Source organism: Aquimarina rhabdastrellae (assembly GCA_947387485.1).
Lineage (GTDB): Bacteria > Bacteroidota > Bacteroidia > Flavobacteriales > Flavobacteriaceae > Aquimarina.
Genome location: CANDNT010000002.1, coordinates 1 through 115343, shown reverse-complemented (window position 1 = coordinate 115343; position 115343 = coordinate 1). Strand labels below are relative to the sequence as shown.

Annotated in this window: 108 protein-coding genes, 1 pseudogene and 1 riboswitch (1 of these 110 running past the window's edge); of the genes and pseudogenes, 68 read left to right on the top strand and 41 right to left on the bottom strand. The window is 31.8% G+C overall.

All coding sequences use genetic code 11. The features are described from left to right. The 5 genes from ACYEKI_RS05110 to ACYEKI_RS05090 form a co-directional block, all read left to right on the top strand. Positions 1-188, top strand: partial view of a tryptophan 2,3-dioxygenase family protein gene (locus tag ACYEKI_RS05110; RefSeq protein ID WP_459210095.1) — the end only. It extends 781 nt beyond the left edge of the window; 188 of the gene's 969 nt are visible here — the last part of the coding sequence; its start codon lies off the left edge, out of view; the stop codon is at positions 186-188. Between the two features lie 9 nt (positions 189-197). Next, the gene (locus ACYEKI_RS05105; RefSeq protein ID WP_459210094.1) at positions 198-1454 is read left to right on the top strand and encodes a peptidoglycan DD-metalloendopeptidase family protein; all 1257 of its coding nucleotides are present in this window, start codon (positions 198-200) and stop codon (positions 1452-1454) included. Between the two features lie 6 nt (positions 1455-1460). After that, on the top strand, positions 1461-3098 hold the full coding sequence (pgi, locus tag ACYEKI_RS05100) for a glucose-6-phosphate isomerase (RefSeq protein WP_459210093.1): 1638 nt from the start codon (positions 1461-1463) through the stop codon (positions 3096-3098). A gap of 179 nt (positions 3099-3277) precedes the next feature. Further along, positions 3278-6502: a TonB-dependent receptor gene (locus ACYEKI_RS05095; protein WP_459210092.1), complete on the top strand. Its 3225-nt coding sequence runs from the start codon at positions 3278-3280 to the stop codon at positions 6500-6502. A 100-nt stretch (positions 6503-6602) separates the two neighbouring features. Continuing rightward, a complete protein-coding gene (locus ACYEKI_RS05090) occupies positions 6603-7043 on the top strand; it encodes a hypothetical protein (protein WP_459210091.1) in 441 nt (146 codons plus the stop codon). A gap of 43 nt (positions 7044-7086) precedes the next feature. Here the strand turns inward: ACYEKI_RS05090 and ACYEKI_RS05085 are convergent, their stop codons facing one another. Further along, complete coding sequence (locus tag ACYEKI_RS05085; RefSeq protein ID WP_459210090.1) at positions 7087-7509, bottom strand: secondary thiamine-phosphate synthase enzyme YjbQ; 423 nt, start codon at positions 7507-7509, stop codon at positions 7087-7089. Between the two features lie 82 nt (positions 7510-7591). Here ACYEKI_RS05085 and ACYEKI_RS05080 point away from each other — a divergent pair, with 82 nt between their 5' ends. Next, positions 7592-8410, top strand: a complete 819-nt coding sequence (locus ACYEKI_RS05080) for a Cof-type HAD-IIB family hydrolase (protein ID WP_459210089.1) — start codon at positions 7592-7594, stop codon at positions 8408-8410. A 12-nt stretch (positions 8411-8422) separates the two neighbouring features. On the opposite strand, the gene ACYEKI_RS05075 is transcribed toward ACYEKI_RS05080, so the two are convergent. The 8 genes from ACYEKI_RS05075 to ileS all read right to left on the bottom strand — a co-directional run bounded on the left by ACYEKI_RS05075 (position 8423) and on the right by ileS (position 16453). Further along, on the bottom strand, positions 8423-9028 hold the full coding sequence (locus tag ACYEKI_RS05075) for a lipoprotein signal peptidase (protein ID WP_459210088.1): 606 nt from the start codon (positions 9026-9028) through the stop codon (positions 8423-8425). Positions 9029-9083: 55 nt separating this feature from the next. Then, positions 9084-9704 (bottom strand): hypothetical protein, encoded by a 621-nt coding sequence (locus tag ACYEKI_RS05070; protein ID WP_459210087.1) that lies wholly within the window; start codon positions 9702-9704, stop codon positions 9084-9086. A 36-nt stretch (positions 9705-9740) separates the two neighbouring features. Continuing rightward, positions 9741-10421, bottom strand: a complete 681-nt coding sequence (locus tag ACYEKI_RS05065) for a DUF4097 family beta strand repeat-containing protein (protein WP_459210086.1) — start codon at positions 10419-10421, stop codon at positions 9741-9743. Between the two features lie 4 nt (positions 10422-10425). Next, a complete protein-coding gene (locus tag ACYEKI_RS05060; protein ID WP_459210085.1) occupies positions 10426-11199 on the bottom strand; it encodes a DUF4097 family beta strand repeat-containing protein in 774 nt (257 codons plus the stop codon). A 19-nt stretch (positions 11200-11218) separates the two neighbouring features. Next, positions 11219-11992 (bottom strand): HEAT repeat domain-containing protein, encoded by a 774-nt coding sequence (locus ACYEKI_RS05055; protein ID WP_459210084.1) that lies wholly within the window; start codon positions 11990-11992, stop codon positions 11219-11221. Between the two features lie 4 nt (positions 11993-11996). Further along, positions 11997-12530, bottom strand: coding sequence for an RNA polymerase sigma factor (locus ACYEKI_RS05050; RefSeq protein WP_459210083.1), 534 nt, complete (start codon positions 12528-12530; stop codon positions 11997-11999). Positions 12531-12656: 126 nt separating this feature from the next. Next, the gene (locus ACYEKI_RS05045; RefSeq protein ID WP_459210082.1) at positions 12657-13046 is read right to left on the bottom strand and encodes a TraR/DksA family transcriptional regulator; all 390 of its coding nucleotides are present in this window, start codon (positions 13044-13046) and stop codon (positions 12657-12659) included. 5 nt (positions 13047-13051) lie between these two features. Then, a complete protein-coding gene (ileS, locus tag ACYEKI_RS05040; RefSeq protein WP_459210081.1) occupies positions 13052-16453 on the bottom strand; it encodes an isoleucine--tRNA ligase in 3402 nt (1133 codons plus the stop codon). Positions 16454-16609: 156 nt separating this feature from the next. Here ileS and ACYEKI_RS05035 point away from each other — a divergent pair, with 156 nt between their 5' ends. Further along, positions 16610-17401, top strand: a complete 792-nt coding sequence (locus ACYEKI_RS05035) for an amidohydrolase (protein WP_459210080.1) — start codon at positions 16610-16612, stop codon at positions 17399-17401. A 42-nt stretch (positions 17402-17443) separates the two neighbouring features. Here ACYEKI_RS05035 and ACYEKI_RS05030 read toward each other — a convergent pair whose 3' ends face one another. Continuing rightward, positions 17444-19060: an Ig-like domain-containing domain gene (locus ACYEKI_RS05030; protein WP_459210079.1), complete on the bottom strand. Its 1617-nt coding sequence runs from the start codon at positions 19058-19060 to the stop codon at positions 17444-17446. A 54-nt stretch (positions 19061-19114) separates the two neighbouring features. After that, on the bottom strand, positions 19115-19810 hold the full coding sequence (locus ACYEKI_RS05025; RefSeq protein ID WP_459210078.1) for a ComF family protein: 696 nt from the start codon (positions 19808-19810) through the stop codon (positions 19115-19117). A gap of 63 nt (positions 19811-19873) precedes the next feature. Here ACYEKI_RS05025 and ACYEKI_RS05020 point away from each other — a divergent pair, with 63 nt between their 5' ends. The 3 genes from ACYEKI_RS05020 to ACYEKI_RS05010 all read left to right on the top strand — a co-directional run bounded on the left by ACYEKI_RS05020 (position 19874) and on the right by ACYEKI_RS05010 (position 25584). Then, on the top strand, positions 19874-20755 hold the full coding sequence (locus ACYEKI_RS05020) for a hypothetical protein (protein ID WP_459210077.1): 882 nt from the start codon (positions 19874-19876) through the stop codon (positions 20753-20755). A 150-nt stretch (positions 20756-20905) separates the two neighbouring features. Beyond that, positions 20906-22441: a glycine--tRNA ligase gene (locus ACYEKI_RS05015; RefSeq protein WP_459210076.1), complete on the top strand. Its 1536-nt coding sequence runs from the start codon at positions 20906-20908 to the stop codon at positions 22439-22441. 182 nt (positions 22442-22623) lie between these two features. Continuing rightward, on the top strand, positions 22624-25584 hold the full coding sequence (locus ACYEKI_RS05010) for a GEVED domain-containing protein (protein WP_459210075.1): 2961 nt from the start codon (positions 22624-22626) through the stop codon (positions 25582-25584). A gap of 49 nt (positions 25585-25633) precedes the next feature. Here ACYEKI_RS05010 and ACYEKI_RS05005 read toward each other — a convergent pair whose 3' ends face one another. Both ACYEKI_RS05005 and ACYEKI_RS05000 read right to left on the bottom strand, forming a co-directional pair. Beyond that, positions 25634-25969, bottom strand: coding sequence for a hypothetical protein (locus ACYEKI_RS05005; RefSeq protein ID WP_459210074.1), 336 nt, complete (start codon positions 25967-25969; stop codon positions 25634-25636). Between the two features lie 80 nt (positions 25970-26049). After that, positions 26050-29463, bottom strand: a complete 3414-nt coding sequence (locus tag ACYEKI_RS05000; RefSeq protein WP_459210073.1) for a hypothetical protein — start codon at positions 29461-29463, stop codon at positions 26050-26052. A 233-nt stretch (positions 29464-29696) separates the two neighbouring features. On the opposite strand from ACYEKI_RS05000, the gene ACYEKI_RS04995 reads away from it, so the two are divergent. Continuing rightward, positions 29697-30461 carry an exodeoxyribonuclease III gene (locus ACYEKI_RS04995; protein ID WP_459210072.1) on the top strand — a complete coding sequence of 255 codons (765 nt, stop codon included), beginning with the start codon at positions 29697-29699 and terminating at the stop codon, positions 30459-30461. A 31-nt stretch (positions 30462-30492) separates the two neighbouring features. Continuing rightward, the gene (locus ACYEKI_RS04990; RefSeq protein WP_459210071.1) at positions 30493-31452 is read left to right on the top strand and encodes an OmpA/MotB family protein; all 960 of its coding nucleotides are present in this window, start codon (positions 30493-30495) and stop codon (positions 31450-31452) included. A gap of 146 nt (positions 31453-31598) precedes the next feature. On the opposite strand, the gene ACYEKI_RS04985 is transcribed toward ACYEKI_RS04990, so the two are convergent. Continuing rightward, positions 31599-31919 (bottom strand): hypothetical protein, encoded by a 321-nt coding sequence (locus tag ACYEKI_RS04985; protein ID WP_459210070.1) that lies wholly within the window; start codon positions 31917-31919, stop codon positions 31599-31601. A gap of 309 nt (positions 31920-32228) precedes the next feature. On the opposite strand from ACYEKI_RS04985, the gene ACYEKI_RS04980 reads away from it, so the two are divergent. Further along, complete coding sequence (locus ACYEKI_RS04980; RefSeq protein ID WP_459210069.1) at positions 32229-33263, top strand: aldo/keto reductase; 1035 nt, start codon at positions 32229-32231, stop codon at positions 33261-33263. 3 nt (positions 33264-33266) lie between these two features. Here ACYEKI_RS04980 and radA read toward each other — a convergent pair whose 3' ends face one another. The 5 genes from radA to panC all read right to left on the bottom strand — a co-directional run bounded on the left by radA (position 33267) and on the right by panC (position 38134). Then, a complete protein-coding gene (gene radA, locus ACYEKI_RS04975) occupies positions 33267-34631 on the bottom strand; it encodes a DNA repair protein RadA (RefSeq protein WP_459210068.1) in 1365 nt (454 codons plus the stop codon). 119 nt (positions 34632-34750) lie between these two features. Then, positions 34751-35869 carry an alpha/beta hydrolase gene (locus ACYEKI_RS04970; protein WP_459210067.1) on the bottom strand — a complete coding sequence of 373 codons (1119 nt, stop codon included), beginning with the start codon at positions 35867-35869 and terminating at the stop codon, positions 34751-34753. A gap of 75 nt (positions 35870-35944) precedes the next feature. Beyond that, entirely contained in the window at positions 35945-36922 is a 978-nt protein-coding gene (locus ACYEKI_RS04965) for a lysylphosphatidylglycerol synthase transmembrane domain-containing protein (protein WP_459210066.1), read from the bottom strand. Beyond that, positions 36922-37272, bottom strand: coding sequence for an aspartate 1-decarboxylase (gene panD / locus ACYEKI_RS04960; RefSeq protein WP_459210065.1), 351 nt, complete (start codon positions 37270-37272; stop codon positions 36922-36924). Before panD ends, ACYEKI_RS04965 begins: the two co-directional genes overlap by 1 nt. Before the next feature lie 13 nt (positions 37273-37285). Next, positions 37286-38134 carry a pantoate--beta-alanine ligase gene (gene panC, locus ACYEKI_RS04955; RefSeq protein WP_459210064.1) on the bottom strand — a complete coding sequence of 283 codons (849 nt, stop codon included), beginning with the start codon at positions 38132-38134 and terminating at the stop codon, positions 37286-37288. A 114-nt stretch (positions 38135-38248) separates the two neighbouring features. Between panC and ACYEKI_RS04950 the strand changes: the two genes are divergently transcribed. From ACYEKI_RS04950 to ACYEKI_RS04925, 6 genes are all read left to right on the top strand, one after another. Beyond that, positions 38249-39058 (top strand): glycogen/starch synthase, encoded by an 810-nt coding sequence (locus ACYEKI_RS04950; RefSeq protein WP_459210063.1) that lies wholly within the window; start codon positions 38249-38251, stop codon positions 39056-39058. Positions 39059-39071: 13 nt separating this feature from the next. Then, positions 39072-40643, top strand: a complete 1572-nt coding sequence (locus ACYEKI_RS04945) for a DUF4270 domain-containing protein (RefSeq protein WP_459210062.1) — start codon at positions 39072-39074, stop codon at positions 40641-40643. Between the two features lie 16 nt (positions 40644-40659). Continuing rightward, positions 40660-42507, top strand: coding sequence for a glutamine--fructose-6-phosphate transaminase (isomerizing) (gene glmS / locus ACYEKI_RS04940; protein WP_459210061.1), 1848 nt, complete (start codon positions 40660-40662; stop codon positions 42505-42507). A 237-nt stretch (positions 42508-42744) separates the two neighbouring features. Next, on the top strand, positions 42745-44253 hold the full coding sequence (gene atpD / locus ACYEKI_RS04935; protein WP_459210060.1) for a F0F1 ATP synthase subunit beta: 1509 nt from the start codon (positions 42745-42747) through the stop codon (positions 44251-44253). Positions 44254-44292: 39 nt separating this feature from the next. After that, on the top strand, positions 44293-44586 hold the full coding sequence (locus tag ACYEKI_RS04930; RefSeq protein WP_459210059.1) for a FoF1 ATP synthase subunit delta/epsilon: 294 nt from the start codon (positions 44293-44295) through the stop codon (positions 44584-44586). A gap of 155 nt (positions 44587-44741) precedes the next feature. Next, the gene (locus ACYEKI_RS04925; RefSeq protein WP_459210058.1) at positions 44742-47507 is read left to right on the top strand and encodes a S9 family peptidase; all 2766 of its coding nucleotides are present in this window, start codon (positions 44742-44744) and stop codon (positions 47505-47507) included. Between the two features lie 44 nt (positions 47508-47551). Here ACYEKI_RS04925 and ACYEKI_RS04920 read toward each other — a convergent pair whose 3' ends face one another. The 5 genes from ACYEKI_RS04920 to ACYEKI_RS04900 form a co-directional block, all read right to left on the bottom strand. After that, positions 47552-49333 carry a M61 family metallopeptidase gene (locus ACYEKI_RS04920; RefSeq protein WP_459210057.1) on the bottom strand — a complete coding sequence of 594 codons (1782 nt, stop codon included), beginning with the start codon at positions 49331-49333 and terminating at the stop codon, positions 47552-47554. A gap of 127 nt (positions 49334-49460) precedes the next feature. Then, positions 49461-51017: an ankyrin repeat domain-containing protein gene (locus ACYEKI_RS04915; protein ID WP_459210056.1), complete on the bottom strand. Its 1557-nt coding sequence runs from the start codon at positions 51015-51017 to the stop codon at positions 49461-49463. A gap of 107 nt (positions 51018-51124) precedes the next feature. Then, positions 51125-51556 carry an ankyrin repeat domain-containing protein gene (locus ACYEKI_RS04910; RefSeq protein ID WP_459210055.1) on the bottom strand — a complete coding sequence of 144 codons (432 nt, stop codon included), beginning with the start codon at positions 51554-51556 and terminating at the stop codon, positions 51125-51127. Positions 51557-51586: 30 nt separating this feature from the next. Beyond that, positions 51587-51790: a helix-turn-helix domain-containing protein gene (locus ACYEKI_RS04905; RefSeq protein WP_459210054.1), complete on the bottom strand. Its 204-nt coding sequence runs from the start codon at positions 51788-51790 to the stop codon at positions 51587-51589. A 2-nt stretch (positions 51791-51792) separates the two neighbouring features. Next, positions 51793-52299 carry a DUF2975 domain-containing protein gene (locus ACYEKI_RS04900; protein ID WP_459210053.1) on the bottom strand — a complete coding sequence of 169 codons (507 nt, stop codon included), beginning with the start codon at positions 52297-52299 and terminating at the stop codon, positions 51793-51795. Positions 52300-52478: 179 nt separating this feature from the next. Between ACYEKI_RS04900 and ACYEKI_RS04895 the strand changes: the two genes are divergently transcribed. The 3 genes from ACYEKI_RS04895 to bioA are packed head-to-tail and all read left to right on the top strand — an operon-like array spanning position 52479 to position 55546. Next, entirely contained in the window at positions 52479-53627 is a 1149-nt protein-coding gene (locus tag ACYEKI_RS04895) for an aminotransferase class I/II-fold pyridoxal phosphate-dependent enzyme (protein WP_459210052.1), read from the top strand. A 22-nt stretch (positions 53628-53649) separates the two neighbouring features. Further along, positions 53650-54270 carry a dethiobiotin synthase gene (gene bioD / locus ACYEKI_RS04890; RefSeq protein WP_459210051.1) on the top strand — a complete coding sequence of 207 codons (621 nt, stop codon included), beginning with the start codon at positions 53650-53652 and terminating at the stop codon, positions 54268-54270. A gap of 10 nt (positions 54271-54280) precedes the next feature. Further along, complete coding sequence (gene bioA / locus ACYEKI_RS04885) at positions 54281-55546, top strand: adenosylmethionine--8-amino-7-oxononanoate transaminase (RefSeq protein ID WP_459210050.1); 1266 nt, start codon at positions 54281-54283, stop codon at positions 55544-55546. Here bioA and ACYEKI_RS04880 read toward each other — a convergent pair. Further along, the gene (locus ACYEKI_RS04880; protein ID WP_459210049.1) at positions 55529-55975 is read right to left on the bottom strand and encodes a cytochrome c oxidase assembly factor Coa1 family protein; all 447 of its coding nucleotides are present in this window, start codon (positions 55973-55975) and stop codon (positions 55529-55531) included. The genes bioA and ACYEKI_RS04880 overlap by 18 nt on opposite strands. 167 nt (positions 55976-56142) lie before the next feature. On the opposite strand from ACYEKI_RS04880, the gene ACYEKI_RS04875 reads away from it, so the two are divergent. From ACYEKI_RS04875 to ACYEKI_RS04835, 9 genes and pseudogenes are all read left to right on the top strand, one after another. After that, positions 56143-57306: a beta-ketoacyl synthase N-terminal-like domain-containing protein gene (locus ACYEKI_RS04875; RefSeq protein WP_459210048.1), complete on the top strand. Its 1164-nt coding sequence runs from the start codon at positions 56143-56145 to the stop codon at positions 57304-57306. Positions 57307-57353: 47 nt separating this feature from the next. Continuing rightward, a complete protein-coding gene (gene bioB, locus ACYEKI_RS04870; protein WP_459210047.1) occupies positions 57354-58493 on the top strand; it encodes a biotin synthase BioB in 1140 nt (379 codons plus the stop codon). A gap of 23 nt (positions 58494-58516) precedes the next feature. Then, a complete protein-coding gene (locus tag ACYEKI_RS04865) occupies positions 58517-59392 on the top strand; it encodes a cupin-like domain-containing protein (RefSeq protein ID WP_459210046.1) in 876 nt (291 codons plus the stop codon). Between the two features lie 159 nt (positions 59393-59551). Then, a complete protein-coding gene (locus tag ACYEKI_RS04860) occupies positions 59552-60034 on the top strand; it encodes a hypothetical protein (RefSeq protein ID WP_459210045.1) in 483 nt (160 codons plus the stop codon). A gap of 593 nt (positions 60035-60627) precedes the next feature. Beyond that, on the top strand, positions 60628-61017 hold the full coding sequence (locus ACYEKI_RS04855; protein WP_459210044.1) for a BRCT domain-containing protein: 390 nt from the start codon (positions 60628-60630) through the stop codon (positions 61015-61017). An 84-nt stretch (positions 61018-61101) separates the two neighbouring features. Further along, complete coding sequence (locus tag ACYEKI_RS04850) at positions 61102-61662, top strand: hypothetical protein (RefSeq protein ID WP_459210043.1); 561 nt, start codon at positions 61102-61104, stop codon at positions 61660-61662. Positions 61663-62193: 531 nt separating this feature from the next. Beyond that, on the top strand, positions 62194-62397 hold the full coding sequence (locus ACYEKI_RS04845; protein ID WP_459210042.1) for a hypothetical protein: 204 nt from the start codon (positions 62194-62196) through the stop codon (positions 62395-62397). Between the two features lie 510 nt (positions 62398-62907). Beyond that, on the top strand, positions 62908-63354 hold the full coding sequence (locus ACYEKI_RS04840) for a hypothetical protein (RefSeq protein WP_459210041.1): 447 nt from the start codon (positions 62908-62910) through the stop codon (positions 63352-63354). 41 nt (positions 63355-63395) lie between these two features. Beyond that, positions 63396-63943, top strand: a pseudogene (locus tag ACYEKI_RS04835) (NIF family HAD-type phosphatase). A 49-nt stretch (positions 63944-63992) separates the two neighbouring features. On the opposite strand, the gene ACYEKI_RS04830 reads toward ACYEKI_RS04835, so the two are convergent. From ACYEKI_RS04830 to ACYEKI_RS04820, 3 genes are all read right to left on the bottom strand, one after another. After that, positions 63993-64481, bottom strand: coding sequence for a regulatory protein RecX (locus tag ACYEKI_RS04830; protein WP_459210040.1), 489 nt, complete (start codon positions 64479-64481; stop codon positions 63993-63995). Between the two features lie 289 nt (positions 64482-64770). After that, positions 64771-66309: an Rne/Rng family ribonuclease gene (locus ACYEKI_RS04825; protein WP_459210039.1), complete on the bottom strand. Its 1539-nt coding sequence runs from the start codon at positions 66307-66309 to the stop codon at positions 64771-64773. A 326-nt stretch (positions 66310-66635) separates the two neighbouring features. Then, positions 66636-66926, bottom strand: a complete 291-nt coding sequence (locus ACYEKI_RS04820) for an HU family DNA-binding protein (RefSeq protein WP_459210038.1) — start codon at positions 66924-66926, stop codon at positions 66636-66638. 131 nt (positions 66927-67057) lie between these two features. Here ACYEKI_RS04820 and mutY point away from each other — a divergent pair, with 131 nt between their 5' ends. The 5 genes from mutY (at position 67058) to ACYEKI_RS04795 (ending at position 71493) form a co-directional block, all read left to right on the top strand. After that, entirely contained in the window at positions 67058-68131 is a 1074-nt protein-coding gene (mutY, locus tag ACYEKI_RS04815) for an A/G-specific adenine glycosylase (RefSeq protein ID WP_459210037.1), read from the top strand. Positions 68132-68146: 15 nt separating this feature from the next. Then, a complete protein-coding gene (locus ACYEKI_RS04810) occupies positions 68147-68596 on the top strand; it encodes a single-stranded DNA-binding protein (protein ID WP_459210036.1) in 450 nt (149 codons plus the stop codon). A 29-nt stretch (positions 68597-68625) separates the two neighbouring features. Next, positions 68626-69954, top strand: a complete 1329-nt coding sequence (gldE, locus tag ACYEKI_RS04805; RefSeq protein WP_459210035.1) for a gliding motility-associated protein GldE — start codon at positions 68626-68628, stop codon at positions 69952-69954. After that, positions 69944-70528: a gliding motility lipoprotein GldD gene (gene gldD, locus ACYEKI_RS04800; protein ID WP_459210034.1), complete on the top strand. Its 585-nt coding sequence runs from the start codon at positions 69944-69946 to the stop codon at positions 70526-70528. Before gldE ends, gldD begins: the two co-directional genes overlap by 11 nt. Before the next feature lie 86 nt (positions 70529-70614). Then, positions 70615-71493 (top strand): DMT family transporter, encoded by an 879-nt coding sequence (locus ACYEKI_RS04795; protein ID WP_459210033.1) that lies wholly within the window; start codon positions 70615-70617, stop codon positions 71491-71493. 52 nt (positions 71494-71545) lie between these two features. Here the strand turns inward: ACYEKI_RS04795 and ACYEKI_RS04790 are convergent, their stop codons facing one another. Beyond that, positions 71546-73612: an insulinase family protein gene (locus tag ACYEKI_RS04790; protein WP_459210032.1), complete on the bottom strand. Its 2067-nt coding sequence runs from the start codon at positions 73610-73612 to the stop codon at positions 71546-71548. A gap of 27 nt (positions 73613-73639) precedes the next feature. Continuing rightward, entirely contained in the window at positions 73640-74965 is a 1326-nt protein-coding gene (locus ACYEKI_RS04785) for a M16 family metallopeptidase (protein WP_459210031.1), read from the bottom strand. Between the two features lie 160 nt (positions 74966-75125). Between ACYEKI_RS04785 and ACYEKI_RS04780 the strand changes: the two genes are divergently transcribed. The 4 genes from ACYEKI_RS04780 to ACYEKI_RS04765 all read left to right on the top strand — a co-directional run bounded on the left by ACYEKI_RS04780 (position 75126) and on the right by ACYEKI_RS04765 (position 76868). Next, complete coding sequence (locus tag ACYEKI_RS04780; protein WP_459210030.1) at positions 75126-75599, top strand: DUF4199 domain-containing protein; 474 nt, start codon at positions 75126-75128, stop codon at positions 75597-75599. A gap of 82 nt (positions 75600-75681) precedes the next feature. After that, positions 75682-76155 carry a 50S ribosomal protein L21 gene (rplU, locus tag ACYEKI_RS04775; protein ID WP_459210029.1) on the top strand — a complete coding sequence of 158 codons (474 nt, stop codon included), beginning with the start codon at positions 75682-75684 and terminating at the stop codon, positions 76153-76155. A gap of 28 nt (positions 76156-76183) precedes the next feature. Further along, positions 76184-76444, top strand: coding sequence for a 50S ribosomal protein L27 (gene rpmA / locus ACYEKI_RS04770; RefSeq protein WP_073318462.1), 261 nt, complete (start codon positions 76184-76186; stop codon positions 76442-76444). Between the two features lie 94 nt (positions 76445-76538). Continuing rightward, the gene (locus ACYEKI_RS04765) at positions 76539-76868 is read left to right on the top strand and encodes a hypothetical protein (protein WP_459210028.1); all 330 of its coding nucleotides are present in this window, start codon (positions 76539-76541) and stop codon (positions 76866-76868) included. A 51-nt stretch (positions 76869-76919) separates the two neighbouring features. On the opposite strand, the gene ahcY is transcribed toward ACYEKI_RS04765, so the two are convergent. Continuing rightward, on the bottom strand, positions 76920-78236 hold the full coding sequence (gene ahcY, locus ACYEKI_RS04760; RefSeq protein WP_459210027.1) for an adenosylhomocysteinase: 1317 nt from the start codon (positions 78234-78236) through the stop codon (positions 76920-76922). A gap of 202 nt (positions 78237-78438) precedes the next feature. Between ahcY and ACYEKI_RS04755 the strand changes: the two genes are divergently transcribed. The 7 genes from ACYEKI_RS04755 (at position 78439) to ACYEKI_RS04725 (ending at position 84075) form a co-directional block, all read left to right on the top strand. After that, on the top strand, positions 78439-79077 hold the full coding sequence (locus tag ACYEKI_RS04755) for a 4'-phosphopantetheinyl transferase family protein (protein WP_459210026.1): 639 nt from the start codon (positions 78439-78441) through the stop codon (positions 79075-79077). A gap of 9 nt (positions 79078-79086) precedes the next feature. Further along, the gene (locus ACYEKI_RS04750; protein WP_459210025.1) at positions 79087-79347 is read left to right on the top strand and encodes a YkoF family thiamine/hydroxymethylpyrimidine-binding protein; all 261 of its coding nucleotides are present in this window, start codon (positions 79087-79089) and stop codon (positions 79345-79347) included. Next, positions 79331-79963, top strand: a complete 633-nt coding sequence (gene pnuC, locus ACYEKI_RS04745; protein WP_459210024.1) for a nicotinamide riboside transporter PnuC — start codon at positions 79331-79333, stop codon at positions 79961-79963. The genes ACYEKI_RS04750 and pnuC overlap by 17 nt, the downstream gene beginning before the upstream one ends. After that, positions 79924-80487, top strand: coding sequence for an AAA family ATPase (locus ACYEKI_RS04740; protein WP_459210023.1), 564 nt, complete (start codon positions 79924-79926; stop codon positions 80485-80487). The genes pnuC and ACYEKI_RS04740 overlap by 40 nt, the downstream gene beginning before the upstream one ends. Before the next feature lie 3 nt (positions 80488-80490). Then, on the top strand, positions 80491-82053 hold the full coding sequence (locus ACYEKI_RS04735) for a DUF4301 family protein (RefSeq protein WP_459210022.1): 1563 nt from the start codon (positions 80491-80493) through the stop codon (positions 82051-82053). Positions 82054-82252: 199 nt separating this feature from the next. Next, a complete protein-coding gene (locus ACYEKI_RS04730; protein WP_459210021.1) occupies positions 82253-82567 on the top strand; it encodes a hypothetical protein in 315 nt (104 codons plus the stop codon). A 167-nt stretch (positions 82568-82734) separates the two neighbouring features. Further along, positions 82735-84075, top strand: a complete 1341-nt coding sequence (locus ACYEKI_RS04725) for a sigma-54-dependent transcriptional regulator (protein WP_459210020.1) — start codon at positions 82735-82737, stop codon at positions 84073-84075. On the opposite strand, the gene ACYEKI_RS04720 is transcribed toward ACYEKI_RS04725, so the two are convergent. After that, complete coding sequence (locus ACYEKI_RS04720) at positions 84072-86525, bottom strand: ATP-binding protein (protein WP_459210019.1); 2454 nt, start codon at positions 86523-86525, stop codon at positions 84072-84074. The two genes, ACYEKI_RS04725 and ACYEKI_RS04720, sit on opposite strands and share 4 nt — an antisense overlap. Positions 86526-86868: 343 nt before the next feature. Here ACYEKI_RS04720 and ACYEKI_RS04715 point away from each other — a divergent pair, with 343 nt between their 5' ends. From ACYEKI_RS04715 to moeB, 9 genes are all read left to right on the top strand, one after another. Continuing rightward, on the top strand, positions 86869-89040 hold the full coding sequence (locus ACYEKI_RS04715) for a TonB-dependent receptor (protein WP_459210018.1): 2172 nt from the start codon (positions 86869-86871) through the stop codon (positions 89038-89040). A gap of 37 nt (positions 89041-89077) precedes the next feature. After that, positions 89078-89171: riboswitch (TPP riboswitch) on the top strand. A gap of 119 nt (positions 89172-89290) precedes the next feature. Continuing rightward, positions 89291-89494 carry a sulfur carrier protein ThiS gene (gene thiS / locus ACYEKI_RS04710; RefSeq protein ID WP_459210017.1) on the top strand — a complete coding sequence of 68 codons (204 nt, stop codon included), beginning with the start codon at positions 89291-89293 and terminating at the stop codon, positions 89492-89494. Positions 89495-89564: 70 nt separating this feature from the next. Then, a complete protein-coding gene (gene thiC, locus ACYEKI_RS04705) occupies positions 89565-91421 on the top strand; it encodes a phosphomethylpyrimidine synthase ThiC (RefSeq protein ID WP_459210016.1) in 1857 nt (618 codons plus the stop codon). 183 nt (positions 91422-91604) lie between these two features. Beyond that, complete coding sequence (locus ACYEKI_RS04700; protein WP_459210015.1) at positions 91605-92201, top strand: thiamine phosphate synthase; 597 nt, start codon at positions 91605-91607, stop codon at positions 92199-92201. Next, complete coding sequence (locus tag ACYEKI_RS04695; RefSeq protein WP_459210014.1) at positions 92201-92953, top strand: hydroxymethylpyrimidine/phosphomethylpyrimidine kinase; 753 nt, start codon at positions 92201-92203, stop codon at positions 92951-92953. Before ACYEKI_RS04700 ends, ACYEKI_RS04695 begins: the two co-directional genes overlap by 1 nt. A 7-nt stretch (positions 92954-92960) precedes the next feature. Beyond that, positions 92961-93569 carry a thiamine phosphate synthase gene (thiE, locus tag ACYEKI_RS04690; protein ID WP_459210013.1) on the top strand — a complete coding sequence of 203 codons (609 nt, stop codon included), beginning with the start codon at positions 92961-92963 and terminating at the stop codon, positions 93567-93569. 9 nt (positions 93570-93578) lie between these two features. Continuing rightward, a complete protein-coding gene (locus tag ACYEKI_RS04685) occupies positions 93579-94349 on the top strand; it encodes a thiazole synthase (protein WP_459210012.1) in 771 nt (256 codons plus the stop codon). 33 nt (positions 94350-94382) lie between these two features. Then, positions 94383-95492 carry a 2-iminoacetate synthase ThiH gene (gene thiH / locus ACYEKI_RS04680; protein WP_459210011.1) on the top strand — a complete coding sequence of 370 codons (1110 nt, stop codon included), beginning with the start codon at positions 94383-94385 and terminating at the stop codon, positions 95490-95492. Positions 95493-95525: 33 nt separating this feature from the next. Further along, complete coding sequence (moeB, locus tag ACYEKI_RS04675) at positions 95526-96590, top strand: molybdopterin-synthase adenylyltransferase MoeB (protein ID WP_459210010.1); 1065 nt, start codon at positions 95526-95528, stop codon at positions 96588-96590. Between the two features lie 11 nt (positions 96591-96601). Here moeB and ACYEKI_RS04670 read toward each other — a convergent pair whose 3' ends face one another. Continuing rightward, positions 96602-97036 carry a Rieske (2Fe-2S) protein gene (locus tag ACYEKI_RS04670; protein WP_459210009.1) on the bottom strand — a complete coding sequence of 145 codons (435 nt, stop codon included), beginning with the start codon at positions 97034-97036 and terminating at the stop codon, positions 96602-96604. Positions 97037-97221: 185 nt separating this feature from the next. On the opposite strand from ACYEKI_RS04670, the gene greA reads away from it, so the two are divergent. The 3 genes from greA to ACYEKI_RS04655 all read left to right on the top strand — a co-directional run bounded on the left by greA (position 97222) and on the right by ACYEKI_RS04655 (position 98692). Then, positions 97222-97698 (top strand): transcription elongation factor GreA, encoded by a 477-nt coding sequence (gene greA, locus ACYEKI_RS04665; protein ID WP_459210008.1) that lies wholly within the window; start codon positions 97222-97224, stop codon positions 97696-97698. Positions 97699-97884: 186 nt separating this feature from the next. Continuing rightward, on the top strand, positions 97885-98274 hold the full coding sequence (locus ACYEKI_RS04660; RefSeq protein WP_459210007.1) for an HIT family protein: 390 nt from the start codon (positions 97885-97887) through the stop codon (positions 98272-98274). A 7-nt stretch (positions 98275-98281) separates the two neighbouring features. After that, a complete protein-coding gene (locus ACYEKI_RS04655) occupies positions 98282-98692 on the top strand; it encodes an acyl-CoA thioesterase (RefSeq protein ID WP_459210006.1) in 411 nt (136 codons plus the stop codon). A 26-nt stretch (positions 98693-98718) separates the two neighbouring features. On the opposite strand, the gene ACYEKI_RS04650 is transcribed toward ACYEKI_RS04655, so the two are convergent. Continuing rightward, positions 98719-99888, bottom strand: a complete 1170-nt coding sequence (locus ACYEKI_RS04650; RefSeq protein ID WP_459210005.1) for a sensor histidine kinase — start codon at positions 99886-99888, stop codon at positions 98719-98721. A 146-nt stretch (positions 99889-100034) separates the two neighbouring features. On the opposite strand from ACYEKI_RS04650, the gene ACYEKI_RS04645 reads away from it, so the two are divergent. The 3 genes from ACYEKI_RS04645 (at position 100035) to aat (ending at position 102145) form a co-directional block, all read left to right on the top strand. Next, positions 100035-100910: a flavin reductase family protein gene (locus ACYEKI_RS04645; RefSeq protein WP_459210004.1), complete on the top strand. Its 876-nt coding sequence runs from the start codon at positions 100035-100037 to the stop codon at positions 100908-100910. A 7-nt stretch (positions 100911-100917) separates the two neighbouring features. Continuing rightward, entirely contained in the window at positions 100918-101298 is a 381-nt protein-coding gene (locus tag ACYEKI_RS04640) for a DUF3127 domain-containing protein (RefSeq protein WP_459210003.1), read from the top strand. Positions 101299-101506: 208 nt separating this feature from the next. Continuing rightward, positions 101507-102145, top strand: coding sequence for a leucyl/phenylalanyl-tRNA--protein transferase (aat, locus tag ACYEKI_RS04635; RefSeq protein ID WP_459210002.1), 639 nt, complete (start codon positions 101507-101509; stop codon positions 102143-102145). 11 nt (positions 102146-102156) lie between these two features. Here the strand turns inward: aat and ACYEKI_RS04630 are convergent, their stop codons facing one another. Next, the gene (locus tag ACYEKI_RS04630; protein WP_459210001.1) at positions 102157-102732 is read right to left on the bottom strand and encodes a DNA-3-methyladenine glycosylase I; all 576 of its coding nucleotides are present in this window, start codon (positions 102730-102732) and stop codon (positions 102157-102159) included. A 452-nt stretch (positions 102733-103184) separates the two neighbouring features. Here ACYEKI_RS04630 and ACYEKI_RS04625 point away from each other — a divergent pair, with 452 nt between their 5' ends. After that, entirely contained in the window at positions 103185-103799 is a 615-nt protein-coding gene (locus tag ACYEKI_RS04625; RefSeq protein ID WP_459210000.1) for a thioredoxin family protein, read from the top strand. Here ACYEKI_RS04625 and ACYEKI_RS04620 read toward each other — a convergent pair. From ACYEKI_RS04620 to ACYEKI_RS04595, 6 genes are read right to left on the bottom strand one after another with little or no spacing between them, the layout of a single operon-like run. Then, positions 103794-104525: a hypothetical protein gene (locus ACYEKI_RS04620; protein ID WP_459209999.1), complete on the bottom strand. Its 732-nt coding sequence runs from the start codon at positions 104523-104525 to the stop codon at positions 103794-103796. The two genes, ACYEKI_RS04625 and ACYEKI_RS04620, sit on opposite strands and share 6 nt — an antisense overlap. Before the next feature lie 30 nt (positions 104526-104555). After that, on the bottom strand, positions 104556-105257 hold the full coding sequence (gene truB / locus ACYEKI_RS04615) for a tRNA pseudouridine(55) synthase TruB (RefSeq protein ID WP_459209998.1): 702 nt from the start codon (positions 105255-105257) through the stop codon (positions 104556-104558). 6 nt (positions 105258-105263) lie between these two features. Next, on the bottom strand, positions 105264-106058 hold the full coding sequence (locus tag ACYEKI_RS04610; protein WP_459209997.1) for an undecaprenyl-diphosphate phosphatase: 795 nt from the start codon (positions 106056-106058) through the stop codon (positions 105264-105266). A 53-nt stretch (positions 106059-106111) separates the two neighbouring features. Beyond that, positions 106112-106375: a DUF3098 domain-containing protein gene (locus ACYEKI_RS04605; protein ID WP_459209996.1), complete on the bottom strand. Its 264-nt coding sequence runs from the start codon at positions 106373-106375 to the stop codon at positions 106112-106114. Then, positions 106356-106763 carry a hypothetical protein gene (locus ACYEKI_RS04600; protein ID WP_459209995.1) on the bottom strand — a complete coding sequence of 136 codons (408 nt, stop codon included), beginning with the start codon at positions 106761-106763 and terminating at the stop codon, positions 106356-106358. Before ACYEKI_RS04600 ends, ACYEKI_RS04605 begins: the two co-directional genes overlap by 20 nt. Positions 106764-106782: 19 nt before the next feature. Then, positions 106783-107661 carry a cell division protein FtsX gene (locus ACYEKI_RS04595; RefSeq protein ID WP_459209994.1) on the bottom strand — a complete coding sequence of 293 codons (879 nt, stop codon included), beginning with the start codon at positions 107659-107661 and terminating at the stop codon, positions 106783-106785. A gap of 249 nt (positions 107662-107910) precedes the next feature. Here ACYEKI_RS04595 and ACYEKI_RS04590 point away from each other — a divergent pair, with 249 nt between their 5' ends. The 5 genes from ACYEKI_RS04590 (at position 107911) to ACYEKI_RS04570 (ending at position 114807) form a co-directional block, all read left to right on the top strand. After that, a complete protein-coding gene (locus tag ACYEKI_RS04590; RefSeq protein ID WP_459209993.1) occupies positions 107911-110979 on the top strand; it encodes a leucine--tRNA ligase in 3069 nt (1022 codons plus the stop codon). 135 nt (positions 110980-111114) lie between these two features. After that, the gene (ald, locus tag ACYEKI_RS04585; RefSeq protein ID WP_459210548.1) at positions 111115-112227 is read left to right on the top strand and encodes an alanine dehydrogenase; all 1113 of its coding nucleotides are present in this window, start codon (positions 111115-111117) and stop codon (positions 112225-112227) included. Positions 112228-112398: 171 nt separating this feature from the next. Then, positions 112399-113094 (top strand): zinc metallopeptidase, encoded by a 696-nt coding sequence (locus ACYEKI_RS04580; RefSeq protein ID WP_459209992.1) that lies wholly within the window; start codon positions 112399-112401, stop codon positions 113092-113094. A 113-nt stretch (positions 113095-113207) separates the two neighbouring features. Then, complete coding sequence (locus tag ACYEKI_RS04575) at positions 113208-113639, top strand: YybH family protein (protein ID WP_459209991.1); 432 nt, start codon at positions 113208-113210, stop codon at positions 113637-113639. A 115-nt stretch (positions 113640-113754) separates the two neighbouring features. Next, positions 113755-114807, top strand: a complete 1053-nt coding sequence (locus ACYEKI_RS04570) for a UDP-glucose--hexose-1-phosphate uridylyltransferase (protein WP_459209990.1) — start codon at positions 113755-113757, stop codon at positions 114805-114807. Positions 114808-115343: the final 536 nt, after the last annotated feature.

Genomic DNA, 115343 nt, shown 5'->3' with positions numbered 1-115343 from the left:
GTGCAGCGTTTAGATACCTTAATAAAGATAAGGGAGAGGTATCTGCGACAGGAGGAACAAATTGGAAAAAGTTCCTTCCTCCAAGTTTTCAAAAAATAATGTTCTTCCCTAATTTATGGAGTGAGGCAGAAAAAGAAGAATGGGGAAAACAATGGGTGACGCATCAATTTAATACCGCAAAAAAATAATACCCTAAATTGAAAAAAGTAGTTTATGCACTACTTAGTGTAGTGTTATTAATTTCGTGTAAGGAAGAACAAAAAGAGAAAAATGATCTTAATGCAGCACCAATACAAGCTGTAGTAGAAGCACCAGTTCTAGAAGAGTTTGGATATAATTTATATGATTATAAAGTTGTAAGAGATACTGTAAGGTCTGGAGATAGTTTTGGAGCTATCTTGGATAGTCATGGTATAGAACGCTCAAAAGTATTTGAAATATCAAATACGATAAGAGATACATTTAATGTAGCCAAAATTGTAGCAGGAAAACCATATACTATTTTAAAAAGTAAAGATACTACCGAGCGAGCTCAGATTTTTGTTTATCAAAATAATGCAATTGACTACACCGTAATAGATTTTACAGATAGTATAATTGCAAGAAAAGATCAAAAACCAGTTAAGCTGGTAGAAAAAGTAGCCTCTGGAACTATAGAGAGTAGTCTATTGCAAACATTTAGTGATATCAATGTAAATGCAGCAGTAGCTTATAAAATGGCAGATATTTATGCTTGGACAATTGATTTTACAAGATTGCAAGTAGGAGATAGATTTAAAGTAATCTACAACCAGAAATTTATAGAAGATACAATTCCTTCAGGTATTGAAGATATTAAAGGAGTATATTTTGAACATAGAGGGAAACCTATTTACGCTTTTAGTTTTGTAGGTGATACTATTAATAATGTAACCGATTATTATGATGAAAATGCAAAGAACCTACGTAGAGCATTTTTAAAAGGACCTTTAAAATTTAATAGAGTTTCTTCTCGATATAATTTAAAAAGAAGAATAAAATACTACGGATACAAAGTACGACCACATAGAGGGACAGATTTTGCTGGACCAGTGGGAACTCCTATTATGGCAACATCAGATGGAATTGTAACAAAATCTGAACGTAGAGGTGGTAATGGGAAATATGTAAGGATACGACATAATTCTACATATGAAACACAGTATTTACATATGAGTAGACAAGCTGTAAAAGTAGGTGATTATGTTAGGCAAGGAGATGTTATAGGTTATATAGGGATGACAGGAAATACAGGAGGACCACATGTATGTTATCGTTTCTGGAAGAACGGAAGACAGGTAGATCCTTTTAGAGAAGATCTCCCAGCTTCAAAACCATTAGAAAAAGAATTACAACCTAAATTTTTTGAGCATATTAAACCGATGAAAGCTCAATTAGATAGTATCAACTTTAAACGACAAGAAATTTTATTATAAAAACGAATGTTACCAACTATTAACCCCACCACCACAAAAGCTTGGAAAGCCCTAGAAAACCATTTTGAAAATATAAAAGACAAACATTTAAAAGATCTATTTATTACAGAAGGAAATCAACGAGTAACATCGTTGTCTGTAACTTGGAATGATTTTTATGTAGACTATTCAAAAAACAGATTAGATCAAACAACAAAAAACTTGTTACTTGAACTAGCCAAAGAAGTGAAACTTGATGAAGCGATAAAGAGTTATTTTGGAGGAGATGCTATTAATCAAACCGAAAATAGAGCAGTTTTACACACAGCATTAAGAACATCACAAGATGCAATAGTAAAAGTAAATGGTCAAAATGTAATACCTGAAATAAATAATGTAAAAGAAAAAATAAAAACATTTTCTGATCAGGTAATCAATGGAACGTTAAAAGGACATACAGGAAAAGTCTTTACAGATATTGTTAATATCGGAATTGGAGGGTCTGATTTAGGACCTGTAATGATTACAGAAGCACTAGAATATTATAAAAATGACTTGAATGTTCATTTTATTTCTAATGTAGATGGTGATCATGTACATCAAAGATTAAGAAAACTAAATCCAGAAACTACTTTATTTGTTGTGGTTTCAAAAACATTTTCTACTCAAGAGACCTTATCAAATGCAAATACAGCAAGAGCGTGGTTTACTAAATCAGCACCTGCAACAGCAGTTTCAAAGCATTTTGTGGCTGTTTCTAGTAATATTGCTAATGTAACAGAATTTGGAATAGCAGAAGAAAATATATTCCCTCTTTGGGATTGGGTAGGAGGGCGATTCTCTTTATGGAGTGCGGTTGGACTATCAATTAGTTTAGCTATAGGATATAAGCATTTTGAAGAGTTATTGAATGGAGCTCATGAAATGGATGAACATTTTAGAACAACACCTTTTGAAAACAATATACCTGTTATATTAGGGATGTTATCTATATGGTATAATAATTTCTTTAAAGCAGAAAGTGAAGCTATAATACCTTACTCTCAATATTTACATAGATTACCTGCATATTTACAACAAGGGATAATGGAGAGTAATGGTAAAAGCATAGATCGTAATGGAGAGCCAGTGTCATATGAAACAGGTACTATTATTTGGGGAGAACCAGGAACAAATTCTCAACATGCATTTTTTCAATTAATCCACCAAGGAACAAAATTAATTCCAGCAGAATTTATTGGATTCAAGAATTCCTTATTTGGAGATACAGATCATCATGATAAATTGATGGCAAATTTCTTTGCTCAAACAGAAGCGTTGATGAATGGAAAAACAGAAGAACAAGTTTTAGCAGAATTAAAGAACGCAAATAATACAGAAGAGAAAATAAAACAACTATTACCTTTTAAAATATTTAGAGGGAATAATCCTACAACTACAATTCTAGTAGATAAATTAACACCAAAAAGTTTAGGTGCCTTAGTAGCATTATATGAACACAGAATTTTTGTTCAAGGAATCGTTTGGAATATATTTAGTTTTGATCAATGGGGAGTAGAATTAGGAAAACAATTAGCTACAAAAATTTTATCAGAAGTAAAAAATAATGAAATTTCTGAACATGATTTTTCTACAAAAAAGCTTCTAAAACACTATATTTGCTAATAATTATGATAAAATCAACTCTCTTTAGGGTTTAGTTTACTGATAGTCAAAGGATTGTTGTGTAACGGTTGAAAATACAAAATGTTGCATATTAATTCGATTCTTAACATTAAGGTAAAATTAGATTGCTGAAAGATTGTTTTTTTTGCACCAAACAATTAACTTAATTCATTCTAAAAATGAAAAAGATTACATTTTTATTTTTTGTAATGCTTCTTGCAACTATCTCTATGGGATATGCACAAGGGGTTACAAAATCTTCGATTAACGGTAAAATTACCGATAATGCAGGAGAGCCGCTTCCAGGAGCAAATGTGGTAGCTATCCACTCGCCTTCAGGAACAAAATATGGAGCTGTAACTGACTTTGACGGATTTTACAGACTTTCTAACCTTAGAAGTGGTGGTCCTTATACGATCACAATTACTTATGTAGGATTTAAAGATTTCTCTGAAGGAGATATTTTCTTACAATTAGGACAATCAACAAGAATTAGTACTCAATTATCTGAATCTGCTAATGCTCTTGATGAAGTAGTTATTACAACTCAAAATGATGGAATCTTTGATTCAAATAAAACTGGAGCGCAATTATCAATTAGCCAGAAAAAGGTAAATACTTTACCTACTGTTTCTAGAAATATTGCTGATTTTGCTAGGTTAACGCCTCAAGCTCAGGTTTCTGGTGATGATATTGTTTCTATTGGTGGACAAAATAACCGTTATAATGCGATATATATTGATGGTGCTGTAAATAATGACGTATTTGGTTTAGCTGCTAATGGTACTAATGGAGGACAAACTGGAGTTAGTCCAATCTCACTTGATGCGATTGAAACTTTCCAAATTAATGTTGCTCCTTTTGATGTTAAGCAATCTGGATTCTCTGGAGGATCTATTAACGCTATTACTAAGTCTGGTACAAATGAAGTAAGCGGTTCTGCTTATTACTTATTAAGAAACCAAGATTTAGCAGGAAAAACTCCTGAATCATTATTAGCTGAAGGACAAAGTGCTGAGAAATTAGATGAGTTTACTGCAGAAACTATTGGTGTTCGTATCGGTGGACCAATTATCAAAGATAAATTATTCTATTTCGTAAACTACGAAAGACAAGATAACGAAACTCCTCAACCATTTGATATCGCTAGATATGGGGGAGATTCTGATGCTAATAAAATCAATGAATTACGTAACTTCTTAGCAACTACTCACGGATATACTTTAGGTGGTTTTGAAAACAATACTAGTACTTTAGTTAGTGATAAGTTAATTGCTAAATTAGACTGGAACATTAATGATAATCACAAGTTATCGTTAAAGCATAGTTATGTTAAAGCTGATCAGTTAAATGCAAGAGGTTCAAACGAAAGAACTTTAAACTTCTTAGATAGAGCAATTAAATTTGAGTCTATTACTAACTCTACTGCTTTAGAATTAAGTTCTACATTTGGAGATAAGGTTTCTAATAACTTAGTAATTGGATATACTACAGTTAATGACGATAGAAATCCAAATGGAAACCCATTCCCTTCTGTACAGATTTTTGATGGATCTTCTCAAAGTATCTTCTTTGGTTCAGAGCCATTCTCTACAGCTAATAAATTAGATCAATCTACATTGACTATTACTGATAATGTGGAAATATATTCAGGAAGACACACAATAACTTTAGGTACTCATAACGAATTTTCTTCTGCAGATAACGTATTCTTCAGACAAAACTTTGGAGACTATAGATATAATAGTGTAGATGACTTTATCAATGGAGCTTCAGCTAACCGTTATAGAAGAGGATATTCTTTATTAGGAGGATTAGGTGATGATTCTAGAGGAGCAGCAGAATTTGATGTATTCCAATTAGGATTCTATGCACAAGATGAAGTAGATATTACAGATAACTTTAAGTTTACTGCAGGTTTACGTTTTGATATTCCTTACTGGCAAGATGGTTTAGCAAACGAAGACTTCAATACAAGAACTGTGGCTTTATTAGAAGCAGCAGGAAAAGATTTACAAGGAGCTAGAGTTGGACAAGGAATTGATTCTAACATTCACGTATCTCCAAGAGTTGGATTCAACTGGGATGTAAATGGTAACAGAACGACTCAAATCCGAGGAGGTTTTGGTATCTTTACTTCAAGAGTACCATTAGTATGGCCAGGTGCTACATATAATAACAATGGTGTTACTACAGGATTTGTAGAAGTAAGAGGTGGAGATGTTCCTGGATTCTTCGTAGATCCTGATGCTCAATTCGCAGCATTACAAGCTAATGGTGTTGATTTTGCTCAACCAGGTTCTGGAGCTACAGGTGGTCAAATTGATTTATTTGCACCAGATTTCAGATTACCACAAGTAATGAAGTATAACATTGCTATTGATCAAAAGTTACCAGCAGGATTTACTTTCTCTGCAGATTTTATCTATAATGATAATATTACAGCTGTAACTTACGAAAACTTAAATATAGCTGAGCCAACTAACTTAGTTATTACTGGAGGAGGATCTAGACCATCGTATGGTTTCCAAGAAGTTGATGATAGATATTCAGGGATTTTCTTAGCATCTAACACAGGTCAAGGATATTCATACAATGTTTCTGGAACATTAGGAAAGAACATTTATAGCTCTTTTGTTGATGTAACACTTCAAGCTACATATTCTTATGGAGATTCTAAGAGTGTATTTGATGGTACATCTTCTCAAAATAGTTCTCAGTGGAATAACTTACTTTCTACAAATGGATCAAACAGACCAGAATTAGGAAGATCTAACTTCTCTGCTGGACATAGAATAGTTGCTAACTCTACAGTAGAATTGAAGTGGAGTGACTTTACTAAAACAAGAATTGGATTATTCTATCAAGGAGCTCAAGGAAACCCATTTAGTTATGTATATAATGATAGAGGAAATATTTTATCAGATACAGGTAACAGTAACGCACTTATCTTTGTACCAGGAAGTTTTGCTGAAGCAAACTTAGTTGATACTTCAGATTTAACTGCTGAGCAACAATGGGAAGCACTTAATGCTTTTATCGAAGGAAATGACTACTTAAGATCAAGAAGAGGTCAGTTTGCAGAAAGAAATGGAGATAGAGCTGATTGGAGTCACATAGTTGACTTAAAGTTTGCTCAAGAATTCAAATTCTTAAATCACAAATTAGAGTTTACAGCTGATATTTTCAACTTCACTAACTTAATCAACAAAGATTGGGGAGTTCGTAAATTCGTTCCTAACTTCGGAGCTGTTAGATTACTTGATTTCGAAGGATTTGAAGGAAATAGAGCTACATTCTCTTATGACCCTACTGTAACAGAAGATATCAATGTTGTTGATGACTCTGGATTAAATTCTTCTAGATGGCAAATGCAAGTTGGATTAAGATATACTTTTAACTAATCCAAGTTTCAATAATAAATTCAAAACCTCGCTGATTTTCAGCGAGGTTTTTTTATGTATAATTCCGTACCTTTGGTAGAAATTTAAACTCCATACTTATATGTATACAACAATACAAGCAGCACACTCTTATTGGGCTTATTTGGTATTAATAGTAACTTTTTTTGCAGTAATTAATGCAATTATGGGATTGGTATCAAAAAGAGAATATAAACCCCAAGATTTTAGGATTTCGTTATTTACACTTATTGTTACTCATCTTCAATTAGTATTAGGAATGCTAATATTTTTTACATCACCATTAGTCGCTTGGTTTAATGAAGGTGTAGGGATGAAAGAAATTATGAAAGATCCAACAATGCGTTTGTATAGCGTAGAGCATCCATTAATGATGATCATTACAATAGCTTTAATTACAATAGGATACTCTAAGCATAAAAAGAAATTAACGTCAACACCAAAGTTTAAAACGTTAGCGATATTCTACACTTTAGGGTTTATAGCATTATTGTCTAGAATTCCTTGGAGTAGTTGGTTTTAATATAAAAAATAAAGCCTATTTTAATCCAAAATAGGCTTTATTTTTATTTCCCAGAAGCAGTAATAACAATTGAACGCTGCCCTCCACGATCTCTATGCTCACATAGATAAATACCTTGCCATGTACCTAAGTTTAAACGACCATTTGTTATAGGTAATTGCACAGATGAACCTAGAAGTGATGCTTTTATGTGTGCAGGCATATCATCTGGACCTTCATAAGTATGTATATAGTAAGGCATATTCTCAGGAACCATTTTATTGATATGACTTTCAAAATCCTGTCTAACAGATGGATCTGCATTTTCATTAATAGTTAAACTAGCAGAGGTGTGTTTTATAAAGACATGAAGTAAGCCAGTTTTTATACTATTAATTTCAGGAATAGCTTTTTCTATATCAGTAGTTATTAAATGAAAGCCTCTTGGATATGAAGAAAGACGAATTTCTTTTTGAAAATAATGCATGAGTATTTAATAATAAGATTACAATAAGGTGTATTTTCTTTCTACAAAGAAAATTACTTTTAATGATAATAATTAATAATAAATGGATTTATCTCAAATCAAAATGATAGCAACCGATATGGATGGTACGCTATTAAATTCTAAAGGTGAAGTATCAAACGCTTTTTTTGAGCTTTTTGAAGAATTAAAAGAGTTAGGAATCACCTTTGTTGCAGCTAGTGGAAGACAATACTATAGTATCATAGATAAGTTGGCGCCAATAAAAGATGATATTATTGTTGTAGCAGAGAATGGAGCTCTTGTAATGGAAAAAGAAGAAGAGCTACAGGTGACTTCAATAGATAGAAAGACGTATTTAGAGCTATTAGAGATTACGAATGACCTTGAGGATTCGCAAGTTATTTTATGTGGAAGAAAAAGTGGTTATATAATTGATTATGGAAAAGAGTTTATAAATATGTTTTCTGAGTATTATGGTCGCTATGAAATTGTTGATGATTTGGCTGGAGTAAAAGATGATCAATACCTTAAAATTGCTATTTGTAATAAAAAAGGAGCAGAAAGATATGTTTATCCAGTAGTTAAACACCTTGAGGACAAATTAAAAGTAAAAGTTTCTGGTGAGATATGGTTAGATTTATCACACCTAGATGCAAATAAGGGAAATGCAATAGAACAATTACAAAATAGATTGGATATTTCTCCTGAAGAAACTTTGGTTTTTGGAGATTACAATAATGATATAGAGATGTTGCAACAAGCAAAGTATAGCTTTGCTATGGAAAATGCGCATCCTAATGTATTAAAAACAGCAAATTACGTTACTAAGAGTAACGATAATTATGGAGTCGAAACTATATTAAAAGAAGTTATTAAACAGAAGAAAGCAATAACAGTTTAGGTTATTGATTTATTATTCAGCGTTCTTAGGGAACGCTTTTTTATTGAATAAAATCAATAAGAATACACCTATGCTTATTGCAGAATCTGCTATATTAAATACAGGATCAAAAAAGGTAAAGTTTTCACCACCCCAAAAAGGAAACCATTTAGGAAAGGTGCCATCTATTAAAGGAAATTGTAACATATCAACTACTTTTCCGTGAAATAGAGTGCCATAACCCCCATTTTCTGGCATAAACGTGGCAATTTGATGAGCACTACTATCAAAAATAATTCCGTAAAAGACAGAGTCAATAATATTACCCATAGCTCCAGAAAAGATTAAAGCAATACAAAAGATAAGAATACTGGAACTATTTTTTCTAACAGAATCCCATAACCAATATCCAATACCAGAAATAGCTACTAGGCGAAATAAAGTCAAAAATAATTTACCATGAGTACCAGGTATTTTGGCACCCCAAGCCATTCCTTCATTTTCTACAAAAAGGATTTTAAACCAACTGAAAACTTCAATTTCTTCTCCTAAGTAAAAATGAGTTTTTATATAGATTTTTGAAATCTGATCTATTAATAAAACCAGAATTATAATAAGTGTAGCTTTTTTTAAAGACATAGTTTTGTTTCTAAATTCTTTTGCAATTTGACCGATGGGAAACAAAAATAAGGTTTTATTTTATTTTTGAGACATTAATATTTCCTGTGACTGTTTTTAAAATGATATTATGAGCTCCGCTTATAGGTATATTCTGAATGAAACCTGTGGTAGTCTTTGATTCAATAGTAGCATTTGAAGTATGCAAATCAATAAAACCATCCATAGTATAGATAATAGCATTACCTATAAACGGATTTAAAATGCAATTACCTGAAGAAAGTTGTACAAATAAAGTATCGAAAGTACCTGAAAATTTAGCAGAAGCATAAGTAGCATTTAAAGTAATATGAAGATTTTCTGGAATAGTGATTTTTAATTTTAGTGCTGTTACTTTGTGCGCATTTAATTTGTCATCATAAAAATTAGTGAAGGGTAAAATAAAATCTTCAATTGATAAGATGTGATTTGTTATTTTAGTCTTTACACTTATTTGATTACCAAACTCTCCATCTGAATTACTCGAAATAGTGATCTTTTTTGTTTGAGTAGTACTAATTTCAATAAAGTATGCATGTTGTAAAGCGATTTCTAGATGAGTAATAGAAGAAGCAGAAAAATCTTTTTGTAGAGTATTTTGTGTATACCCTAAAAAAGACTGTAAGAGAATAATAAAAAATAAAAATAGCCCCTTCATATATCGAAGGTAGCTATTTTTAAAATATAAGTACTTCTATTTTTTTCTAATAAAAATGTTACCGCTTACTGTTTGCAAGGATAGTTCGTTTGAAGCATTATCAAAAACACCAGATACTTTTTGACCTATGATAGCATTAGCCTTTGATTTTTTGAACTCAAAAGAATGATCAGCATAGATTTGCCCAGTTACAGTTTCGGCTTTAATTTTTGAATCTTTAAGATGTACATCAATATCACCACTTACAGTCTTTAGATCAAACACACCATTGTAATTTTTGATATCAATATTTCCGCTTATAATATCTACAATCAAAGCCCCTTCATATAATGTTGAATTAACATTTCCGGTAATACTTTTTATTTTTATAGATAATGTTTTAGGAACGAATAGCGTATAATTGATATCGGTTTTTATATTACAATTATGATGTCCTTTTTTAAATAAATCGGCATAATCGGATTTAATTTTTAAAACAGTAACAGTATTATCAATTTTTAAATTGAAATAGTCGTTATCTTTTCCTTCGTTGATATTAACTTCAGCTTTAAGCGAAAGTTGATTTTTGTTCCAAGTTTTGATAGTAATATTATCTGCAAATTGAAAATCAACTATAGCATCTGAAGCTTTTGGAACGATTTCTTCTTGAATAATTTTTTGTGCAGTGCTAATAGAAAAAGTAAGAACTGCTATAAATAAAGTGAGACAGGTTTTCATGATATTACTTTTTTCTGATATAAATATTCCCAGTAGACGAGCGTAAAGAAATGTCAACGCCTCCGTTGTTAATTTTTGTTTTAATAGAGCGATTAGGATTTAGTGTTTTCAAGCTGCTTTTTGATTTTTCTTGTTGTATATCAAAATCAGTAAAAACGCTTCCTACAGCAGCTTTTAAATTAAGATTAGCAGGTGTATTTTTAGGTAAAGTAACATCTACATCACCTGCCGAAGAAAGTAAAGAGATAGGCGAAGATTGATTAACGGTGTTAAAAATAACATTCACATCACCAGTAGATGTTTTGGCTACTATAGGCCCTGTTACATCGGTTATTTTAATCAATCCAGTATTGGTTTTTACCTCAATTTCTGAAGAAAACCCATGAATAGTAACGTCTCCAAGTCCGTGATTTTGAATTAATAGATTAATGTTTTTGGGTAAATGAATTTCTAAATCAGGACTATAGATGTCTTTTAGATTTCTGATAATTAATGCATCACCTTCTTTCTCTATAGATATACCATAACCAGTATTATCATCTCCAGTAGCATAAATAGCTTTTAGTCCATTGGCTTTTTCTGGGTTTTTTCTAGCTTTTACGTCTTTAATTAGTAATTCGTTTTGTGAATGTGTTTTAAATATCATACCGGTAGTGGATCCAACTTTAATAGTTTTTATACCGTTGAGTGAATGAGTGTAATCTTGAGCATTACCATTTATAGTATAGATAAAAATACTAAGTATAAATAATAATTGTTTAAAATTAAATGTATTCATGAGTGTAAGTCGTTTAAAGTTAAATTAATTTAGGAAGACCAATTTTCGCCTGATCCTTTACATAGTCAAGCGTTTTTTGATCATGTAACAATCGTTCTAAAGAGGGTACCGCTCTTTTTTCTTGAATGTTTACGAGTATTTGAATGAGCTCGATTTGCATATCAGGTTCGCTTTCTCTTTCTAAAGCATGAATAAGGGCTTTGCGAACTTTTTCGTTTTTAGAAAACCTAGATAATGCCTCTGCTGCAGCTAGACGAACATTAATATGGTTATCATAATGCATTTTTGTAATCAAAGCTTCTAATATGGCTGTGTTTGGGTGCTCTATATCCTCAACATAATTAACAGCTAATAAGCGTTTGCTAGCAGAATTATGATCCATTAGAGAAATAGTCATTTGTTGCTTATATTCTTGCTTTTCGGCATTAATACTAGCAAGTTCATAGTCATGTTCTTTTTGAGATTGTAGTTTTCCATAAAAAAAGCTGGATAACATTAAGATTATAGTTGCGGCAATTTGAAATACAGTTTTCCAGTTAAAAGACGTAATGCTCTTTTTCTTTTCTAAGCTGATTTCTTGTTGAAGCATTGACTCAAAATTCTCTCTCAAAGAATTATCAGGTATAACTATAGGTACTTGCTCAATATCATGATATATCTTTTTTAGTTCTTCTAGGTCTTTTTGACAAGAAAAACAAGTATCGAGATGATGAGTTATAGCATCACTTGTTTTGGTGTCTAATTCTTGATTTATGTAATCGATCAATCTATTTTCAATTTCGGTACAAGTCATAAGATTACATGGTTTTTAAATAAACAGTTTTTAGTTTGGTAATAGCACGATGCATTTTCGTTTTAATAGCTCCAGGAGTGGAACCTAATATTTCGGCTATTTCTTGATATTTGATATCTTGAAAACGGTTCATAACAATGAGCATTTTATCAGATGGATGAAGTTGATCTAATGCAATATTGAGATGATCTGTTATTTCTAGATCTATTTTAGAGTTTTGATTCGTGTCTTTAATAAAATGTTCAACATCGTCTAATCTATGAGGGTGATGTTTCACAGATTTATAATGATCCATATAAGTGTTTTTTGCAATGGTATAAATCCAAGAAGAGAACTTACCCTTATTATAGGTATGTCTATACTTGAGTACTTTGTAGAATACTTCTTGAGTAAGATCTTGACTTAACGATTTATCTCTTGCCATTTGCAATATGAAATTATAGATTTTAACATGATACCGTTCAAAGAGGATACGAGTAAGTTCGAGTTCCCCATTAGAAACTTTTAACATGATATGTTCATCTGACTGGTGTTTCAATTTGATGTTTTATCAGTTGGTTTATAAGTAATACTTCACGTTTTTAAAAAGGTTACATATGTATATAAAAAAAGTGCTTTCTTTTTAGAAAGCACTTTTAAATATCGTATTAATGGCAAACAAGAATTATTTCTTTTGCATATTTTTTGCTTCAATACTCAAAGTAGCATGAGGAACTAATTTTAATCGCTCTGGATTAATTAATTTACCAGTTACGCGACAAATACCATAGGTTTTGTTTTCAATGCGTAATAATGCATTTTTGAGATCTCTTAAGAACTTTTCTTGTCTAATAGCAAGTTGTCTATTTTTTTCTTTAGACATGGTCTCACTACCTTCTTCAAAAGCTTTAAAAGTAGGCGATGTATCGTCGGTTCCATTGTTACCGTCGTTTTTATAAGCACTTTGTAATAACTCAAGATCTTTTTTACATTTTTCGATCTTTTCTAAAATGAGTTCTTTAAAAGCTGCTAAATCGTTATCACTATATCTTACTTTTATGTCTTCTGGTGCCATAGTCTTTAATGTTTTTTAATCTGCAATTGAGTTTCTATTTCATCAAATGCAATTTCTGTACCGTGATTTAAATCACTAGAAAACTCAATCGAAGCTGTTAATGTTTCGTTTTTGATGTAACTTTCATTACTAGCAACGGCTTCTTGTATAGTTTTATTTTCTTTGAAAATAATATCTATCTTATCAGTCACCTCAAAACCACTATCCTTACGGATATTCTGGATACGATTCACAAGTTCTCTGGCGATACCCTCTTTTTTCAATTGGGGGGTAATGGTAACATCAAGGGCAACGGTTAAACCTTCAGAATTTGCTACTAACCAGCCTTCTATATCTTGAGAACTGATTTCTACGTCTGCTTTCTCTAAAGTAATAATTTTATTGTTAATTTCTATGTTAAATTGCCCAGTTTTATCTAAAGTTGCAATGCTTTCTTGATCTAGTTTTTGTATTTCGCTGGCAATCAATTTCATATCTTTTCCGAAACGAGGTCCTAAAACCTTGAAATTAGGCTTGATTTGTTTTACAAGTATACCTGAAGCATCATCTAATAACTCAATTTCTTTAACATTAACCTCGCTTTTAATTAAGTTACCTACAGCATTAATTTCGTTTTTCTCATTTTCGTTTAAAACAGGGATCATAATACGTTGTAATGGTTGACGTACTTTGATTTTCTCTTTTTGACGTAATGATAATACTAAAGAAGAAATTGTTTGTGCTTTTTGCATCTTTTGCTCTAAAGCTTTATCGATAAAAGAAGCATCATATACTGGGAAACTTGATAAGTGTACACTTTCAAAAGATTCTACATTGGTATTAGCAGTTAAATCTTTGTATAAGCGATCAGCAAAGAATGGAGCTACTGGAGCAGCAAGTTTTGCTACAGTAAGCATACATGTATATAATGTTTGGTAGGCAGAAATTTTATCTAATTGATAATCTCCTTTCCAGTATCTTCTTCTACTTAAACGAACAAACCAGTTACTTAGGTTTTCTTGAACAAAATCAGAAATAGCACGTGTAGCCTTAGTAGGCTCATACTCGTTGTAATATTGATCTACATTTTTAATTAATGTATGTAATTCACTAAGAATCCATCTATCAATTTCAGGTCTATCTGCTAAAGGTATATCAGCTTCACTATAAGTGAAATTATCAATATTAGCGTATAAAGTAAAGAAAGAATACGTGTTGTATAAAGTACCAAAGAATTTACGGCGTGTTTCGGCAATACCTTCTTTATCAAATTTTAAGTTATCCCATGGATTAGCATTACTGATCATATACCAGCGAGTAGCATCTGGACCAAATTCTGATAACGTTTCAAACGGATCTACAGCGTTACCTAGACGCTTAGACATTTTTTGACCATTTTTATCGAGTACTAATCCATTTGATACTACATTTTTATAAGCTACATCATCAAATATCATAGTGGCAATAGCATGAAGTGTATAGAACCAACCTCTTGTTTGATCAACACCTTCAGCAATAAAATCAGCTTTACGATCTCCAGATTCAACTTTTTCTTTATTTTCAAAAGGATAATGCCATTGTGCATAAGGCATAGATCCAGAATCAAACCATACATCGATAAGATCACTCTCACGTTTCATTGGTTTTCCAGAAGGAGAAACCAAAGTTATCGTATCAACTACATTTTTATGAAGATCTACTTTGTCATAGTTTTCTTCACTCATATCACCTATTACAAAATCAGCAAATACATCGGCAGCTAATACACCAGCTTCAACTGCTTTTGCCATTTCTGTTTTTAATTCTGCAACAGATTCTATAATAATTTCTTCTTTTCCATCTTCTGTACGCCAGATTGGTAATGGAATTCCCCAATAACGAGATCTAGATAAATTCCAGTCATTAGCATTGGCAAGCCAATTACCAAAACGACCTTCACCAGTAGCTTTAGGTTTCCAGTTGATACCAAGGTTTAATTCATGCATACGATCTTTGATATCTGTTACTTTGATAAACCAAGAATCTAATGGATAATATAAAATAGGTTTATCTGTACGCCAGCAATTAGGATAACTGTGCACATATTTTTCAACCTTAAATGCTTTATTTTCTGTTTTTAGTTTAATTGCAATTTCGACATCAACAGAACGTTCTGGAGCTTCTCCATCTGCATAATATTCATTCTTTACATATTTTCCAGCAAATTCACCCATATGCTTAGTGAATTTTCCTTGAAGGTCAACTAGAGGAACAAGATTGTCATTGTCATCTTTTACTAACATAGGAGGTACTTCTGGAGAAGCTTGTTTTGCAACTAAGGCATCATCTGCACCAAAAGTAGGTGCTGTATGAACAATACCAGTACCATCTTCTGTAGTTACAAAATCCCCTGCAATTACTCTAAAAGCATTTTCTGGAGTATCATTAGGTTGCGCATAATCTAATAATTGTTCGTAACGAATCTCTACTAGATCAGCTCCTTTAAATTCTTTAAGTATAGTATAAGGAATTTTCTTATCACCTTGTTGATAAGCATCAACTTCGGCCACTGTTTCTACAGCAGTAAACTTACCAATAAATTGCTTACCTACTAAATTTTTAGCAAGAATAACTTGTATAGGCTCAAATGTATATTGATTAAATGTTTTTACTAAAACATAATCAATTTTTGGACCTACAGTCAGAGCCGTATTACTAGGTAATGTCCATGGAGTCGTTGTCCATGCTAAGAAATGAATATCACCTAACCCTTGTAAGAAATCAGGCAAGGAATCGGCTATAGCTTTAAATTGTGCTACAACTGTAGTGTCTGTTACATCTTGATAAGTTCCAGGTTGATTAAGCTCATGAGAACTTAATCCAGTTCCTGCTTTAGGAGAATATGGTTGAATTGTATATCCTTTATAGATCAATCCTTTTTTATAGATTTGAGCAAGTAACCACCATACACTTTCCATATATTTAGGTTTATATGTGATATAGGGATCTTCCATATCTACCCAATAACCTATTTTTTCTGTAAGATCATTCCAGATATTTGTATATCTCATAACTGCTTTTTTACAAGCAGCATTATATTCTTCAATAGATATTTTCTTACCAATATCTTCTTTGGTAATACCTAATTCTTTTTCTACACCAAGCTCTACAGGTAAACCATGAGTATCCCATCCTGCTTTACGTTTAACTTGAAAACCTTTTTGTGTTTTATAACGGCAAAAAATATCTTTAATAGCACGTGCCATTACGTGGTGAATACCAGGTAGACCATTTGCCGAAGGAGGTCCTTCAAAAAATACATATGGTGCTGCACCTTCTCGGCTAGTTATACTTTTATCAAAGATGGAGTTCTGCTTCCAGAAATCCAACATATCTTCTGCTACCTTAGGTAGATCAAGTCCTTTATATTCAGGAAACTTCGTGCTCATGTTTTCACTCTTTCTATTAAACTTGCGAAAATAATGATTTTATTGGTAAAAGTCGAGTATTAAAAGGCTAAATAGCTGAGCGTGTTTTCTATGCTGGTCGACGGTTGTAAATAAATTAGTATTTTTAGAAAAAATGTACGTTTAAAAAGAAATATAGTGATAAAAGAAATTCTAAATATAGCGTGTATACAATCACATTTGGCTTGGGAAAATCCTATAGAGAATAGAAAGATTTTTACTGCAAAAATAAAAGAAATTCCAGATACAACTGATATCATTTTTTTACCAGAAATGTTTACTACTGGGTTTACAATGAATGCTGTAGAAGTAGCAGAATCTATGCAAGGAGAAACACTGGTATGGATGCAACAAATGGCCCAAGAAAAATCTTGTGCAATAGCAGGGAGTATAGTAATAAAAGAGGGGGATCAGTACTACAATCGCTTTGTTTTTATGAAAGAAAATGGAGCATATGAGTTATACGATAAACATCACTTATTTACACTTGCAAAAGAGCATGAAACATATAAAGAAGGAGAAAAACAATTAATCATAACATATAAAGGGTGGAAAATAAAACCATTGATATGTTATGATTTAAGATTTCCTGTTTGGGCTCGTAATGTTGAAGATTATGATGCTTTGGTTTATGTTGCAAGCTGGCCAAAACCAAGGATAGGAGCATGGGATGCTTTACTTAAAGCAAGAGCTATAGAGAACATGAGTTATTGTATAGGAGTAAATAGGGTAGGATTAGATGGTAATGGATATGAATATAATGGACATTCTGCAATTTATAATGCTTTAGGAGATGTGTGTCATGAAAAAGAAGAGATGCCTGTAGAAAAAGAGGTTATATTATATGCAAGTTTACAGAAGTCTCATCTAGAGACATTGCGAAGTAAACTTTCTTTTTTAAATGATGCAGATCATTTTGAATTAGTATAAAAATAAAAAATGCGATATTTTTAAATATCGCATTTTTAAGCTTTAATCTTGAAGTTTAAAGGTTTGTTTTAATTCCCAATTAGCTCTTACTTCAAGTAATTTTGGGTAATAACTTACACGTTCTGGTTGTCTTTGTAATAAAAAGCTACCAGTATCCCAAATGCCATTATTATTAGTGTCAAATATGACACGTAAGTCATATTTCCCTGGTTCTAAATATTCAAAAAGTAATTCTTCATCTTTAGTCGAAATTAAAGAAGATATTATTTCGCTTTTTTCATTTGTTAATTCTACAATTACTGGATAAGCAGATACATTTTCTAAAGTCACAAAAATCTTTCCGTAGTCATTCAGTTTTTTTGTTCTTAAATTAAATTGTAGCGTATCGTTTACATTGCCATAAAAATCCTTAATGGCTTCAGGTAGAATTTGCAGTTTGTATAACTGTTGTTCTCCTCTTTCAAAATCAAAGGTAATTTCGTTTTCTACTATATCTAATTTTGAAGTAAAAGGAACTTCAATAGTATCTTTATCTACTAGAGATATCTTTTCATTATTAATACTATCTAAAGGGATATTTGCTGTTATTTTAAAAGGTTTATGTAATGGCAATGTTCCTTTTGTCTTTGCAGTAACAACAAGAGAGTCTGTTTTTTGATCTCTAAAACGAGTTATAAATTCTTCTTTGAAATTATTAGTATTAGTGATTTCAAATGTGAGAGAATCTTTTTCAAAAAACGGCTTAAACCAATAGTATAGTGAATCCTTTTTAGGATCTTTAAGAATGCGAGTTTCAAAATCAGAAGGAGTTTCTGTAAGTAATTTTACCTTCATATCATCTGCATTCCCCTCATAACCAAAAATGAATTTATGTTTAGAAGCTTGTTTAGGTTTAGCAGGACTGAAATCTAATACCTCCTTAAAAAGTTTTAGATTAAAAACCTTGCTAGTATCGGCAGGAAGATTAATAGTCTCTTCAAGAAAACCAATTTTATCTCTTTTAGGTTCAAAAGTATAATTAGTAGAAGCATCTTTGAGAGCAACTAATTTATATTGACCTGCTTTTAAATTATCGAGAGTAAAATGTGTGCTGTCTAAAGTGTTTCCTATATAACGAGGAACTTCTTTATAGACTATAGAATCAGTATAATTCTCATTTACCTCATAAAGTGATATGGCAACAAAAGTATCAGGTTCTTTTAATAAAGCATCTGCGATAGTACCTTTTATGGATAGTGAGTCAATAAAATTTCCGGTAGAGAAAATATATTTAAAATAAGATAATGGATTTCCTTCATTATTATCTTCAATACTTTCACCAAAACTTATGCTATAAGTCGTGTTCTCTAATAAAGTATCCTTAAAAACTAATTTTACATATTTACTAGCACCCCCTAGTGGTGTAATAATAGGTTTGGGATCCATAGGCGGAGAGATGATAATCTGCTTTTGGGGATCCTTAAGCTTTATATATTCATCAAAATAAATTCTAATTTCATTCTTATTAAAGTTTGTAGAATAATTAGGTGGAGTAGCTCTAAGAAATTTAGGAGGAATAATGTCTTTTTCACCACCAGTAATAGATCCTTTTTTTGCACAACTTAAAAAAGATAACAGTACTATGGATGAAATAAAAAAATAAATCGAACGCTTGTTCATATCACTTCTAATAATTTTAGACAAAGAAACAACATATTTATGCAAACGAAAAACTCATTCTGTAATTGCCATAGTGGCAATGCTGATTTTAATATTAGGAATTTGTAATAACAGAAGCGCACAACTCTCTAATGTGGCTCCAGTAGTAATAATATCATCGACCAAGAGAATGTGTTTATCCTGAAGAAGGTTTTGATTTTCTATGATAAAACTACCTTGTGTGTTTTCCCAACGAGTTTGGCGATTTTTTTTAGATTGTTTAAAGGTGTTTGATTTTTTTTTCAAAATAAAATCAATGTAATCAGCATGTAAATGTTTGGCTATTTCTTGCCCAAATTTGGCTACTTGATTATAGCCGCGTTCTTTCATTCGTTTGCGATGAATTGGTACGGGGATGATAATGTCAATTTCTTGATAAGCAGATATTTGTTTAAGTTCACTTCCTAACCAATTACCTAACACTTTGCCTATGTTTTCTTGACCTCTGTATTTGAGATTATGGATTAGATTTTGAACTAACCCATCTTTATGAAACGACAATAAAGCCGTAGCATTAGTTATGGGAATTCTACCATAAAATACTTTTTCTATTTTTTCTACGTTTAAGAAATGATAATTCGTAACAGGAAGTTCATGTCTACAACGTAAACATATTATATGTTCATTTTTTAAGAGAGTGCGATCACAAGAAGCACAATGTGAAGGGAAGAATAGATAGAATAAATCTCTTAACATACTAATAAAACTCAAATTGAATTTAAATTAATTATATTGCCCGCTAATTAACGTAACCATCAAAATCGAAAATTAAAAATGACAAAGCAGAACAACAATTTAACACTAAAAATTTTAATAGGTGTTCTTGGAGCCCTTTTATTAATTTTAGGAATCTTTACTTACAATTTCTATCAAGAAGAAAAACAAAATAAAGCTATACTAACTCAAGAAAAAGATTTGATAGAGAGTGAACTAGGAGAATTGATTACAAAATATGATAATGCTATTGCTTTAAATGAAGTTATGGATGACCATTTATTAAAAGCAAAACAACGTATCGTAGTATTATTAGATAGTGTTAAAGATAATGAAGCAAACTTGAGATTAATTGCTCGTTATAGAAGAGAAGTAGGAAAGCTAAAGAAAGAACGTGAAAGACTATTTAAATTAGCAGATAGTTTAACTGAAGCTAATAAGCAATTAGCGGTAGATCTTGATAGTACTTCTACAGCTTTACAAGATAGAATAGTATTATCAGATTCTTTACAAAATCAAAATGCTAAGTTAGCAGAGATTGTAGAAAGAGGAGCAGCACTTACTGCAGCAAATATTAAAGCAGAAGGAGTAAAAGTACGTAACAGTGGTAAGATTGTAACGACTTCAAGAGCTAGTAGAGCTGATAAAATAAGAGTATGCTTTACATTATCTCCAAACAAGATTACAAACAAAGGAGATAAGCAATTATTTGTACAGGTGATTAACCCATCAAACAACTTGATAGGAGAAAAAGTTTCTGCACATTTTAAAGATGCAGTATTAACATACAGTGCAAGTAATAAAGTGTTTTATGAAAATGATGCATTAGATGTATGTATCTTAGTTGATGCAAAAGAAGAAGAGATTGTTAAAGGTAACTATATCGTAAATCTTTTCTCAGGACCAAAAATGATATCAACTACTCAATTTGAATTGAGATAAGAGAAATAAGAATACAATATAATTAATAGAAAACCATCATATTGATAAAAAATATGATGGTTTTTTATATTATTTATAAAGAGAAAAAAGATATCCTATTAAATACTATAATTCGTTTTCAATTCGTATAAATTCAATTATTTTTGCCTTATGGCAAATAAAGACGATAAATTTAAGAAGGTAATAGCACATGCAAAAGAGTACGGGTATATCTTCAGTTCTAGTGAGATATATGATGGACTAAGTGCTGTTTATGATTATGGACAAAACGGAGTCGAGTTAAAAAAGAATATCCGTGAGTATTGGTGGAAAAGCATGGTATTCATGCACCAAAATATAGTAGGATTAGATGCTGCAATTTTTATGCACCCTACTACATGGAAAGCATCGGGCCATGTTGATGCGTTTAACGATCCATTAATAGACAACAAAGATTCAAAGAAGCGATATAGAGCAGATGTCTTAATAGAAGATTATGCAGAAAAATTACTTCAAAAAGCTAACAAAGAAATTGCTAAAGCAGCAAAGAGATTTGGAGAAGCTTTTAACGAAGAAGAATTTAAATCAACAAACCCTAGAGTCTTAAAATATTTAGGACAACGAGAAGAAATTCTTTCTCGTATGGGAAGATCTTTGGAGAATGAAGATCTTGCAGATGTAAAAGCTTTGATTGAAGAATTAGGAATAGCTGATCCAGAAACAGGTTCAAAGAATTGGACAGATGTACGACAGTTTAATCTTATGTTTGGAACCAAACTAGGAGCTTCTGCAGATACTGCTACAGATTTATATTTAAGACCAGAAACAGCTCAAGGAATTTTTGTAAACTTTTTGAATGTACAAAAAACAGGTCGTATGAAAATTCCTTTCGGGATTGCACAAACAGGAAAAGCTTTTAGAAATGAAATTGTAGCGAGACAATTTATTTTTAGAATGCGTGAGTTTGAGCAAATGGAAATGCAATTTTTTGTAAAGCCTGGAGATGAGATGAAGTGGTATGAGTACTGGAAAGATACGCGTTTAAAATGGCATTTGTCTTTAGGGTTAGGAGAAGAAAATTATCGTTTTCATGACCATGATAAATTAGCACATTATGCAAATGCTGCTGCAGATATCGAATTTAATTTCCCATTCGGATTTAAAGAATTAGAAGGAATACATTCTAGAACAGATTTTGATTTAAAAGCTCATGAAGAGCATTCTGGTAAGAAACTGCAATTCTTTGATCCAGAAATGAAAGAAAACTACGTGCCATATGTAGTAGAAACTTCGGTAGGATTGGATAGAATGTTCTTAGCAGTATTCTCTACAGCATTACAAGAAGAAAAACTTGAAGATGGAACTAGCAGAGTAGTCTTGAGATTGCCAGCTGTGGTTGCTCCTGTTAAAGCAGCAATTTTACCATTGGTTAAAAAAGATGGATTGCCAGAAGTTGCAAACAAGATTGTAGAAGACTTAAAATGGAACTACAATGTAGCATATGACGAAAAAGATGCTATAGGACGTAGATATAGAAGACAAGATGCAGCAGGAACACCTTTATGTATTACTGTAGATCATGATACTTTAAATGATAATACAGTAACAGTGAGAGATCGTGATACTATGGAGCAAACGAGAGTGCCAATTTCTGAGTTGAAAAAAATACTTTCTGATAAGATAGATATGGAAAACTGGTTAAAATAACCTTGTTTTTAAATATAAGATAAAAGACCGTTATAATAGACGGTCTTTTTTTATGGAGTAAAACTATTTGAATTTTGTCTCTATAAGTTTATTAATTGTATTTTAGACAAACTCAACGCAAATACATAATTAAAATCATGAATCTCTTAATGCTTAGGAAACTTATGTTTTTAGCTTTTATTTTGAGCGTACAAATAGGAATTGCTCAAAAGAAGAAAGCTATTAAAAAAGCAACTTTAATTAATCAAGCCATATACGTAAAAGAGGTACCGCCTCTAGCAAATAGAACGTTAATTCAAGAAACTTTTAGAAAAGTAGAAGACATTAACCCTAGAAGGACTGATGCAAATAAAATCGTACCTGGTAAAGGATATCCAAAAGGACAAGATCCTTTATTAGAAAAGCAACAAAAAAGAAACCAAATATTACATAGTGGGAGAACTCCTGACCTTGTTTTTGAAGCAAATTCTAGCTTAGTAGCTCCTACAGATCCTACTGGAGCAATTGGACCTAATCATTATGTGAGTGCAAAAAACTCTGCATTTGCAATACACGATCGTTTAGGTAATGTGATGGTACCATCTACTTCATTAGAAAATTTATTTCCTGGAGAATCCTTAGGAGATCCGATAGTATTCTATGATAATTTTGCAGATCGTTTTGTGATAACGCAATTTAGCGATTCACCTAATGGGTTTTTGGTAGCTGTTTGTAAAGGATCAGATCCTGTTAATGATGGATGGTATACCTATCGTTTTGAGACAGGAAGCTTTCCGGATTACACAAAATTTTCGGTATGGTCAGATGGATATTATGTTACAGCAAATAAGGATCAAAGAAGTTTAACCGAAGAAGAAGTTGTTTTTGTTATCGAAAGAGAAAAATTACTATCAGGTATAGCAGATGCTCAAATTGTAGGGTTTCCTCTACCAGGAGCAACAGTAGGAGGGTTTTATAGCCCAGCAGGATTTAATGCTATAGGAGCTAGTTTACCTCCAGAAGGAGATGCAAGAATACTTTATTTTCAAGATGATGCATGGGAAACAGTAGATGAAGATGCTTTAAAACTATGGAGTATTAATGTAAACTGGATAAATCCTAGTGAATCTACAATTGAAGAAGCCGAAGAGTTAACCGTTAGTAGTGGAGCTATACAAGCTTTTGATTCTACTTTTGATGGAGGGTCTTTTGGGAACTTGCCACAACCAGGTGGAGATGGTCAAGATATAGACGTATTGCAAGGAGCAGTTATGTATGCATCAAATTATAGAAGGTTTTGTGATTATAATGCAGTGGTACTCAATTTTGCAGTAGATATAGACGATAGAGATAGTAGTGATAATATTTCAGGAATACGCTGGTACGAATTGAGACAAACAAGTGATGGGGCTCCGTGGACAGTATACCAAGAAGGAACATATACATCTCCTAACGGAAAAAGCGCATGGTGTGCTAGTATGGCATTAGATAGTTATGGTAATATAGGTATGGCGTATACTACTATGGGAACTATAACAAATAATGCATTAGAAGATAGTTTTGCGTCAATAAGGTATACAGGACGATTGACTGGAGACCCTCTAGGAGTAATGACGATAGCAGAACAAGATATAGCGATTGGAACAGGGATCAACCAAACCAGTAGAAATCGTTATGGAGACTATGCTCAACTTACAGTTGATCCTAGAGATGATCAAACTTTTTGGCATATAGCAGAATATTTTGAGAATACAGGAAATAATGCCCGTAATGTTGTTGGAGCTTTTAAAATAGCTAATGAAATTCCTAATGATGTAGGTGTAGTAAGTATAGATAACTTATCAAACCAAACCTATACAACAACAGAAGTTATAACAGTAACAGTGCAGAATTTTGGTACACAAGCACAAAGTAATATACCTGTAGCATACGCGGTTAATGGAAATAGCCCAGTAAACGAAGTGATTCCAGGACCTATAGCTGCAGGAGAAACTATATCATATAGTTTTACTACTACAGCAGATTTAACTATAGGAAGAACACTTCAAATAACAGCAGAGACAAATTTGAGTACTGATACGGCTAACATAAATGATTGTAGCGAAATTAATATTAAAAATTTATTAGCTAAAGATGTAGGGGTAGGACGATTGATTTCACCTAGTGAAGGAAATAGTTTTACAGGAACAGAAAATGTTACGGTCTCTATTCGTAATTATGGAGGAGAACCACAAAGTAATATACCAGTAAGTTATACCTTAAATAACGGTGCTACAGTTCAAGAAATATTTAATGAAACTATTCCTGTAGGTGGAGCAGCAAATCATACGTTTGCAACTACAGTAGATTTATCTACTTTAGGAACATATACTTTTGAAGTAAGAACAACTTTAGAAGGAGATGAGGATCCTTTAAATGATAGTAAAACTGTGGTATTAGAGCATAATATATGTACGCCTATATCAGATTGTAGTACTTTTGGCGATGGTATAATTTCATTACAGCTTTCTAATATTACAAATACAGCTATAGTTTGTGATAATGGATATGAAGACTTTTTAAATTTAGTGATAGATTTAGATAGAGGAGTAGGTAGTTATCCTTTAGTATTGCAGGCTGGTTTTGCAAGTGGTGAGGCAGAAAAATTTTCACTATGGATAGATTTTGATGATGATGGTATTTTTGAAAGTACAGAATTGTTAATTAGTGAAGAAGTGCTTTCTGTGGCAGAAGAAGATATTACTTTTCAATTAATAATACCAGAAGGAGCACCATTAGGAAGTCATCGTATGCGTATTAGAGCAGGAGATACAAATGCCAATAATGGAGCACCGCTTAATGATCCGTGTGGAAGTATGCAATATGGATCAACACATGATTATACTGTGGATATTCAAGAAAACTTTAGTGTAGAAGACGGATTTGTTGTTCTTTCTAATGTTAATGATCAATATACAGTATTGCTTAATGATGTTAATGCGCCACAACGATTGAGGTTATATGTATTTAATATTTTAGGACAAATAGTGACTTCAAACTATGTAGAAAAAAATGCTACAGGTACTTTTGTGTATCAATTAGACATGTCATATGCAAGTACAGGAATGTATTTTGTACGTTTAGGAGAAGATAAAAATAGATCCAAAAAAATAATAGTAAACTAATATTTTAATTAACTTACTACTATTTTCTAAAATAAATAAAGAGATGCTTTTAGCGTCTCTTTATGCTATTAATCATAACTGGTCTACCAGCATCACAACGATTTTTCATACGTAGATCACTATATTTGATCCATACTTCATAAGGGACATTACTTTTAAAAAAATCAGTTAAATTTATAGGATCTAAAACATCTTTATAAGATTCAACAGTAAGAACATAGGGACAGCCACCAGTCTTATTAATAACAATATTCCCTTTTTTATAACCTTCTTTTTCATAGTTAATAGCTTCTTCTTTAACAACATCAGACGATGCAGTGTTAGCTTTTTTAGAAGCTGTACAACCTAGAATTAAAACAAAAGATAAATACGATAAATACTTCACGAATAATAATTTTATAGAGTTTATGGATTGTGTGTCTAATTAGATTGATCAAGATGACATATAAAGATCATAAAAATAAATCAAAAATAAGCCCTTAACTGGATGTTTCCTGTATGGATAGTAGAAGAGGTTTCTGTTTTTCTACCATTATAAATGATGTTGAGATCAAGATATTTGGTCAGTTTTTTTTGAGCTAATAAAGACCAAGTATAATTATCGCCGGGCTGAAGCCCATTTAATAATTGATAACCTACAGGAGAAAATGGATTTCCTGTAAAATCATTAATAAAATAATTAAACTCACCATTTAAAGATATTTTTTGTTGATTAGCATAAGAGAAGTTTACACTTAATCGCTGTTGAGATAAGGCCTCAATATCTGTGATGGTATTACTTTGATCATTGTATAGATAAGATAAACCAAATTGTGTTTTTTGAGATAATAAATAAGTAAGTTTAGATTCTAATCGGTATCCCTCAATTGTGTAATTTCGATTTGCAAAATTTTCAGAAGTACTCTCGGTTGTACCTAAAATACTTTTAAGGTCCAAAAGCCATGTGTTTTTGAATTTATGAACAAAATTGAGCTGATGTGTTTTTAAAACGTTTTCTTGTAATCCTGTTGCTAATAGGTTTTTACTTTGAGAAGTGATATACGTATAAGAGGTGGTATAACGTTGCTTTCCTCGATTAAAGAAAAGTACATTTTTAAAATTTAGATTTAAAGCAAGTTCATTGTCGTTTTCGTCAAAAGGATTAAGGTGTAATGCTTCGTTTTCTCTACGTATTTTACGATCGATAATATACGAAGTTTGATTGTAGAAGTGAGCTAAAAAACGTTTGGTTTTTTGATCAGAGTTTCTCCACTGATTAGGGTTTAATGTCAAAGTTTGACTTAATCGATTTTGATGTGTTTTAATAAACACTTGATTAGGTAATAAAACCCTGATATAATTAGCTTGATCTTGAAATTGAGCAATTTCAAACTCTTCTAGTTCTTGAACATTATTGTTGTTATAATCATTCCAGGTGTACACCCCTTGTCCATCATCTACAGCAACATAAGTAAACTCTTGTTGAGGTAAGGTACCACTATTAGTTTCAAAAACTGTATTCCAAAGCACTTGATTTTTAAAAAGCTTTTGATTAAATAATACCCTAGAATTTAGAGATTGTTCCTTTTCTCGATCAAGGGCAACATGTTTTAGTTCTCTATAATTGGCAAATAAAGATAGTTGAGTGTTTTTATTTTGAATCAATTTTGAGTCTAGATAAAAAGTATTAGAAGAATTTATTTTATCTAATAAGTTATTTTGCACACTATCATTAACACGGTGACGATATCCAATTTTAACAAAAACTTTAGTACTGTCACCGATACCAGTAAAAGCTTCATATGCTTTGAAACGTTGAGACCTTAGAGTGAAATTTTGAGTTTCATTTTCAATTTCCTCATTACTCTCTATAGAAGCTTTTATACCAATCCAGTTTTTAGGAAAACTATACGATAATGTACTATGTGCTCTATAGAACTTTGAGTTTAATAATGTTCCTTGACTATTTAAAGCACTAGCAACAATAGTCGTTTTTAAATTATTAAAAGTAAAGTCAGATAATAATGTATGGCGATTACCATTATAATTTTCGGTATAGTTAAGATGCTCAAAAGTATAATCTGCATTTCCTTTTGTAGGATGGACTAAAGATATTCCAGTAGAAATAAACTGTTGATCTCCTAGAGGATTATTTAAATTCCAGTCACGATTGAATTCAACATTATAAATACGCTCGATGCTTCTGAAACGTTCTTGTAATAAAGTAAAAGAACCATAAGCGTTTAAACTCCAACTACTATCTATAGAAAAAATACGCTGATTAACTTTGGCTTTTGCAGCAATACCATCATTATCATTATCATTAAGATTAGAAAAAAGATTTAAATCATTTTTACTACCAGCAATTTCAAAATCGATAGCTGTTTTTTCTGAAGGAATATAAGCCCCTTGTACTACAGCGGTTTGTAGTAAGACAGGCGCAAAAAGCCGAATGATAGGAGCATAATTACCTTGAGGTATGCCGTCAATAGGAGCAACATATCGATAGATACGATTGATGGTATTGACATTATCGATAATGTAATCTCCTTGATTATCTCCTACCAAAGAAAAACGAACATTAAATAATTCGTCATCTGGATTTGTAGAAAAGACAAAGACTTCATTTCCATCTATAATTTCTTTTCGGTATAGTGTTTTGTTTTCACCAAAAGTATCACTTATAGCAGAAGGAGAAACCATTTGATTAGGATCATCACCAGCATTTGCTAAGATTTCTTTTTGAGTATCGTTGAGTGATTGTTGTAGTGGTTGATTTTTTGAATCAGATTCAGAATACACAAAAGCACCAATTTTGAGATGATCACTTTTATAATTACCCCCTCCATAAGCTACAATTCTAGTATAATTACGATCTGTAGTTTGGTACTCGATAGAAATACGCATTGCAGAAGTAATGGGATAGGTTGCATTAAAAGTAACTTCACCAGCATTATAATCAATAGTATAATCTTTGTTCTCTCCTCGTTCTAATAATAAACCATTAACATATACACGTTCACTACCAGATATGATAAGAATAAATAATTCGCCATTAGGCCCCGTAAGCTTATAAGGACCTTGATTTCCTTCCTGACCGTTAAACTGACTTCTAGCAAAAACACCTCTTACTAAGGCACCCGCTGCAAAAAGATCAGTACTAGAATCGGGATGTTGTAGTTGAGCTCCGATAGAGATCCCTTGTACTTTTTTTGTAAAGCGATTAAAAAAGCTAGTAGTATTTTGAAGTTGAACATCACCAGCTCTAATATTCCAATTGTCACTGTACAGCTCTATAAAAACCTGATCAAATTCGTCGAGGTTTTGAGAATAACCACTTTGTTGAACAGGTACATTAGCATCTTGAATAGACGCTCTTAAAGAAACCTTATCACTGATTTTTCCAGAGATCTGTAAGTCTAATTCTGAATTAAGTACTGAATTTTGATTGGTTCCTACAGTGATTCCCCTAGAAATACTTCCGCTAGTTGTTAAACCATCAAAAGGTTTGAAGGTGTTAGTTTTTTTAGCTTCAGAAAGACTTTGTAGTTTTTGTAATCCCCCTTTTTGATTCACGATAAGTGAAGGTGAAAATTGATAATAGGATTTGGTTAAAAAATCTGGATATTTATGATATTGAACCCAAATAGAGTCATATTGTTTTTTTAAAGTAGTAGAAGGAATAAGGTGTGCGGTCTTAAAATCTATATGATATAAACTACTATCAATAGGTTGCTTTGAAGAAGTAAAAACTTTGAATTTGAAATCATTTATGCTTACTGTATCAATAGCAATAGTATCTTTTACAGCTATTTTTTTTTCTCTATAAGTAATAGCAGTTTGCTGTCCATAGAAATAGGAAGAACACAAAAGACAACAAATAACTATAAAAATACGCATAGAGTAACAAAACTATTATTTTTAAAATAAAGAACAATTCAACTTATATAAGAATTGCATGCTGTTTTTTTGGAAGGTTACACTAATAGTCGTTAGTTAAACTCAAAAATAATGAGTTCGAGAAGATTAACAAGTTTTTGTGTAACATTTATAGGTTTATTTGGTATTTAATAACGTAGAAAAACGATGTAAGTTATATTTTTACAGAAAATAAAGGCTAAAAAATATCGAAGATGAAAATAATCTCCTACAATGTCAACGGAATACGAGCAGCAGTTAAAAAAGGTTTTTTAGAATGGTTACAACAAGCAGATCCAGATGTGATTTGTTTACAAGAAATTAAAGCAAATAAAGAGCAACTAGAACTACAAGAATTTGTTGATGCAGGCTATCCGTATACATATTGGTATAGTGCAGAAAAAAAAGGATATAGTGGAGTAGCTGTTTTATCTAAAACGGAACCTAAACATATAGAGTATGGTACAGGTATTGATTATATGGACGCAGAAGGTCGAAATCTAAGAGTAGACTTTGATGGGGTTTCTATAATGAGCTTGTATTTACCTAGTGGGACTAATAGTGATCGATTAGAACGTAAGTTTAGATACATGGACGATTTTCAGGAATACGTGAATGAATTAAAACAAACACATCCTAATCTAGTGATATGTGGAGATTATAATATTTGTCACGAAGCCATAGATATTCATGATCCGGTACGTAATAAAAAAGTATCAGGATTTTTACCTGTTGAACGTGAATGGATAGGAAATTTTATTGATAGTGGATTTATAGATTCTTTTAGACACCTTAATAAAGAACCTCATAATTATTCATGGTGGAGTTATAGAGCAAATGCTAGAGCGAATAATAAAGGATGGCGTATAGATTATAATATGGTAGCAGCCCCACTAGAAGATAAAATACAAAGAGCTTTGATTTTACCAGAAGCAAAACATAGTGACCATTGTCCTATAGTTGTAGAATTGGATGTATAAAAAGTAAGTGGATTAAGCATAAAAAAGGTTTATGATTAAAAAAATTGTAACAATAGCCGTTATAGGAGCTATGATGACTTCTTGTGTATCTTCTAAGGTGTACAAAGAACTAGAAAGTAAATATTCTAGATTAAAAAGGGATAATCGAGGATTAAAAGAAGATTTAGCTTCATATAAAAAATCAAGTGAGGCAGCAGAGAGTGAACTCGAAAAATTAAAAAAAGCTTATGAAGCTTTAAAAGCAGAGCAAACAGCATTACAAGATTCATATGCAAATTCGCAAAAGCAATACGAGAATTTAAAACAATCATATGATGCATTAGAGAAAAATAGTTCAAATGCTATAGCTGCAAATAGTAAGAAAAATAGAGAATTATTATCTGAATTAGAAAATAAAGAAAAGGCGCTTTTTGATGAGAAACAGCGTTTAGAAAAACTTGAAAAAGATTTGGCATCTCGATCTGCGAGAGTAAATGAGTTAGAAGGACTTATTGCAGCAAAAGATAAGAAAATGCAAGGGTTAAAAACTGCGTTATCAAAGGCACTAACTAATTTTGAAGGAAAAGGACTTACTGTAGAACAACGCAATGGAAAAGTTTATGTTTCTATGGAGAATAAGCTTTTATTTAAATCAGGAAGTTGGGCAGTAGGAACTAATGGAAAACAAGCAATAAAACAATTAGGGGAAGTACTAGCAGAAAATCCAGATATTTCTATTCTTATAGAAGGACATACAGATAATGATCCTTATATAGGGAGTGGTCCATTAAAAGGAAACTGGGATTTGTCAACAAAAAGAGCAACTGCAATTGTAACGATATTAAGAGGAAATAAAAAAATAGATCCTCAAAACTTAACAGCAGCAGGAAGGGGTGAATATGCACCTGTAGCAGATAATGCTACTGCAGCAGGAAAAGCTAAGAATAGAAGAATTGAAGTAATTCTTACACCTAAACTAGATGAGGTTACTAAACTACTCAATAATATTTAAGAATATTAAATAGAAAAACAAAAAGGCTTTAGTGAATATCACCAAAGCCTTTTTTGTTATAAAGAAGAACGAAGATATTGGGGTATCTCCAAAATTGATGGTTAAGTGTTACTTACGTAATATATAATGTGTTAAATTGTATAAAATCATTTTAGTTCGTTGGGTTCAATCCATTCTCCTTTAGTATTTATGTAAACTGTAAAAATATCTTTGTCTACAGTTAAGACCAATTTATAAGTTCCTTCTCGATCGAGATAAGCGATAGCGATAATAGCATTGGGGAATTGTCTATGCACAACTTTCTTTATTTTAGAAACAACCTGTTTAGGATGAATTTCTGTATAAGAATTGCACGAAATCAAATCACTTAAATGAACGTTTTCAGAAACCTTTTGTTGAAAAGCTAGTGTGTGTTTTGTTATAAACATAGTAGCTATTAAAACAATGATCAAAATTGGACTTTTCATCATTATGGGGTTAATGAGTTACAATTATGTATAAGTAAATATCATTCCAAAAAGGAGATATTTTAATATTAATGTGTGAATTGTTGATATACAGTAGGGTAATGGTGTATTGGGGAATATGTGGAATAGATGATAAATGTAGAAAAGATGAGAAAAGTGTGGAGAAGGTCAACAGGTTTGTGATAGAATAAGTGTAGAAATAAAATTATAGAAAAAGAAAAGAAGAACTATTAAGATAATTTTTTGAACAAATGAGAGCATAGTTTCTAAATTTGACTGAAATTTTATAACCAAATAAAAGCTTGAAAAATGAAATATACAGTATTGCCTAATACAGATTTGAAAGTGAGTAAAATCTGTTTAGGATCGATGACTTGGGGAGAACAGAATACCGAAGAAGAGGGACATGCACAATTAGATTATGCTTTTGATAAAGGAGTAAATTTTATAGATACTGCAGAGTTGTATTCTGTACCAGCAAAGAAAGAGACGCAAGGAAGTACAGAGCGTATCATTGGTTCATGGCTTAAAAAAACAACTCATAGAAGAGAAGATATTGTAATAGCTTCAAAAATAGCGGGACCAGCAGAGTTTACAAAACATATTAGAACGGGAGGGTTTGCAAAAGAAGAGATTAAAGATGCGATTAATAAGAGTTTAGAACGTTTACAAACAGATTATATAGACTTATATCAATTGCACTGGCCAGAACGAAGTACTAACTTTTTTGGTCAATTAGGATATATACATAATGAAAAAGATCCTTGGGTAGATAATTTTGCAACAGTACTTGAAGCACTTGAAGAATTTATTCAAGAAGGGAAAATAAAGCATATAGGATTGTCTAATGAAACACCTTATGGATTATTTAGATACATAGAAGAGAGTAGAAAAGGAGCTCCAAAAGTAATTACAGTTCAAAATCCATATAACTTGTTAAATAGAAAAGACGAGGTAGGATTAATTGAGATTATGCATAGAGAAGGTGTAGGACACTTGCCATATTCACCATTAGGTTTTGGGATGTTAACAGGTAAATATCTTGAAGAAATGCCACCTAATGCTAGAGTAACGTTATTTCCTAACTACAATAGGTATCATAACGAGAATTGTTTTAAAGCAACAAGATTGTATAATGAAATAGCTAAGAAAAATGATATAAGTTTAACACAAATGTCATTAGCTTTTGTAAATCAACAACCTTTTGTAACAAGTAATATTATAGGAGCTACTTCGGTAGAACAATTAGCAGAGAATATAGGTAGTATTGATGTAACACTATCAGACGAAATCATTAAAGAAATTAATGAAATACATCATCAAATACCTAATCCAGCACCTTAAAAATTAACCAAATAAATAAGAAGCAACATCTTCTATCTTAGCAACCAAATGTACTTTGATAGCAGTGTTTTTAAGCGAAATCTTATTGTATTTTGAAACAAATATAGCAGAGAAACCTAGTTTCTCTGCTTCTTGTATACGTTGTTCAATACGATTTACAGGACGAATTTCTCCAGCCAAACCAACCTCTGCAGCAAAACAGTAATCATTAGGAATAGAAATGTCTTCGTTTGAAGAGAGAATAGCAGCTACTACAGCAAGATCTATAGCAGGATCATCTATAGAAATACCTCCAGTAATATTTAAGAAAACATCTTTTGCACCTAATCTAAAACCAGCACGTTTTTCTAAAACAGCCAAGAGCATATTTAATCGTTTTACATTATACCCTGTAGCACTGCGTTGAGGTGTACCATATACAGCAGTACTCACTAAAGCTTGAATCTCAATCATTAAAGGACGCATTCCTTCAAGAGTACCAGCAATGGCGGTACCACTAAGTTCCTCGTCTTTTTTAGAAATTAAAATTTCACTTGGATTATTTACTTCACGCAAACCAGTGCCTAGCATTTCATAAATACCTATTTCAGAAGTAGAACCAAAACGATTCTTTAAAGCACGTAAAATACGATAGACATGATTGCGATCTCCTTCAAATTGCAATACAGTATCTACCATGTGTTCAAGTATTTTAGGACCAGCTATATTTCCGTCTTTAGTAATATGTCCAATCAAGATAACAGGAGTAGCAGTTTCTTTTGCAAATTGAATTAATTCTGTAGTACATTCTCTTATTTGCGAGATTGTTCCAGCACTACTTTCTATATAATCACTATGTAACGTTTGAATAGAATCTATAATAACGATATCAGGATTAGTAGCTTCAATTTGTTTAAAAATATTTTGAGTTTTAGTTTCTGTAAGAATAAGACAATTATCTGTTTGAGAAGGTATACGTTCTGCACGCATTTTAATTTGTTTTTGACTCTCTTCTCCAGAAACGTATAATGTTTTATAAGGGAGTTGTAAACTAATTTGTAGCAATAAAGTACTTTTTCCTATACCAGGTTCTCCACCTAATAGCGTAAGTGATCCAGGAACTAACCCTCCACCTAATACACGATTTAATTCTTTATTATCAGTATTATATCGAGTATCTACAGTGGTATCAATTTCGGAAACTTTTAAAGGCTTAGGTAATCTTTTTTGAGACAAAGATGTAGTGTTTTTCCAATCTTTTTTATCTTCTTTTTGTATAACTTCTTCGGCAATAGTATTCCATTCTTTACAAGAAGTACATTGTCCTTGCCATTTGGCGAAAGAAGTACCGCAGTTTTGACAGAAAAAAGTAGTTTTAGTCTTAGCCATAGTCCAAAATTTGAAGTAAAAATACTATTATTTATTATAGTCGATAGAAAACATTTATAATATTAGTGTGTATAAAAAAAGCTCCTAGAATTAGGAGCTTTCGAAATATAAAAATGATGTTACCACCCAAAATCTTCTTTTATTTTTTCTACTTTTTCAAGCATGTAATCTTTGGTTAAAAAAGCTACTTCTTCTTGTAAGAATCCATTTTCGTATGCTCTTAATGCTTTCTTAGGTTCACCTATTTGCTCATAATAAATTCCTAAATAGTAGTTGCCTAACATAGCATCTGGATGCTCTTTAAGGGCTAGCTTTCCTAAAGGCTCTAAATCATCCCAATTCTCTTTCTTCTCTAAAGCACTTGAAATAGCAATAAAATCATTAATACGTATTTGTCGTTTTATACCATAAAGCTCTTCTGTAGTTTTATAAATATCTACAAGATAATCATAAGGAGATGTTTCTAATTTTAAGATAACTTCTTGATATGTTTTTCTACTAATAGGACGATACATCTCAAAGATTTTTTCTAATGAACGAGGAATACCTCTTCCTACTAATGTGTAGTGAGACGAGTTTTCAAAATTATCAAAAGTATAATGTAGTTTTGAATTATCTATAGTGGCCAAAGAATCATTTAATTTCAAAGTATTTTTCATGATATTGTTGGCATCATTTGTTGCTGTAGCCATATAAAACCATGTCTTTTTTGAAGTACTAGCAAGTTTACTTTGAATCCTCTCATTCATATTAGGAGCTAACTCAGGGCTTAAATTGATATATCCTTGAAAAATCGGATTATCTTTAAATAAGAAATAATTGATGAAATTAGCTGTATAATCGTGACCAACAATGATTTTGAACTTTGCAGTACGATAAGTTTGATCTAAATAAGGAATTAATTCTTGACCGATAAATTCATAAAATTCGGCTCCTTTATTTGCTGGAAGATATTCGGCTAAATCGTAACGACAATCTTCTTTACGTGTTTTGGATTGTATAATACCTACAACAATAGATTCAGGCATATCCTCCCAATAAGAAAAATAGTCAACATTACCAGCAACAGGTTCAAATAGATGATCTCCATCTAAAACAAGAATCACGGGGTATTTTTTATCTACATTTTTATCGTAATTACGAGGTAATTGAATTTTTAATTTACGGTCTTGATCTAATTTTATGGATCTGTAATCTTCATAGATTGTTTGTCCAAAAGACTTAAGACAAAGCACCATGCAAAGAATTAAAAAACTGAATTTTTTCATTGGGTAAAAAAATGATTGTGGTTAAGTGAGTGACAAGATACTAAATTATTTCGGTCTGTTTCTGTTGACTATTGGTAGAAAAAGAAAAGATAGACCACCTACAACAAGATTCATTAAGGTTTGAGAACCCCATAATATCCAACCAAAAGCTTCTCCAGCTGGTCTATCTATACTAGAGATGGCTAGGGTAGAGGCAATAGCTATGGGAAATAGACCTATACCTCCGTTGGTAGTAGTCATAGCAACAGAGCCTGCAATAAATGCAATTAAAGTTGTACCAATATCGAGATTTGCAGTTTCAGGGATAGTATATTTAATAACATCAAAAACAAAAATATAAAGAATCCATATCATAAAAGTGTGAAAAATATAAGCTCCTTTACGTTTTAATTTTAAAATACTCTTGATGCCATCTAAGATCCCTAATCCAAAATTTCTTAACTTGACTAAGAAAGGATGTGTAGCTTTATTTAGTATTTTTAAAAAAACAATACCGAATAAAATAAGTAAGAGTAATGCTCCAAGGGTAATTAGAGGATTAATATTGTTTTTTTCTAAGTATAAAAATAGATATTCAGACTTAAAAAAAGCAGCTGTAGTTATGACTAGAAGTAACATAACTAGATCTAATACTCTTTCTGTAATGATAGTTCCAAAAACTTTTTCAAAAGGAATATTTTCATAAGAACTTATCGTTCCACCTCTTAATAGTTCACCTGATCTTGGGATACCTAAATTAGCAACATAACCAATCATTAAAGCCATAAAGCTATTAGAAAGTTTTATAGAGTACCCTAAAGGAAGTAAAGCTATTTTTGAGCGATAAGCACGAGATAAATGGGATAATAACCCTAAACATATAGAAAGTATAATCCATAAAGGATTTGCTTCGAGAATATAGGATAACGTTTTTTGTCTCTCTTCTGGTGTGGCAGAAGAAATTGAGTAAATAATTAAAAAAACTCCCAACAAAAGCGGGAGTATGATTTTTAGTATTTTACGATATTTTAAAGGGATCGTCACTATTGTAATAAGTTATTAGCTTCATTAGGAAAAACTAATGACGGTTTAAACTTTTTTGCTTCTTCAATGTCCATCATGGCATAAGTAATCAAAATTAAAATGTCACCTTTTGCTACTTTACGAGCAGCAGCTCCATTTAATGTGATTTCACCACTGTTTCTAGGACCAGGAATAGCATAAGTTTCTAAACGTTCACCATTATTGTTGTTAACAATCTGAACTTTTTCTCCTTCAACAATATTAGCAGCATCCATAAGATCTTCGTCAATAGTAATACTACCAATATAATTAAGATCAGCACCAGTTACTTTAACTCTGTGGATTTTGGATTTTACAACGGTTACAAGCATGGGAATAAGTTATTTAGTTGAGTGCAATATTATCAATGAGTCTTACGTCTCCAGCAAAAGCAGCGATAAAAGCACGGTATTTTTTGTTTTCTTCTTTTTTTGTTATTGATTTTAAGGTAGATGAATCTGCAATTTCAAAATATTCTAATTCAAGTTCGACGTTATTTTTAAACTGCTCTTCTATCCAATTTTTCAAAGATACAACACTTTTTGTGCCAAAATTATTTTTTATTTCTATTAAAGTGTTGTAAATCAAAGGCGATTCTTTTAGTTGAATAGGAGAGAGCCTTTTGTTTCTTGAGCTAAAAGCTAAACCACTTTGTTCTCGATATATTTGACAACCGATAATTTCAACTGACAATTTTTCAATTTCGACTAGCTTTCGTATAATTTGAAGTTGTTGAAAATCTTTTTCTCCAAAATAAGCTTTGTGAGGAGAAACGATTTCAAAAAGGTATTTAATGATAGTACCTACACCATCAAAATGTCCGGGTCTAAATTTACCTTCCATTTCATGTTCGATACCTCCAAAATCATAATGAATAGCTGTAGGAGAATCACCATAAATATCTTTAGAAGTAGGACAAAAAACAATTATATTTTTATCCAAATCTGAAAGTAAATGGATATCTGATTCTAAAGTTCTAGGATATTTTTCTAAATCTTTAGGATTATTAAACTGTGTGGGATTAACAAAAATACTAACAATTACAATGTCATTATTATCCAAAGCTTCCTTTACCAAAGCTAGATGGCCTTGATGTAAAGCCCCCATAGTAGGTACAAAACCAATAGTTTTATTTTCTTTAAGAAAGCTTGCAACATCAGCTTTTATATCTCGTTTGTTATGGTGTACTTGCATCGCACAAAAAAATTAATAGCGAGCAAAAATAAGATATTACTGGCAGACTGCATAAAATTTCGTAATTTTGCGAAAATTTATTCATAGGGGACGATAATAAAGCGACTATAGTATATGAAAGATAAGAGGATATTATATGTATCATCAGAAGTAATACCTTATTTACCAGAGACAGAAATTTCATCAATGTCTTTTGAGGCACCGAGAATGGTAAATAACAAAGGAGGGCAGATTAGAATTTTTATGCCAAGATATGGTAACATCAATGAAAGAAGACATCAATTACATGAGGTGATTAGACTTTCTGGGATGAATCTTGTCATTAATGATTTAGATATGCCTCTTATTATTAAAGTGGCGTCAATACCTAAAGAGCGTATGCAAGTGTATTTTATTGATAATGAAGATTACTTTAAGAGAAAAGCTACGCTTACAGATGAAGAAGGTAAGTTATTTCCAGACAATGACGAACGTGCTATTTTCTTTGCAAAAGGAGTTATTGAGACAGTAAAAAAACTGAATTGGTCTCCAGATATTATCCATGTTCATGGATGGTTGGCATCATTATTGCCATTGTATTTGAGAAATTATTATGGAAACGAACCTCTTTTCAGCGAAAGTAAGATTGTAACTTCAGTATATAATCATGGATATGACGGAATCTTAGATGCTAATATGAAGGACAAGATTAAGTTTGACGGGATTGCAGATGAAAAAGTAGATGTTTTATCTGAACCTACATATGATAATGTAATGAAAGTGGCAATTGATAACTCAGATGCAGTAGTAATAGGTTCTGAAAGTATATCGGATGATCTTGTAAAGTACATAGAAAATATTGATCAACCTGTATTAGAATACAAAGCTCCGAATGAGTTTGCTTCTGCATATGAAGCTTTTTATACTTCTGAGGTGCTTGAATAAGTACTAAAATTTTATGACAAATTTGAAAAAAATAATACTAAAAATAACAGCTATGGTAGTTGTTATTTTTGCTTTTGCATCATGTGATGAGGATTTTAACTCTATAGGAACAAACATAGTAGATCAGGTTAATTTTAATGCTAGTTTGTATGATGAAGCTACTGTTCAAGTTGAAAATCAATTAATACAACGAGTTCAAACAAGCGGATTACCAGGAAACCTATTAGGAATCTATGAAGATCCAGTATATGGTAAATCTACATATAATGTATTATCTCAAGTAGAATTGGATCGTCAAAACCCGACTTTTGGAGACAATGCAGTATTAGATAGTGTAGTGTTAAGTTTGCCGTATTTTTCGACAAGTAGTACTGAAACAATTACAGATTCTAATGGAGAAACAGAGGTAATAACTACGTATACATTAGATTCTATCTATGGAAACTCTCCAATGAAATTAAGTATTTATGAATCTAACTACTTTTTGAGAGATTTTGATCCAGATAATTCAGACGCAGAACAAAGACAGGTTTATTTTGCAAATGATATTAACGCAAGTATAGAAAACCAAGCAATGGGAACTTTACTATATGAAGAAGCAAGTTTTGTTCCTTCATCAAATGAAGTTATTTTATTGACACCTGATGATAATGATGAGGATGATGACCCAGAAGTTACTAGAATTGCTCCTAGATTTAGAGCTAAATTACCAGTAGATTTCTTTACTACAAAAATATTAGATAAAGAAGGTGAACCAGAATTAAGTAATGTTAATAACTTTAGAAATCATTTTAGAGGAATTTATTTTAAAGTAGAAGATCTAGGAGGAACAGGGAATCTTACATTGTTTAATATTAATGATGCTGATATTATTTTGTATTATAGTTTTGATAATGAGAATGATGATGGTACTGTTGATAGAGAAAATGGTACTTTAGAGATGAATTTTGCTAACAATATTGTTAATCAGATACAAAATGATACTGATATTTCAACAATTGTTAATGATGATCACATTTATTTAAAAGGAGGGGTAGGGTCAATGGCAACTATAACGCTTTTTAATGAAGATGAGTTGGAAGAGTTGAGAAGTAATGAGTGGTTAATAAACGAAGTAAATCTAACATTTTATGTTAATAAAAATGAAGTAACGGGAGGGGCATCAGAACCAGAACGTATTTATTTATATAGTTTGGAAAATAATTTACCTTTAATAGATTATTCATTAGATCCTTTAACTAATACTAATACACCAGTGGATTCAAAAACTAGACATTTGGGAAGATTAGAAAGAGGAGAAAATGGAGAAGGTGAATTTTATAAAATAAAAATAACAGATCATATCAGAAGAATTCTTAACGAAGATGTGGACAATGTAAAATTAGGATTGGTAGTTTCGCAGAATGTAAATATAATTACAAATGGAGAGGTGGAAAATGTATTAGACAATAATGGGCAGGAAATTATTGAAGAAATACCATTTGCTTCAACGCTTTCTCATGAAGGAACTGTGTTATATGGACCAAACCATTCTGATGATACAAAGAAATTGAAGTTAAATATTTTTTATACAGAATCAAATTAATCAATCGAGATAAAATATGTGTGGAATAGTAGGATATATAGGGCATAGAGAAGCTTATCCAATCGTTTTAAAAGGATTAAAAAGATTGGAGTATAGAGGTTATGATTCAGCAGGAATAGCTTTGTATGATGGAGATGAAATGAAATTATCTAAGACGAAAGGGAAAGTTGTAGACCTTGAAAAACGTCTAGAAAGTGAAATAACTACTAATGGAACGGTAGGGATTGGACATACTAGATGGGCTACACATGGAGTGCCTAATGATGTGAATTCACATCCACATTATTCAAATTCAGGGAATTTAGTAATAATTCATAATGGTATTATAGAAAACTATGAACCATTACGCCAAGAATTAATTAATAGAGGATATTCTTTTACATCTGAAACGGATACTGAGGTTTTAGTAAACTTAATAGAAGATGTTAAAACCAAAGAGAATGTAAAATTAGGAAAGGCTGTTCAGATTGCTTTAAATCAAACTGTAGGAGCATATGCAATTGCAGTTTTTGATAAGAATAAACCTGATGAAATAGTTGTGGCTAGATTAGGAAGCCCTTTAGCTATAGGTGTGGGAGAAGAAGAGTTTTTTATAGCTTCAGATGCGTCTCCATTTATTGAATATACTAACAATGCTATCTATTTAGAAGATGGAGAGATGGCTGTAGTAAGAAAGAAAAAAGGAGTAAAGGTCAGAAAAATACAAGACGATAGTCTTGTTGATCCATATGTTCAAGAATTAAAAATGAATCTTGAGCAAATTGAAAAAGGAGGGTATGATCATTTCATGCTTAAAGAAATTTATGAGCAACCTAATGCGATAAAGGATACCTATAGAGGTAGAATGCGTGTAGAAGAGGGGATTATAAAAATGGCAGGAATTGATGATCATATTGATAAATTTTTAAATGCTAGACGTATTTTAATCATTGCTTGTGGAACTTCGTGGCATGCAGGTTTAGTTGGAGAATATATCTTTGAAGATTTAGCTAGAATACCTGTAGAGGTTGAATATGCATCAGAATTTAGATATCGTAATCCTGTGATTTATGAAGATGATGTAGTTATTGCAATTTCTCAAAGTGGAGAGACAGCAGATACTATGGCGGCTATTAAGTTAGCTAAGGAAAGAGGAGCGTTTGTTTTTGGTATTTGTAATGTTGTTGGATCTTCTATTTCTAGAGAAACTCATGCGGGAGCGTATACACATGCAGGACCAGAAATTGGAGTAGCATCTACTAAAGCATTTACTACTCAGATTACAGTTCTTACTTTAATTGCATTGCAAATGGCTAAGAAAAAAGGAGTAATTTCTACTTCAGATTTCTTTATGCATTTACAAGAATTAGAAAGAATTCCAGAAAAAGTTGAAAAGGCATTAGAAGCAAGTGACCATATTAAAGAAGTAGCCGAAATTTATAAAGAAGCTTCAAACTGTCTTTATTTAGGTAGAGGATTTAACTTCCCAGTAGCTTTAGAAGGAGCATTGAAATTAAAGGAAATTTCTTATATCCATGCAGAGGGATATCCAGCTGCAGAGATGAAGCATGGGCCAATTGCCTTAATTGATGAGCAAATGCCTGTAATAGTAATTGCAACTAAGAAAGGGCACTACGAAAAAGTAGTGAGTAATATCCAAGAAATAAAATCACGTAAAGGAAAAATTATTGGAATTGTTACAGAAGGTGATGTGACAGTGAAAAACTTAGCTGATCATGTAATTGAAATTCCAGAGACCATGGAATCAATGACGCCATTATTAACAACAATACCCTTACAATTATTATCATACTATATAGCAGTGATGTTAGGTAAAAATGTGGATCAACCACGTAACTTGGCAAAATCTGTTACAGTAGAATAATAGATATAATATAAGATAAAAAGCCCTTAAATTTTTAAGGGCTTTTTTTATATGAAAAATAGAATTAAATAAGTTTTCTGAAGGAAGAATAGAGCATCTTAGAAACCAGATATATACTAAAGAAAAAAAACAAAAATAAAAGAGGTTATTTTTTCATTTTAAAAAGTTATATTTGCAGCCTGAAAGGAAAATTTTTCTTTCTAAATGATAAATACTAAACATTAAATAATTTATATAATGTCTCAAGTTACAGGTAAAGTATCACAAATTGTAGGTCCAGTAATCGATGTAGAGTTCGCGGCTGGTACTGAATTACCAAAAATTTACGATTCGTTAGAAATTAACAAAGCAGACGGTAGTAAGCTTGTATTAGAAGTACAGTCTCATATTGGAGAAGATACTGTTCGTACTATAGCAATGGACTCAAGTGATGGGTTGAGTAGAGGAATGGAAGTAGTAGCTTCTGGAGCTCCAATTCAAATGCCTATAGGAGGAGATGTTTACGGTCGTTTATTTAATGTAATTGGAGATGCGATTGATGGATTAGGAGATTTACCTAAGGCAGGTAAAGATGGTTTACCAATCCACCGTTCAGCACCAAAATTTGAAGATTTATCAACTTCTACTGAAGTTTTATTTACAGGTATTAAAGTAATTGATTTGATCGAGCCTTATGCAAAAGGAGGAAAGATTGGATTATTTGGAGGTGCTGGAGTAGGTAAAACAGTATTGATTCAGGAGTTGATTAACAATATTGCAAAAGGTCATGGAGGACTTTCTGTATTCGCAGGAGTAGGAGAAAGAACTCGTGAAGGAAATGACCTTCTTCGTGAGATGTTAGAATCAGGAATTATCAAATATGGAGATGATTTCATGCATTCTATGGAAGAAGGAGGATGGGATCTTTCTAAAGTTGATAAAAAAGTAATGAAAGATTCTAAGGCAACATTCGTATTCGGACAGATGAATGAGCCACCTGGAGCACGTGCTCGTGTAGCTTTATCAGGATTAACTATTGCTGAGTATTTCCGTGATGGAGCAGGAGATGGACAAGGAAAAGACGTACTTTTCTTCGTAGATAATATCTTCCGTTTTACGCAAGCAGGTTCTGAGGTATCAGCTCTTTTAGGTCGTATGCCTTCTGCGGTAGGATACCAACCTACATTAGCAACAGAGATGGGTGCGATGCAGGAACGTATTACTTCTACAAAGAAAGGGTCGATTACATCTGTACAGGCAGTTTATGTACCTGCAGATGATTTAACAGATCCAGCACCAGCAACAACGTTTGCTCACCTTGATGCAACAACAGTATTATCTCGTAAGATTGCTGAGTTAGGTATCTATCCAGCAGTAGATCCATTAGATTCTACATCTAGAATCTTAACACCAGAGATCTTAGGAAAAGAGCACTATGATTGTGCACAAAGAGTAAAGGTTCTATTACAACGTTATAAAGAATTACAAGATATTATTGCAATCCTTGGTATGGAAGAATTATCTGAAGAAGATAAATTAGCAGTATCAAGAGCAAGACGTGTACAACGTTTCTTATCACAACCATTCCACGTAGCAGAGCAGTTTACAGGATTAAAAGGAGTGCTTGTAGATATCAAAGATACTATCAAAGGATTTAATATGATTATGGATGGTGAATTAGATCACTTACCAGAAGCAGCATTTAACCTTAAAGGTACTATCGAAGAAGCTATAGAAGCTGGAGAGAAAATGTTAGCTGAAGCTTAATTCGACTAACAAATATTAATTAACAATTATCAGTTAGATATGTATTTAGAAATTGTAACTCCAGAAGCTGTATTATTCTCATCAGAAGTTGATTCTGTTGTAGTGCCAGGTCTAAATGGAGAATTTCAAATGTTGAGTAATCACGCACCTGTTGTTTCTATTTTAGTTGAAGGAACAGTTCAGATTCATACACATACAAAGCAACATTTAGAATTAAGTGAGCTTTCAGGGAAATTAGTTCCTCATGCAGATGATGATAAGATTTTAACTTTAGCAATCAAATCTGGAACACTGGAGATGAAAGATAATAAAGTTATAATATTAGCTGATTAATTCGATATTATATTATAAAAGTATAAAAGCACTCACAAATTGTGAGTGCTTTTTCTTTGAAAAAATACAAGATAAAATTATGTTAAAAATAAAAGTTTATTACACATGTTTTATACTTTAGAATGAAGAATTTAGGAATGTTAAAGCGTTAAACTATGTCAAAGAAGTACTTGATTACAATAGTTTTTACACTACTATCAATTATATCTTATCCTCAACAGAAAAAGAGCCTATCTCATAATGATTACGATTTATGGAAGCGTATTTCAAATGTGAATATTTCAGAAAGAGGAAATGTAATAGTATCTGAGGTAGAGGTAACAACCAAAAGAGGAGATGGTTATATCGAAATTTATAATGTAAATAAAGGAACTAAATCTAGATTTATAAATGGATATGAATCCAAAATTAAAAAAGATGAAGCTTTTATTTTTTTTAAACAAAAACCTTTATATGAAACTATACGAAGTGAAAAGAAAAAAGGGCTTAAAGATGAGAAATTAAGTAAAGACTCTTGGTATATATTTGATGTTAGACGTGATAAAATATACGATTCTATACAAAATGTTAAATCATATGCAATAACAGAAAAGGCACCTTATAAAATTGTAGTTGAGAGTATTTTTAAGAAAGATGAAACCAAGGATTCTGTTGATAAGAAAAAAACAAAGGCATCAAATATATTATTAGTATATGATCTTAAAACAAAGAAAAAAGATACTATATACGATGTAAAAGAATATAAGTTAGCAGAAAAAGCAAATCAGTTTTATTACACCATTAAGAAAGGAAAAAAGAAATCTAGAGATAATGGAGTTTTTAAATATGACCTTATAACAGGAGGTCGTACTTTAATTGATTCTACACAATATTTATATAGTAATCTATCGACTGATAAATTAGGCAAACAATTAGCTTTTCATGCTGTTAAAGATTCTGTTGCAGAGGATTCTTTAAAATACGCACTCCATTACTTTAATGGTAGAGATCTTAAAAAAATAAAAATAAAGCAATCACAAAAAGAAATTAGTCAATATAAGACAGCATTATTTGCGGATAAAGGAGATCGTTTATTTTTCTATATTAAAGATATAAGTAGACATAAAAAAGATACTACATTATTAGATGAAGAGATTCCAGAAGTAGATGTTTGGAACTGGAAAGACAAATTGATACAACCAGAACAAAAATCAAAAATAAAATCTTTAAAAGAGAAATCGTTTTTAGTTAGTTATGATATAGATAAAGGAAAGTATGTCATATTAGAAGATGATGCAGTAGAAAACTTAAGATTTGACAAACGAAAAGAACCTCAATTTTTAATAGGAGAAGATGAAAAACCGTATGGATATGAAAGATCATGGGATTCTCCCTGGGTAAAAGATTTTTATAGTGTAAATATAGCAACGGGACAAAAGAAATTATTAATAAAAAAAGGAGGCGAAGATCCTATAATTTCACCAGATCAAAAACATGTTGTGTATTATGACAGATATAAAAAGAATTGGTATGCAATTGAATTAGCATCAGGTAAAACCTATGATTTGACATCAAAAGTAAATGTGTCATTTTATAATGAAGATCATGATGAACCATCATTACCGTGGTCATATGGTTATGCAGGTTTTGATAAAAATGGTAATGTTTTATTAAGAGATAAATATGATTTATGGAGTATATCATTAAAAACATATAAGATTACGAGATTAACAAAAGATGGTAGAGAAAATGAGATAACGTATAATACGTTGAAACTGGATGAAGAGAATCCTTCTCTAGCAACATATATTGGTAAAGAATTACTACTTGTAGGGTATAATCATAAAACAAAAACAGATGGAGTTTATGGATTAAATAAAGGGAAGAAAGTAGAAAAACTGAAATTAGGAGAGTATCATTTAAGAGGTTTTAAAAAAGCAAAAAATAAAGATGTATTTGTATGGAACGCTCAAAATTTTACTACTTATCCAGATGTACAGCTTACAACAGATTTGTTTAAAACAACAAAGAAAATTACTAATGTAAACCCTCAACAGACAGAATTTAAATGGGGAACAGCAGAATTGTTTAAATGGAAAGCTTATGATGGAAAAGAGTTAGAAGGAATAGTATATAAGCCAGAAAACTTTGATGAAACCAAAAAATATCCATTGATTACATATTTTTATGATAGAAATTCAGATAATCTTACAATATATTCTTCTCCTAGACCAAGTGCTTCTATCGTGAATCCAGCATATTTGGTAAGTAATGATTATATTATGTTTGTGCCTAATATTGTTTACAATTTGGATGGGAAACCAGGAGAGAGCGCATATAATTGTATTGTATCTGGAGTAGAAGCATTAGAGCAAAAAGGATATATAGATACAAATAATATAGGAATTCAAGGGCAGAGTTGGGGAGGTTATCAAGTAGCGTATTTGATTACCAAAACCAATAAATTTAAAGCAGCTATGGCCGGTGCTCCTGTGAGTAATATGACATCTGCTTATGGAGGTATAAGATGGCAATCTGGATTGAGTAGAGAGTTTCAATATGAAAAAACACAAAGTCGTATAGGTAAGAACTTATGGGAAGGATTTGATCTTTATATAGAGAATTCACCATTATTTAAAATTCCAAACATACAAACCCCATTATTAATGATGCATAATGATAATGATGGAGCAGTACCATATTATCAGGGAATAGAGATGTTTATGGGAATGAGAAGACTGCAAAAACCAGTTTGGTTGTTGGTTTATAACAATGAAGCTCATAATTTGAGAAAAGTAAAAAACAAACAAGATTTATCTATACGAATGATGCAGTTTTTTGATCATTATTTAAAAGGAGAACCAGCTCCCAAATGGATGACAAAGGGTGTGCCTAGAGTAGATAAAGGAATTAATCATGGATATGATTTAGAAAGAGAATAATAAATCAAAAAGAGCTACTTAAATCGTTAAGTAGCTCTTTTTGATTATTGGTGTAACCAGGCATTTCGGTTATTACGTATAGCTTTTCTTACCTTTATATTATCATCTTCAAAGAGTGATAATGTGTAGGTAGGATTGGTATCAAGAGTAATATTAACTTGATGCTCTTTTCCAAATCGTTGATAAGTAAGGTTAATAACATCTTTAGGCTTATATTGCTGTATTATAGAAGCAACAGTAATTTCGTCATCGAGCTTTTGTTGATCAATAGCTATAATAATATCATTCTTATTTAAACCAGCACGGTATAGGGGTGTTCCTTTTTTAGGATTTTCGGTTAATGTGTTTTCAGAAATACCATTACCTAGATAAGCCAGATGAGTATCTTGTGTTAAAGAAATCCCCATAAATGCCAATAAACGTTTATAATCAGGAGTAGCACTCTTGTATATATATTGATTAAAGAAGTGATCTCCAAAATCTTTTCCAGCATATTGATTTAACGAATAATGTAAGTCTGTAATAGTATAAAGTTTTTCAGATTTACCATAGGTATCCCAAATAAGCTTCATATAATCATCAAGATGTAATCCTTTTTCTCGTAAAGAAAGATCTAATGCTAGCCCCAGAATACTACCATAAGAATAATAAGAAATAAACATATTTTCTCTATTTACTGGGTCAATAGATGTAGCAGCGTCTACAAAAGGAGCTTGATAGCTCATTTCTATAGGATTAAAATATTGTCTAGCAGGAGAATTCCAAACATGATTATAAATGCGAATTATACTTTGTACATATTCTTTGGGAGTGATGATTTTTGCACGACAAAGAATGAGGTTGGTATAGTAACTGGTAAAACCTTCGGCAAACCAAAGTTCACCACTCATATTAGCTTCTTCAAAATTAAAAGGTTCTAATGATTTAGGTCGTATACGTTCTACATTCCAAGAATGAAAAAATTCGTGAGAAACTGTTCCGATATTTTTTTGAGCACCCCCATCTGCCAAAGCCAGAGGATTGGTAAGAATAGTAGAATTGCGGTGTTCCATACCGTCACGACTTGCATTAGCAATATAACAACCTAAAAACGTATATTCATTAAAATCAAAATCAGGAAGTTCGCCAAAAACTTCTTTCTGTTTAAGAACAATTTTTTTAACTTTTTCAAAATAAGCGTCAAATTCAGCTTTAGTACCAGCATGATGTAAAGCAAAATTTATGGTGTATTTTTTCGCATTCGAAGTTACTTCAAATGAACGAACTTGATGATTGCTTACTTCAATAGGACTATCCATAAAGTAAGCAAAATTAGGGGCATAGTATGTGGTGTTTTTTAAATGCTTTAATTGTGTAGCAACGCGCCACTTAAGATCTTTTCTAGCTTGAATATCAATTTCGATAGATCTTTCGGTCATACTTGGAGCATACATAAATGTAGCTGGAATATTGAGATGAGCATGAGTAAGATCAATTTGAGAATAGGTACCATCTGCCCTATCTGCAAATAAGGTATACGAGATTGATACAGTTCCGTCATGTCCTGTAATATCCCATTGATAAGGATTAGTTCGTGTGATTTTTAGTGGTTTTCCTTGACTGTCTTTTGCTGTAAAATTATAAACATTTTTTGCAAACTCATGTATCGCATAACGACCAGGAGAAGTTCTGCTCATACGCACAGAAAATTTCTGCTCTTTTATATCAGGGAAAGTAGCACTAATTTCTGCTTCATGTTGTACAGCATTAGGAAAAGCTATCGTATAAGTATTGGATTGCCCAAGAGAGGTCAATGTAAAAAATAAAGCAACAATAAAAATTCTCATGAAAAAGGATTATAAAATAATAAACTCAAATATAAATATTATACTTGAGTTTATTGTTTATCAATTAAAAAGCAATAAAATGATTAATATAGTATTGATTTTTGGATTAAAATGTATTTATTAAAACCTATAGTTTTGATCGATTACCTAATTCATCAATACTGTAAAATTGATTGTTAATTTTGAGAAGACCTTTTACAAGACCATGTTCTTTGTTATTAGGATGTTTTAAGTCTATAGCAATTACCGTATTCTCATAAAGAGAAGAAATTTCTTTAACAGGAGTATGACCTACTACAATATGATCTATCTTATAATAATTTGTAATAGCATCTACTTCTGATTGTGGTAGGTTTTCTTTAAAATATCCACGATACCAGAATGGCCCTGCATTACTAGAAAATACACCTTTTGCACGATCATTCTTGATGATTTCTTGATTCGATTTACCATAATAGGCCCTTGCTAAATCATTCATTTCTTGTAAAGAAAAATGATCATCAACAAGTCGTTTACTCAATCCACCATGAGTATACACTGTATTTCCAATTTTTTCTACACAGTTTTTAGTGCGTAACCACCTTCCTAATTCGGTGTTCTCACTATAGAGCTCTTGTGTCTTTGTATCTAGTTTTAAAGCTAGTTCTTTGTATTTATTTCTTACATATCGATTATCTCCATTAAGATTCATGATTTCGTGATTCCCTACAATAAAATGTACCATACCATTATGAGCTTTCGCTTGACGATCTAGATCATATAAAAGCCACAGTACAGCTGTAATGTTTGTACCACGATCAAAAAAATCACCTACCAAAACAAGATGACCAGAACCATAACTCCATTGATAGTTGTTATCCATAACACCGCTACCAATTAAAAACTGTTTAAGTGCGTAAAAGTTTCCTTCGATATCAGAAATAGCGATTAACTTTTCTGGTTCATTATAAGCCGTATTAGGGATATATAAAGAGTCTTGTAATTGAACCGTAAATTGATCCTGAGAATTATTATCTACCATAACGTTAAGAGGGGTATTCTTATTAGTAAGTATAGAAGATGTTACTTGAGGAGTATTATTTGTAGTAACTACAGCAATGTTTTCAATAATATTATTATCGCGATAAAAAAGGTAAGGTCCATCTATAGCTAATTCTTCTTTATACTCTAAGTTTAGTGCTTTTAAGATGATTTTGGAATTTCGTTTTTTAGCATAGTCAAGAATAGTAAAATTACTATCTAGTTTTTTATGAATGTCACCACCTAATGCGATTAGTTTTTTTAATCCATCTCCGTTTTCATATTTAATAGCATATAGAAGAGCATTTGCACCGTCATCATTTTGAAGATTAACATTAGCTCCGTGTTTAACTAAAAAAGGAATGAGATCATTTCTATGATATTTGGCAGCATACATTAATGCATTTTTTCCACTGCCATTAGGTTGATCTATATGAGCTCCTTGTGACAATAGAAACTGAATAAAAGAAGTAGAAGAATTTTTTTTAATGGCATAGGTTAATAAGGTATAGCCATTATAATTAGCATTGATGTCATGATCTTGTTTTAGAAAAGTAGTAATAGTTTGTGTATCATCGTTTGCTACAGCTTCTAAGATTTCAGGAGTTTTTTGAGCACATGATAACTGAATTAAAAAGCAGAAAAGAAGATATAATTTTTTCATAATAAGTAGATAAAATAAAGCAATAGTATACTAGGGTCAATTCAAAAGCATGAACTGACCATTAAGGTTTAGGATAGTATAATTTTAGATAAAAACTATAGTAATAACTATAGCGAAGAGAAGTAATCAATCAAAGCTTGTTGCTTATATTTTTTTGCATAATCAAGAGCAGTCCTTCCTCTTTCGTTTTTAGAAGTAAGAGAAGCTCCATGAGCGATAAGCTTTTTTGCAAAGTCAAGTTTTCCGTATTTGGCAGTATACATTAAGGGAGTTTTTCCTTTACAATTGATTTCGGGATCTACACCTTTTTTTAATAAAAGATCAAAACAAGCTGTACTATTCGCTTTTATAGCTATAGATAATAAGGTATAAGCCGAATTCTTAAATTCGTAACAAGTATTGATATTGTCTTTGGTCAATACTTTTTCTAAAGCAGCAGCATCGTCATTTTTGATAATGGTAAAAAATTGCTCAGATAATTGTTGAGCGCCTAAAAAGCTACTAAAAAATAGCATTACATATAATGTGATAGTTTTCATGATAGAATAAATTAAAAAGGTGATTAAATATTATGTAGTGTATTCTAGAATATCTGCAGGTTGACAATTAAGTTCTTTACAAATAGCTTCAAGAGTAGAAAAACGTATAGCTTTGGCTTTACCAGATTTTAGGATAGAAAGATTAGCAGTAGTAATACCAATCTTTTCGGCAAGCTCTTTACTTTTCATTTTCCTTTTAGCAAGCATAACGTCAAGATGTACAATAATAGGCATAGTTAAATGGTTAAGTCGTTTTCTTCTTGTAATCTGTATCCAAGTTTAAAAATTGCAGCAATAAAAGCAGCAAAAATTCCTAAAAAAACATGTAATAATCCACTAATAAGATCATCTGTCGATATGTGATGGGTAGCAATAGCCCCAATGATTAGGTATAAAAGAGGTACAATGAGATTAAGTATTGTAAAGCGCTTTAAAAATACAATGGCATTTTCTGTAAATAACTTTTCTGCTTTAAAGGTTTTAAATAGTTGAGTCAATAGATAAAAAAAAGCCGAGTAAAAAAGAAAAAAAGCAATAATAGCAAGTAATGTAAGAGGATGGTTAATCCCTTTTATTACAGAACCGGTAAACGGAATACTAACTTGAAAATAATCCCCATTTTCTTGAGTAAATTGATTTGTAATTAAAAGAATGCTTAAAATTATGGTAAAAATAAAATATCCCCAAAATGAAATGGTTGATACATAAAACAACAAAGTTGAAACAGATTTTTTTCCAAACATTTTCATGATATGATACAATGTGTTTAATTAGTTTGACAATGCAAATATTATAAAAATTATCGAAAAACAATAATTAATTATTTTTATTAGGTAATTTTTAACAACAATAGAGTACTTTTTGAAACATGTGTATTACAAATTTAAAGAGTACCTTTGTATGCAGAAAGGAAAAGGATTGTATGCAAAACTTACCAGAAAAACTACTTAAAAAGATACAATTAAGAGAAAAGTCAAATATCTTAAGAGCATTACCCGAAACAAGAAATGGTGTAGATTTTATATCTAATGATTATTTAGGTTTTTCAAGATCCGCAGCAATGTTTAAAGCGGCAAAAGAAGTCTTAAAGACATATGATATACAAACAAATGGGGCTACAGGATCAAGATTGATTTCTGGTAATCACAAATTGTATACTGTAGTAGAACGTGAGTTGGCACGATTACATAATATAGAAGAAGCGTTACTTTTTAATTCGGGATATGATGCTAATCTAGGCTTCTTTTCTTCGGTACCGCAAAAAGGAGATTGTGTTTTTTATGACGAACTTATTCATGCCTCAATACGAGACGGAATGCAGATGAGTTATGCAGAAACATATAAATTTAAGCATAATGACCTTCAAGATTTAGAAGTAAAATACAATAGGCTTAAAGCCAAAGGAAAAATAAACGGAACGATATATATCGTTACAGAAAGTGTCTTTTCGATGGATGGAGATACACCTGATCTAGAAATGTTGACAAGCTTTTGCGAAAGCAATAAATGCCTACTTATTATAGATGAAGCCCATGCCGTAGGAGTTTTTGGAAAGAATGGTACAGGATTGATTCAAGAAAAAAAACTAGAAGAAAAAGTCTTTGCTAGAATAGTGACTTTTGGAAAAGGATTAGGCTGTCATGGAGCAGCGATTTTAGGGAGCAATGCATTAAAACAATATTTAATCAATTTTGCACGTAGTCTTATTTATACAACAGCCTTACCACCACATGCTCTAGCAAATATATGGGTAGGATATAAAAAACTAGCAAGAAGAGAAGATGTTGAAGCGCTGCAGGATAATATCAAATTTTTTAAAGCTCAAATAAAAAAACATAAGCTAGAGGCATTTTTTATACAAAGTGATTCGGCGATACAATGCTGTTTGATTCCGGGATATAGTAAAACCAAAGAAATTGCAGCACAATTAATTAACAAAGGATATGATGTAAAAGCAATAGCTTCACCTACAGTGCCTAAAGGACAAGAGCGATTGCGATTTTGTTTACACAGCTATAATTCGGTACAAGAAATAGAAGAAGTATTGCGACTACTTGCTACATTTGTATAAGATTAAGCTGAAGTTTAAACTTATGGGAAAGCAAATTTTTATAACAGGAATAGGTACAGATGTAGGAAAAACAGTAGCCTCTGCTATTGTAGTAGAAGCACTACAAGCTGATTATTTTAAGCCAGTGCAAGCTGGAGATTTAGAATTTTCTGATACAGATAGAGTACAATCATGGATCAGTAATACCGAATCTAAATTTTATCCCAATGCATATGCGTTACACACACCAATGAGTCCACATGCAGCTGCAGCTATAGATAAAGTAACGGTATCAACAGAAAAGATTAAGCTGCCAGAAACTACCAAGGATTTGGTAATTGAAGGAGCCGGCGGAATCTTAGTGCCGTTAAATGATACAGAAACTATTTTGGATATTATTAAGCCATCATATAAAGTGATAGTAGTGTCCAGACATTATCTAGGGAGCATTAATCATAGCTTACTTACGATTAAAGCATTGCAGGAAAAAGGGTGTGAAGTTTCGATTTTATTTAATGGAGAAGAACATCCTACAACAGAAGAAATCATTGTGAAAATGACTGGCGCTAAGGTTATAGGGCGAATTAATGAAGAAACACAAATCACAAAAGAAGTGATAAAGCATTATGCCGAAAGATTAAAAGAAAACTTGGTCTCGTTATAATTAATAAAAAATGACATTACAAGAAAGAGATAAAAAACATCTGTGGCATCCGTTGACACAACATAAAATTCACCCAGATGCCTTACCTATTGTAAAAGCAAAAGGAGCTTTGTTATACGATGATAAAGGAAAAGAATATATAGACGGAATAGCTTCGTGGTATACAGCAATGTATGGTCATTGTAATGATTATATTTTAAATAAAGTCAATGAGCAGATGCAAAAACTAGATCAAATAGTTTTTGCAGGATTTACTCATGAACCAGCTATCAAATTATCTGAAGAGTTGATTAAAATATTACCTCAAAATCAAGAGAAAATATTTTTTTCAGATAATGGATCTACAGCAAACGAAGTCGGAATTAAAATGGCATTGCAATACCATTTTAATAAAGGAGAAAAAAGAAATGTTATCCTAGCTCTAGAAAATGGGTTTCATGGAGATACTTTTGGTGCTATGTCAGCATCAGGATTAGATGTGTATAATGGTCCGTTTGAAGATTTTTTTATTGCGGTAAAACGTATACCAGCACCAACCCAAGAGAACATAGAAGAAGTATTGTCTTTGGTTAACGAAATCATTACAACAAATAACGTAGCTGCATTTATCTATGAACCATTAGTTCAAGGAGCAAATGCTATGCATATGTTTGATGCAGATAGTCTTAACGAAGTTCTAAAATTATGTAAAGCAAATCAAATACTAACGATAGCAGATGAGGTGATGACAGGTTTTGGTAAAACAGGAACACATTTTGCTTCAGAACATATAGAAACAAAACCAGATATCATTTCACTATCCAAAGCACTAACTGCAGGATTTGTACCTATGGCAATTACTAGTTGTACGGTAGATGTCTATAAAGCCTTTCTTGATGATACTGTAGGGAAAGCATTTTTTCATGCTCATACGTATTCTGCAAATCCAATAGCTTGTAGTGTAGCTGTAGCAGCAATAGCGTTATTACAGTCAACAGAAATTCAAGATAATATACATAGGGTAATAAATGCGCACCAAGAGTTTGATATGAAGATTACATCACACCCGAAAGTGAAAAGTACACGACAATTAGGTGTGATTTATGCATTAGATCTTAATATAGAGATGGATCGATACGGAAAAAAACGTTACCAAATCTTTAACCACTTTATGGATAGAGGAGTGGTGTTAAGACCACTAGGTAATACTGTTTATATTTTACCACCCTATGTGATTACATCAAGCGAATTACAAAAAATATACGATACTATAGAAGAACTACTGGAGGTCGTTTAACGGCACTTCGGTAGTTTCTAATAAATTGATTTCTTGACCAGAATCATCAATAATAACATGAATATCTTGATAATCCCAAGTAGCATCACGTTTTTCTCCTTCGATATATAAAGTAGCTTCACCATTAGGACCTTCTATAGGAATAGATAGATTTACAGTACCATCACCATTATTTAAAGATATTTGTCCTTGAGGTATTCCAGATGTTTCTATAGGTTCACCTAAAATGGAAATAACTTGCTCATTTTTATTCACTTTATCAAGCGCATCTTGATAAGGACTAGATTTTGTAATCAAAGTACTTACACCAAAAATAACAGAGCCTAAAAAGACTATAAATAAAATAATAATAGTTAAACAACCACCAGTGGGAACAACCCACATCCAATTTCTTCTAAACCAACTTTTTTTCGTTTCCTGACTTTCCATATATAAAAAATGTTTTAAGAGATTTCTTAATAATATGTAGCTATTTAAAGTTATATGTTACAAAACATAAAGTAGTTATGTCGAAATATAAGACAGATGAAAAAAAATAGAATAAAGTTGAGCAAAGTATAGCAATACTGTACATTTGTCCACAAAAAGGAGAATCATTGCAAGAATTAATTTCTATTACTAGTATATCCTCAATTTCAGCTCTTGGAGCTCATAAAGATGATATATGGAATGCATATCAAAAAGAAGAACATTGTATCACAAATGAAATATTTGAAGATATAGCAACACCTGTAGCTAGGCTTACAGCTATAGGAAAAGAAGAAATAGCCCAATTAAGAGTAGAAAATACCTCGTATAAAAACTTAGATGATTCGGTTTTATATGCGATATATACAGCAAGAAAAGCAGTAAAAGATGCAGGGTGGAATCAAGAAGTTGATTTCGGAATTAACTTTGGTTCTTCTAGAGGTGCAACGTCACTTTTTGAAAAATATCATGAAGAGTTTTTAAAAGAAAGACGTTCATCAACACTAAGTTCTCCTACAACTACATTAGGAAATATCTCTTCGTGGGTATCACATGATTTGCAACATCAAGGCCCAGAGATTAGTCACTCGATTACATGTTCTACAGCATTACATGCATTGATTAATGGTGTGGCATGGCTTAAATCGGGCCTAACAGATAAATTCTTGGTAGGAGGGAGCGAAGCACCATTAACCCCCTTTACTATTGCACAGATGAAAGCCTTGAAGATTTATGCCAAAGTAGTAGAAGAAGGTTTTCCGTGTAAGGCATTAGATTTAGAAAAATCAAAAAATACCATGTTTTTAGGAGAAGGAGCAGCGGCTGTTTGCCTAGAGAAAGGAATAACAGAAAAATCTTTGGCAATAATAAAAGGTATAGGCTATGCGACAGAACCTTTAAAACACAATATTTCTATTTCGACCAATGCAGATTGCTTTCAAAAATCAATGAAGATGGCAATGAAAGATACTGCATTAGATGAGGTAGATGCTATCGTTATGCATGCACCAGGAACGATTAAAGGAGATACATCAGAGTATAATGCTATTAAAGAAGTATTTGGAAACGAAATTCCAGCCATAACTACCAATAAATGGAAAATAGGACATACTTTTGGTGCTAGCGGAATCTTAAGTTTAGAATTGGCTATATTTATGCTTTTAAAGCAAGAATTTATAGCTGTTCCTTATATTAATAATACAACAAAGAGCGTAAAAAAGATTAACAAAGTAATGGTAAATGCTGTCGGTTTTGGAGGAAATGCTGTTAGTATCTTATTATCCAAAATATAAAGCATACCGTTTAATTTGTTATTTTTGAAATACTAATTTTTCAGCTTATGAGCGAAACAAGACATAATTGGACAAAAGAAGAAATTCTAGAAATATATAATAAACCATTGATGGAGTTGTTGTATGAAGCAGCAACGATACATCGTCAATCACACGATCCTAATGTAGTACAAGTATCTACATTATTATCAATAAAAACAGGAGGATGTTCTGAGGATTGTGGATATTGCCCTCAAGCAGCAAGATATCATACAGGAGTAGAAGGAGATGATTTAATGGGAGTTTCTCAAGTAAAAGCTCAAGCACTTAGAGCAAAAGCTTCTGGAAGTTCTAGAGTATGTATGGGAGCTGCCTGGAGAAATGTAAAAGATGGACCAGAATTTGATCAGGTATTAGAAATGGTACGTACGATTAATAAACTGGATATGGAAGTATGTTGTACGCTAGGAATGCTTACAGAAAACCAAGCAAAACGTTTGGCAGAAGCAGGATTATATGCTTATAACCATAACCTAGATACATCTGAAGAGTATTATAAAGAAGTGATTTCTACAAGAGGATTTGAAGATCGTCTAGAAACTATAGATAATGTACGTAAAACAAATGTTACTGTTTGTAGTGGTGGTATTATCGGTATGGGAGAATCACTAGAAGATAGAGCAGGAATGTTAGTAGCTTTATCTACACTTAATCCACAGCCAGAATCAGTGCCAATCAATGCCCTTGTAGCTGTAGATGGAACACCGATGGAAGATGAAAAACCAGTTGAAATCTGGGAAATGATCCGTATGGTGGCAACAACTAGAATTGTAATGCCAGAAACACAAGTGAGATTATCGGCAGGTAGAACGCAAATGAGTAGAGAGGGACAAGCGATGTGTTTCTTTGCAGGAGCAAACTCTATTTTTGCAGGAGATAAGTTATTGACTACGCCTAATCCAGATGTAAGCGAAGACATGAAAATGTTTGAAATGCTAGGATTAAAACCGCAAAAACCATTTACTAAGCGAGTACAACCGCAAACGGTAGAGGCAACAGAATCTCAATACGAAGCTATGGGCGAAAAACCAAAATGGACAAGACCAGAGCACAAGATTGAGCGTAATGAAGCTGCAAAAGCTAAAGCAAAAGAAATAAGACAAGAAATTAAAGAGAACGAATCCAAGATAGTAGAAGAAGTAAAATAATTTAAAGCACAGGATTAGTTATTTTGGAATTGAATTTAGAACAAATACCAAGAGTAAAGAATATATCAAAAGCAACATTCTTAAAAAACTATTTTAAACCGCAAAAGCCAGTAGTAATTGAAAATCTTATCGAGGATTGGCCCGCGTATACAAAATGGAGTTTGGATTATATTGAAGAATTGGCAGGAGATAAAGAAGTACCCTTATTCGGAAATCGACCTATAAGCTCAGAATATAAATTTAATGAGCCACATGCTAGGATGAAGATGAAAGAATATATTCAATTACTTAAAAGTGGTCCTACTGGATATAGAATATTCTTATATAATATATTAAAGGAGGTTCCGGCTTTACAAAATGACTTTAAATATCCGGATATAGGATTAAAACTGTTAAAGAAATTACCTTTTCTATTTTTTGGAGGAGAGAACTCAAAAGTGTTTATGCATTATGATATTGACTATGCAAATATTTTGCATTTTCACTTTGAGGGAGAAAAGCAATGCATCTTATTTCCACCATCAGAAACTAGATATTTATACAAAATACCTCATGCGTTAATCTCTCATGAAGGTATTGATTTTGAAAATCCAGATTTTGAGAAATGGCCTGCATTAGCTCAAGCAAAAGGGTATATAGCCAATTTAAAACATGGTGAAGTTTTATATATGCCAGAAGGCTATTGGCATCAGATGACTTATATTACACCAGGATTCTCTATGAGTATACGGTCAGTGCCTAAACAGTTTTCAAACTTAAGCAAGGCAGTATATAATCTGGTAGTGATGCGTCATTTTGATAACTTTATGCGAAAGATAAGAGGTGAAAAATGGATGCTATATAAAAATAGCAAGGCTATAACAAAAACTCATAAAAAGAATAATATTTCTTTGAACTAAAGAAATTAATATATCGTTTAATAGTAAAACTCAGTGTCATTATGATGCTGAGTTTTTTTTATGAGTTTATAAGTGAATAGTGAGAAGTTTGTCTGGTTATCAAATATGTGTTAGAAAATAGCTAAATTAACTCGTGATAGTATTTTATAAAAACTCATTATGAATGTTATAAGTAAACTTCCATTAAAAAAGATTGGAATAGCCATAATTGTTCTTCTGAACATAAGATGCACGAATAAAAGTGATATAAAAACATTTTCTACAAAAGGAATTTTTAATGGGCTGTATACTGTTAATTATAAAGGATATGATAAAGAATATGTATGGATTTTTACAGAAAATATTCGTTATATGTTATATCCAACTACAAATTCAGAGTTTTTAAATCCATTAAAGAATATAGGTTATGAAACCCCAACTCATTATTATGTTAAAAATAATAATTTTTATTCTTGCGGAATAGAGTCTAATATGAAAGCGACGCCATTAGATAAATGTAAAAAAGAGAATTACGCTCCAAGGTATAATATTATAAGTATAGATACTATATTAGAATATTCATCTTATGAGTATCAGAAAATTGTTTTAAAAGATCACCTTTCAAAATCAAAAGAAAGAATAATATTAAAAAAACAACTTTAACCACAATCAATTCAAAAGGATAGAATGTAAAACTTTTCGATACAATCTTTTCATTATCATTATTGTTTATTTGGTATTCAATAATGACCTATCGAAAATATAGCGTAAAGTTTGCAATGAAAGAAGCGTAAAAAAGTTTTCACTGTTTGAGCGATAGCGAGTTTGAAAAGTTTAGTTTCCGAATATAAAACTTAGCTATAGTTTCGTAAGCCTAGACATTTTTGGTTCTTTTTACGGTGATGGTAAAAAGAATATGCCTAATCAATCTAAAATGTTTTTATGTAAATAGTAGTTCGAGGCAAGAGATGAGTTGTCATCTCGGCAAGTTCGATGACCATCATACCCGTAGCCTGAGTCTTGTCGAAGGCTATTTCTCTAATTTCTAAATTAGTCATGGCATTTTTGAGTTAAATCTAAAGTCAACAATCGATATTCGTTATTCTTATCCCCAAAACCAATGATCAAAACCATCATTATAGAGGATAAAAATAATCACCTATCATAACTACTTTTGTAATAACAAGTGCAGTAAGTTATTATAATATTAAAAATAGCCCTACTCTAGGAATAAAAATCAGATCAGAACAATAATCATGAATTTATCAGAAAAACTATCTAGAATTCTTCGTTCAAAAACTAACTTGAATGACGAGCAACTTGAACAAATGACAGAACGAGAGGGCTGGGCTGTTGTTTATTCTCTTCGTTCCCAGAAAACTAAAGAAAAGAAGGTTGAAGTCTGCTTTACTGGATTTTCTCCTGCTGATAAAAAAGAATTAATTCAAATCGCTAATGACAATAATATTCACGTTGCTAAAAGTGTAACTAAAGGATTAATGTTTCTTTGTTGTGGTGGGAATGCTGGGCCTTCAAAAATGACAAAAGCAGAAAGACAAGGGGTTAGATTGATTGACAAAGAGACATTTTTTAACATACTCGAAACAGGAGAAATACCTATTATTGACTCAGTATGTAATAAATAGAGCTCGGTGATTTGCGAATATAGACGCCTTCCTAAATGGAATAAAGAGATTTAAAAAGAAGAAATGAGATTATAAGAAGCGGCATTGAATCTAAAAGAGAAAATTTTTAAAAAATATAATGATTTCAGTTTACTTGAAAATAAAACTGAAAAAGACACCTTACGCTTTGAAATTAAAACAATGATATCAGAGCATTCCAAATTAGATACTAATTGTTATTATTTACTTGGGCTTGTAGATTATGAATCAGATGACTGGGAGGAAAATATAGAGATCATAATTGAAAATTTTAAAAAAGCAATAGAATTAGATAAACACAACTTTTTAGCTCAATTGTACTTGGCACATTGTTATCACGATTTGAATAAATTGGAATTGGCTTTGGAAAATTACAAGAAGGTTGATAAAGAAGAACTAAAGAAATTTCAAGTATGGAGATATACAAAATTGATTGAACAAATTGGATATTGTGAATACAAACTTGGAAATAAAAAAATAGGAGAGAATTATTTTGAGGAAGTTTTAGAATGGTACAAAAAACTTCCAGAAACTGATAGAGTAGTTCCAACAGAATTGATCACATGTTTACCAAAAAATCATTGGATTGTAACCGAAATGAAAAAGATTGAAACCTATTTGAAATAAAATTTTATACTACACTAGAGTCTATGAAAAGCCATAATTGAATTGATTGATATAAATAAAATAGATAAGAATAAAAAGCTGGACTATCTAAAATATAGCGTAAAGTCAACTAATGATAGAGTTAGGTAGTCTTTGAGTCAATTCGACTTCTTTCAGTGACCGAATTAATCAAATCAGCAATCGTTATTCTTGTATTCTATATTCATTATTCATGATGACCCTTTTGGTTCTTTTTATGGCGATGGTAAAAAGAATATGCCTAATCAATCTAATTTTTTTTAGTGAAGAGTGATTAGATATTAGTTAATGAGTGAGTTAGTTTTTGAGTCTTAAATAAACAATCTAAAATAGAATTAGAAAAAAATAAGATTTAAAATATATAGTCTCATATGTATAATAAATACATACTAGTAAGAAAAATTATCTGTGAATATAAACTGATAAATACTATTATTTTCCATTATGCTTTTACCGTAAAAAAAATATTACTATATTGAAGCTCATTCAATAACATATTAAAACTTACATTTTATGAACTTAAACAAGTTTTCTAAGTTTAAGCTTAGCAAGGAGTCATTATTAGAAATTAATGCAGGTGGTCATGGTTTAGTAATTTGTGCTAACGGAGAATCATTTAGTGGATCTGCAGAATCTGAAGAATCAGTAAATACTGGAGGTGCACGTTGGTGTCGCGATAGAGGTGGCGCTAGACTTACTGTTTTTCTACCTTCATAATTAATTGACTTTTGCTAAACGCTATAAACAGATAAAATAGAGCTTAGTTTTATTATATGCTCTTTATAATTTATGTTTACAAACATTCATCTTTCTAATTGTAGCGTTTAGCAATCAATATATACTCCATATACAACTTGCCAATGCTGCTGCAAAATTGGCTATCTTACCAATAAATACGAAAATAGAATCCTCATCTATCCCATATAGTTTTATAAGTTATACCCTTATTTTATACTTGTTTAAATTTTAAATCCGTTTACCAATTTCTATTTTTTGCACATTCACTCTAATTCTGAATGCTTACTGTTCATCTCGGCAGGCTCGATGACCAGACAAGCTCGATGACCGAAGTAATCTAAAATGTAAAATACTAAATGTAAAAGGAAAGTAAACAAGAAGCAAATAGAAAATTTAGAAGATTTGTAAAACAAAAAAATAAACATAATAGAGAAGAAGATTTGCCTAATTTAAGAGAAGTCTCATATGTTTATTATATGGCATTAAAAAATGGAAGAATTAAGAAGATATTTGATTGAGAGATTATCTAGAGATGGGAAAATCGAAGAGTTAAAAAGGAATCTAAATACCGGATATACACAAGAAGAAATTAATATAGCTCTTGGAAATGCTATTGCGTATTCTCATATTAAAATTGCTAAATACTTAATATCAAAAGGAGCAGATATTTCACATTGGAATTTTGATGGAGTTTATTATTCTGTTCATAACAATGAGATAGAAGGACTAAAATTTGCAATCAAACAAGGAGTTGATGTTAATGTGAACAGGGGACAATTGTTAAATACAGCAATAATTACTGCATATAATACTAAAGATTTTACGATATTAAAATATTTACTTGCAAATGGAGCAGATACTAAACTTTTATCTAAAGAAACAATAGACTCATTTGGAACGGATGAAATAAAAAATATAGTAAAAAATGCTAAATAATAGTAGTGACTATAAGAATAATCTAAAACCATTAATGAAATTTGGAAATTGAAGACAAAATATTATTAGTACTAGATCTTGATGAAACGTTAATTCACGCAACAGAAAGAAAGCTTGAAATTGATTTGGACTTTCAGTACGAGAATTATTTCGTGTATAAAAGACCACATCTAAAATGGTTTTTAGAGTCTATGAATGTTGATTTTAAACTCGCTATTTGGTCATCTGCAGATGATAAATATGTTGAGGAAATAGTGAAGAAGATAAAACCTGACAGTATTGAATTTGAATTTATTTGGGGAAGAACTCGTTGCACTACAAAAAGAGATTATGAACTTGACGCGTATATTCACGAAAAACGTCTAAAAAAAGTAAAGAAAAAAGGTTTTCCTATTGATAAAATATTAATGATTGATGACTCTCCAGAAAAACAAAGGATAATTATGGCAATGCTATTTATGTAAAACCTTTTAAAGGAGATCAAAATGATTCAGAACTGAAAAAACTTGCAGAATATCTCAATTCAATAAAGAATAGCACTAACGTAAGAAGTTTTGAGAAGAGAAGATGGAGAAATACAGTAAAATGAAACGAATTTGAAGGATTTGAGAATGAGTAAGATTTAATATCATACCTAATCAACTTAATAACTCTTGTATTTTATCATAAATCAAATGAGATTCCCAACCTCTGTACGATAAATAATACAGCATTTTTTGTCTCTTTTTTTGATGAGGTAAATCACCTAATGTAGCAAACTTTTTTTCTGCAAGTGTATTAAAGGTAGTTAAATACGCTTCAGGGTCGATTTCTGCCATTGCTATCTTAATATTGTATTGAGAGATGCCTTTTGATTTTAAAGCGCTTAAAATACGTTGTTTTCCCCATTTCTTAATATTGAACTTTCCTCTAGCAAAACTTTTGGCAAAACGTGTCTCGTTTAAAAAATTATGTTCGATTAGATGTAAGATGATTTTTTCCTGAGCTTCAGGAATAAGTTGCATGGCCTGTAGCTTGGTATTTACATCTTGATGACAACGATCTTGATAAGCACAATAATGTTCCATTTTTAAGAGTGCTTCTTTTACGGTTGTCGGTTTTTTTGATTGTTGAGGTTTGTAATACATTGCAACAAAGATAGGATCAATCTTAAAAGTTATGAGTGAATAGGGAAAATAAATAAGAAGATATGTAAAATGAGTGTTAGCAGTTTAATGATGAATGTCAAAGTTAGAGAAAAAGCCTTCGGTAAAACTCAGGCTACGGATAGGAGTATCATTAAATCTGCTTGAAGATAAAAAGCAAACTTTTAAGTTTTACATTTTAGAGGCTGTGCACTCATCACACTAATTACTTGTTACTCGTCACTCACTAAATTAATTAAAACAAAAAACCCAGCACAAGGCTGGGCATCTGTTATTTTATCATTTCACCATCGTTATCGTGAAAGTGATACTCTAAATACGTGTAAGCATCTCGAGGAACTATTTTTATCCATTTTTTAAAATCTAAAAACCATTTAGATCGGATGGATAGGAAACCTTTTGTTAAAAAAGCAGCAATAAAAGGATGAGTACTAAGTACTATTTTTTTATGCTCTTTTTTAATTAATCTTTCTAAATCGACCTGTATTTTATCTATTAAAACTATAGGTGCCTCAACTTCACCATTAGCACCGCTAGGATCTTCTTCGCGGGTTTTGATATTCATTTCTGGTCGAACACGCTGACGTGTAATCTGAATTAAGCCAAATTTACTTGGCGGTAAAATTTTGTGTTTAGCTCTATCGTCTTTCATCTCTTCTTTAAGGAAATTGAAGAGAGTTTTGCGATTTTCAACACTGTTCATGTCTATAAAATCTACAACAATAATACCTCCCATATCTCTTAGACGTAGTTGTCTTGCAACCTCTGCAGCGCTAATTAAATTAACTTCTAGTGCAGTGTCTTCTTGATTTTTGGCTTTATTTGAACGATTTCCGCTGTTTACATCTATTACATGCATGGCTTCGGTATGTTCGATAACCAAGTATGCTCCCTTACTCATAGATACAGTGCGACCAAAACTTGTTTTTATTTGTCGTTCAATGCCATATTTTTCAAAAATAGGATTGTTTGTTGTATGTAATTTTACAATAGATTCTTTGTTAGGTGCTATTTTATGCACATAATCTTTAACTTGTGTAAAGAGTGTTTCATCATCTACACAAATTGAAGTAAAAGTGTCATTGAATACGTCTCTTAGAATAGAGGATGCGCGATTCATTTCTCCTAATACTTTAGATGGGTGATTGGCTTTATACAATTTTTTACACATTGCATCCCAACGCCCTAGTAAGTTTTGCAAATCTTTGTCTAGTTCTGCTACTTTTTTGCCTTCAGCTACGGTACGAACTATAATTCCGAATCCCTTTGGTCGTATACTTTTAACCAAACGTTTTAAGCGCTCTTTCTCTTCAGAAGAATCAATTTTTTGAGAAACTGAAACTCTGCTAGAAAAAGGAACTAATACGATATATCTACCGGCAATCGATAATTCTGAACTTATACGAGGGCCTTTAGTAGAAATGGGTTCTTTTACTATTTGTACCAATAGCGATTGATTTGATTTTAACACGTCTACTATACTTCCGTGTTTATCAATATCTTTCTCAAAAGTGAAGTCCTTAAGAGAATAATCTTTTAATTTTCCTGTGCTTACACGTTTAATGAATTTTAGCAAAGAGGATACTTGAGGACCTAGATCATGATAATGCAAAAATGCATCTTTTTCATATCCTACATTTACAAATGCAGCATTTAATCCAGGGACAGATTTTCTGATTTTGGCAATAAATATATCACCTACAGAAAAATTACTATCATCTTCTTCTTTGTGTAATTCAATAAGTTTTCCATCTCTTAATAAGGCAAAATCTGTAGAGGAACCAGATCTAATAATTAATTCTTTGTTCACTCTATTAATAGATTTGTATCTATACTTAATTAAGTACAGATGGATTAAACAAAAATTATCACAGGAATTTTTGAGAATTATAAAGTATAGAGAATATATGCTTTATAATTCTCAAAGTGAAATTCCGAAAGAATACCATTGTTTATCGATATTCTGTTTTCAATGAACTTTTTAAAATTCAAAATAAAAAAGTAGTTATCTAACTACTTTTTCTTGTGACGGTTAGCTCTTCTTCTTTTTTTACGTTTGTGAGTTGCTACCTTATGTCTTTTGCGTTTTTTACCACTTGGCATAGTAAATAGTTTATTTTAGATTAGTACTTTGTTTTATTTAACTTCTACGTTAGTTTTTACACCTTCAACAAAAACTTTTGCTGGTTTAAATGCAGGTATGTTGTGTGCAGGAATTTTGATAGTCGTATTTTTAGAAATGTTACGACCTGTTTTTTCTGCTCTAGTTTTGATAATAAAGCTTCCAAATCCTCTTAGGTAAACATTATCTCCACCTTCTAAAGAACTTTTTACTTCTTCCATAAATGTTTCAACTGTTGCTTGAACATCTCCTTTTTCTATTCCTAGCTTTTCTGAAATTCTTGCTACGATATCTGCTTTAGTCATTATTATACCTATTTAGGGGTTTTTAAATTTTCAAGGGGGCAAATATAACAATTTAAAATCCAAAATATCAATACTTAAGATTAAATTATGATGGATTATCGTTTAAATTTGCAATTCTTATGCAATTTACTATGAATTTTTCTAAAAAACTCATTTTCTGGTATTTAGAAAACAAAAGATCGATGCCTTGGCGCAAAACTACGGATCCATACTGTATTTGGTTAAGCGAAATTATGCTTCAGCAGACAAGAGTTGAGCAAGGTTTGCCCTATTATTTGTCATTTACCGAAGCTTTTCCTACCGTTTTTGACCTTGCAAAAGCGTCTGAAGAAAAGGTGTTAAAATTATGGCAAGGACTAGGGTATTATTCTCGAGCTCGTAACCTACATACTACAGCAAAATATGTAGCAAACGAACTCGACGGAGTCTTTCCTAATAATTATAAAGAACTTTTAAAATTAAAAGGAGTAGGAGATTACACCGCAAGTGCTATAGCTTCTATTTGTTTTCAAGAAGCTGTACCTGTTGTAGACGGAAATGTATATAGAGTATTGTCTCGTTATTTTGGGATAGATACACCGATTAATAGTACTGCAGGAGTAAAAGAATTTAAAGAACTTGCAATTACGTTAATGGATCACGAAGATCCTGCAAATTATAATCAAGCGATAATGGAGTTTGGCGCATTACAATGTAAACCTAAAAACCCATATTGTATTGTATGTCCGTTAAACGAAAGTTGTGTCGCATTGCAAAAACAAACAGTAACAGAATTACCTAAGAAACTAAAGAAGCTAAAAGTTAAAAATAGATACTTTAATTATTTGGTATTAGTAGTTAATGGGGAAACCACATTAGTAAGGCAGCGTACAGGAAAAGGTATATGGCAAAATCTTTATGAATTTCCGCTTATAGAAACGACAAAAGAAGTAGCTTTAGAAACTCTAGAAAAAGATAAATTATTTAAGAGCTTAAAAAACGCTACTATTACCTTATATAATGGAGAAACCAAAATACATAAACTGTCACATCAACATTTACACACGCGATTTTATATTGTTGAGCTTAAAGAACTACCATTATGGAGTAAAGAATATGTGAGTTGTGACTTTAACAAGCTTAGAGAATATCCAGTACCTATCTTGTTGGGTAAATTCATAGAATCGTTTTTTAAGAATGATGCTTTTTTATTACATTTACTATAAATTAAATTGAATATTATGTCAGGAACTCTAAATAAAGTAATGCTAATTGGGCATACAGGAGATGAGGTGAAGATGCATTATTTTGAAGGAGGTAATGCAATAGGAAGATTCCCCTTAGCAACAAACGAAACTTACGTAAACAAAGCTACGGGAGAACGCGTAAGTAATACAGAATGGCATAATATCGTGGTGCGTAACAAAGCAGCCGAAATTTGTGAAAAGTATTTAAAAAAAGGAGATAAAATATATATAGAAGGAAGATTAAAAACCAGAAAATGGGTGGATGATCAAGGTAGAGAACGTTATAGTACTGAAATACAATGTACAGATTTTACGTTTTTAACACCTAAGAATGAAAGTCAACCTTCTACAGGTATGCAGAACAATGCTTCAAATACACCAGCATCGACAGCGCAACAAACACCACCGGTGATGCCTGAAGAGGAAGATGATTTACCATTCTAAAAGACTATTGTTTAATTAAATGAATAACTTTGGATCCTGACCCCTTACCATTATATGCTGCATTTTTTAATTTAGGTCAACTTACCAATGGTATATTATTAGTACTATTGCTGATTTGTTCTGCTCTTATTTCTGCCAGTGAAGTAGCACTGTTTTCGTTAACACCGTCTGAGATCAATGCAGGTGAGGAACAGGCTTCAAAAAAACAAAAGATTATAGTTAGGTTATTAGCAAAACCGAAAAAACTATTGGCAACAATTTTAATTGCTAATAATGCTATTAATATAGCCATTGTATTATTGTTTGAATCGGTAACTTCTATATGGTTTAATGAGCCATGGATATGGGATTTGACAATCTTTACTTTAGATATGGAGTTTGCTTTAAAGGTTGTTGTAGCTACATTTTTGATCTTATTATTTGGTGAGATACTACCTAAAATATATGCTAGTCGCAATAAGATTTCTTTCTCTCAGTTTATGGCATATCCATTATTGATCTTAGACAAAAGTTTTTGGTTGTTTAATGTGCCTATGCAACGTACTACATTGAGTATCCATAAGCGATTAGGTAGGCAAAAATCAAGTATTAGTGTTGATCAATTATCGCATGCCTTAGAACTTACACTAGATAAAGATACTACTGTAGCCGATAAAAAAATACTAGAAGGTATTGTTTCATTTGGAAATACTGATACAAAGCAAGTAATGACACCTAGAATGGATGTTTTTGCATTGAATAAAGAAGGTGATTTTAAATCGATTATATCAGATATAGTGAAGCATGGATTCTCTAGAATACCTGTTTTTGAAGGAAGTATCGATAAGGTAATAGGGATATTGTATGTAAAAGATTTATTACCATATATTAATCACAAAACATTTGATTGGGTAAGTTTGGTAAGAGAACCTTATTTTGTGCCCGAAAACAAAAAACTAGATGATTTATTAAGCGATTTTAAAAATAAAAAGAGTCATTTGGCAATAGTGGTCGATGAATATGGAGGAACCAGTGGTTTAATTTCTCTAGAAGATATTATAGAAGAAATTGTGGGAGACATTAGTGGTGAATTTGATGATGAAGATATTGTGTATTCAAAAATAGATGACAAGAATTATGTGTTTGAAGGAAGAACAGCATTAAAAGATTTTTATAAAGTTGTCAAGTTAGAAGATCCAGCAGTTTTTGAAAACCAAAAAGGAGATGCCGAAACTATTGCAGGGTTTTTATTAGAAATAAAAGGTAATTTTCCTGTTAAAGGAGAAATAATAAGAGTAGATGGATATTCGTTTACTATAGAAGTATTGAGTAATAAACGAATTAAACAGATTAAATTTACAATAGAAGATGAGTCTTAAAAAGTTAAATGCAATAGTAGGATTAATGTTGATTGGTTTATTGTATTCGTGTGCAAGCGAAGTTTTACCTAAGCCAAAAGCAATGTTGCGTTTAAGTTATCCTGAAGCTGCATACGAAAATGTAACAATTGATGGGTATCCATTTCGTTTTGAAAAAAATAAAATGGCTCGAATCAAATCTGTAATACGAAATAAAAAATACTGGAGTAATCTTGAATATCCAGAATTAAAAGCTACCGTATACTTATCATATTATAAAGTAAAGAATAACCTAGATTCGTTACTTAAAGATGCTCAAAATATTACTCAAGAACACGTAGTAAAGGCAGACGGAATTATTTATGATCTATATGAAAATAAAGAACGTAAAGTATATGGGACTTTATACGAAGTGACTGGGGATGCGGCTTCTCAAACACAATTCTATGTGACAGATAGTACAGATAACTTTATCACAGGATCTGTGTATTTTAAAGCAAAACCTAATTATGATTCTATCCTTCCTGCATCTACTTATATTTTGAGAGATGTAGAGCGTTTTATGGATACTGTAGAGTGGACAAAAGAAGAGTGAGGTCATAAAAAAATCGTTAATTTTTTATAAATCGATACGTTTACCCAGAAATATTTACTGATTTTTGTCCCTTAATTTTTTAGATTATGGGGAATACTAATCTTAAATGGATATATCTATCGGTTTTATCGGTAGTATGGGGAAGTTCGTTTATTCTTATTAAAAAAGGATTAATAGGGCTTACGCCTATGCAGTTGGGGGCAATTAGAACTTTATTTGCTGCTATATTTTTATTTTTAATAGGATTTAAAAGTATTGCTACAATCAAAAAAAGAGACTGGCCATGGGTAATTCTATCTGGATTTATGGGAACATTCTTTCCTGCTTTTTTGTTTGCTTATGCCGAAACAGAAATTGATAGTGCAATAGCTTCGATCTTAAATTCTACTACACCATTAATGACCTTAATATTAGGTGCTGTTGTATTTTCTATAGGGTTTAATAGAAATCAGATTATTGGAGTTATTATAGGATTGATAGGATGTCTAGCATTGATATGGGAAGGAGCAGCTATAAACCCCAATCAAGACTATCGTTATGCAGGTTTAGTTTTGATAGCTTCAGTATGTTATGCAATCAATGTAAATGTTATTAAGAAATATATGAGTCATATTTCTCCTATGGGAATTGCAAATGGTAACTTTTTAGCATTATTTTTTCCAGCATTAGGAGTACTATATGCTACTGGCTTTTTTGAACCAGAAGTAATAGGTGATAGTCAAGTTCACACAAGTTTATTATATATTGTTGTTTTGGCAATAGTAGGAACAGGAATAGCTAAGGTGATGTTTAATAAACTAGTACAGATGAGTAGCCCAGTATTTGCTTCATCTGTAACATATACAATACCTATTGTAGCTTTGATGTGGGGAATGATGGACGGAGAGCAATTTTCGTTTTATCAAGTAATCGCTACAGCGATTATCATATTGGGAGTTTATTTATCTAATAAAAAGAAGAAATAAAAAATGGTCATCAGTTCTGATGACCATTTCTATATTAAAAATAAACTATTTTTTATTTAAAATCTTCATCACTTACACCTTCATTTATCTTAACTTCAGAAACGTTAAAATCAATGTTCTGAGGACCAAATGAAATTGTCATCGTAAATGGAAATTTAATTCCGTTTACATCTTTATAGTTACTATAATTTACTTCTGTAGTAAATTTTTGACCACCTTGTTCTTGAACAACAACATCCTTTGTTTTTAAACCAGTTTTGGTATCAAAGAAAGAAGTCTTTTTGTCACTCATTTTTACTTTATAAGCTTTCCCGTTATCATAAGGCTCAATACCTTCTACAGCTACAGCCTTATTTTTTAATTCTGGAAATGGATGCGAATTTTCTTTTGCTTCTTTAATTTGGTCAGCATTAAATTCGATTTTTTGACCTTGAGCCATAGCATAACCTTTGGTTCCGTCAAACACATTTTTGTTTACAGAGTTTCCTGCAAAAAGAACGTTAGTTAAAGTTTGATTCTTTGAAGTTACTTTGGCAATTAACGTTAATTCTGCACCATTAGCAGATGCTTTTGCTGTAGTAAAAGTAGAAGCTACTGTGGCTAATTTATCTTTTCCACCAATAGCTTTTAAATAAGTATCAACGACACCTTGAGCAGTAATGTCTTTAGGTACTTCTGTATTAAAGTTAGGTTTTGCAGTACGATTTCCGTATTTATCAAAATACATAATCGGAATCTTTTGTCCGTCAAAAGTTAATTTTTCAAGACCAGGAAGTATATCAAGACCTCTACCTACAGCTACAATTCTAGCATTGTTAAGTTTGAAATACTTATTAGCAACTCTTTTTACATCTTCTTGAGTAACAGCATCTATTTTTTTGATAAAAGTCTCGAAGAAATCTTTAGGTAAGTTTTGCGTTTTTAACTGGATAGCTCTATCAGCTATAGTACGATCACTTTCTGATGCTAAAATATAATCTCCTAAGAATTTTGCTTTTGCATTTTTTAATAAAGTAGGATCAACTAATTCTGTACGAATTCTTTTGTATTCTTTTAAAATCTCTACAATAGCACTATCTGTAACGGCATTTCTTACTTTGGTAGTAGTTCTAAAAAGTGTATTGTAATTCTTGTTAAAAGGTAAAGATGTTCTTGCTCCATAAGTATATCCGTGCTCTTCTCTTAAGTTCATATTGATATAACTGTTAAAAGACCCTCCTAGAATATAATTAGCAACTAGAGCAGCATGATAATCTTTATCAGTGATATTAAGCTCAGAGATATTAGTTACAGCTAATTCTGTTTGCACAGCGTTAGGAACATCAACAAAGTTTACTTGAGTGTATTGTACATCTTGTACAGAAGGAATAGAGATGTCTAAAGCAGAAGCTCTAATCCAAGGCTCAAAATATTTAGTAACTAGTTTTTGTGCTTTGTCTTTTGTAATATCACCAATAACAACTAAGTATGCTGTAGTAGGAACAAAATAGTTACGGTAGTAACTTTTTACATCATCTAATTTGATAGTGTTTAATGTTTCTTCTGAAGTATATTCTCCTGCAGGGTGTTTTTTTCCATAACCTAAAACACTTCTAACTCTAGAGGCGATAGCAGCAGCACTCTTTTCTCCAGTTTTGATTCCTTCGATAGCTTTTTTACGCTCAAGATCTAATTCTTCTTGAGTAAAATTAGGATGTAATGCAGCGTCTGCAAAAAGTTCGATAGTACGTTCTGCATACTTTGATAAAGATTGTGCAAAACCACCATTAACACCAATTCCGATATTAGCTCCTAAGAAATCAACTTCTTCATTAAAAGCATCTTTACCAATATTGGTAGTACCTTTTCCCATGATTTGAGAAACAAGACTAGAAACACCAGCTTTATTACCTTCAATAACAGGAGGAGTATCTAGAGTTAAGCTCAAAGTAACTCGAGGAAGCTTATGATTTTCTACAATTAAAACAGTCAATCCATTAGGCAAAACAAAAGAATGTGGTTCTCCCAAATTGATTACTGGAGTAGGACCTGATTTAGGCATTTTTGAACGATCGATTTGGGCTTGAGTACCCATAGCGATAATTAAAAATGCGATTAAAAGTTTTATATTTTTTTTCATTATATGAAGTTTCTTTTTTTTGCTGAATTATTTACTTGATTCTGGTAAGTAGTCTAAGTTAAGACGTTGGTTAGGGTTTAAATATTTTTTTGCTACACGTTGAATATCTTCTCTAGTGATAGAACGATAAATATCGATTTCACTATTAATAAGATTTGTATCTCCATGTAGTACATTATATCTAGCCAACGAGTTTGCGATACCTTGAATACTTGAATTAGAATTCACAAAGTTATTTTCAAATTGGTTTTGAAGCTTTTGAAATTCTCTCTCAGTAATTAATTCATTTTGAAGTTTTACGATCTCTTCTTCCATTTCTTTTTGTAAATCTTCTAGGCTTACTTGTCCTAATGGAAGTGCTCCCATGATATAAGTACCATAATCCTCTAGGTTATCAGTAAAAGCTAATACTTGTAAAGCCATTTTTTTCTCTTCAACCATTTTTTTGTGCATTCTAGAGCTATTACCTCCAGTTAAAATAGTTGAGATGTAATTAAGTACATAAGCGTCCTTTTCTTTTAGATTAGGAGTTCTATATACTAATGCTTTTAAAGGAACTTGAATATTAGCATCGTATTCAGTTACTTTAATTTCGGTTGTAATAGGATCTTCTTTGATTGTTTTTCTAGAGATTTTACTTCCATTATTTTTAATAGCTCCAAAATAATCAGAGATCATTTTTTTAGTTTTTTCAATATCAAGATCACCAGTAACAACTAATGTAGCGTTATTAGGATTGTAGAATTTTTTATTGAAAGCAATAAATTCGTCAAGCTTAGCCGCATCAAGATCTGCCATACTACCGATTACAGATTGTCCATAAGGATGTTTCTTGAAGATGTGCTGGTTAACTCCAGTTCTGTAAATGATCTTTCCATAAGGAGCGTTATCAACACGTTGTCTTTTTTCTTCTTTAACAACTTCGTTTTGAGTATCTACACCTATTTTGTTGATTACAGGATGTAACATACGCTCAGATTCCATCCATAAAGCTAATTCTAGATTATTTGATGGTAAAGTTTCATAATAATAAGTTCTGTCTTGAGTAGTATTGGCATTATTTCTACCTCCATGAGAAGAAACAATATCAAACCATTTTCCTCTTTCAATATTTTTTGTTCCTTCAAATAGTAAATGTTCAAAGAAATGAGCAAATCCTGTTCTTCCTTTTTCCTCATCCTTTGCACCTACATGATACATAACTCCTACAGTTACAACAGGAGCTTTGTTTTCTTGATGTAAGATTACATGTAGACCATTGTCTAGATCATACTCAGTAAACTTAACTTCTTGTGCTACGCCCGAAATTGAGATAAAAAGCCCACAAGCGATTGCGTAAAGTTTGTTTTTCATTTTATATAAAATATTAAGTTTGTTTGATTTGTATGTAAAGATCGTGTTTTGTTACAAATTAAAAAAAACGAATTGTTAATTATTTGATTTTTAAGTAAATGTATTTGTGGTAGTCTTTTTTTTTTACGAAATTTAAATACAATATTAAAAATGTGGAATTATGAAAAGAATGACGTTACCAATTCGTTATAGTTGTTATACAGCTATAGCTTTGATTATGTATTTTTTAATATTATCAATTTTTTCGTTACATATTAACCCCTTATTTAGTTTGTTTAATGGGATAATACTATCGGTAGGATTGTACAAAACAATACAGCATGTTAAAAAAGAAGAAGGTGTAAATTATAGGTATCAAGATGGTTTCTGGGCAGGTATGCTAATGGGATTTGTTGCTACAATATTATTTACTGTTTTCTTTGGTATATATGCCACTCACATATCTTCTGATTTTTTAAATAAACTCTTGGCTACCTGGATAGAAGGTTATAATACTACTGTTGGTCTAGTATTATTTGTTGTAGCAATAATGGGATTTGCATCTACTATTGTTTTAACCTTATCTTTTATGCAGTTATTTAAAGAAAGTTGGAATATTAAAACTGCTAGAAGTGTTTCTATATCAGAAGGATAAAAACTTTGTTATTTAATTAAATTAGACGTATATTTGCATCCGTTTTAAAATAAACAATTAATTTTTTAAAAATTAACGCTATATGTACGCAATTGTAGAGATAGCAGGGCAGCAATTTAAAGTTGCGAAAGACCAAAAAGTTTTTGTACACCGTTTAGCAGGTGAAGAAGGAGATGCTGTATCATTTGATAAAGTTCTTTTAACTGCAGATGGAGACAATGTAACTGTTGGCGCCCCAGCTATAGAAGGAGTTCAAGTAGGAGCTAAAATAACTAGACACTTAAAAGGTGATAAAGTTATTGTTTTCAAAAAGAAAAGACGTAAAGGTTACCGAGTTAAGAATGGTCACCGTCAAGCATTAACTGAGATTGTTATTGAAAGTATTGGTGGAGCAGGAGCTAAAAAAGCTTCAAAAGCAGCACCAAAAAAAGATGACGCATCTGATGACTTAAGCTCAAAGACTGTAGCTGAGTTAAAAGAAATGGCTAAAAGCAAAGGAATTGAAGGTATTTCTTCTATGAAGAAAGCCGACTTAATTGCAGCTTTACAAAAATAAATATTAACCCATCTAAAACCGAAAGAAAATGGCTCATAAAAAAGGAGTTGGTAGTTCGAAGAACGGTAGAGAATCAGAATCGAAACGATTAGGAGTTAAGATTTTTGGTGGACAAGCTGCCGTAGCTGGTAACATCATTGTAAGACAAAGAGGTACAGCACACAAGCCAGGAGAAAACGTATACGCTGGTAAAGATCATACTTTACACGCTAAAGTTGATGGTATTGTAAAATTTACTAAAAAGAAAGATAATAAATCCTATGTTTCAATAGTTCCTTTTGAAGCATAAGGATCTTTCCTTGTAATAATTATATTAAAACTCTTTTCAAATTCAGTTTGAGAAGAGTTTTTTTATGCAGTAATATTTAAAAAATATACAAACTATGAGATTGATATTAGTTATAGCCTTTTTATTTATTGGTAACACTATGGTTGCGCAAAATGTAATACCTAAATATGAGTTTTTAGAAATCATAGTGATTCAAAAAGCAAACAAAAGAGGAAAAGTTAAAAGAATAGAAGTGCAAGAAGAACAAGCTGCATTAAAAAACAGTTTGATTGATGTTAAAGAAGTAGAAGCTTTAGAACAAACATCTGATATGCTTAATTATATGAGTAATGCAAATTGGGAATATGTAGATAGAAAAGCGATTATTACAGAGGATAATGATCCTGTATGGATGAGTTATCTTTTTAAAAAGAGAAGGCATTAAATAAAAAAGACTCCTTAATTAGGAGTCTTTTTAGCTTTATAGAATCAGATATTAGTATCTGTAATATTCTGGCTTATATGGACCTTCAACAGTAACACCAATGTAGCTAGCCTGATCTTCTGTTAAAACATCTAATTCTACACCAAGACGAGCTAAGTGTAATTTAGCTACCTTTTCATCAAGATGTTTAGGTAACATATATACATCATTTTCGTACTTATCAGAGTGGTTCCAAAGCTCTATTTGAGCAAGAGTTTGGTTTGTAAATGAATTACTCATTACGAAACTTGGATGTCCAGTAGCACAACCTAAGTTTACTAAACGTCCTTCTGCAAGAATGATGATATCTTTACCATCAATAGTATATTTGTCTACTTGAGGTTTGATTTCGTCTTTAGTAGTTCCATGGTTAGTATTTAACCAAGCCATATCGATTTCGTTATCAAAATGACCAATGTTACAAACGATAGTTTTGTCTTTCATTGCTTCAAAGTGACGACCTTGAACGATATCTTTATTACCAGTAGTAGTAATAATAACATCTGCATTACCTACTACAGTTTCTAATTTTTTAACTTCAAAACCATCCATTGCAGCTTGTAGTGCACAAATAGGATCAATTTCTGTAATAGTAACAATAGATCCAGCACCTCTAAATGAAGCAGCAGTTCCTTTTCCTACATCACCATATCCACAAACTACAACACGTTTTCCTGCAAGCATAGTATCTGTTGCACGACGTATAGCGTCAACTGCACTTTCTCTACATCCATATTTGTTATCAAATTTAGATTTAGTTACAGAGTCGTTTACATTGATAGCAGGCATTGGTAAAGTACCATTTTTAACACGCTCGTATAAACGGTGAACACCAGTAGTAGTTTCTTCAGATAATCCTTTGATATCTTTTACTAATTCTGGGTAACGGTCTAATACCATATTAGTTAAGTCACCACCATCATCAAGAATCATGTTTAATGGTTTTCTGTCTTCTCCAAAGAAAAGAGTTTGTTCTATACACCAATCAAACTCTTCTTCGTTCATTCCTTTCCATGCATATACAGGTACTCCAGCATCAGCGATAGCAGCTGCAGCTTGATCTTGAGTAGAGAATATGTTACAAGAACTCCAAGTAACCTCTGCTCCTAAAGCAACAAGAGTTTCTATAAGAACAGCCGTTTGGATAGTCATGTGTAGACATCCAGCAATACGAGCTCCTTTTAAAGGTTGTTCATCTTTGTATTCTTCACGAAGTGACATTAAACCAGGCATTTCTGCTTCAGCCAATTCGATTTCTTTTCTTCCCCATGCCGCTAAAGATATGTCTTTTACTTTAAAGGGTACATACGTAGGTGTTTTTGTACTCATCGTAATTTTGTTTTATGTGAATCTCAAAAATGAGATTTTTCGGTAAAAACGTTTTTATCTAAAAATTAAATTAATAGTATGAAAAATCAATTATAAAGCTTTGGATCGATAAAAATGTTCTAAATTCGTCTTTGCAAATAGATTTATCGATTACTATTGATTTTCCAGTTTGCAAATGTAAGTAATAACTTTAATACTATACATGCCTCTTTACAAAACTATAACAATAGATCAAGATACTAAAGTGTTGATCTGGAAGATAGAAGAATCTTTTGAACAATTATCTGAAGGGATCAATCTTACCGAACATTGTCAAAATCGTGTAAATAGAATGAAATCAGATATTCATAAACGAGGATTTATGAGTGTAAGACATCTATTAGCAAAGGTGGGATATACCGATCATGATTTATTTTATGATGATTTTGGAAAACCACACCTTAAAGATGGAATGCAAATCTCAATAACACATTCTTTTGAGTTTTCGGGAATTATTATAAGTACTAAAGAAATAGGAATTGACATAGAAAAACAGCGAGATAAGATTAAAAAGATCGCACATAAATTTATAACTACAGAAGTTCCTTTTGTCGAGAGTCAAAAAGAAGAAGATAAAGTTCGCATATTAACAGTTATTTGGGGGGCAAAAGAGTCCTTATATAAATTGTATGCTACTGCAGGCTTAAGTTTTGAACAACATGTGCATATTGATGCTTTTGATTTAAATGTACCTTTTACTATAGGAAGTATTAAATATAAAGATGTATTAAGTCATTATGATATAAGTTATTTAGAATTTGAAGGGTTTACATGCGTTTATGCTTTGCCATACGCATCTTAATATAAATATATGAAAGTATCGGTAGAATTAACCTTGACACCTTTACAAGATGATTTTGAAACGCCAATAAAGGAATTTATCAAGGAACTTAGAACGTCAAAATTTGTTGTAATGGAAAACCCGCTAAGTACTCAAGTCTACGGGGATTTTGATGAAGTAATACCATTTTTGACGACATTGATAAAGAAATCATTTGGAACAATAGAAAATGGAGTGTTACAAATGAAGTTGGTAAAAAGTGATAGAAGTGATTATGAGCCAGATTTTTGATTTTTTATTTAGCCAGTATAGCGATTATCCATTACATATATTGATATTAGAAATAACAGCAGTGATCTTTGGTTTTTTATCTGTTTGGTTTTCTAAAGAAAATAAGATTTGGGTATACCCTACAGGGATGGTAAGTACTGCTATTTTTGTATATCTTTTGATTGACTGGGGATTATTAGGAGATACAATGATTAATGCATATTACTTTATCATGAGTGTTTATGGATGGTATGTGTGGACAAGAAAAGTAGATGCTACACATTTTACACCTATCTCAAGGACTACTATCGGAGAGAAAAAAATATCAATACTTATATTTAGCTTAACATTACTTTTCGTATATTTTGTATACCAATTTTTTGATAAATGGACGAGTTGGACAGCCTATGTGGATACCATAACGACAGCAGTCTTTTTTGTTGGTATGTGGCTTATGGCTAAACGAAAGATAGAGAATTGGATATATTGGATTATCGGTGATATTATTTCGGTACCATTATATTTTTATAAAGGACTTACGTTTACCAGTTTTCAATATTTAATGTTTACAGTACTTGCAATTTACGGATATATCAAATGGAAGAGAAGCTTAGACAACAACCTAGTGACTGTATAAGAGTAGTTTTGTTTGGTCCTGAATCTACTGGGAAAACGACATTATCTCGAGATTTAGCTAAGCATTACAATACAGAATGGGTTCCAGAATATGCAAGAGATTATTTGCAAAAAAAATGGAATGAAGAACAAGCTATTTGTGGTTATGAGGATTTGCTCCCTATAGCAGAAGGGCAAATGAAATTAGAAAATGAAGCTGCACAAAAAGCAAATAGAGTATTGATCTGTGATACGGATATATTAGAAACGCAAGTATATTCTAGAGCATATTTTAATGGAATCTGTGACGAAACATTAGAAAAGATTTCGTTAGAGAATAATTACGATATGTATTTTCTAACATATATTGATGTGCCTTGGGAGGCAGATGATCTTCGTGATAAACCTACAGAAAGAGAAGAAATGTTTCAATTATTTAAAGAAGCATTAGAAAAGAATGACAGACCTTATATTTTATTAAAAGGTGATAAGGAAGCACGTTTTCAAAAAGCAACAAAAGCAATAGATCAATTATTAAACGAATAAGAAATGAATATAACAGATAAAGATATAAAGCTCGTAAAAGAAAAAGGAATTACATTGGACAAAATCATGACGCAAGTCGAGATTTTTAAAAAAGGAATTCCTAGTGTTGTATTAAAAAGTGCAGCTACTATAAATGAAGGAATTTGTAGATTGTCAAATGAAGAAAAGGAATCTTTACTAAAGTTATACGAAACTAAATTAGAAAAATTAGATACGATAAAATTTGTTCCAGCATCTGGAGCAGCAACACGAATGTTTAAAGACTTATTTCGTTTTCTGGATACTTATGATTACGAAAAAGAACGATTAAACTCATACACAAATTATCAAAAAGCAACGGCAATTCGTTTATTTTTAATTGGATTAGAGAAGTTTCCTTTCTATGATAAGGTAATGACCAAAATCCAAAAATGGTACCCTAAATTTAATGAATTGTCAGAAGGGAAACAATTGTATCTCTTTGTAGAGACAATGTTGAGAGTTAAAGGATTAAATTATGGAGCATATCCTAAAGGATTATTGCCGTTTCATAAATATTCAGATGAAATGACAACAGCTTTTGAAGAACATTTGTATGAAGCTGTAGGGTATGGAACTGCAAATGGAAAAGCTAAATTACATTTTACTATTGGTAAAGATCATTTAGAGGCTTTTGAATACGCTTTCGAAGATATCAGAAAAAAAGTAGAGAAAAAGACAGGGGTTGATTTTGATATAACATATTCTTTTCAGAAATCCGAAACAGATACAGTAGCTGTAACGATGGATAATAAACTTTTTAGAAAAGAAAATGGAGAAGTATTGTTTAGACCAGGAGGACACGGAGCATTAATAGAGAATCTAAATGATTTAGAAGCTGATATTATTTTTATCAAGAATATAGATAATGTTGTTGTAAGAAAATATCAAGATGATGTTGCCGATTATAAGAAAGTTTTAGCAGGAAAACTGATAGAAATTCAAAATAAGATTTTTGAGATTTTAAAAGAGATAGATAAATGTATTCCTTCTGAAGAAAAGTTACTCGAGATAAAAGAATTTATGGAAAAACAATTGAACATTATGTTTCCATATGATTTTGATAAGTTCTCAGAAGAATTCAAATTAGACTTTTTAAGAAGTTCATTGAATCGTCCGATTCGTGTATGTGGTATGGTAGAAAACGAAGGGGAACCTGGAGGAGGACCTTTCTGGGTTAAAGGTGTGAGAGGACGAATTACATTACAAATTATAGAAACTGCACAAATTAATAAAAACGACGAAAGGCAATTAGGAATCCTTAAAAGAGCAACTCACTTTAATCCAGTAGATATCGTTTGTGGCGTAAAAAACTATAAAGGAGAAAAATTTGATCTAAGTGATTATATAGATGAGACAGCTGGATTTATAACTATCAAATCTATAAAGGGAGAGAAATTAAAGGCGCTTGAGTTGCCAGGATTGTGGAATGGAGCAATGGCTAATTGGATTAGTGTATTTGTCGAAGTTCCGTTAACAACATTTAATCCTGTAAAAACAATAAATGATTTATTAAAGTCAGCACATCAGGTAAAACTGTTTTCTTAATTCAAGAATGGCTGAATTTGCATATATTAAGTGTGTATAAAATCCACACTTAATATATGTGTTCTACACAAATGAACTTGCTCTGAAAATATTTAAAAACCTATAAGGTGTTGTTTTTTAATGTTTTATTGGTTTTTTGGGTCGAAATTAAATTATGGAATGATTTTTTATTATTTATATGTAGGTAATCATATAAGTGATGAAAAAACATACTGTAATTATTGCAATCATAGTAGGTTTAACTTCTGCTCAAGGAGTTCAATCACAGGAGACTACATACCAAAGTAGTAGTGATTTAAAAAACTATATAGAAATACCTATTGTTGAAGTTCCTATAAATATTCAAGAATTTGTAGTTGTAAATTATAATGAATATTGGATTTCTAAGGCATATAAAAACGTTGATAAAGATATATTTAAATTAGAGTTAAAGAAAACTAATAATCAAACTCAAGTCATATTTGCAAATGCCGAAGGCAAATTGGTTAAACTAAATAACGAATCTAAAATCTAGGGGTAGAGAAAAAAGATTGTTGTTTCCCTTAATCAGGAACAATTTTAAAGTTGTTTAGTAAATAAAAAGAGACTCAGTCCCAAGAGTCTCTTTTTTTTATTTTACAATGCATAATAACCGTAAATTTCATAAGTTTATAGCTACAAAACACCAAGAGAAAGAAGAAGATGTCCAGAATACTGATAGTAGAAGATGATGTAGCGTTTTGTATGATGCTAAAAACATTTCTTGAAAAGAAAAATTTTAAAATTACTACAGCCTTTTCTATACAGGAAGCCATATCCGAAATAGAACAAAATCAATTTGATTTGGTCCTCACAGACATGAGATTACCAGATCAAGATGGTATTACATTGCTCAATCATATTAAGAATTTAGAAGAGAAAATTCAAGTTGTTGTAATGACTGGATATGCTGAGATCGATATGGCTGTAAAAGCTATCAAACAAGGTGCTTTTGATTATATATCAAAACCATTTCATCCAGAAAAGATAGTAACGACAATACAAAATGCATTAGGAAGAAAAGAAGACTTAAAAGATCAACATAAAAAAATTGCAAAAAGAAAAACGGTAGTAGAAGATACTAATTATGTTAAAGGAATAAGTTTAGCTTCAAAAAAGTTAAATGAATATGTAGAACTTGTGGCTCCTACTAAAATGTCTGTTTTGATTATTGGTAATAGTGGAACAGGAAAAGAATATGTAGCTAGTAGTATCCATAAAGCTAGTAATCGTGCGAATAAACCTTTTATAGCAGTAGATTGTGGAGCTATACCAAAAGAAATAGCTTCAAGTGAATTTTTTGGGCATATTAAGGGATCGTTTACGGGAGCAATTAATGATAAAACGGGGCATTTTGAAGCTGCAAATGGAGGAACACTTTTTCTTGATGAGATAGGAAATTTAAGTTATGAACTTCAAGTACAGTTGCTACGAGCATTACAAGAACGAAAAATAAAACCAGTAGGAAGTAATAGAGAAATAGAAGTTGATATCCGTGTAATAGCTGCTACTAATGAAGATTTGAGTAAAGCAGTGAAGGAAGGTAATTTTAGAGAGGATTTATATCACCGATTGAATGAGTTTTCGATGAAGATCCCTTCATTAAAAGATCGAACAGAAGACTTAATGCTATTTGCAGATCATTTCTTAGAAGAAGCAAACGAGGAACTCGAAAAAAGTATAGTTGGATTTACCGAGAAAGTATTAGAAGCTTTTAAACGATATGATTGGCCAGGAAATCTTAGAGAGTTAAAAAATATAGTAAAACGCTCTGTGTTATTAACACAAGGTGATTTTATAACACAAGAAGTGTTGCCTGGCGAAATAGTAAATGCTACAGGCACTACACCTGTATATAAGCTTTTTAAGAATGAAAATGAAAAGGAAATGATTTTAGATGCTTTAGAAAAAGCTAATGGAAATAAAGCAAAGGCTGCTAGGATGTTAGGTATTGATAGAAAAACACTTTATAACAAACTGAATCATTACGATATAGAATATTAAGAAGTAGAGGTGATAGTATCTGTGATAGTGTCATTTTTTAACTTTTTAATTAAAGCGTGAATTTCTTTTACGGCATTCTTTGCTAACTCTATAATTTGACCTTCATTGAGTTTATAATATTCTGGCGTTTCAATTTGTTTCAATAAGGCTACAGTTTTTGTGGCTTTAATTTGTTTTAAGAATGGCAAGATTTTATGGGCTAATATTTTGATTTGCCCAATGTTTTTTGACATTATAGCATTCTCTAATTGTGTGAGATTTTGAGAGGTACTGTCATAAAACGTATTTAAAATAGAATGAAGAGATTCTATATCTCCGTGAGCAAAAACCATTAAGTCTTGTAAGGAATATTCAGTAGTAGTTAGTTCTTCAGATGGGGTAGTATTAATCCATGTAATAGAAGAATCGAATATTTTTGAAATTAACGAAATTAAATCATTGGGCATATAAGGTTTTGTTAAACTGGCAGTAAAACCGGTAGAAAGATATTCTTGATTACTGATATCAGTTCTACCAGATAGCGCGATAATAGGTATTTCTTTGTATCGTATATCATTTTTGACTTTATTTAATAAATAAAAACCGTCATAACCAGGCATTTGAATATCAGTAAGAATAAGATCAAATTTGTTCTTCTCTAAAACAACAAGTGCATCTTTAACATTAGAACAAGTTTGATAAGAAAGTGATATAGAGGCAATCAACTCACTACTGAGAGCTAGTTGAGATGGATCATCATCAACTATTAGTACGCGTTTATTTGCAAATTGCTTAGCGTCAACAGTATTGTTTTGATTACCTGAAACTTCATTAGACTGTTGAGTTACAGGAATAGTGATAGAAAAAATACTCCCTTTGTTAATAGCACTTGATAAAGAAATAGTTCCTTGTAGTAAGGAAACTATTCTTTTAGTAATTGCTAAGCCTAACCCAAAACCTCCATATTGTTTTTCGATTTCTTCTTTTCCTTGTTCAAATTCTCTAAAAATAAGTTCTTGTTGATTTTCGTCAATACCAATTCCTGTATCAATGACATTTATTGTTAAAGCTGAAGATGTTTCAGAAATAGAGTTAATATCGCAAGTAATAGAAATACTTCCGTTCTCTGTGAACTTATAAGCATTGTGAATTAAGTTTGTCAAGATTTGTTTAATCCTAAAAGGGTCGCTAATAAATTGCACAGAATCATCAACGTCAATATCTATAATAATAGATAAGTTTTTAGGATCTTCTATAGGAATAACACTCGCTACTGTATTTTCTATAAGTTTTTTAGGAGAAAAAGGTAAAGATTCTATAGTCATCTTACCGGCATCTAATTTGGATAAATCCAAAAGATCATTTACAAGATGCAAAATATAATCTGAAGATTTTTTAAGATGATTAAGGTAATGTTTCTGTTTATGACTTAAATCTGTTTTTTCCATTAAGGCAGAATACCCTATTACTGTATTAAGAGGAGATCTAAGGTCATGAGTTACTGTATTTATTAAAGATTCTCTGCTTTCAAGTAAGGATTCTGTATAGGCATTTGCAGCTTCTAGATCAGTACGATAACGTTGATTGTTTGAAATATCTCTAATGATAAGATATAAGAATATAATAACTAGAAATATGATAAGAGAAGTTACAATTATGATTATGTTTGAAGTACTATCTAATACTTTTTGAGAAGCATCAATACGAGCTTCATAACGTTTAATTTCATCTTCTTCTATCGTGTTGAGTAGCTCTCTAAGTCTCTTCGTGATTACTTCGTCGTTATGAGTTAAGCTTTCTTCTTTAGTCTGTACTTGAGAAAGAAACCTCTTTTCTTCAGCTTCAAGGTTTTTTAATACTTTTTTTACTTTGGTAGCAATAGAATCTACGGTTTGATAAGATAACTGTTGAGCATTATCTTTTTTAGAATACTTTAAAAACTTGATTAAAACACGTCTTTGATGAGGTTTTAGATGTTTAAAGCGTCTATTATAACTTTGATCCCCAAAAGATTCATTGATTTTACGTAGTTCATTAATAGCATTACGATAAAAATTATTCCCTTGACGATCACTGTAAATAATTAATAGCTCTTCAAAGTTTTTGTTTTTATCGTCAATTAAATCCTGAATTTCTTCAGTTTTAATAATCAAAGAAGAATCTTGAGATTGTTGGGCAAGGTCGTGAATCAAATCTCGTATAGTATCAACTTTTTGATGATAGCGTTCAATTTTTAAAGAATCACTATTACGTGCTAGACTACGGGATAAACTTTCTGCATCATAGAGATGAGTTAATGCTTGACTCACCAATATAAGTTTATCATTATTGGAGCTTTTAATTTTTGCAATCTTAGAATAATTGGTGAGTTGAGTATGTATAATCCAAAACGTCCCTAAGGCAATTCCGCAAGCCAAAACAAAACCAGAAATAACCTTAAGTGTAACCGAACGTTTCAAATTCTTAATCATAAAAACCTCTCTTCTTAAAGAAATAGAGTAAAATAAGGTTTTTTTAATTAGTAGAAAAGAGTTTTAAGGTGAAAAAGAGTAAATAGATGGTAAGAATTATGAAAAAGAGACTACCTTTGCCATAAATCTCAAAAAGGGGTGCCAATTTAGGCTGAGATCATACCCAATGAACCTGGGCAAGTAATGTTGCCAAGGGATAGGATAGAAAGATAAAGACTATCCAAAACAATCTTATGCTATATGAAATAGATATAGTATGAGGTTTTGGGAAACAATAAACATAACCAGAAAACAAAGTCAAGAATAATGACCCCTTTTATTCGTGAAGAGAAAAAATTTACGGATGAAAAGAATTTTATGCTGTCTATTAATTGTAGTGTCATCAATCACATGGGCACAAGAACAACAAAAAGACTCATTGACGACAAAACTAGATGAAGTATTGGTCAAAGCAGTGAGAGTATCTGCAGATTCACCAATAACACATTCTAATCTTTCCAAAGAAAAAATTGCAAAACGCAATTTGGGACAAGATATTCCATTTTTATTAAATTATTTACCAGGAGTTGTAACTACATCAGATGCAGGTGCAGGAGTAGGATATACTGGAATTAGAGTACGTGGTAGTGATGCGACAAGAGTAAATGTAACACTTAATGGTATTCCGTTTAATGATGCAGAAAGTCAAGGAACATTTTGGGTCAACCTTCCTGATTTTGCTTCTTCTGTAGAGAGCTTACAATTACAAAGAGGAGTAGGAACTTCTGTAAATGGAGCTGGAGCTTTTGGGGCAAGCCTTAACTTATTAACAGATGCAGTTTCTCATGAAGCTTATGGTGAAATATCAAATTCTTATGGATCATTTAATACTAGAAAACATAACTTAAAATTCAGTACAGGATTACTAAATGATCATATAGAAATTGCAGGACGATTATCTGCTATTAAATCTGATGGATATGTAGATAGAGCAACATCAGATCTTAAGTCATATTTCTTACAAGGATCGTATGTAGACGATAATACGTTAATAAAGGCTATCACTTTTGCAGGAGAAGAAGTAACGTATCAATCATGGGATGGAATTGATCCTGAAACATTACGTACAAACAGAACGTTTAATCCTGTAGGAGCGTATGAAGATGAAAATGGAAATACTGTTTTTTATGATAACGAAGTAGATAATTACAATCAAGATCATTATCAATTACACTGGAACCAAAGATATAATAACAATTGGTCATCTACTTTAGGATTAAACTATACTTACGGTAGAGGGTATTTTGAACAATATAAAGAAGATGAGGATTTTGCAGATTATGGATTAACGCCAATAACACTAGGTGGAGAAACAATAGATGAAACAGATTTAGTTCGTCGCAGATGGCTAGATAATGATTATTATGTAGTAACTGCAAGTGTTAACTATAAAGATGATAAACTAGATGTAATAGCAGGAGGTTTTTATAGTTATTATGAAGGAGATCATTTTGGGGAAATTATATGGGCTCAAAATGCTGGAGGATCACAAATAAGAGATCGTTATTATGAAGGTGTAGGAATTAAGAGAGAACTAAATGGATATACCAAAGCTACTTATAGATTCTCTGATGTATTAAGTGCTTATGCAGATATTCAAGTACGTAATGTAGATTATTCAACATCAGGGTTAACATCAGATAGAGTACCATTATTAGTAGATAAGAATTACACATTTTTTAATCCTAAAGCTGGATTAACATACCGATTAAATCCATCAAATCAATTCTATGCATCATATGCAAGAGCAAATAGAGAGCCTAATAGAAATGATTTTGAAAGTGGAACCCCAGAACCAGAGACTTTAGACGATATTGAATTAGGATGGAGATATGCTTCTCCTAAGTTTAAAGTAAATGCCAACTTGTATTATATGGATTATAAAAATCAATTGGTATTAACAGGAGAACTTGATGATGTAGGAGCGCCGTTAAGAGCGAATAGCGGAAAAAGTTTTAGAACAGGTATCGAAATTGATGCAGATATTAAGTTGGCAAAGAAATTTAGTGTTCGCCCTAATATAGCGTTGAGTATTAATAAAAATAGAGATTTTATTACCTCAAGAGACGGCGCTTTGGTAAACCTAGGAAATACAAATATTTCATATTCACCTAGTGTTGTAGCAGGAAATATGTTCGTTTTTGAGCCTGCAAAAGGATTACAATTAAACTTCTTGTCAAAATATGTAGGAGAACAGTATTTAGGTAATATTGATAGTGAGTTGTCAAAGCTAGACAGCTTCTTTGTAAATGATCTTAATATAGTATACGAAATTAAGAATATACCAGTATTTAAATCGATAGTATTGACGGCATTAGTAAACAATATTTTTGATGTTAAATACGAATCAAATGGATATTTCTTTACCTATGATGATGATTTTTCAAACCCAGGAACTATCACAACTATAGAAGGAGTTGGATATTATCCTCAAGCAGGAATTAATGTTCTAGGAGGAGTAACATTAAAATTTTAACGAGATTTTTACGTTAAAAACAATATATTTATAAAAAAATAAGCTTTAGGGGTGTCTGCAAAGCAGTCTGAGAAATACCCTTTGAACCTGATGCGGTTAATACCGACGAAGGGAAAAGTAAGTTCTTTATAATACTATAGATATGAATAATTTAAGGTGATAATCTTAAAAGTTCATATCTATAGGTTATAAAAGAGCATTCTTCACAAAGGCAATAAAGCCCACTAAAGTTTATGGAAAATCAAACAAAATGATAACCATAAACGTCAATAATCAACCACATACGGTACAAAATAGTAGTTCCCTTAACGAATTACTAGAACAACTTCAAATTGCTACCCAAGGTATTGCTGTAGCCATTAACCAAAACATTATCCCTAAAACAGCTTGGAATGAAACTCAACTTCAAGCAGAAGATCATATTCTAATTATTCAGGCTACACAAGGAGGATAAAGAAGCTACAAAATATTTAGAAAGATAGACTGCATAATAGTACTTCAAAAACTTTAAAAAAAACTCAAGAATGAAAAAACAAGATACAGCACCTAAACATAAAATAACAACAACACCGTTTCCTAATTCAAAGAAAATATATGTAGAAGGAAAAATCCACCCTCAGCTTAAAGTAGCAATGCGAGAAATCACTTTGAGTGATACTATCGATTCTTTAACAAAAAAGAAGACACCTAATGAACCTGTAACAGTATATGATACTAGTGGTCCTTATACAGATCCTACAAAAGAAATAAATGTACATAATGGGATTGAACGCATTCGAGAACAATGGATATTAGATCGAGAAGATGTAGAAGAGTTGGACGCATTTACTTCAGAGTATTGCAATATGCGTTTGCAGGACAAAAGTTTAGATCACCTAAGATTTAATCATAACCATAAACCTAAACGCGCAAAAAAAGGGAAGAATGTTTCGCAGATGTATTATGCAAAACAAGGAATTATAACACCAGAAATGGAGTATGTAGCTATTCGAGAAAATCAACGAATAGACGAGATGACGCGTTTATCAAAACAACATCCTGGTCAAGATTTTGGTGCAAGTATTCCAGAAAAAATAACTCCAGAATTTGTAAGAGAAGAGATTGCTAGAGGTAGAGCTGTAATACCATCAAACATTAACCATCCAGAAAGTGAACCAATGATATTAGGAAGAAACTTTTTGGTAAAAATTAATGCTAATATCGGTAACTCGGCAACTACATCTAGTATAGAAGAAGAAGTAGAGAAAGCAGTATGGGCATGTAGATGGGGAGCAGACAATATTATGGATCTCTCTACAGGAAAGAATATACATGAAACTAGAGAGTGGATTATCCGCAACTCACCAGTACCTGTAGGAACAGTACCTATTTATCAAGCTTTAGAAAAAGTTAATGGAGTAGCAGAGGACCTTACGTGGGAGATTTTTAGAGATACTTTGATAGAGCAAGCAGAACAAGGTGTAGATTATTTTACGATACATGCAGGAGTTAGATTGCGATATGTACCTATGACGGCTAAACGTATTACAGGTATTGTATCACGTGGAGGATCTATTATGGCAAAATGGTGTTTAGCACATCATAAAGAGAGTTTCTTATATACGCATTTTGAAGAAATTTGTGAGATCATGAAAGCCTATGATGTAGCTTTCTCGTTGGGAGATGGATTACGTCCAGGATGTATTGCGGATGCAAATGATGAAGCTCAATTTGCAGAATTAGAAACCTTAGGAGAGTTGACAAAAATTGCATGGAAGCATGACGTACAAACTTTTATAGAAGGTCCAGGACATGTACCTATGCACATGATCAAAGCAAATATGGATAAGCAATTAGAAGCTTGTGGAGAAGCACCTTTTTATACTTTAGGACCATTAACTACAGATATTGCACCAGCATATGATCATATCACATCTGGAATAGGAGCTGCAATGATAGGATGGTATGGAACAGCTATGCTTTGTTATGTGACACCAAAAGAACATTTGGGACTACCTAATAAAGAAGATGTACGTACAGGTGTAATTACTTATAAATTAGCAGCCCATGCAGCAGATTTGGCCAAAGGACATTCAGGGGCACAACATAGAGATGATGCTTTGAGTAAAGCGAGATTTGAATTTAGATGGGAGGATCAATTCAATTTATCGTTAGATCCAGAAAAAGCAAGAGAATACCATGATGAAACCTTACCAGCACAAGGCGCCAAAATAGCGCATTTCTGTTCGATGTGCGGGCCAAAATTTTGCTCGATGAAAATATCTCAAGAAGTAAGAGATTTTGCAGCAGAGAATAAGATCGAAGAAGATATTGTGATAGCTAAGGGGATGGAAGAAAAATCAAAAGAATTCAAAGAAAAAGGAAGCGAAGTGTACTTATAATACCATTTCTTATTTGAAAGCACCAAGTAGATAAATTGAAGGTTTTTGAAGTAAAATGCGAAAAGAACAATTTTAATGCGGTAATTTCAATAGAGTAATGGTATAAAACAAAAATAAAAGCTGAGGAGTTAAACTTCGTTTAGAAATAAATTAAGTTTAACTCCTAAATAAATAAAATATACTATGCTTATTGTACTAACATCAGAGCAAGATTTAACTAATGAGGCTCAACAAATCAATACTCTTTTTGATAAAGGTTTAGAAATATTACACTTAAGAAAACCGAGTTTTGATATAGAAGGCTATAGAAAGTTACTTAAAGGAATAGCACCACAATATTATAATCGAATTATGATTCATGAGCATCATCGATTGTGTAATGAATTTAAATTAAGAGGAATACATCTACAAGAACAACCTAGATGGGATTTAGGAAATGGATTAAAAGATTATGTGACTGCATATACTAATCAAGATTTTAAAGTAAGTAGTTCTTTTCATAGTAAAGAAGAAATTATAGCATGTGATGTGGCTTTTGAATATGTATTGCTAAGTCCAGTTTTTGGATCAATTTCTAAAGCTGGATATGAAGGAAAAGGTTTTGATGTAACAGACATTGATAGTACCATAATCGGTATGGGAGGGATTAATGCGAGTACTATTCCTGAAGCTATAAAACTTGGTTTTAAGGGAGTTGGAATTCTAGGAGGAGTTTGGAATACAACTTCGTCTGAAATTAGTTTTATGGAGTTGTTAGCAAGTTATAAGAGTATTAATTAATGAGAACACGTCCGTATATACTTACGATAGCAGGTTTTGATCCCTCTAGTGGAGCAGGAATTACTGCCGATATTAAAACAATTGAGCAATTAAAAGGATACGGGTTAGGAGTATGTACGGCAAATACAGTACAGAGTGATTTAAAATTTGAGCAATGTTATTGGATGCCTATAGCACAGCTAAAAGAACAAATAGCTATCCTTTATGATAGTTTTAAAATTGAATATGTCAAAATAGGAATTGTAGAGAATATAGCAGTTTTAAAAACCATAATTTCAAGTTTGATCGCCAAAAATCCTAATGTTAAAATTATTATAGATCCTGTGTTAACATCTAGTACAGCCTATGAATTTCATAAGGAACAAAATATGAAACAATGGAGAGAAATATGGGATAAAGTGTTTTTGGTAACGCCTAATTATAATGAGATTCAACAATTATATCCAGGACAAAATTTGAGCCAAGCACTAAAAGAGATGTGTGCAAGTACTAATGTTTTTCTTAAAGGTGGACATAAACAAAAGGATATAGGAGTAGATGAATTGTACATGCAAGAAGGAAAGCATTTTGTATTAAAGCCTAAAAAAACATTAAAAATAACAGAGAAGCACGGAAGCGGATGCATACTCGCTACAGCAATTACAACATATTTAGCTCAAGGATATCCATTATTAAAAGCATGTTATAAAGCAAAACGATATACAGAAAAAGTACTGAGTTCTAATACAAGTTTATTAGGATACCACAATTAAAATAAGAATGAACAAATTATATTATATATCACAAGGAGTAACCCCCGAAGAACACATACAAAACATTGAAAAAGTATGTAAGGCGGGAGTTAAATGGATACAATTACGACTCAAAGACGTAGAACCTATAGTGTATTTACATACAGCAATGCGTTGTAGAGATGTATGTGATAAATACGAAGCAATACTAATTGTAAATGATAATATAGTCGTAGCTAAAGCTGCGCAAGCAGATGGAGTGCATTTAGGTTTAGACGATGAAAATGTACAAGAAGCTAGAGCTATTTTAGGAGATAACGCCATAATAGGAGGTACTGCAAATACCTATTCAGATTGTAAAAAACAAATAGAAGCAGGGGTAGATTATTTAGGTATAGGGCCATATAAATATACCGATACCAAAAAAAATCTAAGCCCTATCCTAGGTATAGAAGGATATCAAGATATCATTAGAGGGTTAAAGAATGAAGATGTAGCTATTCCTATTTATGCTATAGGAGGAATTACACCAGATGATATTTCAAGCTTATTAAGTTTGGGTATTACAGGTGTTGCTGTATCAGGAATGCTTACCAATCAAGAGACTACTAGAGCTATAGTAGAACAAGTAGTATAAAAACAAAAAATGAAAGATACATTAACCATAGCAGATAAAACGTTTAACTCAAGACTGTTTACAGGAACAGGAAAGTTTAGTTCATCAAAGTTAATGGAAGAAGCAATTCTAGCTTCAGAAAGTGAATTGGTAACAGTTGCGTTAAAACGAGTAGATGTACAAAATGAAGAAGATGATATATTGACACATGTATCGCATTCCAGAATTCATTTGTTACCTAATACTTCAGGAGTTCGTGATGCCAAAGAAGCGGTTTTTGCAGCACAATTATCAAGAGAAGCATTAGAAACAAATTGGGTGAAACTAGAAATTCATCCAGACCCTAAATATCTATTACCAGACCCAATAGAAACATTGAAAGCAGCAGAAGAACTGGTGAAATTAGGTTTTGTAGTAATGCCATATATCCATGCAGATCCAGTATTGTGTAAACGCTTAGAAGAAGTAGGAGTGCAATGTGTAATGCCTTTAGGAGCACCTATAGGAAGCAATAAAGGACTCAAAACATTAGAGTTTTTAGAAATTATTATAGATCAAAGTAATGTGCCGGTTATTGTAGATGCAGGTATAGGGAGTCCTTCTCATGCAGCTCATGCTATGGAGTTAGGAGCAGATGCAGTATTGGTAAATACAGCAATAGCAGTATCTCAAAACCCTGTAAGTATGGCTCAAGCATTTAAGTTAGCAGTAGTATCAGGTAGAATGGCATATCAAGCAAAATTAGCTCCGATACAACAACAAGCAAAAGCTAGTAGTCCGTTGACGAGTTTTTTGGGATAAAATGAAATTTACTGCTTAAATTCAAAGGAACTAATGCAAGATTTTAAAACGATATTTAATACGTATGATTGGGAAGAAACACTGCAAAGTATCTTTGATAAAACCGAAGATGAGGTCATACGAGCATTACAAAATACAAAACGAGATTTAGAAGATTTTAAAGCTTTGATATCTCCTGCTGCAAAACCATTCATCGAACAAATGGCACAGCAAAGTAATAGTATTACCAGAAAACGATTTGGAAATACCATACAAATGTATGCTCCAATGTATCTTAGTAACGAATGTCAAAATATTTGTACGTATTGTGGTTTTAGCTTAACAAATAAAATACCCAGAAGAACATTAACAGATAAAGAAATACTTAGAGAGGTAAGCTATTTAAAATCCAAGGGCTATGATCATATATTATTAGTAACAGGAGAAGCTAATCGTACAGTAGGAGTAATATACATTAAAAATGCGATAAACTTAATACGATCACAATTTGCAAATATTACAATAGAAGTTCAGCCATTGGATCAAGAAGAATATGAGCAATTGATAGAAGCAGGGCTTTATGCAGTATTAGTATATCAAGAAACATATCATCAAGAAGCTTATAAGCTACATCATCCCAAAGGAAGAAAATCTAATTTTGAATACCGATTAGAAACACCAGATAGACTAGGTAGAGCAGGAATACATAAGATTGGGTTAGGAGCGTTATTTGGACTAGAAGACTGGCGAGCAGATAGTTTTTTTACGGCATTACATCTTAAATATCTACAAAAACAATACTGGAAAACTAAATATTCGATATCCTTTCCGCGATTACGACCACATTCGGGAGGATTGGAGCCTAAAGTAGAAATGACAGATGCAGATCTGGTGCAATTGATATGTGCATTTAGATTATTAGATGAAGATGTAGAGCTTTCAATTTCTACTAGAGAAAGCGAACTGTTTAGAAATCACATAGTCAATTTAGGAGTAACTTCAATAAGTGCCGAATCAAAAACAAATCCAGGAGGTTATGTTGTAGAACAGCAATCCTTAGAGCAATTTGAAATATCTGATGAACGTAGTACAGAAGAAATTGCAAAAATGCTTAATGATAGAGGATTAGAAGTAGTCTGGAAAGATTGGGAAAACTTTAGATAAGAATATAACTAAGCATAGGTAAAAAAGAATAAAATGACCTTTTCAACAGAAGAACAGAAGCAATATAGTAGACATCTTATTCTTGAAGAAATAGGTGTATCAGGACAAGAACAATTAAAAAAAGCAAAAGTATTGATTGTGGGAGCTGGAGGATTAGGCTGTCCAGTATTACAATATTTAGCAGCAGCAGGAGTAGGAACTTTAGCAGTGATAGATCCAGATCGTATAGAACAAAGTAATCTACAACGTCAGATCTTATATACACACGAGAATATAGGAAAATTTAAAGCTACAGTAGCAATACAAAAATTAGCAAAGTTAAATCCATATATAACATTAAAAGACTATGTGGTTGCTTTGCATAAAAATAATGCAGTTGAATTATTTGAACAATATGATATTATTGTTGATGGTAGTGATAATTTTGCGACGAGATATCTAGTTAATGATGCTGCGGTAATAACTAAGAAACCAGTAGTTTTTGGATCTATTTTTAAGTTTGAAGGTCAAGTATCAGTATACAATTATCAAGGAAGTGCAACATATAGATGTTTATATCCTAATATGCCAGATGCAGATGCAGTACCCAACTGTTCAACTATAGGAGTAGTGGGAGTCTTACCAGGTATTATAGGAAGTTTACAAGCAAATGAAGTTATTAAAATGATATGTGGTGTCGGAGAGGTACTGATTAATAAATTATTAGTCTATAATACACTAACGATGCAACAATACATTTTGACATATAGTAAAAGTAAAGAGGCAAATCGTGCAGTATTAGAAGAAGTGTATGAGATTATTTGCGGAATTGAAGATACACATATAGAAATAGGGGCAGAAGAACTACAAAAAAATAGAAGTCAGTACACCGTACTAGATGTACGAACAAGAGAAGAGCACAATAACTTTAATATAGGCGGAGAGCATATACCACTAGATGAATTATCAGGACAAGTACAAACTTTAAGTGGTTTAAAACCGATTGTAGTGTGTTGTCATTCAGGTATAAGAAGTAAAAAAGCCATCTCAATACTACAAAAATATCGAGATGACCTTAAGCTTATTAATCTCAAAGAAGGATTACAAACTTTAATATAAAATATAGCAAACTAATTAGAAACAAAAAGAATATTTCCTTCTCTAGTAACGCGATATCTTCTTAAAGGTTGACCACCTTCTCCAGTAAGTTGTTGACCTGTAACAATGCTATAAGAATTACCATCATCACACCTGCAAGTAGCTACTCCAGACGAAACAGCTTGATCAGAACAACTGTTAGGTGTATGATTAGGGTCACTTAATTCAAAAGCATGATAAGTGTTATTTCCTTGATGGAATAAGATAACACCTTGAATACCGTGCCCTTCAATACGATCTACAAAATGATTACCAGCAAACTTTAAGTCATTATATTGAGGTAAATCAAGATTGATCTCATAATTAAAAGAAGCAGGAGGTAAAAACGGATTATTATCACTAGCATCATCAGTACTACACGAAGTGATTAAAATCACTGTAAAAAGAATGTAAAATAACTTTTTCATAGAATATAAAGGATATCAATGTAAAATAACTTGTATTTTGTATTAAAAAGCAGTAATTTTTAACTGTTTTAATAATGGGGTTGCCAAATTACATAAAATGTAAAGGAGCATAAAATTTTTATTATATTTGTTACACAAATCCCACGCATATTGGGATTTTTTCTATTTATATAAACGATGAAGTTATGAGTAAAGTATCTTATTATACAGCTGAAGGTTTAAAAAAGTTAAGAGAAGAATTAAATCAACTTAAAGATATAGAACGTCCTAAAGCATCACAAGCTATTGCTGAAGCAAGAGACAAAGGAGACTTGAGTGAGAATGCTGAATATGATGCAGCAAAAGAAGCACAAGGATTGCTAGAAATGCGAATCTCAAAACTTGAAGCCACACTTGCCAATGCAAGATTAATTGACGAATCACAATTAGATACGTCTAAAGTGTTAATTCATTCTACGGTAAAGATTAAAAATCAAATCAATGGAATGGAGATGACATATAAGTTAGTCGCACAAAGTGAAGCTGATCTTAAAACAGGAAAAATATCTGTAGATTCACCTATAGGAAAAGGTTTGTTAGGGAAATCAGTAGGAGAAGTAGCCGAAATTAAAGTGCCTAATGGAACAATGAAGTTTGATGTTATCGAAATCTCTAGAGACTAAATAAAACGACAATAAAAATTTTAAAAAACTCCTTCTGTATAAATCAAAGGAGTTTTTTTATGCAGTAATTTCAATGGAGTAATGGTAATAATTTATCTTCAAAATTTAAAATTGATAAAGAAGAACTCCCTATCTTTCGAGAGAAAATAATAGTAAACGCGTTTAAAAAAATAAACCATAAAAATCATGGCTTCAATATTTACAAAAATTATCAATGGAGAAATTCCATGTTATAAAGTGGCAGAAGACGAAAAATTCTTTGCTTTTTTAGATATTAACCCTAATGCAAAAGGACATACATTATGTATCCCAAAACAAGAAGTAGATAAGATCTTTGATCTAGATGAAGAAACATATATGGGATTAATGGCTTTTTCACGTAAAGTTGCAGCTGCACTAGAAAAAGCAATAGATTGTAAACGTATAGGAATGAGCGTTATCGGGTTAGAAGTACCTCATGTACACGTACATTTGATTCCGCTTAACGAAATGAAAGAAGCTACATTTCAACATAAAGTAGCGTTAGAAAAAGAAGAGTTTGAAGCATTGGCTTCGGCAATTCAATCACATATGTAATTAAATTATGGAAGATAAGGAGTTTAAATTATCACTAGAGTTGAGAATAGACTGGAGTGAAATGGATACATATCAACACGTTAATAATGTGAACTTTATGAAATACATGCAAAGTGCGCGTGTTCAGTTTTGGGAGGTTTCAGGTTTATCAGATTTGTATCAAGAAACAAAAAAAGGACCTATGTTAGTATCGACACACTGTGACTTTAAACATCCATTATTTTTCCCAGGAAATGTCATGATCAAAACTAGAGTAGCTTATATGAAAAACTCTAGTTTTGGTCTAGATCACGAATTGTATAATGATGATGGTGTATTATGTGCAGTAGGTAGAGATGTAGCTGTTTGTTTTGATTTTAATATAGATAAAACGTTCTCTATTCCAGAAGAAATAAGAGAACAAATGAAAAAATACTAGAGGAGTGTCAACTCCTTTGGTTTTAACTATATTTTGGGCAAAGAGATTTGAAAAGTAGTTCCTTTACCTATTTCAGAACGCAATACTTTAATACGCCCCATATGATACTCTTCTATAATACGTTTAGCAAGAGATAACCCTAATCCCCAACCTCTACTTTTAGAAGTATAACCAGGTTCAAATATTTTTGAAAATTTACTTTTAGGAATTCCTTTACCAGTGTCAGAAATTAAGATATGTACACGTTTAGTATCTTCTTTGAGGTCTATAGATAAATCCCCTTTTCCTCTCATGGCATCTATAGCATTTTTTACTAAATTTTCGATAGTCCAACTATAAAGCTGTGTATTTATATTTACAAAAATAGGAGCATCAGGTAATGTATTAGAAAAATTAATTAAACGTGAATTTCTACGTTTTAAATAATCGTAAGCATCTTTGGTTTGAGAAACAATATCATCCTGTTGTAAATTAGGAATAGAACCTATTTTAGAGAAACGCTCGGTGATAACCTGTAATCTAGCGATATCCTTATCAATCTCTTTTAAGTACTCAGGATCGACATTTTCGGTTTTTAAAATTTCAGACCATCCTACAAGAGAAGATAACGGAGTTCCTATTTGATGCGCTGTTTCTTTTGCCATTCCTGCCCATAGCTTATTTTGCTCACTAGCTTTGGATGTGGTAAAAAAGAAGTAAACTACACCAATCAATAATAAAAGAATAAGAATGATAGCGACAGGATAATATTTTAATTTATTTAAAATATCAGAGTTACCATAATAAATATATTGCTTAACATTACCATATAAATCTAATTCTATAGGAGGGTTCTCAGATCTCATTTTGTTTAACAAACTAATTAACTTTTCCTCATCCTTTAGCGTAGACTCGGGAATATTCCCACAAAAATCATGAAGAATATTACCTTGATCATCAGTGATAATGATCGGTATGGAATGGTTACTAGCTGTGATTTGTAATGAGAGATCTAGGTATTCATCAGACGAAGAGCTATTAAGCTGTTCGTGATTTAGTGCTTTTTGAGAAGAAGCCCAAATTTCCATACGAGCACGTTCATCTTCTTTAAAACGATTAAAAAATAAAATGGTATTCCATATAACTAGACCAGTAATAGTGAATACAGCAATAACAATAAAATAACTTGCGAGATTACGTTCGTTAGAAAAATTCATGCACAGATAAATAGCTATGTTCTATGATAAATATAAACGATTTCTAGCAAAAATATTGTTTTAACACAGAGGTATTCTAAAAAGAAGAAGTAATCCGTACCTTTGTTTATACGATAATTATAAGAATAGCAAACAAGAATTTATACATGATTACGATAGATCCCAAGACAGTTACTACAGGAAAATTACACGGTATGTTACTAGGAGCTGTAGGACCAAGACCAATAGCTTTTGCTAGTACTATAGACGATCAAGGTAATGCAAACCTATCACCGTTTAGTTTCTTTAATGTCTTTAGTGCAAATCCACCCATACTTATATTTTCTCCAGCACGTAGAGTAAGAGATAATAGTACAAAGCATACATTAGAAAATGCATTAGCGACAAAAGAAGTAGTAATAAATGTAGTAAACTATGATATAGTGCAACAAATGTCGTTATCAAGTACAGAATATCCTACTGGTGTTAATGAGTTTGAAAAAGCAGGTCTAGGGATGTTAGCTTCAGAAAAAGTAAAACCGTTTAGAGTAGCAGAAGCACCAGTACAATTTGAATGTAAAGTCAATGATGTAATTGCTATGGGAGATGAAGGAGGAGCTGGAAATTTGGTAATTTGCGAAGTAGTATTGATGCATGTAAAAGAAGAAGTATTAGATGCAGATGGAAAAATAGATCAACATAAAATAGATTTAGTAGCTCGTATGGGCGGTAATTGGTATAGCAGAGCAAATCGAGGGATGTTTGAAATCCAAAAACCGTTAACTACGCTAGGTATAGGAGTAGATCAATTACCAGAAGAAATACGATTAAGTAAAATCTTTACAGGTAATGATTTAGGTAAATTAGCTAATGTAGAAAAATTACCAACTCAAGAAGAGGCCGTAGCGTTTTTGAAAATAAATTCTGAAATTAAAGCACAAATAACTAATGCAAACGAAATAGAAATTCATAAATTTGCGCAGCAGTATTTAGAAAAAGAGGATGTGGATACTGCGTGGAACATAATCGTTGCAAATCAATAATATTAAAATGGAAGTACAAGGTAAAGTAAAGATGGTTGGTGAGACGCAAACCTTTGGAACAAATGGGTTTAGAAAGCGTGAAATTGTAATCACTACAGAAGAGCAATACCCTCAACATATCTTAGTTGAGTTTATTCAAGATAAATGTGACCTATTAAATAGTTTCCAGATAGGGCAAAACGTAAAGATAGGAATTAACTTAAGAGGACGTGAGTGGGTAAATCCACAAGGAGAAACTAAGTATTTTAATTCTATTCAAGGATGGCGTATCGAGAGCTTACAACCTATGGGAGGAGCTCCAGGAGGAATGTCAACACCGCCACCAACAGATGCTTTTGAACCTGCTACTAATTTTAAAGAAGAAGATCACGATGATCTACCTTTCTAGGCAGTAAAATCAAAAAATAAGATAAAAAGTAAAAAGTCCGATCTATACGATCGGACTTTTCATATTGTGGTTTTTAGGTTAACCTCTTAGAAAAACTCAAAAAAGCAATGATGAACAAAATTTATCTTAAAAGGTTATAACAAAGATTGCATTTTTTTTGGTAATTTCAAACAAGAGTTAAGGATTAAATAGTATTTGAATTAAAATTTTGTACATATTAACGAAAACAACACAATTTCCTGAGGTATCAGAATCCCATGAAGATGGACTTTTGGCTATAGGGGGAGACCTATCTAGTGAGCGATTAATAAAAGCATACAATAGTGGTATTTTTCCGTGGTATAACGAAGGAGAACCGATTATATGGTATGCACCAGATCCTAGAATGGTATTATTTCCCGAAGAGTTAAAGATCAGTAAGAGCATGAAACAATTAATCCGTAAACAAGCTTTTACAGTAACGATTAATAAAGCGTTTGATGAGGTTATAAAAGCATGTGCTCAAATAGATCGAGTAGATCAAGATGGTACATGGATTACTAATGAGATGCAAGATGCTTATAATAATTTGCATCAATTAGGGTATGCCACATCAGTAGAAGTTTGGAAAGAAGAAGAATTGGTAGGTGGATTGTATGGTATATGGCTTAAAGAAAAAGGTGTTTTTTGTGGAGAAAGTATGTTTACAAAAGTAAGTAATGCATCAAAATATGGTTTTATTGCTTTTGTCCAATACTTGCAAAGTCAACACGTACAATTGATCGATTGTCAAATATATACAGATCACCTTGCAAGTATGGGAGCTAGAGAAATTTCTAGAAACGAATTCATGAAATTTTTATCATGAATAGTATAATATTATTTTAATAAAGCTACTTCGTTATATCTAAAACAAGTCGTAGCATGATCATTAACCATGCCTATAGCTTGCATAAAAGCATACATTACAGTAGTTCCTACAAACTTGAATCCACGTTTTTTTAAATCTTTACTAATAGCATCAGAAAGCGCAGTATTAGCTGGAGCTTCTTTATAATCTTTCCAAGAGTTTTGTATAGGAGTGAAATCTACAAATTTCCAGATGTAAGCATCAAAACTTCCAAATTCTTCTTGAATTTTCATAAAAGCCTGAGCATTGGTTATAGTAGCATTAACCTTTAACTTATTTCTTATAATACCAGCATCCTGTAATAAGGCCTCTTTTTTGGTATCAGTATACAATGCAATCTTTTTATAATCAAAATGATCAAAAGCAACTCTAAAGTTTTCGCGTTTACGCAAAATAGTAATCCAACTTAGTCCTGCTTGAAAAGTCTCTAGTACCAAAAACTCAAAAAGTAAATGATCATCATGTAAAGGAACACCCCATTCATGATCGTGATAAGCTTCATATAGATCATCACCTAGACACCAACCACATTTATGTGTACTCATAATTTTAAATGTATTAAAAAATAAAGAAAAGAGATTCCAAATATAAGAATGACAAAGGTTTTTAATGGTAAAATTATGTTATAAAATGAAGGACTGATTTTAATCATAAAAAAACTAGAAGTTAAAAATTAACTTGTGTTGCTATTAAAATCGAAAAGAATCAAGTAAAAGAGTTGATTTATAATAGCTTATGCCATTTCTTATTTGAAAGTATCATGTAGGGAAATTGAAGATTTTTGATGTTTTACAAAAAATAAAATTGAAGCATAGCCAAAGCTACGGTGATATTTTATTTTGTAGTAAAATGCAAAAATAACAATTTTAATATGGTAATTTTAATTGAGTAATGGTATTAAAATACATTAAGAAAAGATTAAGACTTGAAAAAAGTAAGTTTTTGAATAGTTTTACGTCTTATTTTTTGTGAAATAACAACCCCCAATTATAATACTATGGAATCAACAACACAGACAGCTGTTACTACATTAATAGAACAAGGAATAGAACAAGGTCAAAGCTATCAAGAATACAGAGCATTGGTAAGTGAATTAGTCAAAGAAAACAAATCTACAGGATTGACACAATCAGAGGCTTTGACTAATTATAGCATGCTTAATGATCGTAGAATGAAAAGGCTGGATAAAACATTAAAGATAGACGAAGCCATTATTGAGCAATTTAAAAATGCAGAAACAAACATTACTTGGTTAGTATTAACAGAAGGATGGTGTGGAGATGCAGCACAGTCATTACCAGTGATCAATAAATTAGCAGAAGCTAATGATGGAATTGACTTAAAAGTGATATCAAGAGATGAACATGATGAGTTAATGAATAACTTTTTGACAAATGGAGGTAAAGCTATTCCTAAGTTGATAGCATATAATACTCAAAGTAAAGAAATCGTAAATTCATGGGGACCAAGACCAAGTGAAGCTACAAAGATGGTAAATGACTATAAAGAAGCTCATGGTAAATTAGATCCAGAATTTAAAGAATCATTACAAGTGTGGTACAATAAAGATAAAGGAAAAAATATTGCAGACGATCTATCAAAATTATTATGATTGATAGTTAAAGTAATATGTAATAAAGCCCAATTGCTCGTCTTTTTCTGCATCAGAAAAGCGAGCTTTTCTTGCATATAATAAGGCGTTATCAATCAAGCATTGATTCTTAGTCGTAGACTTTTTTGAATTAACTTTTGTAGAAGTAACATATCCGTATTGATTCACTTTGATACGCACAACAATCTTACCACTTCCCTCACAAGTATATACAGGATTAGGTAAATCATCTGCTTGACGATCTTTTAAGGTATAAGTAATAGAACTACTTCTAGTATCAGCATTAGTATTGGCAGGTGCAGCATCGTTTTTTAATCCTTGAGTTTTAGAAGTGTCATCGTGCTCAATATTTTTATTTAAAGAAGAAGATGCACCATCATTAGCAGTTAATAACTGCTCAGATTGTCCTTTGGTACCAGCACTTATTTTTTCGGTTAAGGCTTTATAGCGCTCTTCAAAAGCATCATCAGAAAAGTTTTTTAAATCCTCATTATGCGCTTGATGTGTTCTTTTTGCAGCAATAAGTTTACGTTCTTCTATTGGATCAGATTCTTTTTCTTCTTCTGGAGCTTTTTCTTCAACAAAACTTTCTGCAGACATTTCTACAAGCAGTTCTTTTTTCTGTTGAATACTTTTTGATAGACCTATATTAGCTAGACTCAATATAAAAATACCCATTAGCATAATGGTGATAATTAAAGCCTTGTGTTTTTCGATAAGATCCATAACTCTATAACGTTAAAAAAAGAAAATATTTTATATAGGTGTTGCCTGTAATTGTTCTTCAAATACTTTAGGACTTATAGCATTTGTTACGTCGTAATCCCCAATTTTAGTTCTGCGTAAAACACTTAAATGACCACCACTTTGTAAAGCCTTACCAAAATCATAAGCGAGAGAACGAATATACGTTCCTTTACTACAAACTACTCTAAAATGTACATTAGGCATTTCGATTTTAGTAATTTCAAATTCAGCAATGTGAATCATTCTTGGGTTTACTTTTACTTCTTCTCCATTTCTAGCATATTCATATAACCTTTTTCCATCTTTCTTTAAAGCAGAAAATACAGGAGGATATTGTTTAATCTCACCTATAAAAGCTTTAGTAGTTTCATGGATAAGTGTTTCATCAATATGAGCAGTAGGAAAAGTTTGATCAATTTCGGTTTCAAGATCATAAGAAGGAGTAGTAGCACCCAGTGTGATACAACCAGTATATTCTTTTATTTGACCTTGTAATTCTTCGATACGTTTGGTGAATTTTCCAGTGCAGATAATTAAAAGACCACTAGCCAGTGGATCAAGCGTTCCTGCATGTCCAACTTTAATCTTTTTGATCTTAAATTGTTTGCGAATTAACCAGCGTAGTTTATTAACCACCTGAAATGAAGTCCATTCTAGGGGCTTGTCAATCAATAGGATTTGACCATCCTTAAAATCTTGTTCGGTTTGCATTGGGGGTTAATTTATAAAACCAAAACTAATGGCAATTAAGCCAACAATGACACAATATACGGCAAAATAAGATAACTTACTCTTTTTGACCAAAGAAATCATCCAGGTACAAGCAGCGAGACCAGATAAAAAAGCAGCAAGAAAACCTAATAATAAAGGTAAACTATTAGCCGAAGAAAATGTTAAATCGCCACTAAGTAAATCCTTGGCAATCTTTCCAAAAATTAAAGGAATAACCATTAAAAATGAAAAACGAGCAGCTTTAGTTTTATCATTACCAAGTAATACAGAAGTAGAGATAGTAGCTCCACTACGCGAAATACCCGGAAGCATAGCTATCGCTTGCGAAATTCCAATAATAAAAGCATTTGAAAAACTTACGGATTTAAGCGTATCCTTTGCTTTATCTGCTAACCATAATAAAACAGCAGTGATTAAAAGCATAACACCTACAAAAAGAATGTTTCCACCAAATAATTGTTCAAGTTGCTCTTCAAAAAATAGACCTACTAGTACAGCAGGAATCATAGAAACAATAATCTTTACAGAAAATAAAGTCTCTTCGTTCTTTTTAAACTGAAGCAATCCTTTAATGATTGCAAAAATATCCTTTCTAAATACTACTATAGTACTTAATGCGGTAGCAAAATGTAAAATAACAGTAAATAGCAAAGACTCTTCAGGAACACTTTGGTCTCCTAATAAAGCTTTACCTAGTTCTAAATGACCACTAGAAGAAACAGGTAAAAATTCAGTTAAACCTTGAATAATACCTAAAATGATAGCATCAATAGTATTCATAATATAATAAGTGTCAAAAGGCTAATGCCGTATCAAGCGGGCAAAGATATGAATTACTCAGATTCCTTCTTATCAGGATCTAATAAAATAGCATAAACTTCGATAGCAAAACCGATAAGAACTAAAGTAGGTGCCAATCTAATTCTTCTGAAATTATAAATCTCAGGATTAAAAACATTAGGATCATCACTACCACCACCAGACATTAGAATAAAACCAAGAGAAATGACAGCCAAACCAATAGCCATTACTACATAGTTCTTTTTCTTAAAAACAAAGTCAGGTTGATGAGTAGAGTTATTTTGTTGTTTTTTCATGGATGTCATTTTCTATTTCGTTAAAAATAACGCGATCATTGAGCATTAACTTTGAGATATGACCAGTAACACCATCTCTGGTAAATAAGGTCCATCTATCAATAACGTACAAAGTAACGTTTTTATTTAAAATATCTTGTTGTAAATCAGCAATAGTTAATTGCTCCTTCAAACCTCTATTAATATAATAGTGATGAATATCGTTTTCTAGCGTAAAATAAATATCAAAACCAGCTCCCTCTTGAATAGTGGTTACTTTACCAGAAATAGGGATAACTTGATCAGCAGTAACATTACGTATAGGTTTAAAAGTCTGTATCATCACATACATAAATGCAATAAAAAGCAAACCACAAACAGACCAATAAATTCTAGCTAATTTTTTCATAAGATAAAAAAGATAAATCTTAAAAATATAACTCGTCAGTCCTTAAATTAAGGAAGCGTTGCGTAGCAAAGAAAGTACTGATCCAGGTAATAATAACACCTACTACAAAAACACCGCTAAAAAGGAAAACAAGTAAGATAGGATCATTAAGTAAACCTAATTCAGGAAAAGATTTGTCTAAATAAAATAATACAACAGCTACACCTATAATAGCAACCAAAGCACCGATCATTCCTAAACGAATACTTTTCCAGATAAACGGAAGCCTGATAAAACGCTTAGTCGCCCCAACCATTTGCATCGTTTTAATAATAAAGCGTTTTGAATATACAGATAAACGAATCGAACTGTTAATTAATAAAACAGCGATAAAAGTAAACAAAGTACTAATAAGTAGTACCCAGAAACTGATACGTTTAATATTATCCGTTAATAAAGAAATCAAAGGTTTATCATAAGCAACTTCATCAACAAACTCTCGTTGTGAAATACTATTTTTGATTTCTTCAATCTTTTCGTTAGAAACATAATCTGCCTTTAAGTAAACATCAATGGCATTTTGTAAAGGGTTATATCCTAAGAAATCCATAAAGTTTTCCCCTATATCTTTACTATGAGCTTCGGCAGCATCTTCTTTAGAAATATAAACAGTAGACTTGGCATAAGTAGCAAGTGCTAATGTTTTTTCGAGTTGTTTAATTTCGATTTCTTTTGCAGTGTCCTTAATATATATAGTCAATGCAATCTGTTCTTTAAAATGATCTGCAACTTTTTTAGAATTAAGCACTAATAACCCTAATAGTCCCAAAAGAAATAAGACTAAAGAAATACTGATAACCACAGAAAAATAAGAAGAAATTAATCTACGTTTTTGATACTTTTCAAAAGATGAGCTCATATACAGATCCTAATTTGTCGTAAAAATAAGAAAGAATGAGCAAATAATCGTGCAACACTTTTTACTTATCTCAGAAAACTTAAAATATAGCATAAATAAACCTATAAAATCCAAAATAAGCTATCCATAAAATTGTAAATTTGCAGCCAAATTAAAAAGAAGATATTCAAGAAATGATCCTGTCATGATTTGAAAATGAGTTTTATATCCTCAATTCAATAAAACAAGATCAAGAAATAATGCTGCTATATGAGTTATAATTTCAACGAAATAGAAAAAAAATGGCAAGCCTATTGGGCAAAAGAGCAAACTTTTCGAGCAGAAGAAAATAGCCAAAAGCCAAAATATTATGTACTAGATATGTTTCCTTATCCATCAGGAGCAGGATTACATGTGGGACATCCACTAGGATATATAGCAAGTGATATCTATGCAAGATATAAAAGACACAAAGGATTTAATGTGTTACATCCACAAGGATATGATAGTTTTGGACTACCAGCAGAGCAATATGCTATACAAACTGGACAACATCCAGCGATCACTACTAGAGATAATATAGCAAGATATAGACAGCAATTAGATAAAATAGGATTCTCTTTTGATTGGTCAAAAGAAGTACGTACCAGTGCACCAGAATATTATAAATGGACACAATGGATTTTTATCCAGTTGTTTAATTCATGGTATGATACAACAGCAAATAAAGCAAAAGATATTGCAGCATTAGTTGCAATTTTTGAGGCAGAAGGAAATACAGCAGTTACTGCCGTATGTGATGATGATGTAGTAGCCTTTACAGCAGCAGAGTGGAATGCTTTTGATAGTAAGCAACAACAGGAAATCTTATTACAATATAGATTAACTTACCTAGCAGAAACTGAAGTAAATTGGTGTCCTGCTTTAGGAACGGTTTTGGCAAATGACGAGATTGTTAACGGAATATCAGAGCGTGGAGGACATCCTGTGATCCGTAAAAAGATGACACAATGGAGTATGCGTATTTCAGCATATGCAGAACGTTTATTACAAGGGCTAGACCATATAGATTGGACAGATGCGCTTAAAGAAACACAACGTAACTGGATAGGAAAATCAGAAGGAGCTAGTGTGACTTTTAATGTAAAAGATCATGAGGCTACAGTAGAGGTTTTTACAACGAGACCTGATACCATTTTCGGAGTAACATTTATGACACTTGCTCCAGAGCATGATTTGGTATTACAAATTACAACACCAGAACAAAAAGAAGCAGTAGAAGCCTATATCGAAGCTACAGCAAAACGTAGCGAACGTGAGCGTATGGCAGATGTAAAAACTATTAGTGGAGTATTTACAGGAGCCTATGCAGAACATCCTTTTACAAAAGAACCTATTCCTATCTGGATCGGAGATTATGTTTTGGCAGGGTATGGAACAGGAGCTGTAATGGCAGTACCATGTGGAGATCAACGTGATTATGATTTTGCAAAGCACTTCGCAGGAACTAATGGTATGCCTGAAATCAAAAATATTTTTGAAGGAGTAGATATTTCTGAAGAAGCATATGCAGATAAAGCTAATACGGTAATAGCAAATTCAGATTTCCTTGATGGATTGAATTACAAAAAAGCAACAAAGAGAGCTATTTTTGAATTAGAGCAAATCAAACAAGGAGAAGGAAAAACAAACTATAGATTACGTGATGCAGTATTTAGCCGTCAACGTTATTGGGGAGAGCCATTCCCAGTATACTATGTAGACGGAATGCCACAAATGATAGCAAAAGAACATTTGCCAATTCAATTACCAGAAGTAGAAAAATATTTACCTACAGAAACAGGAGAACCACCATTAGGAAGAGCTGATGTTTGGGCTTGGGATACAACAAATAATAAAGTAGTAGCAAATAGCGAAATCAATAATACTACAGTATTTCCATTAGAATTAAATACAATGCCAGGATGGGCAGGAAGCTCATGGTATTTATTCCGTTATATGGATGCACAAAACGATCAGGCTTTTGCAGATCAAGCAGCATTAGACTATTGGCAAAATGTAGACCTATATATAGGAGGAAGTGAACATGCTACCGGACACTTGTTATATTCTCGTTTCTGGACAAAATTCTTATTTGATAAAGGACTAATCCCAGTTGAAGAGCCATTTAAAAAGCTAATCAATCAAGGAATGATTTTGGGAGAAAGTGCTTTTATGTATGAATTGAAGTTTAATAGTTTACCAGTAGATTTTAATATAAATGAAGGTTATGATGATCATTTAGAAAGTGATGTTATTAATCTAGACGATAATGAGAAGAGGGAGAAGTATGTTAAGTTTGTTGAAGAAAAATTTAAGAAGACGTTTATTTCGTATAGCTTGGTTGAAGATATTATAAAGAAGCAATCAGGGAAGCTTCCTGCGTTCTTTGCAGCTAATGAAATTGGATCTTTAAAAGAATTAGTTGTAGAGTTAGGAATTGATGAAAGAACTAGGTTTGAAGTTAATAAAACGATTCATGTAGATGTTAACTATCTAAAGGGAACAACAGACGAATTAAATATTGAAGTTTCAAAAGCAGATAAAAGATACGAAGAATTCAAAGATGCTGAATTTATATTAGAAGATGGAAAATATATAGTAGGACGTGAAGTAGAAAAAATGTCTAAGTCTAAATATAATGTGGTAAATCCAGATAATATTTGCGAAGACTATGGAGCAGATACGTTACGTTTATATGAAATGTTCCTTGGACCACTAGAACAAGCTAAGCCATGGAATACAGCTGGAATCACAGGTGTACATAACTTCTTAAAGAAATTATGGAAATTGTATCATAACGGAGAAGAATTTGGAGTGACTGATGCAGAACCTACAAAAGATAATCTTAAAACATTACATAAGACGATCAAAAAGGTCGAAGAAGATATAGAAAACTTCTCTTTTAATACTTCGGTAAGTACCTTTATGATTTGTGTAAATGAATTAACCGCTCAAAAATGTACTTCTAGAGCAATTTTAGAACCATTAACAGTATTGATTTCACCATATGCACCGCATATTGCAGAAGAATTATGGAATAAACTAGGTAATGAAACTTCTGTAGCAACAGTAGCATTTCCAGTATTTGAAGAAAAACATTTAGTAGAAAGCTCAAAAGAATATCCTATATCATTTAATGGTAAAATGCGTTTTAAAATGGAGTTACCATTAGATATGAGTAAAGAAGATATGGAAGCAGCAGTAATGGCTCATGAAAAGACACAACAACAATTAGCTGGGCGTACTCCTAAAAAGGTGATTATTGTACCAGGTAAAATTGTAAACATTGTAGGTTAAAAAGACAAGCAAAAAAGAGTATAAATTATGAATATGACAAACTAGAAATTCAAAAGCAATAATAAATTGTTTTTTATGAAATTTTTAGTTGGAATATTTTGTGATAACATATATTTTAGACCAAAAATTAACAATATGATAATTGGTGTTCCTAAGGAAATAAAAAATAACGAAAACCGTGTAGGAGTTACTCCAGCCGGTGTTATGGAGCTAGTTAAAAATGGACATACAGTTTATGTTCAAGAAAGCGCAGGATTACACAGTGGTTTTCCTGATAGTGAGTATATTGATGCAGGTGCAAAAATGCTTCCTACTATAGAAGAAGTATATGGTATTGCAGAAATGATCATTAAGGTTAAAGAACCTATTGAGCCAGAATACAAATTGATCAAGAAAGATCAGTTGTTATTTACATATTTCCATTTTGCGTCAAGCGAGGTATTGACCAAAGCAATGATAGAAAATGGATCGGTATGTGTATCGTATGAAACTGTTGAAGAAGCAGACCGTAGTTTACCATTATTAACTCCTATGAGTGAGGTGGCTGGACGTATGTCTATTCAGCAAGGAGCTAAATTTTTAGAGAAACCATTACAAGGTAGAGGTATCCTTTTAGGAGGAGTACCAGGAGTACCACCAGCAAAAGTAATTGTATTAGGTGGAGGTGTTGTAGGAACACAAGCTGCAAAAATGGCAGCAGGAATGGGAGCAGATGTAACGATCATGGATATTAGCATGAAACGTTTACGTTACCTAGATGATGTAATGGCAGCTAATGTAAAAACTGAATTCTCAAACGAATATAATATTCGTAAACATATAAAAGATGCAGATTTAATTATAGGAGGAGTATTAATTCCGGGAGCAAAAGCACCAAAATTAATTACTCGCGATATGCTTAAAGATATGCGTCCAGGTACCGTATTAGTTGATGTAGCTGTAGATCAGGGAGGATGTTTTGAAACAACAAAACCTACTACTCATGCAGAACCTACATATATTATAGATGATGTGGTACATTATTCTGTAGCTAATATGCCAGGAGCAGTACCTTATACATCTACATTAGCATTGACAAATGTGACCTTACCATATGCTGTTAAATTAGCAAATCAAGGATGGAAAGCAGCTTGTGCATCTAGTGAACCATTAAAGAAAGGATTAAATGTAATTAATGGAGACGTAGTATATCCAGCAATTTCTGAAGCATTTGATTTACCACTTAAAGAAGTAAATGATTACTTATAGAATAAAGTAACATAATACTATAAAAAGCAAAAACCTCGTCAAATGGCGAGGTTTTTGCTTTTAATCTATAAAGTATAACGAAATAGGAAAGACAGATTTGAAGAATTTTTGAGTTTATTGTATTTTTAAAAAACATAATGTAGAAACAAAAACAACAAAAGGAAATAAATTATGATGGGATACTATGTAATAGCAGGAATCATATTTTTAATAAGCTCCTATGTGAGTAACAAATTAAAAAGTAAGTTTAAACATTATTCTGGATTGTATTTACAAAACGGAATGACTGGAGTAGAAATAGCAGAGAAGATGTTGAGAGATCATGGGATCACAGATGTGCAAGTGATTTCTACAAGAGGACAACTTACAGATCATTATAATCCTAGAGATAAAACAGTCAATTTAAGCGAAGTTGTATACCATCAACGTAATGCTGCGGCTGCGGCTGTAGCTGCACATGAGGTAGGACACGCGGTACAACATGCACAAGCCTATGGCTGGTTAACAATGCGTTCGCAAATTGTACCAGTGGTAGGTATAGCAAGTAAGTTTGCTAATATGGTCATTATGGCAGGATTGATATTAACAGCAACGGCATCAACTTTTGGGAATATAGTATTTTTAATAGGAATTTTACTATTTGCAGTAACAACAGCTTTTAGTATGATTACCTTACCTGTAGAATATGATGCAAGTAATAGAGCTTTAGCATGGTTAGAAAATACAAATATGCTTACCGCACAAGAACATGCAGGAGCAAAAGACGCCTTAAAATGGGCTGCAAGAACATACTTAGTAGCAGCATTAGGATCATTAGCGACATTGATGTATTTTATTTTCCTATTTTTAGGTAGAAATAGAGATTAACCAAAACGAGTTTATACCATTACTTATTTGAAAGTAAAATACAGAAATAACAATTTTGATACGATAGTTTTAATTAAGTAATAGTATTATATAAATTCAGTAAATAACATCAGATGAAAAAGCTAATAGTCCTTTGTTTAATTATGACATCATTCTTTTGTCAAGCACAACAAACAGAATCCGAAGAAAAAAAAGCAATCATTGCTATAATGAAAGCACAAGAAAAAGCATGGTCAAATCATGATTTAGAAGGATTCATGAAAGGATACTGGAAATCTGATGAATTAAAGTTTTACGGTAGTAATGGATTAACCAAGGGATGGCAGCAAACCTTAGATAATTATAAAAAAGGATACCCTAGTAAAGCACATACAGGAATATTAAAATTTAAAGTTAATGATATATCCAAAGCAGGCGAAGGAGTATATTGGGTAATGGGAGAATATCACTTAACCAGAAAAGTAGGAAATGCAGATGGTGTGTTTATGATTATCTTCAAAAAGATAGATGGAGAATGGAAAATTGTTGCAGACACCTCATGTTAATATCAAAATTATCCCGATTAGAATAAAAAAGTATATAAAACAAATAATATACTATCATATAAACTAATAATGAATAAGGATCTTTAAACGCTAAAGATCCTTATTGTATTAAATAATGAAAGACCTCCAAGAATACTCACACAAACGATACAATCCATTAACAGGAGAATGGGTTTTAGTTTCTCCACATAGAGCCAAAAGACCATGGCAAGGTAAAAGCGAAGAAATAGCAAATAATATAAAACCTGCCTATGATCCAGAATGTTATTTATGTAAAGGAAATAAAAGGGCTAATGGAGAAAAGAACCCAGAATATAAAGATGTATATGTATTCACAAATGATTTTGCAGCATTGCAAAAAGGGACTAAAGAGTTTTCATACAATCAAGGACTTTTAAGAGCAGAAGCAGAACAAGGAATTTGTAAAGTAGTTTGTTTTAGTTCTGATCACTCAAAAACACTTGCAGATTTAACGTTGAGTGAAATAAAGAAAGTAGTAGATGTGTGGAAACAAGAATACCAAGCTTTAAAAAATGAAGAAAATATTAACTATGTACAGATATTTGAGAACAAAGGCGCAATAATGGGATGTAGTAATCCACATCCTCACGGACAAATCTGGAGTCAGTCTACCTTACCTAACGAAGTAGTAAAAAAGGATACACAGCAAGAAGCATTTTACAATAAGAATAAAGAGACCTTATTACATATATATAGTAAAGAGGAATTAAAACATAAGGAAAGAATCATTTATGAAAATGAATATTATATAATAGTAGTTCCTTTTTGGGCCATATGGCCATATGAAACAATGGTTATTCCTAAACAAGAACAACAATCTATTCTAGATATTACAGAAATAGAAAAGACAGCTTTCGCGAAAGCAATCTCATATATAACTAAAGTGTATGATAAGATCTTTGATTGCTCCTTTCCTTATTCAAGTGGAATCCATCAAGCACCAACTGATGGTAAAGAATATAAATATTGGCATTGGCATATGAGTTTCTATCCACCATTATTAAGAAGTGCTACAGTAAAAAAGTTTATGGTGGGATATGAAATGTTCGGGAGTCCACAACGAGATATCACACCAGAACAAGCAGCAAATACAATGCGAACAATAGGAAATAAATACTTTGCAACAGAAAAGCTAAGTCAAGTATAAAAACCTTTAAAAAAACTTTTGTGTATAAAGCGCTGTAGTATAGGTGTGTAAGTGTGTAGGTGAAAAAACTTTAAAAAAAAGATAGGAAAAAGGCTTGTAGAAGTAAAAAAGGGTTGTATATTTGCACCCGCAAAACGGCTAAAGGAAACGAAGTCGGGCGGCAAAAGTTCATTGAGGATTTAATGAGAGTATTAGCTTTAAAAGATTGAGATTCAGAAAGAAAATCGATCTAAGATGGTTGTTTGAAGTTTGGAAAACGAACAAAAAATAATCGAAAAAAAAGTTAAGAAAACGTTAGGAAAACTAAAAATAAAAGTAGTATGTTTGCAAGCTCAAACGGGACACTAAAAGAGTTGAGTTTTTGATAAGAAAAACGAAACGAAAAAAAGTTTAAAAAAAGTTTGCGAGTTACGAAATAAAGTTTTAGTTTTGCATCCGCAAAACGAAATAAACAAAGCATCGGGTGATGGTAATTAAGGTTCGAGTCCTTAAGTTTTAACAAGAATAAGCTTCGAGAGAAGTAATGTTCATTGAAA

Bases quoted from the DNA above. Each gene is read 5' to 3' on its own strand.
- ACYEKI_RS04860 (WP_459210045.1), top strand. From the start codon at position 59,552: ATGAATGTTATAAGTAAACTTCCATTAAAAAAGATTGGAATAGCCATA.
- ACYEKI_RS05065 (WP_459210086.1), bottom strand. From the start codon at position 10,421: ATGAAAACCTGTCTCACTTTATTTATAGCAGTTCTTACTTTTTCTATT.
- ACYEKI_RS04640 (WP_459210003.1), top strand. From the start codon at position 100,918: ATGGAAGTACAAGGTAAAGTAAAGATGGTTGGTGAGACGCAAACCTTT.
- thiC (WP_459210016.1), top strand. From the start codon at position 89,565: ATGAAAAAACAAGATACAGCACCTAAACATAAAATAACAACAACACCG.
- ACYEKI_RS04780 (WP_459210030.1), top strand. From the start codon at position 75,126: ATGAAAAGAATGACGTTACCAATTCGTTATAGTTGTTATACAGCTATA.
- bioB (WP_459210047.1), top strand. From the start codon at position 57,354: ATGAGCGAAACAAGACATAATTGGACAAAAGAAGAAATTCTAGAAATA.
- ACYEKI_RS04910 (WP_459210055.1), bottom strand. From the start codon at position 51,556: ATGAAAACTATCACATTATATGTAATGCTATTTTTTAGTAGCTTTTTA.
- ACYEKI_RS04700 (WP_459210015.1), top strand. From the start codon at position 91,605: ATGCTTATTGTACTAACATCAGAGCAAGATTTAACTAATGAGGCTCAA.
- ACYEKI_RS05055 (WP_459210084.1), bottom strand. From the start codon at position 11,992: ATGACTTGTACCGAAATTGAAAATAGATTGATCGATTACATAAATCAA.
- panD (WP_459210065.1), bottom strand. From the start codon at position 37,272: ATGCTTGTAACCGTTGTAAAATCCAAAATCCACAGAGTTAAAGTAACT.
- panC (WP_459210064.1), bottom strand. From the start codon at position 38,134: ATGCAAGTACACCATAACAAACGAGATATAAAAGCTGATGTTGCAAGC.
- ACYEKI_RS04720 (WP_459210019.1), bottom strand. From the start codon at position 86,525: ATGATTAAGAATTTGAAACGTTCGGTTACACTTAAGGTTATTTCTGGT.
- atpD (WP_459210060.1), top strand. From the start codon at position 42,745: ATGTCTCAAGTTACAGGTAAAGTATCACAAATTGTAGGTCCAGTAATC.
- ACYEKI_RS04645 (WP_459210004.1), top strand. From the start codon at position 100,035: ATGATTACGATAGATCCCAAGACAGTTACTACAGGAAAATTACACGGT.
- ACYEKI_RS04735 (WP_459210022.1), top strand. From the start codon at position 80,491: ATGAATATAACAGATAAAGATATAAAGCTCGTAAAAGAAAAAGGAATT.
- rpmA (WP_073318462.1), top strand. From the start codon at position 76,184: ATGGCTCATAAAAAAGGAGTTGGTAGTTCGAAGAACGGTAGAGAATCA.
- ACYEKI_RS04670 (WP_459210009.1), bottom strand. From the start codon at position 97,036: ATGAAAAAGTTATTTTACATTCTTTTTACAGTGATTTTAATCACTTCG.
- ACYEKI_RS04925 (WP_459210058.1), top strand. From the start codon at position 44,742: ATGTCAAAGAAGTACTTGATTACAATAGTTTTTACACTACTATCAATT.
- ACYEKI_RS04895 (WP_459210052.1), top strand. From the start codon at position 52,479: ATGCAAAACTTACCAGAAAAACTACTTAAAAAGATACAATTAAGAGAA.
- thiS (WP_459210017.1), top strand. From the start codon at position 89,291: ATGATAACCATAAACGTCAATAATCAACCACATACGGTACAAAATAGT.
- ACYEKI_RS05030 (WP_459210079.1), bottom strand. From the start codon at position 19,060: ATGAACAAGCGTTCGATTTATTTTTTTATTTCATCCATAGTACTGTTA.
- bioD (WP_459210051.1), top strand. From the start codon at position 53,650: ATGGGAAAGCAAATTTTTATAACAGGAATAGGTACAGATGTAGGAAAA.
- ACYEKI_RS04610 (WP_459209997.1), bottom strand. From the start codon at position 106,058: ATGAATACTATTGATGCTATCATTTTAGGTATTATTCAAGGTTTAACT.
- ACYEKI_RS04685 (WP_459210012.1), top strand. From the start codon at position 93,579: ATGAAAGATACATTAACCATAGCAGATAAAACGTTTAACTCAAGACTG.
- ACYEKI_RS04920 (WP_459210057.1), bottom strand. From the start codon at position 49,333: ATGAGAATTTTTATTGTTGCTTTATTTTTTACATTGACCTCTCTTGGG.
- ACYEKI_RS04740 (WP_459210023.1), top strand. From the start codon at position 79,924: ATGGAAGAGAAGCTTAGACAACAACCTAGTGACTGTATAAGAGTAGTT.
- ahcY (WP_459210027.1), bottom strand. From the start codon at position 78,236: ATGAGTACAAAAACACCTACGTATGTACCCTTTAAAGTAAAAGACATA.
- ACYEKI_RS05000 (WP_459210073.1), bottom strand. From the start codon at position 29,463: ATGCGTATTTTTATAGTTATTTGTTGTCTTTTGTGTTCTTCCTATTTC.
- ACYEKI_RS04810 (WP_459210036.1), top strand. From the start codon at position 68,147: ATGTCAGGAACTCTAAATAAAGTAATGCTAATTGGGCATACAGGAGAT.
- ACYEKI_RS04580 (WP_459209992.1), top strand. From the start codon at position 112,399: ATGATGGGATACTATGTAATAGCAGGAATCATATTTTTAATAAGCTCC.
- ACYEKI_RS04590 (WP_459209993.1), top strand. From the start codon at position 107,911: ATGAGTTATAATTTCAACGAAATAGAAAAAAAATGGCAAGCCTATTGG.
- ACYEKI_RS04595 (WP_459209994.1), bottom strand. From the start codon at position 107,661: ATGAGCTCATCTTTTGAAAAGTATCAAAAACGTAGATTAATTTCTTCT.
- ACYEKI_RS05070 (WP_459210087.1), bottom strand. From the start codon at position 9,704: ATGAAGGGGCTATTTTTATTTTTTATTATTCTCTTACAGTCTTTTTTA.
- ACYEKI_RS04575 (WP_459209991.1), top strand. From the start codon at position 113,208: ATGAAAAAGCTAATAGTCCTTTGTTTAATTATGACATCATTCTTTTGT.
- thiE (WP_459210013.1), top strand. From the start codon at position 92,961: ATGAACAAATTATATTATATATCACAAGGAGTAACCCCCGAAGAACAC.
- ald (WP_459210548.1), top strand. From the start codon at position 111,115: ATGATAATTGGTGTTCCTAAGGAAATAAAAAATAACGAAAACCGTGTA.
- ACYEKI_RS04830 (WP_459210040.1), bottom strand. From the start codon at position 64,481: ATGTATTACAAACCTCAACAATCAAAAAAACCGACAACCGTAAAAGAA.
- ACYEKI_RS05080 (WP_459210089.1), top strand. From the start codon at position 7,592: ATGGATTTATCTCAAATCAAAATGATAGCAACCGATATGGATGGTACG.
- ACYEKI_RS04990 (WP_459210071.1), top strand. From the start codon at position 30,493: ATGATTAAAAAAATTGTAACAATAGCCGTTATAGGAGCTATGATGACT.
- ACYEKI_RS04880 (WP_459210049.1), bottom strand. From the start codon at position 55,975: ATGGAAAGTCAGGAAACGAAAAAAAGTTGGTTTAGAAGAAATTGGATG.
- ACYEKI_RS05020 (WP_459210077.1), top strand. From the start codon at position 19,874: ATGACAAAGCAGAACAACAATTTAACACTAAAAATTTTAATAGGTGTT.
- ACYEKI_RS05085 (WP_459210090.1), bottom strand. From the start codon at position 7,509: ATGCATTATTTTCAAAAAGAAATTCGTCTTTCTTCATATCCAAGAGGC.
- ACYEKI_RS04655 (WP_459210006.1), top strand. From the start codon at position 98,282: ATGGAAGATAAGGAGTTTAAATTATCACTAGAGTTGAGAATAGACTGG.
- greA (WP_459210008.1), top strand. From the start codon at position 97,222: ATGAGTAAAGTATCTTATTATACAGCTGAAGGTTTAAAAAAGTTAAGA.
- ACYEKI_RS05095 (WP_459210092.1), top strand. From the start codon at position 3,278: ATGAAAAAGATTACATTTTTATTTTTTGTAATGCTTCTTGCAACTATC.
- rplU (WP_459210029.1), top strand. From the start codon at position 75,682: ATGTACGCAATTGTAGAGATAGCAGGGCAGCAATTTAAAGTTGCGAAA.
- ACYEKI_RS05045 (WP_459210082.1), bottom strand. From the start codon at position 13,046: ATGGCACCAGAAGACATAAAAGTAAGATATAGTGATAACGATTTAGCA.
- ACYEKI_RS04840 (WP_459210041.1), top strand. From the start codon at position 62,908: ATGGAAGAATTAAGAAGATATTTGATTGAGAGATTATCTAGAGATGGG.
- ACYEKI_RS04795 (WP_459210033.1), top strand. From the start codon at position 70,615: ATGGGGAATACTAATCTTAAATGGATATATCTATCGGTTTTATCGGTA.
- thiH (WP_459210011.1), top strand. From the start codon at position 94,383: ATGCAAGATTTTAAAACGATATTTAATACGTATGATTGGGAAGAAACA.
- glmS (WP_459210061.1), top strand. From the start codon at position 40,660: ATGTGTGGAATAGTAGGATATATAGGGCATAGAGAAGCTTATCCAATC.
- ACYEKI_RS05015 (WP_459210076.1), top strand. From the start codon at position 20,906: ATGGCAAATAAAGACGATAAATTTAAGAAGGTAATAGCACATGCAAAA.
- ACYEKI_RS04900 (WP_459210053.1), bottom strand. From the start codon at position 52,299: ATGTTTGGAAAAAAATCTGTTTCAACTTTGTTGTTTTATGTATCAACC.
- mutY (WP_459210037.1), top strand. From the start codon at position 67,058: ATGAATTTTTCTAAAAAACTCATTTTCTGGTATTTAGAAAACAAAAGA.
- ACYEKI_RS04790 (WP_459210032.1), bottom strand. From the start codon at position 73,612: ATGAAAAAAAATATAAAACTTTTAATCGCATTTTTAATTATCGCTATG.
- ACYEKI_RS05090 (WP_459210091.1), top strand. From the start codon at position 6,603: ATGTATACAACAATACAAGCAGCACACTCTTATTGGGCTTATTTGGTA.
- ACYEKI_RS04695 (WP_459210014.1), top strand. From the start codon at position 92,201: ATGAGAACACGTCCGTATATACTTACGATAGCAGGTTTTGATCCCTCT.
- ACYEKI_RS04630 (WP_459210001.1), bottom strand. From the start codon at position 102,732: ATGAGTACACATAAATGTGGTTGGTGTCTAGGTGATGATCTATATGAA.
- ACYEKI_RS04600 (WP_459209995.1), bottom strand. From the start codon at position 106,763: ATGAAAAAATTAGCTAGAATTTATTGGTCTGTTTGTGGTTTGCTTTTT.
- ACYEKI_RS04570 (WP_459209990.1), top strand. From the start codon at position 113,755: ATGAAAGACCTCCAAGAATACTCACACAAACGATACAATCCATTAACA.
- ACYEKI_RS04820 (WP_459210038.1), bottom strand. From the start codon at position 66,926: ATGACTAAAGCAGATATCGTAGCAAGAATTTCAGAAAAGCTAGGAATA.
- ACYEKI_RS04765 (WP_459210028.1), top strand. From the start codon at position 76,539: ATGAGATTGATATTAGTTATAGCCTTTTTATTTATTGGTAACACTATG.
- ACYEKI_RS04945 (WP_459210062.1), top strand. From the start codon at position 39,072: ATGACAAATTTGAAAAAAATAATACTAAAAATAACAGCTATGGTAGTT.
- ACYEKI_RS04905 (WP_459210054.1), bottom strand. From the start codon at position 51,790: ATGCCTATTATTGTACATCTTGACGTTATGCTTGCTAAAAGGAAAATG.
- ACYEKI_RS04625 (WP_459210000.1), top strand. From the start codon at position 103,185: ATGGAATCAACAACACAGACAGCTGTTACTACATTAATAGAACAAGGA.
- ACYEKI_RS04915 (WP_459210056.1), bottom strand. From the start codon at position 51,017: ATGAAAAAATTATATCTTCTTTTCTGCTTTTTAATTCAGTTATCATGT.
- ACYEKI_RS05060 (WP_459210085.1), bottom strand. From the start codon at position 11,199: ATGAATACATTTAATTTTAAACAATTATTATTTATACTTAGTATTTTT.
- ACYEKI_RS04650 (WP_459210005.1), bottom strand. From the start codon at position 99,888: ATGAATTTTTCTAACGAACGTAATCTCGCAAGTTATTTTATTGTTATT.
- ACYEKI_RS04605 (WP_459209996.1), bottom strand. From the start codon at position 106,375: ATGAAAAAACAACAAAATAACTCTACTCATCAACCTGACTTTGTTTTT.
- ACYEKI_RS04750 (WP_459210025.1), top strand. From the start codon at position 79,087: ATGAAAGTATCGGTAGAATTAACCTTGACACCTTTACAAGATGATTTT.
- radA (WP_459210068.1), bottom strand. From the start codon at position 34,631: ATGGCTAAGACTAAAACTACTTTTTTCTGTCAAAACTGCGGTACTTCT.
- pgi (WP_459210093.1), top strand. From the start codon at position 1,461: ATGTTACCAACTATTAACCCCACCACCACAAAAGCTTGGAAAGCCCTA.
- ileS (WP_459210081.1), bottom strand. From the start codon at position 16,453: ATGAGCACGAAGTTTCCTGAATATAAAGGACTTGATCTACCTAAGGTA.
- ACYEKI_RS04660 (WP_459210007.1), top strand. From the start codon at position 97,885: ATGGCTTCAATATTTACAAAAATTATCAATGGAGAAATTCCATGTTAT.
- ACYEKI_RS04970 (WP_459210067.1), bottom strand. From the start codon at position 35,869: ATGGTGCTTTGTCTTAAGTCTTTTGGACAAACAATCTATGAAGATTAC.
- ACYEKI_RS04785 (WP_459210031.1), bottom strand. From the start codon at position 74,965: ATGAAAAACAAACTTTACGCAATCGCTTGTGGGCTTTTTATCTCAATT.
- ACYEKI_RS04755 (WP_459210026.1), top strand. From the start codon at position 78,439: ATGCCTCTTTACAAAACTATAACAATAGATCAAGATACTAAAGTGTTG.
- ACYEKI_RS04725 (WP_459210020.1), top strand. From the start codon at position 82,735: ATGTCCAGAATACTGATAGTAGAAGATGATGTAGCGTTTTGTATGATG.
- ACYEKI_RS04980 (WP_459210069.1), top strand. From the start codon at position 32,229: ATGAAATATACAGTATTGCCTAATACAGATTTGAAAGTGAGTAAAATC.
- truB (WP_459209998.1), bottom strand. From the start codon at position 105,257: ATGCAAACCGAACAAGATTTTAAGGATGGTCAAATCCTATTGATTGAC.
- ACYEKI_RS05075 (WP_459210088.1), bottom strand. From the start codon at position 9,028: ATGTCTTTAAAAAAAGCTACACTTATTATAATTCTGGTTTTATTAATA.
- ACYEKI_RS04930 (WP_459210059.1), top strand. From the start codon at position 44,293: ATGTATTTAGAAATTGTAACTCCAGAAGCTGTATTATTCTCATCAGAA.
- ACYEKI_RS04995 (WP_459210072.1), top strand. From the start codon at position 29,697: ATGAAAATAATCTCCTACAATGTCAACGGAATACGAGCAGCAGTTAAA.
- pnuC (WP_459210024.1), top strand. From the start codon at position 79,331: ATGAGCCAGATTTTTGATTTTTTATTTAGCCAGTATAGCGATTATCCA.
- ACYEKI_RS04950 (WP_459210063.1), top strand. From the start codon at position 38,249: ATGAAAGATAAGAGGATATTATATGTATCATCAGAAGTAATACCTTAT.
- bioA (WP_459210050.1), top strand. From the start codon at position 54,281: ATGACATTACAAGAAAGAGATAAAAAACATCTGTGGCATCCGTTGACA.
- ACYEKI_RS04845 (WP_459210042.1), top strand. From the start codon at position 62,194: ATGAACTTAAACAAGTTTTCTAAGTTTAAGCTTAGCAAGGAGTCATTA.
- ACYEKI_RS04730 (WP_459210021.1), top strand. From the start codon at position 82,253: ATGAAAAAACATACTGTAATTATTGCAATCATAGTAGGTTTAACTTCT.
- moeB (WP_459210010.1), top strand. From the start codon at position 95,526: ATGACCTTTTCAACAGAAGAACAGAAGCAATATAGTAGACATCTTATT.
- ACYEKI_RS04855 (WP_459210044.1), top strand. From the start codon at position 60,628: ATGAATTTATCAGAAAAACTATCTAGAATTCTTCGTTCAAAAACTAAC.
- ACYEKI_RS04620 (WP_459209999.1), bottom strand. From the start codon at position 104,525: ATGGATCTTATCGAAAAACACAAGGCTTTAATTATCACCATTATGCTA.
- ACYEKI_RS04715 (WP_459210018.1), top strand. From the start codon at position 86,869: ATGAAAAGAATTTTATGCTGTCTATTAATTGTAGTGTCATCAATCACA.
- gldD (WP_459210034.1), top strand. From the start codon at position 69,944: ATGAGTCTTAAAAAGTTAAATGCAATAGTAGGATTAATGTTGATTGGT.
- ACYEKI_RS04985 (WP_459210070.1), bottom strand. From the start codon at position 31,919: ATGAAAAGTCCAATTTTGATCATTGTTTTAATAGCTACTATGTTTATA.